Origin of the sequence: Actinoalloteichus caeruleus, from assembly GCF_049311605.1 — a bacterium.
Taxonomy (GTDB): Bacteria; Actinomycetota; Actinomycetes; order Mycobacteriales; family Pseudonocardiaceae; genus Actinoalloteichus_B; species Actinoalloteichus_B caeruleus.
Genome location: NZ_CP186005.1, coordinates 5,232,010 through 5,347,352, shown reverse-complemented (window position 1 = coordinate 5,347,352; position 115,343 = coordinate 5,232,010). Strand labels below are relative to the sequence as shown.

General features: G+C 72.2%; 100 protein-coding genes and 2 pseudogenes (1 of these 102 running past the window's edge). 50 read left to right on the top strand and 52 right to left on the bottom strand.

The genetic code is table 11. The features are described 5' to 3' along the window. The first annotated feature begins 175 nt into the window (after positions 1–175). From mtrA to secA, 6 genes are all read left to right on the top strand, one after another. Positions 176–859, top strand: coding sequence for an MtrAB system response regulator MtrA (mtrA, locus tag ACOJVX_RS21910; RefSeq protein WP_422647068.1), 684 nt, complete (start codon positions 176–178; stop codon positions 857–859). A gap of 9 nt (positions 860–868) precedes the next feature. Next, entirely contained in the window at positions 869–2,806 is a 1,938-nt protein-coding gene (mtrB, locus tag ACOJVX_RS21905) for an MtrAB system histidine kinase MtrB (RefSeq protein ID WP_422647067.1), read from the top strand. Then, a complete protein-coding gene (locus tag ACOJVX_RS21900) occupies positions 2,803–4,593 on the top strand; it encodes an LpqB family beta-propeller domain-containing protein (protein ID WP_026419298.1) in 1,791 nt (596 codons plus the stop codon). Before mtrB ends, ACOJVX_RS21900 begins: the two co-directional genes overlap by 4 nt. A gap of 79 nt (positions 4,594–4,672) precedes the next feature. Beyond that, entirely contained in the window at positions 4,673–5,416 is a 744-nt protein-coding gene (locus ACOJVX_RS21895) for a ComF family protein (protein ID WP_422647066.1), read from the top strand. Positions 5,417–5,857: 441 nt separating this feature from the next. Next, positions 5,858–6,556, top strand: a complete 699-nt coding sequence (gene hpf / locus ACOJVX_RS21890) for a ribosome hibernation-promoting factor, HPF/YfiA family (RefSeq protein WP_422647065.1) — start codon at positions 5,858–5,860, stop codon at positions 6,554–6,556. A 272-nt stretch (positions 6,557–6,828) separates the two neighbouring features. Beyond that, positions 6,829–9,732, top strand: a complete 2,904-nt coding sequence (gene secA / locus ACOJVX_RS21885; protein WP_030227664.1) for a preprotein translocase subunit SecA — start codon at positions 6,829–6,831, stop codon at positions 9,730–9,732. 14 nt (positions 9,733–9,746) lie between these two features. On the opposite strand, the gene ACOJVX_RS21880 is transcribed toward secA, so the two are convergent. Then, positions 9,747–10,379 (bottom strand): Rv3235 family protein, encoded by a 633-nt coding sequence (locus tag ACOJVX_RS21880; protein ID WP_337661682.1) that lies wholly within the window; start codon positions 10,377–10,379, stop codon positions 9,747–9,749. A gap of 280 nt (positions 10,380–10,659) precedes the next feature. Here ACOJVX_RS21880 and ACOJVX_RS21875 point away from each other — a divergent pair, with 280 nt between their 5' ends. After that, positions 10,660–11,043: an HAD-IA family hydrolase gene (locus tag ACOJVX_RS21875; RefSeq protein ID WP_103057053.1), complete on the top strand. Its 384-nt coding sequence runs from the start codon at positions 10,660–10,662 to the stop codon at positions 11,041–11,043. A 43-nt stretch (positions 11,044–11,086) separates the two neighbouring features. On the opposite strand, the gene ACOJVX_RS21870 is transcribed toward ACOJVX_RS21875, so the two are convergent. Next, positions 11,087–11,857, bottom strand: a complete 771-nt coding sequence (locus ACOJVX_RS21870) for a TrmH family RNA methyltransferase (RefSeq protein ID WP_030105011.1) — start codon at positions 11,855–11,857, stop codon at positions 11,087–11,089. Between the two features lie 167 nt (positions 11,858–12,024). On the opposite strand from ACOJVX_RS21870, the gene ACOJVX_RS21865 reads away from it, so the two are divergent. The 4 genes from ACOJVX_RS21865 to ACOJVX_RS21850 all read left to right on the top strand — a co-directional run bounded on the left by ACOJVX_RS21865 (position 12,025) and on the right by ACOJVX_RS21850 (position 16,853). Then, complete coding sequence (locus tag ACOJVX_RS21865; RefSeq protein ID WP_026419293.1) at positions 12,025–13,497, top strand: WS/DGAT/MGAT family O-acyltransferase; 1,473 nt, start codon at positions 12,025–12,027, stop codon at positions 13,495–13,497. Then, on the top strand, positions 13,494–14,003 hold the full coding sequence (locus tag ACOJVX_RS21860; protein ID WP_026419292.1) for a DUF6912 family protein: 510 nt from the start codon (positions 13,494–13,496) through the stop codon (positions 14,001–14,003). Before ACOJVX_RS21865 ends, ACOJVX_RS21860 begins: the two co-directional genes overlap by 4 nt. Positions 14,004–14,321: 318 nt before the next feature. After that, positions 14,322–15,950, top strand: a complete 1,629-nt coding sequence (gene pruA / locus ACOJVX_RS21855; RefSeq protein WP_418154506.1) for an L-glutamate gamma-semialdehyde dehydrogenase — start codon at positions 14,322–14,324, stop codon at positions 15,948–15,950. A gap of 123 nt (positions 15,951–16,073) precedes the next feature. Continuing rightward, positions 16,074–16,853 (top strand): hypothetical protein, encoded by a 780-nt coding sequence (locus ACOJVX_RS21850; protein ID WP_418154495.1) that lies wholly within the window; start codon positions 16,074–16,076, stop codon positions 16,851–16,853. Between the two features lie 145 nt (positions 16,854–16,998). Here the strand turns inward: ACOJVX_RS21850 and ACOJVX_RS21845 are convergent, their stop codons facing one another. The 3 genes from ACOJVX_RS21845 to aroA form a co-directional block, all read right to left on the bottom strand. Then, the gene (locus tag ACOJVX_RS21845; RefSeq protein ID WP_026419289.1) at positions 16,999–17,877 is read right to left on the bottom strand and encodes a hypothetical protein; all 879 of its coding nucleotides are present in this window, start codon (positions 17,875–17,877) and stop codon (positions 16,999–17,001) included. A 175-nt stretch (positions 17,878–18,052) separates the two neighbouring features. Then, positions 18,053–19,066: a ribosome small subunit-dependent GTPase A gene (gene rsgA / locus ACOJVX_RS21840; RefSeq protein ID WP_026419288.1), complete on the bottom strand. Its 1,014-nt coding sequence runs from the start codon at positions 19,064–19,066 to the stop codon at positions 18,053–18,055. Next, on the bottom strand, positions 19,063–20,370 hold the full coding sequence (gene aroA, locus ACOJVX_RS21835; protein ID WP_030227669.1) for a 3-phosphoshikimate 1-carboxyvinyltransferase: 1,308 nt from the start codon (positions 20,368–20,370) through the stop codon (positions 19,063–19,065). The genes rsgA and aroA overlap by 4 nt, the downstream gene beginning before the upstream one ends. Positions 20,371–20,691: 321 nt before the next feature. On the opposite strand from aroA, the gene ACOJVX_RS21830 reads away from it, so the two are divergent. The 3 genes from ACOJVX_RS21830 (at position 20,692) to ACOJVX_RS21820 (ending at position 22,953) form a co-directional block, all read left to right on the top strand. Then, positions 20,692–21,468: an SOS response-associated peptidase gene (locus ACOJVX_RS21830; RefSeq protein ID WP_422647064.1), complete on the top strand. Its 777-nt coding sequence runs from the start codon at positions 20,692–20,694 to the stop codon at positions 21,466–21,468. A gap of 79 nt (positions 21,469–21,547) precedes the next feature. Then, entirely contained in the window at positions 21,548–22,318 is a 771-nt protein-coding gene (locus tag ACOJVX_RS21825; RefSeq protein WP_418154499.1) for an SOS response-associated peptidase, read from the top strand. Between the two features lie 14 nt (positions 22,319–22,332). Further along, positions 22,333–22,953, top strand: coding sequence for an alpha/beta family hydrolase (locus ACOJVX_RS21820; RefSeq protein WP_026419285.1), 621 nt, complete (start codon positions 22,333–22,335; stop codon positions 22,951–22,953). A gap of 36 nt (positions 22,954–22,989) precedes the next feature. Here ACOJVX_RS21820 and ybaK read toward each other — a convergent pair whose 3' ends face one another. After that, positions 22,990–23,466, bottom strand: coding sequence for a Cys-tRNA(Pro) deacylase (gene ybaK / locus ACOJVX_RS21815; RefSeq protein WP_026419284.1), 477 nt, complete (start codon positions 23,464–23,466; stop codon positions 22,990–22,992). Positions 23,467–23,686: 220 nt separating this feature from the next. Between ybaK and ACOJVX_RS21810 the strand changes: the two genes are divergently transcribed. Next, positions 23,687–24,349, top strand: coding sequence for a sigma-70 family RNA polymerase sigma factor (locus ACOJVX_RS21810; protein WP_026419283.1), 663 nt, complete (start codon positions 23,687–23,689; stop codon positions 24,347–24,349). Next, a complete protein-coding gene (rsrA, locus tag ACOJVX_RS21805) occupies positions 24,346–24,687 on the top strand; it encodes a mycothiol system anti-sigma-R factor (protein WP_026419282.1) in 342 nt (113 codons plus the stop codon). Before ACOJVX_RS21810 ends, rsrA begins: the two co-directional genes overlap by 4 nt. Positions 24,688–24,756: 69 nt before the next feature. Here rsrA and ACOJVX_RS21800 read toward each other — a convergent pair whose 3' ends face one another. Next, positions 24,757–24,831, bottom strand: a complete 75-nt coding sequence (locus ACOJVX_RS21800; protein WP_372493020.1) for a 50S ribosomal protein bL37 — start codon at positions 24,829–24,831, stop codon at positions 24,757–24,759. Positions 24,832–25,196: 365 nt separating this feature from the next. Here ACOJVX_RS21800 and ACOJVX_RS21795 point away from each other — a divergent pair, with 365 nt between their 5' ends. Beyond that, positions 25,197–25,412 (top strand): biotin/lipoyl-binding carrier protein, encoded by a 216-nt coding sequence (locus tag ACOJVX_RS21795; protein WP_026419281.1) that lies wholly within the window; start codon positions 25,197–25,199, stop codon positions 25,410–25,412. A 47-nt stretch (positions 25,413–25,459) separates the two neighbouring features. Further along, positions 25,460–26,956 carry a sensor histidine kinase gene (locus tag ACOJVX_RS21790; protein ID WP_026419280.1) on the top strand — a complete coding sequence of 499 codons (1,497 nt, stop codon included), beginning with the start codon at positions 25,460–25,462 and terminating at the stop codon, positions 26,954–26,956. A 242-nt stretch (positions 26,957–27,198) separates the two neighbouring features. Here the strand turns inward: ACOJVX_RS21790 and ACOJVX_RS21785 are convergent, their stop codons facing one another. Then, a complete protein-coding gene (locus tag ACOJVX_RS21785; protein ID WP_016698240.1) occupies positions 27,199–27,453 on the bottom strand; it encodes a WhiB family transcriptional regulator in 255 nt (84 codons plus the stop codon). Positions 27,454–27,733: 280 nt separating this feature from the next. Then, positions 27,734–28,654, bottom strand: coding sequence for a diacylglycerol/lipid kinase family protein (locus ACOJVX_RS21780; protein WP_026419279.1), 921 nt, complete (start codon positions 28,652–28,654; stop codon positions 27,734–27,736). 182 nt (positions 28,655–28,836) lie between these two features. On the opposite strand from ACOJVX_RS21780, the gene ACOJVX_RS21775 reads away from it, so the two are divergent. Continuing rightward, positions 28,837–29,307 (top strand): hypothetical protein, encoded by a 471-nt coding sequence (locus tag ACOJVX_RS21775; protein ID WP_026419278.1) that lies wholly within the window; start codon positions 28,837–28,839, stop codon positions 29,305–29,307. A 51-nt stretch (positions 29,308–29,358) separates the two neighbouring features. Next, entirely contained in the window at positions 29,359–29,841 is a 483-nt protein-coding gene (locus ACOJVX_RS21770) for a GNAT family N-acetyltransferase (RefSeq protein ID WP_026419277.1), read from the top strand. 181 nt (positions 29,842–30,022) lie between these two features. Here the strand turns inward: ACOJVX_RS21770 and ACOJVX_RS21765 are convergent, their stop codons facing one another. From ACOJVX_RS21765 to ACOJVX_RS21755, 3 genes are all read right to left on the bottom strand, one after another. Next, entirely contained in the window at positions 30,023–30,562 is a 540-nt protein-coding gene (locus ACOJVX_RS21765) for a GNAT family N-acetyltransferase (protein WP_030105020.1), read from the bottom strand. A 33-nt stretch (positions 30,563–30,595) separates the two neighbouring features. Beyond that, the gene (locus tag ACOJVX_RS21760) at positions 30,596–31,180 is read right to left on the bottom strand and encodes a histidine phosphatase family protein (RefSeq protein WP_026419275.1); all 585 of its coding nucleotides are present in this window, start codon (positions 31,178–31,180) and stop codon (positions 30,596–30,598) included. A gap of 338 nt (positions 31,181–31,518) precedes the next feature. Continuing rightward, positions 31,519–32,130 carry a dTDP-4-dehydrorhamnose 3,5-epimerase family protein gene (locus ACOJVX_RS21755; protein WP_026419274.1) on the bottom strand — a complete coding sequence of 204 codons (612 nt, stop codon included), beginning with the start codon at positions 32,128–32,130 and terminating at the stop codon, positions 31,519–31,521. Between the two features lie 325 nt (positions 32,131–32,455). Here ACOJVX_RS21755 and ACOJVX_RS21750 point away from each other — a divergent pair, with 325 nt between their 5' ends. Both ACOJVX_RS21750 and ACOJVX_RS21745 read left to right on the top strand, forming a co-directional pair. Further along, on the top strand, positions 32,456–33,616 hold the full coding sequence (locus tag ACOJVX_RS21750; protein ID WP_030105021.1) for an NAD(P)-dependent malic enzyme: 1,161 nt from the start codon (positions 32,456–32,458) through the stop codon (positions 33,614–33,616). A 562-nt stretch (positions 33,617–34,178) separates the two neighbouring features. Beyond that, the gene (locus ACOJVX_RS21745; RefSeq protein WP_103056043.1) at positions 34,179–37,076 is read left to right on the top strand and encodes a sensor domain-containing protein; all 2,898 of its coding nucleotides are present in this window, start codon (positions 34,179–34,181) and stop codon (positions 37,074–37,076) included. A gap of 40 nt (positions 37,077–37,116) precedes the next feature. Here ACOJVX_RS21745 and ACOJVX_RS21740 read toward each other — a convergent pair whose 3' ends face one another. Continuing rightward, positions 37,117–38,796: a bis-aminopropyl spermidine synthase family protein gene (locus ACOJVX_RS21740; protein WP_245588849.1), complete on the bottom strand. Its 1,680-nt coding sequence runs from the start codon at positions 38,794–38,796 to the stop codon at positions 37,117–37,119. A 139-nt stretch (positions 38,797–38,935) separates the two neighbouring features. Between ACOJVX_RS21740 and ACOJVX_RS21735 the strand changes: the two genes are divergently transcribed. From ACOJVX_RS21735 to ACOJVX_RS21720, 4 genes are read left to right on the top strand one after another with little or no spacing between them, the layout of a single operon-like run. Next, the gene (locus ACOJVX_RS21735) at positions 38,936–40,045 is read left to right on the top strand and encodes an ABC transporter ATP-binding protein (RefSeq protein ID WP_026419270.1); all 1,110 of its coding nucleotides are present in this window, start codon (positions 38,936–38,938) and stop codon (positions 40,043–40,045) included. Next, positions 40,042–40,716: an ABC transporter permease gene (locus ACOJVX_RS21730; RefSeq protein WP_103056045.1), complete on the top strand. Its 675-nt coding sequence runs from the start codon at positions 40,042–40,044 to the stop codon at positions 40,714–40,716. The genes ACOJVX_RS21735 and ACOJVX_RS21730 overlap by 4 nt, the downstream gene beginning before the upstream one ends. Then, the gene (locus ACOJVX_RS21725) at positions 40,713–41,495 is read left to right on the top strand and encodes an ABC transporter permease (RefSeq protein WP_245588848.1); all 783 of its coding nucleotides are present in this window, start codon (positions 40,713–40,715) and stop codon (positions 41,493–41,495) included. Before ACOJVX_RS21730 ends, ACOJVX_RS21725 begins: the two co-directional genes overlap by 4 nt. Then, positions 41,428–42,333 (top strand): ABC transporter substrate-binding protein, encoded by a 906-nt coding sequence (locus ACOJVX_RS21720; RefSeq protein WP_245588847.1) that lies wholly within the window; start codon positions 41,428–41,430, stop codon positions 42,331–42,333. The genes ACOJVX_RS21725 and ACOJVX_RS21720 overlap by 68 nt, the downstream gene beginning before the upstream one ends. 150 nt (positions 42,334–42,483) lie before the next feature. Here ACOJVX_RS21720 and ACOJVX_RS21715 read toward each other — a convergent pair whose 3' ends face one another. The 3 genes from ACOJVX_RS21715 to ACOJVX_RS21705 form a co-directional block, all read right to left on the bottom strand. After that, positions 42,484–43,290 (bottom strand): choice-of-anchor P family protein, encoded by an 807-nt coding sequence (locus ACOJVX_RS21715; protein WP_030105025.1) that lies wholly within the window; start codon positions 43,288–43,290, stop codon positions 42,484–42,486. A 71-nt stretch (positions 43,291–43,361) separates the two neighbouring features. Then, positions 43,362–44,231 (bottom strand): L,D-transpeptidase, encoded by an 870-nt coding sequence (locus ACOJVX_RS21710; RefSeq protein WP_155886185.1) that lies wholly within the window; start codon positions 44,229–44,231, stop codon positions 43,362–43,364. A gap of 859 nt (positions 44,232–45,090) precedes the next feature. Continuing rightward, positions 45,091–45,894, bottom strand: coding sequence for an IclR family transcriptional regulator (locus ACOJVX_RS21705; protein ID WP_030105027.1), 804 nt, complete (start codon positions 45,892–45,894; stop codon positions 45,091–45,093). A 197-nt stretch (positions 45,895–46,091) separates the two neighbouring features. Here ACOJVX_RS21705 and hutH point away from each other — a divergent pair, with 197 nt between their 5' ends. The 5 genes from hutH to hutI all read left to right on the top strand — a co-directional run bounded on the left by hutH (position 46,092) and on the right by hutI (position 53,454). Then, the gene (gene hutH / locus ACOJVX_RS21700) at positions 46,092–47,681 is read left to right on the top strand and encodes a histidine ammonia-lyase (RefSeq protein ID WP_026419265.1); all 1,590 of its coding nucleotides are present in this window, start codon (positions 46,092–46,094) and stop codon (positions 47,679–47,681) included. 150 nt (positions 47,682–47,831) lie between these two features. Then, complete coding sequence (hutU, locus tag ACOJVX_RS21695; protein WP_035292531.1) at positions 47,832–49,490, top strand: urocanate hydratase; 1,659 nt, start codon at positions 47,832–47,834, stop codon at positions 49,488–49,490. Positions 49,491–49,611: 121 nt separating this feature from the next. Further along, the gene (locus ACOJVX_RS21690) at positions 49,612–50,838 is read left to right on the top strand and encodes an allantoate amidohydrolase (RefSeq protein ID WP_030105032.1); all 1,227 of its coding nucleotides are present in this window, start codon (positions 49,612–49,614) and stop codon (positions 50,836–50,838) included. After that, entirely contained in the window at positions 50,835–52,175 is a 1,341-nt protein-coding gene (locus tag ACOJVX_RS21685; protein WP_026419262.1) for a formimidoylglutamate deiminase, read from the top strand. Before ACOJVX_RS21690 ends, ACOJVX_RS21685 begins: the two co-directional genes overlap by 4 nt. 118 nt (positions 52,176–52,293) lie before the next feature. Then, entirely contained in the window at positions 52,294–53,454 is a 1,161-nt protein-coding gene (gene hutI, locus ACOJVX_RS21680) for an imidazolonepropionase (protein ID WP_026419261.1), read from the top strand. A gap of 53 nt (positions 53,455–53,507) precedes the next feature. Here hutI and ACOJVX_RS21675 read toward each other — a convergent pair whose 3' ends face one another. The 14 genes and pseudogenes from ACOJVX_RS21675 to ACOJVX_RS21610 form a co-directional block, all read right to left on the bottom strand. Continuing rightward, complete coding sequence (locus ACOJVX_RS21675) at positions 53,508–53,690, bottom strand: DUF6104 family protein (RefSeq protein WP_026419260.1); 183 nt, start codon at positions 53,688–53,690, stop codon at positions 53,508–53,510. Between the two features lie 299 nt (positions 53,691–53,989). Then, the gene (locus tag ACOJVX_RS21670) at positions 53,990–54,805 is read right to left on the bottom strand and encodes an ESX secretion-associated protein EspG (RefSeq protein WP_422647063.1); all 816 of its coding nucleotides are present in this window, start codon (positions 54,803–54,805) and stop codon (positions 53,990–53,992) included. Beyond that, positions 54,802–56,220 carry a hypothetical protein gene (locus tag ACOJVX_RS21665; protein WP_422647062.1) on the bottom strand — a complete coding sequence of 473 codons (1,419 nt, stop codon included), beginning with the start codon at positions 56,218–56,220 and terminating at the stop codon, positions 54,802–54,804. The genes ACOJVX_RS21670 and ACOJVX_RS21665 overlap by 4 nt, the downstream gene beginning before the upstream one ends. Before the next feature lie 5 nt (positions 56,221–56,225). Continuing rightward, a complete protein-coding gene (locus tag ACOJVX_RS21660; protein ID WP_081893303.1) occupies positions 56,226–56,819 on the bottom strand; it encodes a DUF3558 domain-containing protein in 594 nt (197 codons plus the stop codon). Positions 56,820–56,874: 55 nt separating this feature from the next. Then, the gene (locus ACOJVX_RS21655) at positions 56,875–57,288 is read right to left on the bottom strand and encodes a hypothetical protein (protein ID WP_030229001.1); all 414 of its coding nucleotides are present in this window, start codon (positions 57,286–57,288) and stop codon (positions 56,875–56,877) included. Positions 57,289–57,690: 402 nt separating this feature from the next. Next, positions 57,691–57,879: pseudogene (locus ACOJVX_RS21650) on the bottom strand (hypothetical protein); the annotation flags it as partial. 119 nt (positions 57,880–57,998) lie between these two features. Beyond that, positions 57,999–58,265: pseudogene (locus tag ACOJVX_RS21645) on the bottom strand (ESX secretion-associated protein EspG); the annotation flags it as partial. 47 nt (positions 58,266–58,312) lie between these two features. Continuing rightward, a complete protein-coding gene (locus tag ACOJVX_RS21640) occupies positions 58,313–59,731 on the bottom strand; it encodes a hypothetical protein (protein ID WP_422647060.1) in 1,419 nt (472 codons plus the stop codon). Positions 59,732–59,740: 9 nt separating this feature from the next. Further along, the gene (locus ACOJVX_RS21635) at positions 59,741–60,349 is read right to left on the bottom strand and encodes a DUF3558 domain-containing protein (RefSeq protein ID WP_418155014.1); all 609 of its coding nucleotides are present in this window, start codon (positions 60,347–60,349) and stop codon (positions 59,741–59,743) included. Between the two features lie 16 nt (positions 60,350–60,365). Beyond that, on the bottom strand, positions 60,366–60,779 hold the full coding sequence (locus tag ACOJVX_RS21630) for a hypothetical protein (protein WP_418155013.1): 414 nt from the start codon (positions 60,777–60,779) through the stop codon (positions 60,366–60,368). A gap of 555 nt (positions 60,780–61,334) precedes the next feature. Beyond that, positions 61,335–65,096, bottom strand: a complete 3,762-nt coding sequence (locus ACOJVX_RS21625) for a multifunctional oxoglutarate decarboxylase/oxoglutarate dehydrogenase thiamine pyrophosphate-binding subunit/dihydrolipoyllysine-residue succinyltransferase subunit (protein WP_081715478.1) — start codon at positions 65,094–65,096, stop codon at positions 61,335–61,337. 93 nt (positions 65,097–65,189) lie between these two features. Then, positions 65,190–68,888, bottom strand: a complete 3,699-nt coding sequence (locus tag ACOJVX_RS21620) for an ABC transporter ATP-binding protein (RefSeq protein ID WP_418155017.1) — start codon at positions 68,886–68,888, stop codon at positions 65,190–65,192. A gap of 414 nt (positions 68,889–69,302) precedes the next feature. Continuing rightward, complete coding sequence (locus ACOJVX_RS21615) at positions 69,303–70,154, bottom strand: ABC transporter permease (RefSeq protein ID WP_418155011.1); 852 nt, start codon at positions 70,152–70,154, stop codon at positions 69,303–69,305. After that, on the bottom strand, positions 70,154–71,410 hold the full coding sequence (locus ACOJVX_RS21610; RefSeq protein ID WP_418155010.1) for an ATP-binding cassette domain-containing protein: 1,257 nt from the start codon (positions 71,408–71,410) through the stop codon (positions 70,154–70,156). The genes ACOJVX_RS21615 and ACOJVX_RS21610 overlap by 1 nt, the downstream gene beginning before the upstream one ends. Here ACOJVX_RS21610 and ACOJVX_RS21605 point away from each other — a divergent pair. Continuing rightward, on the top strand, positions 71,405–71,548 hold the full coding sequence (locus ACOJVX_RS21605; protein WP_418155009.1) for a hypothetical protein: 144 nt from the start codon (positions 71,405–71,407) through the stop codon (positions 71,546–71,548). The genes ACOJVX_RS21610 and ACOJVX_RS21605 overlap by 6 nt on opposite strands. A gap of 244 nt (positions 71,549–71,792) precedes the next feature. On the opposite strand, the gene ACOJVX_RS21600 is transcribed toward ACOJVX_RS21605, so the two are convergent. The 3 genes from ACOJVX_RS21600 to ald form a co-directional block, all read right to left on the bottom strand. Next, positions 71,793–72,440, bottom strand: a complete 648-nt coding sequence (locus ACOJVX_RS21600) for a hypothetical protein (RefSeq protein WP_422647059.1) — start codon at positions 72,438–72,440, stop codon at positions 71,793–71,795. Continuing rightward, the gene (locus tag ACOJVX_RS21595) at positions 72,433–72,585 is read right to left on the bottom strand and encodes a hypothetical protein (RefSeq protein ID WP_245588829.1); all 153 of its coding nucleotides are present in this window, start codon (positions 72,583–72,585) and stop codon (positions 72,433–72,435) included. Before ACOJVX_RS21595 ends, ACOJVX_RS21600 begins: the two co-directional genes overlap by 8 nt. Positions 72,586–73,013: 428 nt before the next feature. Further along, positions 73,014–74,132 (bottom strand): alanine dehydrogenase, encoded by a 1,119-nt coding sequence (gene ald, locus ACOJVX_RS21590; RefSeq protein WP_030105232.1) that lies wholly within the window; start codon positions 74,130–74,132, stop codon positions 73,014–73,016. Between the two features lie 222 nt (positions 74,133–74,354). Between ald and ACOJVX_RS21585 the strand changes: the two genes are divergently transcribed. Continuing rightward, positions 74,355–75,533, top strand: a complete 1,179-nt coding sequence (locus ACOJVX_RS21585) for an MFS transporter (protein ID WP_026419113.1) — start codon at positions 74,355–74,357, stop codon at positions 75,531–75,533. A gap of 181 nt (positions 75,534–75,714) precedes the next feature. Here the strand turns inward: ACOJVX_RS21585 and ACOJVX_RS21580 are convergent, their stop codons facing one another. Together ACOJVX_RS21580 and ACOJVX_RS21575 are read right to left on the bottom strand one after the other, a co-directional pair. After that, entirely contained in the window at positions 75,715–76,140 is a 426-nt protein-coding gene (locus ACOJVX_RS21580; protein ID WP_026419112.1) for an SSI family serine proteinase inhibitor, read from the bottom strand. A gap of 221 nt (positions 76,141–76,361) precedes the next feature. Continuing rightward, a complete protein-coding gene (locus tag ACOJVX_RS21575) occupies positions 76,362–77,303 on the bottom strand; it encodes an SGNH/GDSL hydrolase family protein (protein ID WP_418155006.1) in 942 nt (313 codons plus the stop codon). 151 nt (positions 77,304–77,454) lie between these two features. On the opposite strand from ACOJVX_RS21575, the gene ACOJVX_RS21570 reads away from it, so the two are divergent. After that, positions 77,455–78,669 (top strand): acetyl-CoA C-acetyltransferase, encoded by a 1,215-nt coding sequence (locus tag ACOJVX_RS21570; protein WP_026419110.1) that lies wholly within the window; start codon positions 77,455–77,457, stop codon positions 78,667–78,669. Between the two features lie 310 nt (positions 78,670–78,979). Here ACOJVX_RS21570 and cutA read toward each other — a convergent pair whose 3' ends face one another. The 5 genes from cutA to ACOJVX_RS21545 all read right to left on the bottom strand — a co-directional run bounded on the left by cutA (position 78,980) and on the right by ACOJVX_RS21545 (position 83,286). Further along, complete coding sequence (gene cutA, locus ACOJVX_RS21565) at positions 78,980–79,291, bottom strand: divalent-cation tolerance protein CutA (RefSeq protein ID WP_245588828.1); 312 nt, start codon at positions 79,289–79,291, stop codon at positions 78,980–78,982. A gap of 232 nt (positions 79,292–79,523) precedes the next feature. Next, on the bottom strand, positions 79,524–79,856 hold the full coding sequence (locus ACOJVX_RS21560; RefSeq protein ID WP_026419107.1) for a hypothetical protein: 333 nt from the start codon (positions 79,854–79,856) through the stop codon (positions 79,524–79,526). Between the two features lie 284 nt (positions 79,857–80,140). Then, a complete protein-coding gene (locus tag ACOJVX_RS21555) occupies positions 80,141–80,419 on the bottom strand; it encodes a hypothetical protein (protein WP_026419106.1) in 279 nt (92 codons plus the stop codon). A gap of 286 nt (positions 80,420–80,705) precedes the next feature. After that, the gene (locus tag ACOJVX_RS21550; RefSeq protein WP_155886151.1) at positions 80,706–82,310 is read right to left on the bottom strand and encodes a hypothetical protein; all 1,605 of its coding nucleotides are present in this window, start codon (positions 82,308–82,310) and stop codon (positions 80,706–80,708) included. Positions 82,311–82,653: 343 nt separating this feature from the next. Continuing rightward, positions 82,654–83,286, bottom strand: coding sequence for an SACE_7040 family transcriptional regulator (locus tag ACOJVX_RS21545; RefSeq protein WP_422647058.1), 633 nt, complete (start codon positions 83,284–83,286; stop codon positions 82,654–82,656). A 125-nt stretch (positions 83,287–83,411) separates the two neighbouring features. Between ACOJVX_RS21545 and ACOJVX_RS21540 the strand changes: the two genes are divergently transcribed. The 3 genes from ACOJVX_RS21540 to ACOJVX_RS21530 all read left to right on the top strand — a co-directional run bounded on the left by ACOJVX_RS21540 (position 83,412) and on the right by ACOJVX_RS21530 (position 88,373). Beyond that, complete coding sequence (locus tag ACOJVX_RS21540) at positions 83,412–85,010, top strand: carboxyl transferase domain-containing protein (RefSeq protein ID WP_026419103.1); 1,599 nt, start codon at positions 83,412–83,414, stop codon at positions 85,008–85,010. 74 nt (positions 85,011–85,084) lie between these two features. Next, the gene (locus tag ACOJVX_RS21535; protein ID WP_026419102.1) at positions 85,085–87,184 is read left to right on the top strand and encodes a biotin carboxylase N-terminal domain-containing protein; all 2,100 of its coding nucleotides are present in this window, start codon (positions 85,085–85,087) and stop codon (positions 87,182–87,184) included. 37 nt (positions 87,185–87,221) lie between these two features. Beyond that, a complete protein-coding gene (locus tag ACOJVX_RS21530) occupies positions 87,222–88,373 on the top strand; it encodes an acyl-CoA dehydrogenase family protein (RefSeq protein ID WP_026419101.1) in 1,152 nt (383 codons plus the stop codon). Here the strand turns inward: ACOJVX_RS21530 and ACOJVX_RS21525 are convergent. Continuing rightward, the gene (locus tag ACOJVX_RS21525) at positions 88,348–89,085 is read right to left on the bottom strand and encodes a hypothetical protein (RefSeq protein ID WP_422647057.1); all 738 of its coding nucleotides are present in this window, start codon (positions 89,083–89,085) and stop codon (positions 88,348–88,350) included. The two genes, ACOJVX_RS21530 and ACOJVX_RS21525, sit on opposite strands and share 26 nt — an antisense overlap. 517 nt (positions 89,086–89,602) lie before the next feature. Here ACOJVX_RS21525 and ACOJVX_RS21520 point away from each other — a divergent pair. Next, positions 89,603–90,595: an LLM class flavin-dependent oxidoreductase gene (locus ACOJVX_RS21520; protein ID WP_035292205.1), complete on the top strand. Its 993-nt coding sequence runs from the start codon at positions 89,603–89,605 to the stop codon at positions 90,593–90,595. 69 nt (positions 90,596–90,664) lie between these two features. Here ACOJVX_RS21520 and ACOJVX_RS21515 read toward each other — a convergent pair whose 3' ends face one another. Both ACOJVX_RS21515 and ACOJVX_RS21510 read right to left on the bottom strand, forming a co-directional pair. After that, positions 90,665–91,423, bottom strand: a complete 759-nt coding sequence (locus ACOJVX_RS21515) for an alpha/beta fold hydrolase (RefSeq protein WP_026419099.1) — start codon at positions 91,421–91,423, stop codon at positions 90,665–90,667. A gap of 446 nt (positions 91,424–91,869) precedes the next feature. Further along, positions 91,870–92,607 (bottom strand): IclR family transcriptional regulator, encoded by a 738-nt coding sequence (locus tag ACOJVX_RS21510; RefSeq protein ID WP_245588826.1) that lies wholly within the window; start codon positions 92,605–92,607, stop codon positions 91,870–91,872. A gap of 275 nt (positions 92,608–92,882) precedes the next feature. On the opposite strand from ACOJVX_RS21510, the gene ACOJVX_RS21505 reads away from it, so the two are divergent. Then, positions 92,883–93,239, top strand: coding sequence for a hypothetical protein (locus ACOJVX_RS21505; protein ID WP_155886150.1), 357 nt, complete (start codon positions 92,883–92,885; stop codon positions 93,237–93,239). A 325-nt stretch (positions 93,240–93,564) separates the two neighbouring features. Here ACOJVX_RS21505 and ACOJVX_RS21500 read toward each other — a convergent pair whose 3' ends face one another. From ACOJVX_RS21500 to ACOJVX_RS21485, 4 genes are all read right to left on the bottom strand, one after another. Next, on the bottom strand, positions 93,565–94,797 hold the full coding sequence (locus tag ACOJVX_RS21500; RefSeq protein WP_026419097.1) for a DUF4241 domain-containing protein: 1,233 nt from the start codon (positions 94,795–94,797) through the stop codon (positions 93,565–93,567). Positions 94,798–94,946: 149 nt separating this feature from the next. Beyond that, entirely contained in the window at positions 94,947–95,579 is a 633-nt protein-coding gene (locus tag ACOJVX_RS21495) for a GNAT family N-acetyltransferase (protein ID WP_026419096.1), read from the bottom strand. 113 nt (positions 95,580–95,692) lie between these two features. Next, positions 95,693–97,300, bottom strand: coding sequence for an AMP-binding protein (locus ACOJVX_RS21490; RefSeq protein ID WP_418154995.1), 1,608 nt, complete (start codon positions 97,298–97,300; stop codon positions 95,693–95,695). Further along, positions 97,293–98,081 (bottom strand): enoyl-CoA hydratase/isomerase family protein, encoded by a 789-nt coding sequence (locus ACOJVX_RS21485; protein WP_103056168.1) that lies wholly within the window; start codon positions 98,079–98,081, stop codon positions 97,293–97,295. Before ACOJVX_RS21485 ends, ACOJVX_RS21490 begins: the two co-directional genes overlap by 8 nt. Positions 98,082–98,241: 160 nt before the next feature. On the opposite strand from ACOJVX_RS21485, the gene ACOJVX_RS21480 reads away from it, so the two are divergent. Continuing rightward, positions 98,242–98,925: a TetR/AcrR family transcriptional regulator gene (locus tag ACOJVX_RS21480; protein WP_245588825.1), complete on the top strand. Its 684-nt coding sequence runs from the start codon at positions 98,242–98,244 to the stop codon at positions 98,923–98,925. Positions 98,926–99,174: 249 nt separating this feature from the next. Here ACOJVX_RS21480 and ACOJVX_RS21475 read toward each other — a convergent pair whose 3' ends face one another. Continuing rightward, complete coding sequence (locus ACOJVX_RS21475; RefSeq protein WP_418154993.1) at positions 99,175–99,948, bottom strand: zf-HC2 domain-containing protein; 774 nt, start codon at positions 99,946–99,948, stop codon at positions 99,175–99,177. A gap of 46 nt (positions 99,949–99,994) precedes the next feature. On the opposite strand from ACOJVX_RS21475, the gene ACOJVX_RS21470 reads away from it, so the two are divergent. From ACOJVX_RS21470 to ACOJVX_RS21450, 5 genes are all read left to right on the top strand, one after another. Then, positions 99,995–100,570 (top strand): sigma-70 family RNA polymerase sigma factor, encoded by a 576-nt coding sequence (locus tag ACOJVX_RS21470; RefSeq protein WP_026419092.1) that lies wholly within the window; start codon positions 99,995–99,997, stop codon positions 100,568–100,570. A gap of 121 nt (positions 100,571–100,691) precedes the next feature. Beyond that, on the top strand, positions 100,692–101,612 hold the full coding sequence (locus tag ACOJVX_RS21465) for an NYN domain-containing protein (protein WP_051314017.1): 921 nt from the start codon (positions 100,692–100,694) through the stop codon (positions 101,610–101,612). Positions 101,613–102,225: 613 nt separating this feature from the next. Then, entirely contained in the window at positions 102,226–103,392 is a 1,167-nt protein-coding gene (locus ACOJVX_RS21460; RefSeq protein WP_051713364.1) for a SagB/ThcOx family dehydrogenase, read from the top strand. Positions 103,393–103,513: 121 nt separating this feature from the next. Beyond that, complete coding sequence (locus ACOJVX_RS21455; RefSeq protein WP_422647056.1) at positions 103,514–104,845, top strand: hypothetical protein; 1,332 nt, start codon at positions 103,514–103,516, stop codon at positions 104,843–104,845. Beyond that, complete coding sequence (locus ACOJVX_RS21450; protein WP_026419090.1) at positions 104,835–105,806, top strand: ferric reductase-like transmembrane domain-containing protein; 972 nt, start codon at positions 104,835–104,837, stop codon at positions 105,804–105,806. Before ACOJVX_RS21455 ends, ACOJVX_RS21450 begins: the two co-directional genes overlap by 11 nt. A 624-nt stretch (positions 105,807–106,430) precedes the next feature. On the opposite strand, the gene ACOJVX_RS21445 is transcribed toward ACOJVX_RS21450, so the two are convergent. The 4 genes from ACOJVX_RS21445 to ACOJVX_RS21430 all read right to left on the bottom strand — a co-directional run bounded on the left by ACOJVX_RS21445 (position 106,431) and on the right by ACOJVX_RS21430 (position 112,061). Beyond that, positions 106,431–106,616: a hypothetical protein gene (locus tag ACOJVX_RS21445; RefSeq protein ID WP_026419089.1), complete on the bottom strand. Its 186-nt coding sequence runs from the start codon at positions 106,614–106,616 to the stop codon at positions 106,431–106,433. A 273-nt stretch (positions 106,617–106,889) separates the two neighbouring features. Next, positions 106,890–107,879, bottom strand: coding sequence for a hypothetical protein (locus ACOJVX_RS21440; protein ID WP_418155703.1), 990 nt, complete (start codon positions 107,877–107,879; stop codon positions 106,890–106,892). Positions 107,880–109,137: 1,258 nt separating this feature from the next. Then, the gene (locus ACOJVX_RS21435; protein WP_418155704.1) at positions 109,138–110,262 is read right to left on the bottom strand and encodes a J domain-containing protein; all 1,125 of its coding nucleotides are present in this window, start codon (positions 110,260–110,262) and stop codon (positions 109,138–109,140) included. 959 nt (positions 110,263–111,221) lie between these two features. Then, positions 111,222–112,061: an SAM-dependent methyltransferase gene (locus ACOJVX_RS21430; RefSeq protein WP_418155705.1), complete on the bottom strand. Its 840-nt coding sequence runs from the start codon at positions 112,059–112,061 to the stop codon at positions 111,222–111,224. A 305-nt stretch (positions 112,062–112,366) separates the two neighbouring features. On the opposite strand from ACOJVX_RS21430, the gene ACOJVX_RS21425 reads away from it, so the two are divergent. The 5 genes from ACOJVX_RS21425 to ACOJVX_RS21405 all read left to right on the top strand — a co-directional run. Continuing rightward, on the top strand, positions 112,367–112,888 hold the full coding sequence (locus ACOJVX_RS21425) for a hypothetical protein (protein WP_422647590.1): 522 nt from the start codon (positions 112,367–112,369) through the stop codon (positions 112,886–112,888). Beyond that, positions 112,885–113,421 (top strand): AAA family ATPase, encoded by a 537-nt coding sequence (locus ACOJVX_RS21420; RefSeq protein WP_337662302.1) that lies wholly within the window; start codon positions 112,885–112,887, stop codon positions 113,419–113,421. The genes ACOJVX_RS21425 and ACOJVX_RS21420 overlap by 4 nt, the downstream gene beginning before the upstream one ends. Beyond that, the gene (locus ACOJVX_RS21415) at positions 113,403–113,669 is read left to right on the top strand and encodes a hypothetical protein (protein ID WP_418155706.1); all 267 of its coding nucleotides are present in this window, start codon (positions 113,403–113,405) and stop codon (positions 113,667–113,669) included. Before ACOJVX_RS21420 ends, ACOJVX_RS21415 begins: the two co-directional genes overlap by 19 nt. Further along, positions 113,641–113,958 carry a hypothetical protein gene (locus ACOJVX_RS21410; RefSeq protein WP_418155707.1) on the top strand — a complete coding sequence of 106 codons (318 nt, stop codon included), beginning with the start codon at positions 113,641–113,643 and terminating at the stop codon, positions 113,956–113,958. The genes ACOJVX_RS21415 and ACOJVX_RS21410 overlap by 29 nt, the downstream gene beginning before the upstream one ends. A gap of 276 nt (positions 113,959–114,234) precedes the next feature. After that, positions 114,235–115,343, top strand: partial view of a PD-(D/E)XK nuclease family protein gene (locus ACOJVX_RS21405; protein WP_418155708.1) — the 5' portion only. 550 nt of this gene lie beyond the right edge of the window; 1,109 of the gene's 1,659 nt are visible here — the first part of the coding sequence; its start codon is at positions 114,235–114,237; its stop codon lies beyond the right edge, outside the window.

The following is a 115,343-nucleotide window of genomic DNA, read 5'->3' as shown; positions in this document are numbered from 1 at the left end:
GGAAACGGTCTAAGACCGGGGGATACAACGTGATTCGAGTCACCACGGCGTGGAAGAGGGGGAGCTGGTGCGAAATGCGAGCACCGTGCACGGCGAGCGGTTCGGTAACAACGGTCACGTCTCACGTCCCTGGGTGGTGCGTTCCCGCAGGGCAGCCAATGCGACGATATCCAGCATGAAGTCGCGTGTACTGGTAGTTGACGACGACCCCGCGCTCGCCGAGATGCTGACGATCGTCCTCCGGGGCGAGGGATTCGACACCGCGGTCGTCGGCGACGGCACACGCGCCCTTCCCGCCGTGCGGGAGCTCAAGCCGGACCTGGTGCTGCTGGACCTCATGCTCCCCGGGATGAACGGCATCGACGTGTGCAAGGCGATCCGCGCTGAGTCGGGCGTTCCGATCGTGATGCTGACGGCGAAGAACGACACGGTGGACGTCGTGCTCGGCCTCGAATCCGGTGCCGACGACTACGTGGTGAAACCGTTCAAACCCAAGGAGTTGGTGGCCCGCCTGCGTGCCCGGCTCCGGCGGACCGAGTCCGAGCCGGCGGAGGTGCTGAGTATCGGAGATCTCACCATCGACGTGCCCGGACACGAGGTGACCAGGGAGGGACGACCGATCTCGCTGACTCCGCTGGAGTTCGACCTGCTGGTCGCCCTTGCCCGCAAACCCAGGCAGGTGTTCACTCGTGAGGTCTTGCTGGAACAGGTGTGGGGTTACCGGCACGCCGCCGACACCCGGCTGGTGAACGTCCACGTGCAGCGGCTGCGTTCCAAGGTCGAACGCGACCCGGAGCACCCCGAGGTGGTACTGACCGTTCGTGGGGTGGGATACAAGGCCGGCCCCCATGACCCGTGACGGGACCGGGTGGTGCGGGTGAGGAGTTCTGATCGCGGCGGTGAGTCGTTCCACCGGCGCGCCGCCCGGCGGTTCCGGCGAGCTCATCGCCTCGTCCGCCGGCGGCTGGGAGCAGCCGCCGGGTTGTGGCGGCGGTCGCTCCAGGTGCGGGTGGTCGTGAGCACGCTGGCGCTTTCCTCCGCCGTGGTGTTCGTGTTGGTGATGGTGCTCCAGACGCAGATCATCTCGCGGCTGATCGACGGCAAGCGCGACGCCGCGCTGGAACAGGCCCAGACCAGCAGGGAGATCGTCAGCAACGAGTTGCGCGGATCCAACCCGAACTCGGACGGTTTCGGCACCCAGCTCAGCGCGGCGAGGAACACGCTCAGCACCAGGACCGACCAGGACTCGTCCGGGTCAGCCGGCGTCTTCGACCCGGTGCTGGCCGACTTCTACGGGCGCCAGACCGAGACGGGGGAGCCCCTGGCCCAGTCCGGCCCCCTCGACGACATCCCGGAGGACCTGCGGCGGCAGGTGGAGGACGAGAACAGCCTCGCCTCCCAGATCACCACGGTCGACCGCGACGGCCAACCCGTGACGATGCTCGCGGTCGGCATTCCCGTGCCCACCGTGAGCCGGACGATCCAGCTCTACCAGCTGTACCCGCTGACCCCGGAGCAGCGGACCATCAGCCTCGTGCAGAGCACGCTGCTCGTCGGAGGGCTCGCGCTGGTCGTCCTGTTGGGCGGCGTCACCTACCTCGTGACCAGGCAGGTCGTCCGACCGGTCCGGGAGGCGGCCGAGGTCGCCGAGCGCTTCGCCGACGGGGACCTGGACGACCGGATGCGGGCGACCGGTGAGGACGAGGTGGCCAGGCTCGCCGAGTCCTTCAACGCCATGGCCGAGAGCCTCCAGGGGCAGATCCGCCAGCTGGAGGAGTTCGGCCAGCTCCAGCGCCGATTCACCTCCGACGTCTCCCACGAGTTGCGGACGCCGTTGACCACGGTCCGGATGGCGGCGGACGTGCTGCACGCCTCCCGAGACCAGTTCCCCGCCGGCCTCGCCCGCTCCACGGAGCTGTTGGTCAACGAACTGGACCGCTTCGAGTCCCTGCTCAGCGACCTGTTGGAGATCAGCCGACTGGACGCCGGGGTGATCCAGCTCAGCGCGGAGAGCGTGGACCTGCGGCCGGTGGTGCGCAGCGCCGCGGAGTCGGTGCGCGCGATCGCCGCGACGGCGAAGGTCCGCATCGACCTCCACCTGCCACCCGACCCGGTGATGGTCGCCATCGACTCCCGCCGCATCGAACGGGTGCTGCGCAACCTGCTTGCCAACGCCGTCGACCACGGTGAGGGCAAACCCGTGGAGGTCAGGGTCGGTGAGAGTTCCGCCGCGGTCGCCGTCACCGTCCGCGACTTCGGCGTGGGGCTCAGGCCCGGTGAGGAGGAGCTGGTCTTCAACCGCTTCTGGCGTGCCGACCCCTCCAGGAACCGGCACAGCGGTGGCACGGGGCTCGGGCTGGCGATCAGCCTGGAGGACGCCCGCCTGCACAACGGCGAGTTGGAGGCGGTCGGTGAACCCGGGGAGGGCGCCTGCTTCCGGCTGACGCTGCCCCGGCGTCCCGGGATCGAGCTGACGCGGAGCCCGCTGCCGTTGATGGTGGCGGACCCGTCGTGGGGCGGTGCCCGCTCCTACTACGACGCCGAGCGCCTCGTGGCGGGCGGGGTCCAGGACGACGGGCTCGCCGATCTCGTGAGCGGTGCCGGGCCCGAGGACGGCGCTCCAGCGGGGCCACCCGCTCCGGCACCGGTCGAGGACCCGGACCACCCGGAGGACTCGGTGCTGGTCGGCGCGGAGGACGACGTGGCGGTAGCCGAGGCGCGGGCGACGCGGGAGCGGTTGGAGAAGCTGGGCCTTCCCAGCTGGTCCGAGGCGTTGACCGGCGACCGGGGGAGGGACTCGACGTGACGTCGGGGCGGAGCGGACCTGGTGGGGGAGGACCGGCGGCGAGCCTGCTGGTGATGCTGCTCGCGGGAGTGAGCCTGCTCGCCGGGGGGTGCGTGGCGATCCCGGAGTCCTCCACGGCCACCGTGGCGCAACGGATGGATGACGGGATTCCCGGCGGTGACGTCCAGGAGCCCGACCCGGAACTGGATGCCCCCGAGCTGGCCCGTGCCTTCGTGCAGGCGAGCGCGCGCCCCGACGACGACCACGCGGAGGCGCGTGCGTACCTGACCGACGACGCGCAGCGCCAGTGGGACACCGAGTCCCGCATCACCCTGGTGGACGAGCTCCAGCTGGTGATCCACGACCAGGAACTCGCCGTGAGCGAGGCCCCGGACGATGTGGCGGTCGTCCGGGTCACCGCGCGCCGCATCGGCCGGATCGAGCCGGACATGTCCTTCGTGCCCGACTGGGGGACGCACGACATGCGGCTGGTGATGACCAAGGAGAGCGAGGAGCGGGGGTGGCGGATCAGCCAGCCCCCGACCGACGTGGTCATGACGGTGGACGACTTCAACCTGAACTACCAGCAGGTGCAGCTGTACTTCCACGCCAGTGACCGGCCGGGCCTGGTGCCGGACCTGCGGTACATCCCGGCGCAGCCGAGCACCGCGCATCCCGGGAAGGTCGTCGAGTTGCTCCAGAGCGGTCCCTCGGCCAGCCTCGCCGGAGCGGTGGCTCCCGTGCTGCCCCGGGGCGCGGCGATGCGGTCCAACGTCAGCGACGCGCGGGACGCGGTGATCGAGGTCAACCTGTCGAACCTGGGGAAGGACCCGACACCGGAGTCCTACCGGCGGATGGTCGCGGGCATCGTGCTCTCCATCCAGTCGGTCACCCCGCGTCCGGTGCGGGTGATGTACGAGAACGTCGACGTGCTGCCCGAGAAGAAGCTGTGGCGCATGGTCGACTTCCGGGCGGAGATGCAGGCGTTCGCCCCCAACCTGGACCTGCCGGGGCTGATGGTGCGCAACGGCCGGGTGGAGACGTTGACCGGGGAACCGGTGCCGGGGCCGGCCGGCGCGGGCGACTACCGGGCGGAGACGGCCGCGCAGTCGGTCGACGGGAGCCAGCTCGCGGTCGTGGGCCGTGACCTGGGCGGTCGGCCCACCCTCTGGGTCGGTGGCTACGGCGAGGACCTGCTGCCGGTGGAGATCGACGCCGAGACGCTCACCAGGCCGACGTGGCGGGCTGGCACCTCCGAGTTGTGGACCGTCGCCGACGGCGACACGGTGCTGCAGGTGGTGGCCACGGGGCAGAACGGCTGGGTGACCAGGCCGGTGCCCCACCGGCTGCCGGACGACCAGTTGCCCGTCACCGATCTCCGGCTGTCCCCGGACGGGATGCGGGTGGCCGTGGTCGGGGGTGACGACCTGCTGGTCGCCTCCGTGTCCAGCGACAACGAGGGGCCCAGGATCGGAGGGCACCACGTGTTGCACCGCATCGGGGAGGAGATCCAGGCCCGCTCGGTGGCCTGGCAGTACCCGGCCCCCGGGGAACAGGGCAGCGAGTACCTGATCGTCGCGGTCAGCGGGAAGTACCCGGTGATGCGGATCAGCCCGGACGGCATGGTCTTCCAGCGCTACCAGCAGTCGAACCTGACCCAGGACGTCACGACGGTGACCGCGTTCCCGAAGAAGGACGTGATGGTCGCCGACCAGAACGGGCTGTGGACCGTGCAGGACGTGAACAGCTACTGGCAGCAGCACACCGCCGTCAAGAACGGCGGCGCGGTACCGCTCTACCCCGGGTGACACCCGATCGGTCGGAGTCGGCCGCGATCGAGCGTCGGGAACCCGGTTTCCGTCGGTCCCGCTCGGGAGGCTCCGAACCATGCGTGCGCTGTGCGACTCGGTGCTGGACCTGCTCGTCCCCCGCTGGTGCGTGGGCTGCGACCTCCCCGGGGTCGACCTCTGCGACGGCTGCCGGCGTGGGCTCGGCCGACCCCGCGCGGTGACGAGGAGGCCGGTCGCGGTGGCGGCGCCGGTGTACGCGCTGGCCGAGTACGCCGGCGCGACCAGGTCCGCCGTCCTCGCGTTCAAGGAGCGGGCCAGGCGGGGGCTCGCGGTGCCCCTGGGCCGGGCCCTCGCCGAGGGGATCGGCGGTCCGCACCGTCCCGCAGGAGCTCCACCGAGGCTGGGGCGTGACGAACCGTGGTGGCTCGTCCCCGCGCCGTCCCGCCCGGCCGCGGTGCGGAGGAGGGGCGGGAGCCACGTTCTGCGACTGGCCGAGGTCGCCGCGGCGGGACTCCGCGCGGGTGGCCTGGCCGTCGGTGTCGCGGACGGCCTGCGGCTGGGACCCGGTGCCAGGGACTCGGTCGGTCTGCCGCCCGCCGAACGGCTGGCGAACCTCGCCGGCCGGGTCGTGGTGCGCCCCCGCCGCCTGCCACCCCGGGGAGCGGAGGTCGTCGTGCTGGACGACGTGGTCACCTCCGGCGCCACCGCCGCCCAGTCGGTGCGCTCCCTCCTCGACGCCGGGCTGCGGGTGCGCGCGGTGGTGGTGCTGGCGGTGGCGGGCGGGGGTTCGGCGCGCCTCGCGGGTACCGGTGGAACGGCGCATGGCGATTACCTGACGTGACTCCCGGGGTTTCCGCGCTCGCCCGATCGGTTGGTTTCCCGCGAATTTTTCGCGACCAATTCGGGAACTTCGGGTTGCGCGCACCCGTTACCCGGGTATGAGGCGATTACGAGGCGGCGGCAGTGAGGGCGGAGGTCAAGCCCGGTGGGACACCGGGTCGGACGAGCATGCCCTCGGTCGTCGACGTCTCGGGACCGCCGAGGGGTGCTGTGACGGTCGGTAGTCATCGCGCATCGCTCTCCACGGGGCTGGGCAATACCGACGGATGGGGCTAACGTGCTCGGCTATCAGTCGCGGAGGGCCAGACGAACCGGCCGGATGACACCGCCGGAGGGAGGCGATCAACTCATGCCATTGGCGTCGTGAGGCCGGATGAGCCCGGGCGCGCTCCGACGCCACCGTTTCACGCATCGCTCGCAGATCGCGCGAGGGAGGTCGTTTATGGACATCGTGGTCAAGGGTCGTAACGTCGAGATCCCGCAGCACTACCGGGTGCACGTGGCGGAGAAGCTGGGCCGACTCGAACGTTATGACCGCAAAGTCATCCGCTTCGACGTCGAGTTGTTCCACGAACCCAATCCGCGGCAGGCGAAGAACTGCCAGCGCGTCGAGATCACCGGCAAGGGACGCGGACCCGTGGTCCGCGCCGAGGCCTGTGCCCAGGACTTCTACGCGGCGTTGGACGTGGCGGTGAACAAGCTGGAGAACCGGCTGCGCCGCATCCACGACCGGCGGAAGGACGGCAGGCGCAAGGCGAAGTCCATCGCGGAGACGATGGCCGGGACCGCCGCCGGTTCCGCCGAGTGGCCGAGCCTCGTCGGGATGCCGACGGCCGGCGGAGGCGCCGGGAACGCTGATCGCGGGCAGACAGGGAGGACGACCGTGCTGGACACGACCGAGCGCCAGGTGGCTCAGGCCGAGAACGTGAGCGAGATCCCCTCCCAGTGGAGTTCCGACGAACCCGGCCGGATCGTGCGCACCAAGGAGCACCCGGCCGAGCCGATGACCGTTGACCAGGCCCTCTACCAGATGGAACTGGTCGGCCACGATTTCTACCTCTTCTCCGACGCCGACAGCGGCCGTCCCAGCGTCGTGTACCGGCGTCGGGGTTTCGACTACGGTGTGATCAGTCTGGTCTGACTGCCGTGAGTGACGGTTCGCGGCACGGGCCATACTGAGAGTGCGACCGTGCGAGTGGTCCCCGCCCGACAGGATCGGGTCGGGGACCGCCCCGCGAGTGGGGGCGGTGAGGTCGGTGTTCCCGGTGGGCGCGTCCGCGTGGCACCGACTCCGGGGCGCTCCCGCCGGTCATGCTTGCCCCGCACGGACGTATCGCACTCCCAATCCGCGCCTAGTATGGCGGCAAAGCGCCTGTGGCGGGCGCGTGACGATCAGCTAGTGAGGTCGACCGAATGGTCCTGTCCCGACTGCTCCGCGCCGGCGAGGGCAAGACTCTCAAGCGCCTGCGCAACATCGCGGCGCACGTGAACTCGCTCGAGGAGGAGATCGCCCCGCTGACCGACGATCAGCTGCGGGCGAAGACCGACGAGTTCCGCAGCCGTCACGCCGATGGCGAGAGTCTCGACGAGCTGCTGCCAGAGGCCTTCGCCGTCGTGCGGGAGGCCGCCAAGCGCACGCTGGGCCAGCGTCACTTCGATGTGCAGCTCATGGGTGGCGCCGCCCTGCACCTCGGGCAGGTCGCCGAGATGCGCACCGGTGAGGGCAAGACGCTCACCTCGTCGTTGCCCGCCTACCTGAACGCGATCTCCGGTGAGGGCGTTCACGTCGTCACCACCAACGACTACCTGGCCAAACGTGACTCGGAGTGGATGGGCCGGGTCCACCGCTTCCTGGGCCTGGAGGTCAGCGTCATCGTCGCCCAGATGACCCCCGAGCAGCGACGGGAGGCCTACCGGGCGGACATCACCTACGGCACCAACAACGAGTTCGGTTTCGACTACCTGCGCGACAACATGGCGTGGAACCTGCGGGACTGCGTGCAGCGCGGCCACAACTTCGCCGTGGTCGACGAGGTGGACTCCATCCTCATCGACGAGGCCAGGACCCCGCTGATCATCTCCGGCCCGGCCGACCAGTCCTCCCGCTGGTACCAGGAGTTCGCGCGGATCGCGCCGCTGATGGAGCGGGAGAAGCACTACGAGGTCGACGAGCGCAAGCGCACCATCGGTGTGACCGAGGCCGGTGTGGAGCTGGTCGAGGACCAGCTCGGTATCGAGAACCTCTACGAGGCGGCGAACACGCCGCTCGTGGGCTACCTGAACAACGCGTTGAAGGCCAAGGAGCTGTTCAACAAGAACAAGGACTACATCGTGCGCGGCGACGACGTGATGATCGTCGACGAGTTCACCGGCCGGGTGCTCGCGGGGCGCCGGTACAACGAGGGGATGCACCAGGCCATCGAGGCCAAGGAGCGGGTCCCGATCAAGGCCGAGAACCAGACGCTGGCCACCATCACGCTGCAGAACTACTTCCGCCTCTACGACAAGCTGTCCGGGATGACCGGTACGGCGCAGACCGAGGCGGCCGAGCTGCACCAGATCTACAAGCTGGGTGTCGTCACCATCCCGACGAACCGCACGATGCAGCGGAAGGACCAGCCGGACCTGGTCTACAAGACCGAGGTGGCGAAGTTCGAGGCCGTCGCCGAGGACATCGAGGAGCGGCACCGCGAGGGGCAGCCGGTGCTGGTCGGGACGACGAGCGTCGAGCGCTCCGAACACCTCTCCAAGATCCTCACCAAGAAGGGTGTCAAGCACGAGGTCCTCAACGCCAAGCACCACGAGCGGGAGGCCGCCATCATCGCCCTCGCCGGTGTGCGGGGCGCGGTCACGGTGGCCACCAACATGGCGGGCCGGGGAACCGACATCGTGCTGGGTGGCAACCCCGACTTCATCGCGGACAAGGAACTCCGCGACCGGGGCCTGGACCCGGTGGAGACCCGGGAGGAGTACGAGGCCGCCTGGGACGCGGAGCTCGACAAGGCGAAGGCCGAGGCCGAGGCGGAGGCGGAGCTGGTCAGGGAGGCCGGCGGTCTCTACGTGCTGGGCACCGAGCGCCACGAGTCGCGGCGCATCGACAACCAGCTGCGCGGTCGGGCCGGGCGGCAGGGCGACCCGGGTGAGACGCGGTTCTACCTCTCCCTGGGCGATGAGCTGATGCGGCGCTTCAACGCCAGCATGGTCGAGATGGTGATGACCAGGCTGCGGGTGCCCGACGACGTCCCGATCGAGCACAAGATGGTGACCAGGGCGATCCGCAGCGCCCAGACCCAGGTCGAGCAGCAGAACTTCGAGATCCGGAAGAACGTCCTCAAGTACGACGAGGTGATGAACAAGCAGCGGACCGTCATCTACGCCGAGCGCCGCCGGGTGCTCGAGGGTGAGGACCTGCGCGAGCAGATCCACCACATGATGCGGGACGTCTGCACGGCCTACGTGGAGGGCGCCGCCGACGACGGCTACCCGGAGGACTGGGATCTCGAGCAGCTGTGGACCGCGCTGCGCACTCTCTACCCGGTCGGCATCGACTGGAAGGAACTGCTGGAGCAGGACGGCAAGGGGCTGACGAAGCAGGGTCTGCTCGACGCGGTGCTGGCGGACGCCGAACGCGCCTACGAGCGGCGTGAGGCGGAGATCAACGAGCTGGTCGGCGACGAGAACGCCATGCGTGAACTGGAGCGGCGGGTCCTCCTCTCCGTCCTGGACCGCAAGTGGCGCGAGCACCTCTACGAGATGGACTACCTCAAGGAGGGCATCGGCCTGCGGGCGATGGCGCAGCGGGACCCCGCGATCGAGTACCAGCGCGAGGGCTTCGACATGTTCAACGCGATGTTGGACGCGTTGAAGGAGGAATCGGTCGGTTTCCTGTTCAACATCCAGGTCGAGCCGCCGGAGGACAAGGACCGCAAACGCGCCGCCGGCGAGGGCGAGGACAAGGTCGCGGTGACCGTCAGCTCGGGTGCCGGCAGCGCGGACCCGGCCGCCACCCCCGGCCAGGCGAGGACCAACGGCAACGGCGGCCGTCGGCCAGCGGCACCCCCGCCGCCGGCGGCGGAGCAGGCGCCCGTGCCCGCGGCACTGCGAGGCAAGGGGCTGGACGGCCCGGGGCGTCAGCAGCTGAACTACTCGGGACCGGACGAGGCCGGCGCCCCCGCCAACCAGGGTGGTCGAGGCGGCGGCCGCTCGGGTGGCACCGCGAACACCGGCGGGAACCAGGCCGGCCGGAGCCAGGGCGGCAACCGGAAGGACCGCCGGGCGGCCGCGCGGGCCCAGTCGAAGCGCGACCGGCGCGGCTGACCCGGCCAACGGCGTCACCGCCGGCCCCCGTCCACGACGTGACCGGTGCGCCGTGTCCGACCGACGAGGTCGAACACGGCGCACCGCCATGTCCGCCCCACCCTGACGAAGCGGGCGACCAGTGCCTGCCGGCGATCACCCAGGGCCACCAGACCGCTGGCCTCCACCCCGGACCACTCGCCCCGCGCGTCGAGGACGGTCTGGGCGCGCAGCGAGCACAGCCGGTAGGGGGCCGCCGGTGGCGCTCCGGGACCGCCGGGGCGGAGCTCGCGGACCAGGGCTGGGGCCAGCACCGCCCGCAGCTGGCTCGCCGGCCTGCGGCGGGCGAACACCTCGACGATGACGGTCAGGGCGGGCCGCGCCACCCGGTACGCGAGCCGTTCCCCGGCGCGGGTACCACCGGGCAGGAGCACCGGTCCCTGGGCGGCCAGTGCCGCCAGGCCGCTCCGGTGCCACGCCGGTTCGTCGACCGGGGTGCCTTGCTGGGGCGGTGGCGGAAGCGGGCGCAGCGGCGGTTCGAACTCCGGCAGCGGGCGGAGGCGCAGGGCGGGCAGGACATCGGCCAGCAGCCGCTCAGCCTCGTCGCGGACGAGGCCCGGGCTCGGCGGGACCAGCAGTGACGTGCCGGCGGCGAACGAACGTTCCACGGGATCTCCCAGGTTCCGGGACACGGGACACCTGGCTGATCCCCGAGCACCACGCCTGCGGTCACCCGGCCGGGATTTTCACCTGATCAAGTGGTCCCGGTCCACCGTGCGACGTGCGGACGCGACGGTGGGGGCGTTCTCCCCGTACCGAGCGCCGGACGCGGGCGCTGGCCACCCACCTGACCTCGGGCACGGCCAACCCGGACGACGGACGGCGGTCGTCCCACCTTGGCGCACTACCCTGGGCCGCGTGTCGTCGGATTCGTTGGTCGGCCTGGTCATGGATGTCGGCGGGGTGTTGACCGACCTCGGCGGGGTTCCGGCGTCCGAGGAGCCCCCGCTGCTGGGCGCGGTGCGGCTGTTGCGCCGCCGAGGCGTGCGGACGGCCGTGCTGTCCAACGCCCAGGGGTACCCGCCCGATGCCGGCTGGCGTGCCGACTTCGACGCCGTGGTGGTGTCCGGCGAGGTCGGGATGGGGAAGCCGGACCCGCGCGTGTACCGCCTGACCGCCGCTCGACTCGGTCTCGCCCCCTCCCGGTGCGTCTTCGTCGACGACCTCCCCCGCAACGTGCGTGGTGCCGTCGCCGTCGGCATGGTCGGGGTGCGGCACGACACCGTGGCCGCCACCCTCGAGGAACTGGACGCGCTGTTCCCGGAACGGTGAGCCGTCCCGAACTCCCCGGCGCTCGCCTCGCCCTCGGCGTCCGTCACCCGTCGTGGGTCAGGCCCCGGCGCACCAGCTCGAAGCAGAGCACCGCCGCGGCGCTCGCCACGTTGAGCGACTCGACGCCGCCGCCGAGCGGGATGCGGGTCCACCTGGTCACCTGGCGGTGCACGTCGACCGAGATCCCCTCCGTCTCGCCACCGAGCACGAAGGCCACCCGCTCGTCGGGGAGGGTCAGGTCGAACAGGGACCGGTGGGCGCTCGCCTGCATGCCCACGACCTGGTAGCCCTCGGCCGCCAGCTCCTCTACGGCACCGGCCGCGGTGGCGCACCGGAGCACCGGGGCGTGGAACGCGACGCCAGCCGATGCCTTCACCACCATCGGGTCGATCGCCGCCACGCCCCGCCGGGGCACCACGATGCCCTCCACGCCCGCTGCGGTCGCGGTGCGCAGGATCATGCCGACGTTGGCCGGTGTGGTGATGCCGTCCAACACCAGCACCGTCCTCGGCGCCGGGCCCTCCGAGAGCGCCAGGGACAGCGGACGCATCCGGCGCGCGACGACGTCCGCGAGAACCCCCTGGTCGTGGCGGCCGTTCCCGGCGAGCACCTTCACCCGTTGCGCGGTGGCGCGCTGCACGGTCACCCCACGACGCTTGGCCGCCCGCAGGATCTCACCGGCGGAGTCGCCGCTCGCGTTGGTCGCCAGCACGACCTTGTCCACGGTGAGCTCGGGGTCCGCCAACGCCTCCAGCACCGGCTTGCGGCCGTACACCGTGACGAAGCGGTCCTTCGGGGAGATGGGGGTCTGCATGGCGTCAGCATCGCAAGCCCCCGGCACCGGGGGAGGAGCAGGCCCACCGGGAGCCGCGTCCCGGCCGATCGCCAGGGCGGACGGGGCCACCCGGGCGGCTCGTCCGGCGGCGGGCCGGAGACCCGGAGGGACCGTCGCGCCACCGGCCGCTGTGCCAGGATCGAGGCATGCCCGATCGTCTCTCGGCCCTGGACGCGTCCTTCCTGTACCTGGACGACGCCACCACTCCGATGCACGTGGGCACGGTGCTGCTGCTCCAGCTGCCGCGCCGGTCATCCCGCTCCGCCGGGGCGGGGGAGGCGGCGACGCCCTCGGCCGAGTACGACTGGTTGGTCTCCCTGATCGAGCAGCGGCTCGCGTTGGTGCCCCGGTACCGGCAGAAGGTGGTGGCGGTCCCCGGCAGGTTGGCCAGGCCGGTGTGGGTCGACGACCCGGACTTCGACATCGGGTACCACGTCCGGCGGTCCGCCCTGCCCAGACCCGGCAGTGAGGAGCAGCTGAACGAGCTCGTGGCGAGGCTGATGTCCCGGCCGCTGGACCACTCCCGCCCGCTGTGGGAGATCTACCTGGTGGAGGGGCTGAGCCGCAACCGGGTCGCGGTCATCACCAAGACGCACAACGCGGTCGTCGACGGGGTCGCCGGGGTGGACATCGGCCAGGTCCTCCTCCGGTCGAGCCGTCGTCCTCCCCAGCAGGACCCGGAGCTGTGGATGCCGGAGCCGCAACCCTCGGGTTCCCAGCTCGTCCTCGACGCGGCGTGGGAGGCGGTCCGCCAGCCGGGTGAGGCGGTGGAGAACGCCCGCCTGGCCGCGCTCGACCTTGCCGCCACCGCGCGGAAGCTGGTGGGCGCGGTCACCGGCGTCGCCTCCGCGTTGCGGACGGCGGTGCGTCCCCCGCCGGCGGGCCCGCTCAACGTCGCGATCTCCAGCCAGCGCCGGTACGCCGTCGCGCGTACCTCGTTGACCGACTACCGCAGCGTGCGGCAGCGGCACGGTGGCACCGTCAACGACGTGGTGCTCGCAGTGGTGGCCGGCGCGCTCCGCAACTGGTTGCTGTCGAGGGGGGAGGCGGTCTCCGCGTCGACGACGGTGCGGGCGATGGTGCCGCTCTCGGTTCGGACGGTGGCAGCGGAGGCGTCCGGGCGGGTGACCGAGGGGGCGTGGCACCAGGACCCGGGGGCGGGACAGGTGTCCGCCTACCTGGTGAACCTGCCCGTCGGTGAGAGCAGCCCGCTGGTGCGGCTGCACCAGGTCAGCCACGAGATGCGGGCCCACCAGGAGTCGGGGCAGTCGGTCGCGGCGAACGCGCTGGTCCGGTTGTCGGGGTTCGCCCCGCCGACGCTGCACGCGCTCGGGGCCCGGGCGGCGAACTCCTTCTCCCAACGCCTGTTCAACGTCATGGTGACGAACGTCCCGGGGCCCCAGGTGCCGCTGTACGCGGGAGGGGCGAGAATGCGGGAGATGTTCCCCGTGGTGCCGCTCGCGAAGAACCAGGCGCTGTCGGTGGGAGTGACGTCCTACGATGGCGGTGTCTACTACGGTCTCAACGGCGACCGGGACGCCATGTTCGACGTGGATGTGCTGGCTGGGATGATCAACGAGTCGGTCGAGGAACTGGTCGGGACGGTGGGTGCTGCGTGAGGGTCTACGTTCCGGTCACGGTGACGATGTTGCGGAGCCTGGTCGACACCGGTGAGCTGCGGGCGATCAGCGGGACGGCGTTCGCTCTGACCCCGATGCTCCGGGAGTCCTACGCCTCGGGTTCCACGGACGAACTCGAGTACGCCGCGATGCTGGAGGCGGCCCGCGCCTCGCTGCGGTTGCTCGCGGCGGAGTGGGCCGAGGACCAGAAGACCCCGGCTCGTCGCGGGGTGGTGGCGGCTGACGTCGAGGACGTCCGGCTGCGGCCGGACCTGGACGCCGCAGTCGTCCGACTGGCCGGGCCGGTGACCTCCGCCGAGGTGGCCGCCGTGCACCTCGACGACCCCGCCGCCGAGGACGCGGTGCGCACCGCCGCCGAGGTGGTCGACGCCGCCGACCTGGGTGACGACGACGCGGAGTTCCAGATCGGCGAGGCGGAGGACCACGAACTCGCCTGGTACGCCCCGCAGGAGCTGCCCTTCCTGCTGGAGCTGATGGAGCCCTGAGGCAGGGCGGTTCACCCGCCGCCGCCAGGGGCGCCGGCGTCCCGCGCGCGTCCTCCGTCCGTCACCCGCCCCCGCCTCCTGGTGCCGTCGAGGGGCGGCTCCCGGCATGCCGCGCCGGGTTCACCACGTCGTTCACGGAGCCGTCGGTCGCTCCGCTGACGTCCTCCGCACCCCGACGTGCCGTCGCCGGACCGACGGTCACGAGGCGGTCTCCGTGCCACCATGGAGGCAGGGATCGAGCAGAACCGGCCGGCGGCCCGGGACAGCGCCCGCGCCCCAGCAGCCGGTGCGCCACCAGGCGAGGAGGCGAGTCACCCGATGGACGCCGTGACGTCACCACCAACCCCCTACAACGAGCCGGTCCGCAGCTACGCTCCCGGCACCGAGGAGCGGGAGAGCCTGCGGCGGAGACTGGCTGAGCTGGGCGGCACCCGCCACGAGCTCACGCAGACCATCGGCGGGGTCCAGCGCCTGGCTGGGGGGAAGTCCTTCGACGTGGTGCGGCCGCACGACCACTCCCAGGTCCTGGGGGTGAGCGCCGAGGCGACCCGGGAGGACGTGGCGGACGCGGTCCGCGCGGCCAAGGACGCGTCGGGCGCCTGGGCGGAGACCTCCTACGACGAGCGTGCCGCGGTGTTCCTGCGTGCGGCGGACCTGCTGGCCGGCCCCTGGCGGGACACCATCAACGGCGCGACGATGCTCGGGCAGTCCAAGTCGGTCCAGCAGGCCGAGATCGACGCGGCCTGCGAGTTGATCGACTTCCTCCGGTTCAACGCGCACTACGGCCGACGCATCCTGGCCGAACAACCGAGGTCGACACCCGGGGTGTGGAACCGGCTCGAGTACCGTCCTCTGGACGGGTTCGTGACGGCGATCACGCCGTTCAACTTCACCGCGATCGCGGGCAACCTGCCGACGGCGCCCGCCCTGATGGGTAACACGGTGGTCTGGAAGCCCACGCCCACCCAGCAGCTCGCCGCGCACTTCACGATGCGGGTGTTGGAGGCGGCCGGCCTGCCCCCGGGCGTGATCAACCTGGTGACGGGGCGCGGGGAGGCGGTCAGCGAGGTCGCGCTCACCGACCCGGGTCTCGGGGGCCTGCACTTCACCGGATCGACCGGTACGTTCCGCATGCTCTGGCGGACGATCGGCGAGCACCTGGACACCTACCGCGCGTACCCGCGCATCGTCGGCGAGACCGGCGGCAAGGACTTCGTGGTCGCGCACTCCTCCGCTGACCCAGCCGCCCTGGTGACGGCCCTCGTCCGGGGTGCGTTCGAGTACCAGGGGCAGAAGTGTTCCGCGGTGTCCCGCGCCTACCTGCCCCGGTCGTTGTGGGAGTCGGGTCTCCGGGAGGAGCTGGCGGACGTGACGAGGACGATCCGCTACGGCGACATCAGCGACTTCTCGAACTTCGGTGGGGCGGTGATCGACGCCCGCGCGTTCGCCAAGCACCGGGCGCTGTTCGACCGGGTGGCCGACGATCCCTCGGTCGACGTCCTCGTGGGAGGTGGGACCGACGACTCGGTCGGCTACTTCGTCGAGCCCACGGTCCTGGTCGGGACCGACCCGGGGCACGAGGTGTTCGCCACCGAGTACTTCGGCCCGATCCTCGCGGTCCACGTCTACGAGGACGGTGACTACTCGCGCGTGCTGGACCTCGTCGACGAGGCCAGCCCCTACGCCCTCACGGGCGCCGTCTTCGCCACCGACCGCTCGGCGGTGGAGCGGGCGCACCGGCGACTGCGGTTCACCGCCGGCAACTTCTACGTCAACGACAAGCCCACCGGTTCGGTGGTCAGCCAGCAGCCCTTCGGCGGGTCCCGGTCCTCGGGGACGAACGACAAGGCGGGTTCCGTCTTCAACCTGGTCAGGTGGACCAGCCCGCGCTCGGTCAAGGAGACCTTCGTGCCTCCCACCGACCACCGGTACCCGCACATGGGCTGAGCCCGTCCGCCCCACCGTCGAGTGACGGGAGGGGGCGTCCCCCCGGGTGGAGACCTAGCCTGGGACGGCCAGCGGGATCGTTGGTGGCCGGCCCCAGCGCTGGTGAGGACCCTGGAGGACGCCGTGAGCCGGATCGCCCGGGTGGTCGGACCAGCCCTGCTCGTCCTGGCGGTCGCCGCGTGCGCCGGCCGGTCCGAACCGGGTCGACACCACTCGCTGTCGGAGCTCGTCGAAGCGACGGTGGCCGCCGTCGAGGAGGCCGGCAGCGCGCGGGTGGGCGTCACGGTCGGCCACGGCGCGGATGTGCCGCCGCTGAGCGGCGATTGCCTGGTGGTCTACGCGGATCGGGAACCCGGGGTCGACTGCTTCGTCCTGGGGGGTACCGAGACAGGAAGCAGCCAGGACCGGTTCCTCGCCGTCGGGGACGGGGTGTTAGTCGAGACGGCGGAGATCGCCAGGGATCCGCACCGCCCACCCTGGCTGGCGCTCGGCCCTGGCGGGCAGTACGAGGGCCTGGCGACCACCGCCGAGCTGGTGCGGCGCGCGGTCTCGCCCGTCGGTGTGCTGCCACCCGGTGGTGACCTCGTGGCGGTGGTGGCGGAGGACGGCGACGACCCCGTGCTGCGGTACACGGTGGAGGTCGACCCGGCCTCGGCGGTGGCGGCCGCGCGCGACGAGGCGGACCGCGCCCACTACCGGGCGCTGACCGATCACGGGGTGCCCCGCGTCGTCGTCGACCTCTGGGTGGACGTCGAGGGCCTGCCGACCAGAGCCGAGGTCCGCGCCGTCACGGCTGACGGCGCCGAGCACGTGACCGAGGCGGTCTTCTCCCGGTGGGGGGAGGAGCGGGTGGCCCTCGAGCCACCGCCGGCGAGCGAGGTGGCGGAGGCTCGACGAGGGTGAGGGCCGCCCGAGGCCCGAGGCGGGATCGGGAGCGGGTGGGAACGGTCGAACGCCCGGCCGGATGATCCGGCCGGGCGTTCGGCATGTGGTCGCGGCGGCGGAACCGCCGTCCCGGGGCGCGAGACGCGGTCTCCCGGTTCCGGCGTCAGCCGGTCGGGGCGCCGGAGGGCACCTCCAGGTCGTTCGCGCTCACCGTCTCCTCCTCGGCCGGGACGGTGATGTCCACCGGCTCGCCCCAACCCGAGTAGGTGACGATCGTGGTGGTCGCCTGGTCCTCGGCGCCGGGGATCTCCTGGTCGAGGACGACCTGGACCGGCAGGTCGGCGTCGTTCAGCCAGATCTGCTGCTCGATGGTGTCGACACCCTGCTGCGCGAGCATCTGCATGGCCTGCGCCTGCATCTCGTCCTGCACGAGCTCGCCGGCCCTGGCCACGTCGAGGCTGACGGTGTAGCGGGTGGCCTGCTGGCCGTTGACCTCCTCCTCCGCGCTGTCCACGATGGAAAGGGCGTCCTCGGCCTCCTGCAACATCGCCATCGGGTTGCCCGAGGCCGCCGCCTGCTGGCCGAGCATCTGGAACATCGCCCCGGCGCCCGCGGCCTCCTCGTTCGGGTCGATCTTCAACCAGCTCTTGCCGGGCTCGAACTCCTGCCCCAGGTTGAGGTACATGATCTGGCCCACCTGCACGGACCGCACGGGGCTGGGGGAGTCGGGGACGTCCATGCTCGTGGAGCTGTCGACGGCTCCGCCGTCCTGGTACTCCATGACCCCCTCGCCGCTGATGCTCGCGCCGGCGGCCTCGCCCTCGTAGGAGAGGGTGACGGTTCCCTCGGCCATCATGGCCTCGTTCATCCGGGTCATGAGTTCCCCGGCGTCGCCGTGCTCACCGGAGCCCTCGGCGTCGCCGCCCTCCGCCTCCTGGGACGAGCCGGGAGTGGTGTCCTCCGCGGTGTCCTCCGCGTTCCCGCAACCTGCGGCCACCCCGGCCAGGGCGACGGCGAAGGCGGCGATCGTCGTCTTGCGCACTGAGAATCTCTTCCTCTCACTCCACCCGAGTGCTCTTCGTCGCCCGAGTCTTCCGAGATGGACGTACCGCGAGGGCAACGGGTTCCCACCGTCACACGATTACGTTGGTGGTTTTCCCACTTGGGTGCGGATCCAAACATGTTTCATCACGCGGAGTACGTGCGTCGGCCGCAACTCACCCTTCCGTGTCCTGGCCAGCGCGGGAGAGCAGCAATCGGCGGAGTGAGTCGAGCCTGCCCTGGGAGCCGTCCCCCTCCTCGACGTGCCGGTCGAGGTGGCAGCCGGGGTCCTCGGGGGCGCCAAGGTGGCCGCAGTGCGGGGGGCACTCCTCCGCCGCCTCGGCCAGGCCGGGGAACGCCGAGACGACGTCGTCCGCGCTGATGTGGGCGAGACCGAAGGACCTGATCCCGGGGGTGTCGACGACCCAGCCGCCGCCTTCGAGCGGCAGCGCCACCGCCGAGGTCGAGGTGTGCCGCCCCTTCCCCACCGAGCTGACCTCGCCCGTCGCCCGGCGGGCGCTGGGCACCAGGTGGTTCACCAGTGTCGACTTCCCCACCCCGGAGTGCCCCACCAGGGCGGAGACCCGGCCGGCCAGCCTCGACCGCAGCTCCGCCGGCTCGGTGTCGTGGCGGGTGACCACGACGGGCAGGTCGAGGCCCTCGTAGCCGGACAGGATGGAGTCCGGGGAGGCAAGGTCCGACTTGGTCAGGCACAGCACCGGTTCGAGCCCGCCCGCGTAGGCGGCGACGAGGCAACGGTCGATGAACCCGAGCCGGGGCGGTGGGTCGGCGAGGGCGGTGACGATGACGAGCTGGTGCGCGTTGGCCACCACGACCCGTTCGTAGGGATCGGTGTCGTCCGCGGTCCGCCGCAGCACGCTTTCCCGGTCGGAGACCCGGACGATCCTGGCCAGCGTGTCGGCGGCTCCGCTGGTGTCGCCGACCAGGCTGACGCGGTCCCCCACCACCACCGGCGTGCGTCCCAGTTCCCTGGCGCGCATCGCCGTGACGAGCTGGTCCGGATCAGCGTCCAGCGCGCAGGTCCACCGGCCCCGGTCCACACCGACGACCAGCGCCGCCACCGCGTCGGCGTGGTCGGGCCGCCGCTTGCTGCGCGGCCGCGACCCGCGCCGGTTCGGACGTACCCGGACGTCGGACTCGTCGAGCTCCCGCCAGCTGCGGCGGCTCACCCGACCACACCCTCCGTCCGCTCGGCGTCGGAGACGCCGGCTCCCCCGCCGAGCATGGCCGCCCACATGCCGGGGAAGTCGGGGATCGTCTTGCTCGTCGTGCCGATGTCCTCCACGGAGACCCCGGGCACCCGGAGGCCGATCACGGCGCCCGCGGTGGCCATGCGGTGGTCGGCGTAGGAGCGCCACCGCCCGCCGTGCAGGGGCGCCGGTTCGATCACCAACCCGTCCTCGGTCTCCCTGGCGCGCCCCCCGAGCCCGTTGATCTCGCTCACCAGCGCGGCGAGCCGGTCGGTCTCGTGGCCTCGGAGGTGCGCGACTCCCCGGATCCGGGAAGGGGTGTCCGCCAGGGCCGCCACGGCCGCGACGGTCGGGGTCAGTTCCCCGACCTCGTGCAGGTCGGCGTCGATGCCGACGAGGCGGTCCGGTCCGGTCACCGTGACTCCCCGGTCGTCCAGGACGACCTCGGCGCCCATCTCGGCCAACAGCCCCCGGAACACGTCACCCGGCTGGTGGGTCGCGGACGGCCAGTGGGCGACGGTCACGCGGCCACCGGTGACCGCGCCGGCGGCGAGGAACGGGGTGGCGTTGGAGAGGTCGGGTTCGATCTCCCACGTCCGCGCCCCGATCGGACCGGGCTCCACCCGCCACACGTCCGGCGTCCCGTCGTCCACGGTCACGCCAGCCTCGCGCAGCGCGGCCACGGTCATCACGACGTGGGGCATCGACGGCACCGGGGGGCCCGCGTGGCGGATCGTGACCCCGCGGTCGTAGCGGGCACCGGCGAGGAGCAGTCCCGAGACGAACTGGGAGGAGGCGGAGGCGTCGATGGTGACCTCACCGCCCGGCAGGTGACCGGTGGCGTTCAGGGTGAAGGGCAACCGGTCGCCCGCCACCTCGGCGCCGAGGTCGCGCAGCGCCGTCAGCACGGTCGTCATCGGGCGGACCCGGGCCCCCGGGTCGCCGTCGAAGTGGACGGGACCGTCGGCGAGGACCGCGGCAGCGGGGACGAAGCGCATCACCGTCCCCGCGAGGCCGCAGTCGATGCGCGCGCCTCCCCGCAGCGGACCCCCGGTGACCTCCCAGTCCCCGTCGTCGAGGTCGCGCACACCGATGCCCAGCGACCGCAACGCGTCCGCCATCAGGGTGGTGTCCCGGCTCCGCAGCGGGTTCCGCAGCACCGAGACCCCCTCCGCGAGGGCGGCCAGCAGCAGTGCGCGGTTGGTCAACGACTTCGAGCCGGGAACCGAGACGGTCGCACCGACGGGTCCTGCCGCGCTCGGCGCGGGCCACAGTTCTGCCATGACCCGATAATCCCGCACCACCCCTTCCCCGACCTCGACCGGCACCGGTGAGGGCCTCGCCGGGCGGAGTTCCGCCGGACCGGTGCCCGGGCAGGGGAGGGGACGTCACCGGAAGGGGGTGAGCTGACCTGGAGGTGGAGGCACCCGTCTTCACTCGTTCAGGGAAGCCTCCGTCACGCAGTGCCATGAAGTTGCGACACGAACCGCCATTGACCCTGGTCATTGGCCCTGCGAGCACGAGAGCCCTGCGTACCGTTGGACGCGGAGGGGGTGCTTCGACGTCGTTCCGACCCGTGGTGGGAACGACGAAAGGGGAACAGCGTGTGCGGAAGGTATGCCTCGACGCGGAAGCCGGCCCAGTTGGCGCGGGAGTTCGACGCGGTGGACGTCACCGGGGGCGACGCGCCCGGTCCCGACTACAACATCCAACCGACCCACCCGGTGTTAGTCATCACCGGAGCGCACCCGAACGAGTGGAATCGGTCGGTGGGGGGCCACCGGGCGGGACGCATCGTCCGGGTGATGACGTGGGGGCTGGTGCCACGCTGGGCGAAGGACCCGGCCATCGGTTCCAGGATGTTCGCCGCGCGTGTCGAGACGGTGGCGGACAAGCCGGCGTTCCGCGACGCCGCCGCCGCCCGCCGCTGCCTGCTCCCGGCCGACGGCTGGTACGAGTGGGTGCGGGGGCCGGGCCGGAAGTACCCCTTCTACTCCACGCGTTATGACGGGTCGGCGCTGGCGATCGCGGGCATCTGGTCCTCGTGGAGCGATCCGGAGCCGGGATCCACCCGCCGACTGGACACCTGCGCGGTGCTGACCACACCCGCGGTCGGACCCCTCGCCGCCATCGGCGAGCGGATGCCCCTGCTGCTGCCACCCTCGGCCTGGGATCGGTGGCTGGACACGACCGCTGACGTGGACACCGTCTCCGACCTGATGGTCCCCCCGCCGGCGGCGGAGCTGACCGCCATCGAGGTGCGGCCGGTGTCCCGCGAGGTCAACCGAGCCCAACACCACGGCCCCCGGCTCACCAGGCGCTTCGACTGGACCAGCGTGACCCCCGACTTGGACACCTCGGCACTCCTTCGGCAAGGATGATCCCCGGACCCACCGGCGACACCGGGGCGGCGCGGCCCCTCCCGTCGCCGGGACAGCGACGCGGGGAGACGAATCGCCGATGTGCGGTAGGTACGCGATCAGCCTGGATCCGGCGCGACTGGCCGCCGAGTTCGACGCGGTGGACGGTGCGGAGGGAGCCGTGGGACCGGATCACAACGTGACGCCCACCCGCCTCATCCCGATCATCGTCGAGCGGTTCCCCGTCGGGGCGGACTCCGAGGACCGCAGGCCCGCGCCGGTGCGTTCGGTGCGGGCCGTGCGCTGGGGGCTCGTCCCCCCGTGGGCACCGGATCTGACCAGCGGACCGCCCATGATCAACGCCCGTGCGGAGACCATCACCGAGAAACCCGCCTACCGGCAGGCGGTGCGCCGCCGCCGGTGCCTCGTCCCCGCCACCGGGTGGTACGAGTGGCAGCCCAACGAGTCCGGGAAGCAGCCGTTCCTCAGCGTTCGGCGGGACGGGCGCCCACTGGCGATGGCGGCGGTCTTCTCCACCTGGTGGCCCAAGGACCAGCCCAAGGAGAACACCGCACCGGTGGTGAGCTGCGCGGTGGTGACCACCGAGGCCCAGGGCGAGTTCGCCCGGGTGCACCACCGGATGCCCCTGGTGCTCGGTCGGGAGCACTGGGAGGAATGGCTCGACCCCGGGGCGGAGGAAGTCCGTCACCTGCTCGACGACCCGGCCGTCGTTCCGCTGGACGAGTTGACGATGTACCCGGTGTCCAAGGAGGTCAACAGCATGCGCAACAACGGTCCGCGCCTGGTGGATCCGGTCGAGCTGGAGGACCGCGAGCCACCGTCGCCGGCTCCTACCCTGTTCGAGGCCTGACCTCCGTGCCGGCCATGGAGGTGGAGACGCCGGTCGGCACCGCCCGGGTCGAGGTGCACGGCGCGGCCCAGGACCGGGGCGTCCTGCTGCTCGGCCACGGTGCGGGGGGCGGTACCGACAGCCCTGACCTGGTCACGGCCACGCGAGCGGCGGTGGACGCGGGGGTGCACGTGGCGGCGGTCGAACAGCCCTACCGGGTGGCCGGTCGTCGGGCGCCCGCTCCGGCCCGGCAGCTGGACGCCGCCTGGCTGGCCGTCGCCTCCGCGCTGGCGAGCGACCGCTTCCCGGAGCTGCCGCTGTTGTTCGGTGGGCGCTCGTCGGGGGCGCGCGTGGCCTGCCGCACGGCGGGTGCGGGGGGCGCGGAGGCGGTGTTGTGCCTGGCCTTCCCGGTGCATCCCCCCGGGAAGCCGGAGAAGCACCGGCTGGCGGAACTGGACGGGGTCGACGTCCCGGTGCTGGTGGTCCAGGGCGCGAGTGACCCCTTCGGCCGTCCCGAACCGGCTCCGCACCGGCAGGTGGTCCTGGTGGCGGGCAACCATTCGTTGCGCGGGGAGCAGGACCTGGTGTACCGGGCGGTCCACGAGTGGCTCGACCGGGTGCTCCGCCCCCTCGACCTCTCGGACTCGACCGCCTGAGCTCGCCCGCGCCCCCGGCACGGGGACGGGTGCCCGTCAGGCGCAGAGCGCGGCGACGGTGCCGTTGGTCAGCCTCACCAGGTCCGCCGGGGCGAGTTCGATCTCCAGGCCGCGGCGGCCACCGCTGCAGAAGATGGTCTCGAACCGTTCGGCGGAGGCGTCCAGCACCAGCGGAAGGCGCTTGCGCTGCCCGAGCGGCGAGATGCCACCGGCGACGTACCCGGTGGCCCGCTCGGCGTCGACCACCTCGGCCAGCCGTGCCCTCTTCACCCCCACGGCGGCCGCGAGCGCCTTGAGGTCCAGCTGCCTGGTCACCGGGATGACCCCCACCAGCAGGGTCCCCGCCGAGTCCGCCACCAACGTCTTGAACACCCGCTCGGGCGCGACCCCCAAGGCCTCGGCCGCTTCCAGGCCGTAGGACTCGTGCCTGGGGTCGTGGTCGTAGCCGTGGAGGGTGTGCGGCACGCCCCGCCTGCTCACCAGCGTGGTCGCCGGTGTCCCGTGTCCCGCCATGCCGGAAGGATAGGCGGGCCGGCCGAAGGGAGGACCGGGTGACCGCGGGCACCCCGGGAATGCGAGCGGCGTGGGACGCGTTGTGCGCGACGTGGTCACAGATGTCGTAACGCGCGAAAGCGGGCACGACGACGTAGGGTTGGCGGCGGTCGCCGGCCAGCGTGGTCGGCCCACGTCGAGGGTGACCGCCGGGCTGTCCGCGCGGCGGGGAAGGAGGCCGGTGACCGGAAGGTCCGAAGCCGGACGCCCCGCTGGTGAGGGCACGTCCTCGCAGGGTGGGGACCAGCCGGCGGAGAGCGCCGCCGAACGGGCGGCGCGGTTCGAACGGGACGCCATGCCGCTGCTCGACCAGCTCTACGGCGCGGCCCTGCGGATGACCAGGAACGCCGCCGACGCCGAGGACCTCGTCCAGGAGACCTTCCTCAAGGCCTACGCCGCCTTCGAGTCGTTCGCCTCCGGCACGAACCTGAAGGCGTGGTTGTACCGCATCCTGACCAACACCTACATCAACGGCTACCGCAAGAAGCAGCGGCAGCCCCAGCAACAGCCGACCGACGAGATCGCGGACTGGCAGCTGGCCCAGGCCGAGAGCCACACCTCGCAGGGGCTGCGCTCCGCCGAGGTGGAGGCGCTGGACCGGTTGCCGGACACCGCGGTCAAGGCGGCGTTGCAGGAGCTCGCCGAGGACTTCCGGATGGCCGTCTACCTCGCGGATGTCGAGGGCTTCTCCTACAAGGAGATCGCGGAGATCATGGGAACACCGATCGGAACAGTGATGTCCCGACTCCACCGAGGCCGGGCACAGCTGCGCGAGCTGCTCACGGACGTGGCGAGGGACCGTGGATTTCTCCGTTCGGGGCAGCGGGAGGTGACTGGCTCGTGAGTTGTGGCGACGCGACGACCCCGTGTCACGAGGTCCTGGGTGAGCTGTGGCTGTACCTCGACCACGAGTGCGACGAGAAGCGCCGGGAGGTGCTGCAACGGCACCTGGACGAGTGCGGGCGTTGCCTCGAGCACTTCGGGATCGAGGAACACCTGAAGGAGCTGTTGGCCCGCAAGTGCGGTAATGAGCAGGCCTCGGCCGACTTCAAGGAGCGGCTGCGCGCCTCCATCAGGGAGACGGTGCTCGCACAGGCGGAGGTGACGGTGGAGCCCGCGGCGGGCGGGGCCCGAACCGTGGAGGTCACCCTCACCAACCAGCGGGTGGACGAGGAGGCCTGACCGGCCCGGACGGCATGTCGAACGGCGACGGGGGCCCGGAGCACGCGCTCCGGGCCCCCGTCGTCGGCCTCAGGAGTTGGGCCGCTTGCCGTGGTTGGCCTTGTTCTTCTTCCGGTCACGCTTCTTGCGCGCACGCTTTCCCATGCGTTCCTCCTTCGTGGGGCCTCCACACGCCTCGCCGTGGTGGAGGAGCGACCGGTACCGCCAGGCGGAGCCGGGCGCAGGTCTACCCGTCAGTCTGACACCTGGCCCCGGATGGGCCGGCCGGGGGTTGGCCCGCGGTGATCCCCGGCCGGCCGAACCGCGGCCCGGGCGGTGTGGGGGCACGCGGGCCGCCGCGCCGACCTGGCGGAGCGGGAGCCGACCCCGCACCGGTGGGTGGGGGTGCGGGAGGGCCGAGGTGGGTAACCCGGTCCCAACGCCCGAGGCGGGCGGTCCGGGCCGAGCGTGGCGTGGCCAGGGGCGTGGTTGGATGGTCGGAGGGGACCTCCGAGCGAAGGCGGGACGGTATGGCCGAGGAGATTCGGGCCGAGATCGTGGGAAACGTGCTCCAGGTGCTGGCCACCGAGGGGCAGGCGGTCGACGACGGGGACACCCTCGTGCTCCTCGAGTCGATGAAGATGGAGATCCCGGTGCTCACGGAGATCGCGGGGACCCTCTCCCGGTTGGCGGTCGCCGAGGGAGACGTGGTCCAGGAGGGCGACCTGATCGCCGTCGTCGAGTGACGGGACGACCGTGACCGGAACCTTCTTCCTCGGACGGGGTGGTGGCCTTGTCCACGCTCAGTGACCTGCTCGCCGAACACACGACCCTGTCGGACGGAGTCGTGGACCACCTGCAGATGGTGGTGGCGGAGTGGCAGCTGCTGTCCGACCTCTCCTTCGCGGACTTCCTGCTGTGGACCCCGGTGGAGAACGCCGACGGCGAGGTCGACGACGGCCGGTTCCTGTGCGTGGCGCAGGCCCGGCCCACCACGGCGCCGACGGCGCACCCCGAGGACCTCGTGGGCGGCGTCGTCACCTCCGTCGAGCACCCCCAGCTCCGGCGAGCCGTTCTCGACGGGCGCATCTGCCGGGAGGAGGAGCCGAAGTGGCACCTCGGGGTGCCCGTGCGCCGGGAGACGATCCCGGTCCGGTACGGGAACCGGGTGGTCGCCGTGTTGAGCCGGGACACGAACCTGGCGATGCCGAGGGTCCCGAGCCCGTTGGAGATCTCCTACCTGGGCAGTGCCTCGGACCTGTGCCAGATGGTGGCCGACGGGAGTTTCCCGACGAGCGAGCCGGCCCCCGACGTGCACACCAGTCCCCGGGTCGGCGACGGCCTGATCAGGCTCGACGCCACCGGATCGGCGGTGTTCGCGAGCCCGAACGCCCTGTCGGCCTACCACCGGATGGGACACGCGGCCGACCTCCTGGGCACCCAGCTCGCGCCGCTGACCCGGGCGTTGATCTCCGATCCCTTCGACGCGACGGAGGTCGCCCAGCGCATCAGGCTGGCCGTTGACGGCCAGCCGAGCATGCGGATGGAGGCGGAGGCCCGAGGTGCCACCGTGCTCTTCCGCGCGTTGCCGCTGCGGCCCCGAGGGCAGGCGGCGGGAGCGCTGGTGCTGGTGCGTGACGTGACCGACCTGAAGCGGCGGGATCGGGCCCTGATGTCGAAGGACGCCACGATCCGTGAGATCCACCACCGGGTGAAGAACAACCTCCAGACCGTCGCCGCCCTGCTGCGCCTCCAGTCGAGGAGGATGTCCACGCCGGAGGCGCGGCAGGCGCTCCAGGAGTCGATGCGCCGCGTGACGTCGATCGCGTTGGTGCACGAAACCCTGTCGATGTCGGTGGACGAGAGGGTCGACCTCGACGACGTGATCGACCGGGTCATCCCGATGATGAGCGACGTCGCGGCCGCGGAGAGCCGGGTGGCGGTCCGCCGGGACGGCCGGTTCGGCGTCGTCCCGGCCGAACTGGCGACCCCGTTGGTGATGGTGCTGACCGAGCTGGTGCAGAACGCGATCGAGCACGCGTTCAGCCGTGGGCAGCGCGGCGACGTCTCGTTGTCGGCGAGCCGGTCGGCGAAGTGGTTGGACGTGTTGGTCAACGACAACGGCAGGGGACTACCGGCCGGCTTCTCCCTCGAACGCGCCGACGGGCTCGGACTCCAGATCGTGCGGACGTTGGTGGACTCCGAGCTCCAGGGGTCGCTGAGCCTGCGACGAGGTGAGCCGGTGGGGACGCAGGCGGTCCTGCGTGTTCCGCTCAAGCGCCGCCGTTGATGGCCGGGGCTCCTCCGGATGGCGGAGATCATTCCGCTGTCCGGGGTGACATCCCGCTACTGGGGGAACGGGCGGCGCGCCGGGGTGGGACGTCGCTCCGATGTTCGGTCCGACGTTTGTCGGGCACTCGGAATCGTCTCGATTCCCGTCGCGCATGACGGGTTCAGGGGAAGGGAAATGCCCCGAACATGAAAACGCCGAGAGCTCGGGGGCTCTCGGCGTGATCAGAGGGTTCGCGCGGCTCAGGCGTTGCTCCGTGCGCGGGTCCGGGCATTGCGCCGCTTCAGCGCGCGTCGCTCGTCCTCGCTCATTCCGCCCCAGACGCCTGCGTCCTGCCCGCTCTCCAAAGCCCAGGTCAGGCACTCGGAGGACACCGGGCACCGTCGGCAGACGGCCTTCGCCTCGGCGATCTGCAGGAGGGCGGGACCGCTGTTGCCCACGGGGAAGAACAGCTCAGGGTCCTCGTCACGGCAGGCCGCGCGGTGGCGCCAGTCCATTGTTACGTGCTCCTCGCTAGGCGCGATGCAACGCGCCGGTCGTTGTTCGGGGGTAAGTGTGGCGGGTGCTTGTGAAGGCTTTCACGTGCCTTGCCTTGTGAATGCTTTCACGAACTGGCGCAATGTCAAGGGGTTAGATCCAATCAGGTGAGGCAGCTCACCTGTAAGATCAAATTTGATCACGCTGAGTAGCTACGGGTGCGGCCAAGTCGGGGAGCTCGCTGGCCGAACCACACCCTATGGCGGTATGACACTCGCGCCCGTTGTGATTGCCCGGGAATCAGACTACTACCTGTAGGGCGTTTCGTGTTGCGGAGAACTCGATTGTGGTGTGGTGACCGAGGAAGTCGCCGTCGACCTGGAGCCCCGTCGGCCTCGCGCAGCGCACCACGACCGAGGGCACGTCGTCCACCCGCAACACCGCGCGTCCCTTGGGTTCCCGCGACGAACTGACCACCTGCCCGAGGTGTCGGAGCACGGTCGGCAGCGCGGTGGAACGAAGACCGAAGACTCCCAGGCCGCCGTCGAAGGACGCCCCGGGGTTCACGTGCAGCGGCCGGCGACCGAGGTAGGTCCAGGGGTCGGTGTTCGACACGAACGCCAGGTGGAGACCGGTGACCGGTTCCCGACCGGGGAGCGTCGCGGTCAACAGGGGGCGGCGACCGACGAGCCGGAAGTAGTTCGCCACGGCGATGCGCACGTAACGGGCGGCACTCGCCTCGCGGCCCCGCGCGCGCAGGCGCTCGACGCCGGCGATCACGTCGGCGTCCCAGCCCACCCCCGCGTTGAACGTGAACCACCTGCCGTTGGCCCGGCCGAGGCCCACCCGTCGGGACCGCCCCTCCTCGATCGCGGTGAGCAGCTGGTGCGTCGCCTCCACCGGATCCCTGGGCATGCCCAGCGCACGGGCGAACACGTTGCCCATGCCACCGGGAACCACGCCCAGCGCGGGGACGTCGTCCCGAACACCCCGGCGCAACAGACCGTTGACCACCTCGTTCACCGTGCCGTCACCGCCGAGGGCCACGACGAGATCCACGCCGTCATCCATGGCCCTCGCGGCGGCGTCCGCGGCGTGCCCCCGGTAGTCCGTCTCGGCGACCTCCAGCCGGACGGTGCTCGCCAGTGCGTGCGCGAGCACGTCCCGAACCCCGGACGTCGTGGAGGTGGCCTGCGGGTTGACCACGAGGAGCGCGCGCACGCATCGCAGGGTAGGCCAGCCCGTCGCGTGATCGCGCGTCGCCTGGCCGGGCGATCCCCAGCGCGCCCCGTGATCGCCACGCGTCCCGCGCGTCACGGGCGGCCGCGCCACGTCGACCTCGAGCTGGTCGGGGTTATCATCGGCGTTCGGAACTCCCGCCCCCCATCCCGTGAGGTGTCCCCGTGCGCTCCGAGTCGCCGCCGCGGTCCGTCCGACTCGCCGGACTTCTCGTCGCCCTCCAGGGGCTCGGGGGTCTCGGCTTCGTCGCGGTCTTCCTCACCAGGGAGATCGGCGGCGTCGGGCAGGAGACCGGCGGGAGCGGGTTCGGCCACGTCGCCTACTTCAGCCTGCTCAGCGTCGGCGTGCTCGCCATCGCCGCCGGGCTGCTGCGCGGTAAGCCGTGGGCCAGGACACCGGCGCTGTTCGTGCAGATCCTGCTGTTCGCGGTCGCCTGGTACGCCTTCGGCCCCTCCGAACAGCGGCTCGCCGGCGTCGCCCTCGGCGCCGTCTGCGTGGCGACCTTCGTCGCGCTGTGCACCATCAGGGCCCGCCTCTGGTCGGTCAACCTGACCGAGGAGGAGCTGGCACGGCGGGCCGGAGAGCCCCTCCCCGCCGGGGCCGGGCCGGGGGACGATCGTCCCGAGAACTCCTGAGCTCGTCGACCCGACCGTCGAACCCGATCACGGACGCCGGAAGGACCTCTGATGCGTTTCCGAGAGGCGAACTCCGCCGACTGGCCCAACATCTGGCCGATCTGGCACCGGATCGTGGCCGAGGGCGAGACCTACATGCTGCCCGACGTCGGCCAGGACGAGGCGGCGAGCTACTGGATGCTCCCCCCGCCGGCGAAGGTGTTCGTGCTCGAGGAGGACGGCGGACTCCTCGCCACGGCCCTGCTCAAACCGAACCAACCGGCCGGAGGCGACCACGTGGCCAACGCCTCCTTCATGGTCGACCCTGACCAGGCCGGTCGCGGGCTCGGACGACGTCTCGCCGAGTTCGTCCTCGCGGAGGCGGCCCAGGCCGGCTACCTCGCGATGCAGTTCAACGCGGTCGTCGAGACCAACACCCACGCGGTCCGGCTGTGGAAGTCGCTCGGCTTCGAGGTGCTCGCGACCGTCCCCGACGCCTTCCGCCACCCCCGTCTCGGCCTCGTCGGCGCGCACATCATGCGTCGCGCGCTCTGAACCACCCGGGGTCGAGGGGGATCGCACGGCGGTCGGGGACCCGCCGACGTCTCCGACGGGCGACGCGTCCGCTCGTCGAACCGGTGCGGCGCGGGCGCCACGACCGGGTCTGACGTCGTACGCGTCGCCCCGCCCGCCCCACGGTGGGCCGCGGCGGTGCCAGGCCCCGGGTCGAACGCGTTCAGCCAGAACCGGTCGGGAGCGGGGCTTCGGTTCCCGGCTTCCCGGCTCCCACCGGATCGGCCGAACCCAACGCGGCCAGCGGGCTCCCGGTCAGGCGGAACACGGTCCACTCGTCCATCGGCACGGCGCCCAGTGAACGGTAGAAGGCGATCGTCGGCTCCAACCAGTTCAGCACCGACCACTCCAGACGGGCGTAACCGCGCTCGACGCACAGCTCCGCCAGCGCGGCCAGCAACGCCCGCCCGAGACCCTCCCCCCGCCGGTCCTGGGCGACGAACAGGTCCTCCAGGTAGATGCCGTGCGTGCCCCGCCACGTGGAGAAGTTCAGGAACCACAGGGCGAAGCCCACCACCTCACCACCCACCTCGGCGACGTGGCCGAACAGGGCGGGTTCGGGACCGAACAACGCGGTCCGCAGGGCGTCGGCCGTCAGGTGGCACTCGTGCGCCGCCTCCTCGTGCGCGGCCAACTGGTGCGCCAGCTCCACCACTCGGGTGACGTCACGGGGTTCGACGCGGCGAACGCGGGAATCGGGCATGATCGTGGGGACGCCTTCCTCGACGGGGCCTACCTACCGGCCCCAGGATCCCAGGTTCAGCGCCTGGAGCTGCGGCGTCCCCCTGTCCACCCCCAGCACCGCCGCGCCCCCGGTCAGCATCGAGAAGTGCGCGGCGGTGGAGAACGGGAGGCCGAGCCAGCGGGCGATCATCACCCGGCTGAGATGGCCGTGGCCGACGAGGACGACGTCCCGGTGCGGGAGGGCGTCCCGGACCCGGTGCAGGACGCGGTCTGCGCGGGACGTGACCTGGGCCGCGGTTTCCCCGTGGGGAGCGGGATGGGTCCAGATCGACCACCCGGGGAGCTCGCGGCGGATGTCGGCGGTCGTCCTGCCCTCGTAGTCCCCGTAGTCGATCTCGCGGAGGTCCTCACTGACCTCGGTGTGGTCGAGCCCGGCGAGTTCCGCCGTCCTGCGGGCGCGCTGCCGAGGGCTGACGAGGACCAGCGGTGGGGGGCCGGTCGGGAGCACCCCGCGCAGCACCTCGCCGGCCCGCACCGCCTGTTCCTCGCCCACCGGTGTCAGGGGGACGTCGGTGCGCCCGGTGTGACGACCAGCGAGGGACCAGGGCGTCTGCCCGTGGCGGACGAGGAACACCAGGGGACGCCGATCCCCAGGCTGGTCGGCGGGTGCGCCGGTCCCGGGACCCGCCGGGCTCACGTCGGCCTCCCCGAACGCGGGAGGCCACCCGTCCGGACCGGGAGAACCCGGGAGGGGCCCCGCCCCGTGTTCGGCGAACTCGTGGCCCCGCGGCCGGCGGCGCCCTGCGGGAGAAGGCTCGACCGGCGCGCCGTCGTGGGCTTCCCGACCGGGTCGGGTGGAGGCGGGGGCATGGTTCCTCCTGCTGTGGCCGGGGTACCGCGTCGACGTGCCGGACCCTACTCGTGGCCGGGTCGATCCACCGCTCGACGCCGTGCCCCGGGGCGGGGTCGAGCGCGTCAGGCCCCGCCCGGGTCGGCCGGCCTCCCGTACCAGGCGAGGCAGTCCTCGTACCGGGGCAGCAGGCCAGCCTCCTGGGCCTCCCGCAACGTCGGTGCGCTCCGGTCCTTGTCGGACAGGACCAGTCCGTCGTGCTGGGGCAGTGGAAGTCCGAGCTCGGGGTCCAGCGGGTTGATGCCGTGCTCGGAGGCCGGCCGGTACCCGGTCGAGCAGAGGTAGGTCAGGAGGGTGTCATCCTCGAGCGCGACGAGCGCGTGACCGAGACCCTCGGCGAGGTAGAGCGCGTGGAAGTCGAGCGAGTCCAGGCGGACCGCCTCCCACCGGCCGAAGGTCGGGGAACCCACGCGAATGTCGACGACGATGTCGAGCAGCGCCCCCCGGGGGCAGTAGACGTACTTGGCCTGGCCCGGTGGCACGGCCGAGAAGTGCACGCCGCGAACGGTGCCTCGCCGGGACACGCTGTGGTTGGTCTGGGCGAGCCGGAATGGTCGCCCCACCGCCTCCACGAACGCGTCCTCCTGGAACGGTGCCACGAACAGCCCGCGGTGGTCGGGGAAGACGGAGGGGATGAACTCGACGGCTCCGGCGATCTCAAGCTTGCGTACCTGCACACCGGGCAGCGTATGAGGTCGTCTCCGCGACCGGAGGAGGGGCCGGTGCGGCCGGAGCCGCCCACCACGCCGGTACCGCCCTCGTCGGTGCGTGCCGGATCCCGGGCGGGGCGTGGTGGGGACGTGCACGGACCCTCACCTTTCGCTGGCCCGGCCTTGGGGAGTCCGCCGAGGCGCTGTCACACTGTCCGGCACCGCGTCGTCGCCGCGTGGCCAGACCCCGAGCCCGCGCCCACCGCCCCGCCCCGCCCAGTTCCTTGTCGGCCCACCGCGCCGTCCCCCTCACTGGAGCCTGGTGGCGGTGCCATCGCTCAGTTAGGACGACATGACAACGCTGGACACCACCTCGCCACTGACCGACTCCGAGATCCTCGAGGGACACCGAGGGGGGAAGCTCGCCGTCAACCTCACCCGCCCCCTGGTCGACGCGCGGACCCTCTCGATCGCCTACACGCCCGGCGTGGCCAGGATGAGCCGTGCCATAGCCGACGACCCGGCTCTCGCCGGTACCCACACCTGGGCCGGTCGGCTGGTGGCCGTCGTCAGCGACGGCACCGCCGTGCTGGGTCTCGGTGACGTGGGACCCCGTGCCGCGCTCCCGGTGATGGAGGGGAAGGCGGCGTTGTTCAAGGAGTTCGCGGGTCTGGACTCCATCCCCCTCGTGCTCGACACGACCGACGTCGACGAGCTCGTCGAGACCCTCGTCCGGCTCCGACCCTCCTTCGGTGCCGTCAACCTGGAGGACGTCGCGGCCCCGCGCTGCTTCGAGCTGGAGGACCGCCTTGTCGAGGCGCTCGACTGCCCGGTCATGCACGACGACCAGCACGGCACCGCGATCGTGGTGCTCGCCGCGCTGCGGGGAGCCGCCACGGTGGTGGACCGCGCGGTCGAATCGCTGCGGGTCGTGATCTCCGGCGCGGGCGCCGCCGGTGTCGCGTGCGCGCGCATCCTGCTGGCGGCCGGCGTCGCCGACGTCACGGTGCTGGACTCACGGGGGGTGCTCCACGTCGGGCGTGACGACCTGAACCCGGTGAAGCGGACCCTGTTGGGGCGCACGAACCCGAGGGGGCTCACCGGTGGGCTGGCCGAGGCGCTGGCGGGGGCGGATGTCCTCGTCGGGGTGTCGTCCTCCCCCGTGCCCGAGGAGTTGGTCGCGTCGATGGCCCCGGGAGCCGTGGTGTTCGCGCTGTCCAACCCCGACCCGGAGATCCACCCGGACATCGCCGCGCGGCACGCGTCGGTCGTCGCGACCGGGCGCAGCGACTTCCCCAACCAGATCAACAACGTGTTGGCCTTCCCCGGGGTGTTCCGGGGAGCGCTGGACGCCGGAGCCCGTCGTATCACCGAGCGGATGAAGCTCGCGGCCGCGGAGGCCATCGCCCGGGTGGCCCTGCCGGGCCTGAGGGCGGACCGGGTCGTGCCGAGCGTGTTCGACCCGGCGGTCGCTCCGGCCGTGGCCGAGGCGGTGGCCGGCGCCGCCCGCTGAGGGCGGCCGCCCCGGATGCCGGTCGGCGGGCGCTCACCGCCGCCGACCGGCCCGTTCCGAACTTGTGGGTCTTGGTGGAGCGAACTCGCCGGGAATCACTGAATTGTGCGAGTAGTTCGCGCGGAAACTCTCTCTTCCGGGTGAAGATGTGCGTTGGTTGGTCACGCAGAGCGCCCAAAACCCGCCCTTCCGCAATTCGGACGACCAATCCGCGCGGGTAAGCCCGTTACGGAATGATCCTCGCCGCTGGCCCGGCGCCGCCGTGGGGGATACCTTGCAGCGACCGGGGTCAGGCCCGCTCCCGCGGGGACCCGACTTCGGGCGGACCCGTGTGCGGCTGGGAGGATCGGTCCGGCGACCAGCGCACTTGACTCAAGCTTGACACTGGATGGATGTGGAGACTCGGGTGGCGGTCAACCGCGCGACTCCGGACGGTGTCCTTTCCCTCGCCTGTTCAGGGGAGAGCTCCGCACCTGCCAATGGAGTACAACCGAATGTGTCCACTCGGCATGTTCCGTGGGACAACGCTCTGCCTCTGGGGCCCGTGCGGGAGGATGAGACCGTGACCGACCCGGCCCAGCGCGCCGAGATCAGCGTGGATGCGTGGCGCGCACGCTGCGGCGCAGCGGACAACCCCCCGGAGGCCCAGGCCTCCACGCCGACCGAGCTCGACCGGCTGACCGCGCTCACCGTTCCGGCGGCGCTGTGCAGCGACGGAGACGTCGTCGAGTACGCGAACGAACCCTTCGCCAGGTTGCTGGCGGCAGGCGGCGTCGACGACCTCATCGGCAAGGACCTCGGCAGCTTCCTCGTCCGGGCGGGCGCGCTGGGCGCGCACCGGCTCTCCCGGCTCGACGGCTCCGAGACCACGGTGCGACTGTCGGTGTGGCCGACGGGGAACGGCCGCGATCCCGCGCTCCGCCTCGTGCTCTGCACCCCCTGTGACGAGGAGCGGCCGCCGGGGGAGGCCGTACCCGCCGCCCCGGCCGCGCCCCGCGCCGCCCGCGTGCCCACCGGGCAGTTCCCCGACGTGGGCTGGTTGACCGACGCCCAGGACCTCGCGGAGGCGGAGCGGCTCGCCGGGGTGGGGAGCTGGACCTACGACCCCGCCACCGAGGAGATGTACTTCAGCCAGGGCGCCTTGGAGATGTTCGCCCGCCACGGCTACGACCTGGACGACCCGCTGGCCAACGTGCACCCCAACGACCGGGACGCCACCGCCACCCTCATCAACGACGCGGGGCGGAACCGGATCGAGATGGAGTTGCGCGACCTCACCGGTGAACACTTCTTCATGCTCCGCGCCCGACCCGACTTCGACGAGTCCGGCGAGGTCATCCGTTGGCTGGGCACCCTCCAGGACGTCACCACCATCCGGGAGAACGAGCGACGGCTCCGGGAGCGGCTCCGACGTTCCGAGGACGCCGAACGAGTCGCCATGTTGGGCATCTGGGAGTGGGACCCGGTCACGGACGAGTGCCGGTGGTCCGAGACGATGGCGGCGCTCGTGGGCGTGTCCTCGGACCTGGACCTGACCTACGGCAGCTACCTGAGCTTCGTCCACCCCGACGACCGGCAGTGGGTGGACCGGCTCTGGCGCCAGCTCGCCGTCAAGCACGAACCGGTGTCCTGCGAGCACCAGATGGTCACGGCGGACGGCGCGGAGCGGATCTTCCGGTGCAACGGCGCGGCCGTCACCGGCCCGGACGGCCGGGTGACCCTGGTGGGCACCGCCCAGGACGTGACCGAACACCGGGCCGCCGAGGCCATCGTGGAACGCTCCAGCCAGCGCTTCGCCGACCTCGTGTCGATCACCCCGGTGGGGATCGGGATCTTCGACCACTCCGAACGGTTGGTCGACGCCAACGACGCGCTGTGCGAGCTGCTCGGCTACGACCTCGACCAGCTGCGGGGCATCACCGCCGAGGAGATGACCCATCCCGAGGACCGCACGGCGCGGTCCCGCTCCGCGGCCTGGATCACCGAGTCGGGGGAGAAGAGCTCCAAGGTCGCGCAGCGCCTCCTGGTGCGGTCCAGCGGGGAGCCGGTGTACTGCGAGCTGCACATCGCCATCTCCGTCCAGGACGACGGGAGCCGGTTCTGGCTCGTCGTCTTCCAGGACATCACCGAACGCCGCAGGACCGCGGAGGCGCTCCGCCACCAGGCGACCCACGACGACCTGACGGGGCTGCCCAACCGGGCAGCGGTCAAGGAGTTGTTGGGGAAACTGCTGGCCACCGTCGACCCCGACCAGCTCGCCGTGCTGTTCTGCGACATCGACAACTTCAAGCGGGTCAACGACTCCCTCGGCCACGACGCGGGAGACGAGCTGCTGGTGGCCCTGGCCCGCAGGCTGGAAGGGGGACTCCCCCCGCACTGCACGGCCGCGAGGATCTCCGGTGACGAGTACGTGGTGATCTGCTCCGACGTCGCGGCCGTCGGAGGTGTCGACGCGCTCGCCACCCGGGTGGCCGGCCTGCTGCGCGCCGCGGTACCGGTCCACAACCAGCTGGTCCGCGTCTCGGCGTCCATCGGGGCGGCGGTGCCCACCGGCGCCACCTCCACGGGCGCCGACCTGCTGAGGTTCGCGGACGCGGCGATGTTCGAGGCGAAGCGGGAGGGCGCCGGGCGGGTGTCGCTGGCCAGCGCGGCCCTCATCGCCTCGGCGGACCGCCAGGTGCACCTGGAAGGCCAGCTGCGGGACGCGCTCAGCCGGGACGGGCTCACCCTGCACTTCCAGCCCGTCGTGGGTGCCGACGGTTCGGTGCAGACCGCGGAGGCCCTCGTGCGGTGGCCGCACCCGGACCGGGGTCTGCTGTCCCCGGACATCTTCCTGCCGGTCGCCGAGCAGGGCGACCTGCTCCGCGAGCTCGACCGTTGGGTGCTCAGGACCGCGTTGCGGGAGGCCGCGTCCTGGCCGGAACCCGACGGGCGGCAGGTGGGGGTGGCGGTCAACCTGGCCGGCCTCGTGCCCGGTGTTCCCGACTTCGTCGAGTCGGTGATCAACGCGGTGTCGGAGAGCGGGATCGCCTGGGACCGGGTGATCCTCGAACTCGTCGAGACGAGCCTGATGGACCTGCCCTCACGAGTGCTCAACGCGATGGGGCAGCTGGTGGACCGGGGCGTGCGGTTCGCCGTGGACGACTTCGGGACCGGCTACTCCTCCCTCGCCAGGCTCAAGGAACTCCCGGCCCAGATCGTGAAGGTGGACCGCCAGTTCGTCTCCGGAGTGGGCACCGACCCCTCCGACTTCGCGGTGGCCCGCGCGGTGGTGGACATGGCCAGGGCGATGGGGCGCAGCTGCGTCGCCGAGGGCGTCGAGACGGCGACGCAGTTCCACGTCCTCCGGGGTGTGGGCGTCGACGCCTACCAGGGCTGGTTGTTCTCCCGTCCCGTCCCGCCCAAGGAGTTCCGGGCCGTCCTGGGACTCGGCCCCCTCCACGTGCCCAGGGCGGGCTGACCGGTAACCCGAGGTCGGTGCCGGAGGAGGGAGGCCCGGGTCAGGAGGCGCGCACCGCCGCCAGCAGCTCGGCCAGCCGGTGCCGGGGGAGGTCGATGAGCCGCTCGGCGAGGTCCTCCCGGCGAGGCGCCAACCGGCGCACCAGCTCCCGCGCCTCCTTCTTGTTGAGGCTGACCCCGTCGGCCGCCCGCCGGCGGATCAGGGCCTCCCGCCATACGTTGTCGACCCGCCCGTGCGCCCTGCGCAGCAGTTGGCGGGCGCACCACTCACCCTCGGCCAACCGCGAACCGGTGCGGTCCGCCGGCCGTGCCGGGTCCTCGGCTGGACCGGCCGGGGTCGCCGCGATCACCGCCTGCCCCCGGCCGGGGACCCCTCGGTGGAAGCGGAGCTGGTACCGCCCCTCGAGCAGGCCCGCGAGCCGTCGCTGCCCTGCCTCGTCCACCACGTCGGGGTGGCCGTCCGGCACCAGCACCGCGACCCGGTCGGCCGAGGCCGCCAGCAGGATCCGGAGCGGGCCGAAGCCCTGGTCGCCGGTGGCGTCGGCGAGGAGCACGCCACCCGGGGGCCCCACCGGCTCGGACCAGTCGACACGGCGTGGCGCGCTGTCGTCGTCGGTCGCGCCCACCAGGTCCCGCAGCCGTGAGGTCCAGTCCGCCGTCCGCTCGGCCGTCCGACCAGCGGCCTCCACCGACTGCGCCCCGTGGGTGTAGATGTTGCTGGGAGCGTCCTGCGGTCGCCGACCCGCTCCGCTGACCGGTCGGCAGACGTACAGGTCGCTGCTGCTACCGATCGCCTGCGCCCCCACGTAGCGGTCGAAGTCGGGCAGGATCGCCTCGAACAGCAGACCGAGCCGCCCGAGCTGGCGCTGCACGGTCAGCCCCAGCCGAGGTGTGCGCGCGCTGTACCCGTAGGCCACGAGCAGCCGGCCGGTCCCGGCGCGGAGTGCCTCGACACCGCGAGCGGCGAACAGGCCGATGCCCTCCTCGGTGTAGGGCGGGTCGGTGAAGACGAGGTCCGCCTGCCGCACCGCGGTGGGCGGGAGCCCGAACCGCAGGTCCGCGTGCAGGCACCGGACGCGCAGGCCACGGCGGGTGGCGATGGTGTCGATGTGCTCGAGGACGCGCTCGTCGAGGTCGACGACGGTGATGGGGAGGTCGGGGCACAGCCCCCCGAGGGCGAGCGAGGTGAGGTCGTGGTCGCCGAGGAACATCACCCTGGCGTCCACGAGGTCATAGGTGTCGCGCAGCCACAGCGCCCGGTTGACCACGCTCGTGGGCGTCGCCGGCACGTGGTCGAGGTGCGGGAGCGGCGGCGGACCGGAGGCGATGTCCTCGGTGGTCGTGGCCACCAGGTCGGCGTGGTCCTCGAAGCCCGGTTGGCGGGGTTCGGAGGGAGGGCGGGACACCCGGCCGAGGAGGGGGCGGTACTGGGCGACGCGGTCCGGGCGGAGCCGGAACTCCTCCTCCTCACCCCGCCGGGAGATCCGGTCCAGGTCGGGGCCGAGCGCCGTCAACAGCTCCTCCACCGTGCGCCGGGGTACCGCCGCCAACCGGACGGCGTCGGCGAGGGAGACGGGCCCCGCCACGATCAGCGCGAGGACGGCGCGGACCCGGTCCCGGTGGATGCCGGCCTCCTGCGACAACCCGGCCACGGCGGCCAGCGCCGTGTCCGTCACGTCGTCCGGGCGTTCGGCGTCGGCGCCGTCCTGCGATGTGGCCACAGTTCTCCCACTCTACGGACGAGCCCCGGTAGGCCACGTGCCCGGTGGCACTTTTGGTCGCCGTGGTGCCCCGTTCCGTCTAGGGTCGAGCGATGACTTCGGCCGGCGAGTGGCCGTGGCGAGAGCTTGGGGGGCTCGGTTGATCGAGTTCCAGTCGGTCACCAAGGCGTTCGACGACGGGACCGTCGCCGTGAACGACCTGGACCTGACGGTGGAGGCGGGCACGATCACGGTCTTCGTCGGACCGTCCGGTTGTGGCAAGACGACGTCCCTGCGCATGGTCAACCGCATGGTGGAGCCCACCTCGGGGCGAGTCCTGGTCGACGGTCGTGACGTCCGGTCGGCGGACCCGGCGTCGCTCCGCAGGGGGATCGGGTACGTCATCCAACACGCGGGACTGTTCCCGCACCGCACGGTGCTGGACAACGTCGCCACCGTGCCCCTGCTGGCCGGGTGGACCCGGAGGCGGGCACGGTCCAGGGCGGCCGAGCTGTTGGAGGTGGTCGGTCTTCCCGAGGAGGTGGGACGCCGCTACCCGGCGCAGCTCTCCGGAGGCCAGCAGCAGCGGGTGGGAGTCGCCAGGGCGTTGGCCGCGGACCCTCCAGTGCTGTTGATGGACGAGCCGTTCAGCGCGGTGGACCCCGTGGTGCGCGAAGGCCTCCAGGACGAGCTGCTGCGGTTGCAGAGCGAACTGGACAAGACCGTCCTGTTCGTCACCCACGACATCGACGAGGCCGTGCGGGTGGGTGAGCGGGTGGCGGTGTTCGCCACGGGCGGCGTGCTCGCCCAGTACTCCGAACCACCGGAGCTGTTGGCGCGGCCGGCGAACGACTTCGTCGCCGACTTCGTCGGTCGGGACCGGGGGTACCGGGGGCTGTCGTTCGTCGCGGGCGCCGCGTTGCGGCCCGACGAGGTGGAGACCGTCACGGTCGGAGCGCCGGGCGTGGTGTCCGGTGACGAGTGGCTGTTGGCCCTCGACGAGGACCGGCGTCCCCGGGGCTGGTTGCGGCCGAGGGCCACCGTGGCGGGTCCGCTCAGCGAACAGGAGCTGGAGCCGGGCGGCTCACTGCACACCCTCGGCCTGCCGCTGCGCGGTGCCCTCGACGCCGCGTTGTCCTCGCCCTCGGGGCGGGGAGTCGTCGTGGACCGCGACGGTCGAGCCGTGGGTGTGGTCACGGCGCACCAGGTGCTCGAACTGCTGTCCACCGAGCGGGCCGCCGCCGACTCCGAGCCGGAGGGCGGACGGTGACCCTGGACGAGCTGGGTCGCTACCTCGGCAGCCCGAGCAACCGCGAGCAGCTCGCCGAGCAGTTCGGCCAGCACGTCTACCTGTCGCTGGTCCCGCTGCTGCTCGGGCTGCTGGTGGCCGTTCCGCTCGGGTGGGGAGCGCAGCGGCTCCCCTCGGTCCGCGCGGTGGTCTTCGGCGGGGCGAGCGTCCTCTACACCGTGCCGTCGCTGGCCCTGTTCGTGGTGATCCCCGGCATCATCGGGACGAGGACCCTGGACAGCATCAACGTGGTGGTGGCGCTCACCCTGTACACGGCCGCCCTGCTGGTCCGGTCCGTGGTGGGAGCGCTGGACGCGGTGCCCGGCCCGGTGACCGCCGCCGCCACCGCGATGGGGTACCGCCCGTTGCGGCGGTTCCTCACCGTCGAGCTGCCCCTGGCCGTGCCCGTGCTCACGGCCGGGGTCCGGGTGGCGTCGGTCAGCAACATCAGCCTGGTCAGCGTTGGCGCGCTCATCGGAACGGGTGGCTTGGGTGTGCTGTTCACCGAGGGCTTCCGCACGCGGTACCTCGCGCCGATCCTGGTCGGGATCGTGCTGACCCTCCTCCTGGCCCTGGTGGTCGACCGGGCGCTGGTCCTGGCGCGGAACCGCCTGACCCCCTGGACGAGGTCGACCCCGGGAGGCGCCCGGTGATCCCGCAGCTCATCGAGTGGTTGACCGACCCGGCGCACTGGCGCGGCCCGGACGGCATTCCGAAACGACTCCTGGAGCACCTCTACTACTGCCTGGTCGCCGCCGGGTTCGCCACGCTCGTCGCCCTGCCCGTCGGCCTCTTCATCGGGCACACCGGGCGGGGCGGGACGCTCCTGGTCGGCGCGGGCAACGCGTTGCGCGCACTGCCGACGCTCGGCCTGGTCACCTTCCTCTACCTGGTCGTCGGGGGCACCCAGACCGCGACGCTCATCGGGCTCGTGGTGCTCGCGGTGCCGCCGATCCTCGCCGGCGCCTACTCGGGTGTGCAACAGGTGGACCGACGGGTGGTGGACGCGGCCGTCGGTGTGGGGATGACCCGCTGGCAACGGCTCTGGCAGGTGGAGGTGCCCAACGCGATGCCGCTGATCCTCGGCGGCATCCGCAACGCCGTGTTGCAGGTGGTGGCGACCGCCGCCGTCGCCGCGTACGTGGGTCTGGGCGGGCTCGGGCGGTACGTGCTCGACGGGATCCGCGCCGTGGACTACCCGAAGGTGCTCGCCGGCGCGCTGCTGGTCGCCCTGTTGGCGATCCTGCTGGACGTGGTGCTCTCCGGGGTGCAGTGGCTCGTGGTGCCAGCCGGGTTGCGAACGGCTGGTGTGGGGGATGTAGGACGACGCCGGCCGAGACGGCCGGCACGACGGGAGGTTCGTGGTGAGACGACGGACACTGGTGGTGGCCGTGTCGACGGCGGCGCTGGCCACGGCCTGCGGAAGCGGTGATCCGCTTTCGGAGGACACCGGGCCGGGCAACGATGGCGGGGGGTCGACGACCATCACGGTCGGGTCGGCGGACTTCGCCGAGAACCAGATCCTGATGGAGATCTATGCCGAGGTCCTGCGGGGAACCGGGGCGGAGGTCAACACCGAGCCCGGCGTCGGCAGCCGGGAGTTCCTGGTCGGTGGTCTGGAGGACGGCTCGTTGACGGTGGTCCCCGAGTACACGGGGAACCTGTTGTACTACGTGGACACCGATGCCGGCGAGACGACACCGGACGACGTGTACGGGGCGCTCGCCGAGCGGCTGCCCGAGGGGCTCGCGGTGCTGGACCAGGCCGAGGCCCAGAACTCGGACGTGCTCACCGTCACGGAGGGCACGGCGGGTCGGTACGGCCTGGAGACGCTGGACGACCTCGGCGAGGTCTGCGGTGAGCTGGTGCTCGGCGCGGCGGGCGAGTGGCGGGACCGCTGGGCGTCGCGCATCCAGGAGCTCTACGGGTGCGAGTTCGCCGAGATCCGCACGACCGATGCGGGCGGTCCGATCACGATCGACAACCTGGACGACGGGACGGTGGACGTCGCGAACCTGTTCACCACCATGCCCGCCATCCAGGAGCACGGTTTCGTGGAGCTGGAGGACACCCGGCAGATGTACCCGGCGCAGAACGTCGTCCCCCTGGTGCGGGACGGGGATCTCAGCGCCGAGCAGCGGGACGCGCTGAACGAGGTGAGCGCGCGCATCAGCACCGACGACCTGACCGAGTTGGCCCGTCGGGTCGAGGTGGACCGGGAGAACTACGTCGACGTGGCACGGGACTTCGTCGAGCGGGTCCTCGGCTGAGCGCCGCCAGGGTGCGGTCCCACGCCGGTGGGGCGTGACCGGGACTGGTCACGCCCCACCGGCCTCGGGAGGAGGCGGTCCCCGGTGTCCCGGGGCGGCGGATCGGCGCGGGTGATCCGCCTGGAGCACCGAGGTGACGTGGCTGTCAGGTCATCCGGTCACCGGGTGGTGCCCGGGTACCGGAGTGGGTCGGGGCGCGTGGCCGCCGCCGGGACCGGGGTCGCCCGGCTCCGCGTCGCCGGGCTGATTGTCCTTGTTTCCGGGGCCACCGGGGTCGGGGGACTCGCCGGGCCGCTCATCGGGGTCCTCCTCGCCCGGAGGGGCGGGAGCCTGGCCCCCCTCATCCGGTCCTTCCGGTCCGGTGCCGCCGTCGCCGGCGTCGCCGCAGGTGGCGGAGGCGATGTCAATGGTCTGGAGGCCGACCACCCGGATGGACAGCGCCGTGACGGTCAGGGTCCCGTCCTCGTTCTCCACCTGCTTGTTCAGCAGCACCTCCGCGATCCCGGGCACCTGGACCCCAGTGTTCGGGCCGACACCGGCCTCCAGCGCGACACCGCCCAGGGAGGCGCCGACGACGGTGGAGGTGCCCTGACCGTTCTCGCATTCGGCGGTGATGACGTCGGCGTTGAGGTCGGCGAGGCCGAGGTCGAGCAGGGACACCTCACCCAACCCCACCCTCAGGTCGGTGACGCTGGCCCTGGCGTGCCCCTCGCCGGCGGCCGCGTTCAACGCCCCGACGCGCACCAGGTCCAACGGGACGCCGACCTCGGCGACCGACCTCTCCTGGTAGCCGGCCGCGCTGTCGAGGTGGGGCAGGGGCTCCACCGTGAGCAGGCCGCGAGCGGACAGGGCGAAGGCCGAACTCGGGGCCTGGTCGGCCTGGGCGGCTGGCGTGAGGACCAGGCCGGCGCTCACCGTCGCGGCGAGGACCCCGAGGGTGGCTGTTCTGCTGGGCACGGTTGGCGTTCCTTTCTGGGGCCTCCGACGTGGCCGGAGGATGGGACGGGATCGGTGCGGGGAGTGCGGGCTCAACGGACCAGGACGACCGTGCCCAGTGGCAGGGTGATCAGCAGGTCGAGGGCGTCGTCGGGAACCCGGACGCAACCGTCGCTGGTCTCGGTTCCGAAGGGTGTCTCGTCAGGCCAGCCGTGGATGGCGACGGTGCCGGGTCCGCCCGCGTAGGTCTGGTGGGTGTCGGAGTGGGCGCCCAACGGCAGGGTGTAGGGGCTGAAGTCGGTGACGGTCTCCTGGATGGAGGCCATCACGAAGGTGCGGCCGGTCGGAGTCGGGGCTTCGGCGCTGCCGACACCGACGGTCCACCGGCCGATCTCCTCCCCTTCCCGGGTGACGGTGAGGGCGAAGTCCGCGAGGTCGACCGTGACGAGGAAGTCGTTGCCCGCCTCCTCGAGGTCGTCGTCGGCGTGGAGCCAGCCCGTGGAGCCGTTCGGCCGGGAGGGCAGCAGGACCTGGAGCCAGTCGCCGGCGCGGTCGACGACGGGCAGCCAGGTCGGCGAACCGAGCTGGCGCTCGGGGAGGCGCGCGACGGGCGCGCCACCTGGTTCCCCGTACACCGGCACCTCGGCGTGGGCTCGGACGACGGTGCCGGTGCCGGGGTCGTGCGGAGCGGGGTCGACGGGGGCGTCGGGGACGTCGCCGAAGGTGCTGGCCTCCGGCAGCCCGGCCAGTTCGGTGTCCGTCACCGCGACGGGACGCACGTCCCCCGGCGCCGGGGTGGGCTGGGCGGGCATGGATTCCGAGGCGGCGCAGCCGGCCAGCACCGCGACCAGGCAGGTGAGCAGGACGGCGAGGACGGGCCGGGGAGGACCGGGGTGCGGGACGGCCGGACCGCCGGGGGCGGGCACGAGCCGGTTGGGCACGGAAGTCCAGGGCAGCGGCATCTCGGGGTTCCTTTCCCGCTGGTGGCAGCGGTGGAGGCGGAGGGGACGGGGAACCGGTCCCACCGGTCGGAACTGGGTGTCGCACGGAGGGCCGGCGCACCGAGAGGTGCGCGGCGGTGCGCTCGGCGCGTGGGGCGGCCCGTGCGGGAGCGGCTCGTCGTGCCGGGGTGCCCGAGGTGGGCTGGGCACGCGCGGTGCGTGGTGGCTACCGGCCACCGGTCCGGTGTCCCTCCGGAGGGGCGCGGTGCCGAGGCGACCCGTCACACCGCCGCTGGATGTCGGGGGTGCCGGGGTGTTCGTGGGGGTGCGGCGTCGTCGGAGGATCGCGCGGTGTACCCGGCGGGCCCGCTGATCGGCGGGCGCCCGTCCTGGGTGTCGCGGTCCTCGGGTGAGGTGTCGCGCGGTTGTCCTCACCGACGACGTGGTGACCCCTCCGCCGCTGTCCCGAACGAGCGGGGCGTCGGCGAGGAGCATCGCGGGCGGCCGACGATCAGGCAAGACCGGAGGCCCGGCGCCACCGGGTTCCCCACCAGGGCATACCGCGCGTTCCCGCTGGTAGATCGACCGCCAGCTTTTCACTCGATGGGGTGAGGTTCTGGGTGCTGTGTCGCCTCGGAGGGATGGTGTGGCGCAGCGTTCCCGGACGCGACGTGTCCGATTGTCGAACTCCTGCTCGAAAGCGTGGGTTACCGACCAACCTGTTCGAGTGGGAGCCGTCACCGTCCGCTCGCGGGTACCCGTCCGGGGAGCCGGTCATGATGGTCCGCTGGACACCTCGGCGGGCCAGGGGCGGAGGACGCCCCTCCCGCGCAAGCGCGAGCACGCGACCGGCGCGGTTCCTCGTCAGTGGGACCCGTCCTCACCGGGTACGAGTCCGACCCCGCCCGGGACCGCCGATCCGCGCGGTCAGCTCCCCGGCGGTGCGGGTCACCGGTTCCGCGAGGTCCGGCCACTCCCGGCCACACTCCTCGACCCCCTCGCACACGTGCCGGAACGTCAGGCTCACCGCCGCCACCGCCCGGCCGGCGTGGTCGAGCACCGGGGCCCCGACCGACGCCCAGGACTCCGTGACGCAGCCGTCCTCCACCGCCCACCCCCGGCGGACCTGCCGGGCCAGCAGAGCGCGGAGCTCGGGCAGGGTTCGCGGCCCCCTCCCGGTACGGCGCACGAAGCTGGCGGCCCGGGGGAACAGGGCCCGGACCTGAGCCGAGGGCAGCCCACCCAGGATCGCCCGGCCGGACGCCGGCAACGTGGCCGGCAACCGCACCTCCTCCCGCGTCACCAGGGTCTGCGGTGTCGGCGGCTGGGCCTTCACCAGGTAGACGACCTCCGCGCCGTGCGGGACGACGAGCTGCGCCGGATGCCCGGTGGCCGCCGCCAACCCGGTCAACAACGGACGGCCGAGCCGTTCCAGGCTGCGCGACGCGGAGTGCGCCGACCCCAGATCGGCCGCCGCCCACCCGAGCCCGTACCGGTGCTCCTCCGGGTAGTGCACCACGAACCCGGCGGCGACGAGCTCGCCCAACAGGTGGTAGGTCGACGAGCGGGGCAGGCCGACCTCCCTGGCGAGGTGAGCGGCCGAAACCGGCGAGGGCCGGCTCCCCAGGGCCCGCAGCAGGGCGAGGCCCCGCCGCAGGGCCGGAACATCGCTGCTGTCCCCCACCCGAGCCTCCCGTCCAGCTCCGCCACCCGGCGGGACCGCCCCGCCCACCACCACCGCACCACCCGGCTCGGACAGCCGGCCCCGGGACCGGTGCGGGCCCGCCCCCTCAGACACCACCTGGTGCGAGTCTGGGATACCAGACGCCTCCCGGCTGGTGTCCGCTTGGCGCCCCGCCCTCATCGCGCTGTGATGGAGGCATGTCAGCCCACGCGATCGCGGTCGGCCCCGGGCCCCTCACCGCCGCCGAGGTACTCGCCGTGGCCCGCGCCGGCGCCCCCGTGCGCCTCACCCCCGAAGCGAGGGACCTCGTCGTCGAGTCCAGGGAACGAGTCCGAGGGCTCGCAGCCGAACCCCGCGCCGTCTACGGCGTGTCCACCGGCTTCGGGGCACTCGCGACCCGCCACATCCCGGCGGACCGACGCGCCGACCTGCAGCGGTCGCTGGTCCGATCCCACGCCGCCGGCACCGGCCCCGTCGTGGAGACCGAGGTGGTCCGCGCCATGATGGCGCTGCGCCTCCGGACGCTGGCGGCCGGCAGGAGCGGGGTGCGACCGGCGACCGTCGACGCGTTGGTCGGAATGCTCAACGCGGGCCTCACCCCCGTCGTGCACGAGTACGGGTCGCTGGGGTGCTCCGGAGATCTCGCCCCGCTCGCCGCCGTCGCGCTGGCGTTGATGGGGGAAGGGGAGATCACCGACACGGAAGGGCGCCGACGCCCCGCCGCCGAAGCCCTCCCCGCCGCGGGGCTCCGGCCCGTCGAACTCGCGGAGAAGGAAGGGCTCGCCCTGACCAACGGCACCGACGGCATGCTGGGCATGCTGGTGCTCGCCGTCGCGGACCTGCGTCGACTGCTCGACATCGCGGACGTGACCGCCGCCATGACCGTCGAAGCCCTCCTGGGCACCGACCGCGTGTTCGCCGACGACCTCCAGCGGCTCCGCCCCCACCCCGGGCAGGCGGTGGCCGCGGCCAGGATGACCGCGCTGCTCGCCGGGTCCGAGATCATGGCCAGCCACCGGGGGCCCGAGTGCCCGGTGGTGCAGGACGCCTACTCGCTCCGCTGCGCGCCACAGGTCCACGGCGCCGCGAGGGACACGCTCGACCACGCCGCTTCCGTCGCCGAACGGGAACTCGCCAGCGTGATCGACAACCCCGTCGTCCTGCCAGGCGGGCGGGTCGAGTCCAACGGCAACTTCCACGGCGCGCCCCTCGCCTACGTGCTGGACTTCCTGGCCATCCCGCTCGCCGACGTCGCCAGCATGGCCGAACGGCGCACGGACCGGATGCTCGACGTGCACCGCTCCCACGGACTACCACCGTTCCTCGCCGTCGACGCCGGCGTGGACTCCGGCCACATGATCGCCCAGTACACCCAGGCCGCCGTCGTCTCCGAGCTGAAACGACTGGCCAGCCCCGCCTCGGTCGACTCCATCCCCAGCTCCGCGATGCAGGAGGACCACGTCTCCCTCGGCTGGTCGGCGGCGCGCAAGCTCCGACGAGCCGTCGACGGACTGACCTCGGTGCTCGCCGTGGAGCTGGTCACCGCCGCGCGGGCCCTCGACCTCCGGGCCCCGCTCCGGCCGGCGGCGGCCACGGGAGCCGTCCGCGACCTGCTCCGCGTGACCGTCCCCCCGCCAGGACCCGACCGGCACCTCGCACCGGAGATCCACGCCGCCGAGGACCTGGTTCGCGGCGGGCAGGTGCTCGACGCCGTCGCCGAACATCTCCCGGACGGACTGGCCACCCACCACGACCACCCCCCGGCGGTGGAGCCCCGACCCCGCTGACCGGCGACCAACCGGGACGAGGACGAGCCAGGCCCCGGCCCCACCAGTCCCAGCACCTCGGAGGCACGAACGCCTCGCGCCTCGCGCCCCCGCCGGACCCGACAGCGCACGACCGCCCACCCTCGCCACCCCGACAACGTGGAGGTCACCGTGAACCCAGGACCACGAGCGGTGCGCGCCGCCCGAGGCACCAACCTGACCGCCAGGAGCTGGAGCACCGAGGCCCCGCTGCGCATGCTGCACAACAACCTCGACCCCGAGGTCGCCGAACGCCCCGAGGACCTCGTCGTCTACGGCGGGACCGGCAGGGCCGCGCGGGACTGGGCCAGCTTCGACGCGATCACCCGCGAACTGACGCGGCTCGACCAGGACGAGACGCTGCTCGTCCAGTCCGGGAAACCCGTCGGCGTCCTCCGCACCCACGAATGGGCTCCGCGGGTGTTGATCGCCAACTCCAACCTCGTCGGGGACTGGGCGACCTGGCCCGAGTTCCGCCGCCTGGAACACCTCGGCCTGACGATGTACGGGCAGATGACCGCCGGGTCCTGGATCTACATCGGCACCCAGGGCATCCTTCAGGGCACCTACGAGACCTTCGCCGCCGTCGCCGCCAAACGCTTCGGCGGCAGCCTCGCCGGGACCCTGACCCTCACCGCGGGGCTGGGTGGCATGGGCGGAGCCCAGCCACTGGCGGTCACGATGAACGGCGGCGTCGCCCTCGTCGTGGAAGTCGACCCGGCCCGGGCCCGCCGCCGGGTCGACACCCGGTACCTCGACGAGGTCGCCGACGACCTCGACGACGCCGTCCACCGGGTGCTCGCGGCGCGCCGGGAACGCCGCCCGCTCTCGGTCGGCCTGGTCGGCAACGCCGCCGAAGTGCTGCCCGAACTGCTGCGCCGCGGCGTGGACGTCGACATCGTCACCGACCAGACCTCCGCCCACGATCCGCTCTCCTACCTGCCCGCCGGCGTCGCCCTGGAGGAATGGACCGACTACGCCAGGGCCAAGCCCGACGAGTTCACCGATCGGGCCAGGGCGTCCATGGCTGAGCACGTGGCGGCCATGGTCGGCTTCCTCGACGCGGGGGCGGAGGTCTTCGACTACGGCAACTCGCTGCGGGGGGAGGCGCGGCTCGGAGGGTACGAACGAGCCTTCGACTTCCCGGGATTCGTCCCCGCCTACATCCGCCCCCTCTTCTGCGAGGGCCGAGGGCCGTTCCGCTGGGCCGCCCTCTCCGGGGACCCCGCCGACATCGCCCGCACCGACCGGGCCGTCCTGGACCTGTTCCCCGACAACGAGCCCCTGGCCCGCTGGCTCCGGCTCGCCGGCGAACGCGTCGCCTTCCAGGGGCTCCCGGCCAGGATCTGCTGGCTGGGACAGGGGGAACGCGCCGAGGCCGGCGCCCTGTTCAACGACCTCGTCGCCACCGGGGAGGTCAGCGCGCCCCTCGTCCTCGGCCGCGACCACCTCGACACCGGCTCGGTGGCCTCCCCCTACCGGGAGACCGAGGGAATGCTCGACGGCTCCGACGCCATCGCGGACTGGCCCCTGCTCAACGCCCTGGTCAACACCGCCTCGGGCGCGACCTGGGTCTCCCTCCACCACGGAGGCGGGGTGGGCATGGGGCGGTCCCTGCACGCGGGCCAGGTCACCGTCGCCGACGGCACGGAACTCGCCGGCCGCAAGCTGGAACGCGTGCTGACCAACGACCCCGCCACCGGTGTGCTCCGCCACGCCGACGCCGGCTACGCCAGGGCCGTCGAGGTGGCCGACCAGGCGTCGCTGCGCGTCCCCGTCCCGCGAGACTGACGGCCCGGCCGACCGCCGGGCGCACCAACTGGTGGACACGGAGGACGGACGGGAACGACGGCTGGATCTTGCCCGTCGGCGACCGTACCGTTCGAGAGGACGGCATGGGAGGGAGCGAGCCATGGCGGAAGGTGCTACCGGCCTGCTGGCCGGGATCGAACGAGTGGGAATGGACCGCAGGCGGGGTGGTTTCTCCCGCCACGGCTTCGACTACGCGGAGATGGAACTGCGCGAGTGGTTCAGTGAACAGGCCGACCGCCGAGGCCTGGATGTCCGCCCCGACCGCAACGGCAACCTGTGGGCCTGGTGGGGACCACCAGGGCCCAACGCCATCGTCACCGGGAGCCACCTCGACTCCGTTCCCGGTGGCGGCGCGTTCGACGGTCCGCTCGGCGTGGCCTCGGCACTGGCGGCGGTGGACCTGCTGCGCGCCCGCGACCACGTACCCCGCCGCCCACTGGCGGTCGTCGTGTTCGCCGAGGAGGAAGGCGGCCGGTTCGGGGTGCCCTGCCTCGGTTCCCGACTGCTCACCGGGGGCATCGTCCCCAAGGACGCCGCCCGGCTGATGGACGGCAACGGCATGACCCTCGCCGAGGCGATGAGCGGTGCGGGCCTCGACCCGCAACGCATCGGTCGCGACGGCGAGGCACTGCGCCACATCGGCTGCTTCGTCGAACTCCACGTCGAACAGGGCCGAGGGCTCGTCGAACTCGACGCCCCGGTCGGACTGGCCACCTCGATCCTGGCCCACGGCCGGTGGCGGCTCACCTTCTTCGGCGAGGGCAACCACGCGGGCGCGACCCCGATGTCCGACCGCCGCGACCCGCTGGTCCCCGCAGCCCGGACCGTGCTGGCCGCGCGCCGCATCGGCGAATCCGTACCCGGCGCCCGCGCCACCGTCGGAAGGCTCAGCCCGAACCCCGGCGGGACCAACGTCATCTCCTCCAGCGCCGACCTCTGGTTGGACGCCAGAGCCGCCGACGACGCCGCCACCCGCGCTGTCGTCGAACAGGTCACCGCCGCCGCCAAGGACGCCGCCGCCGACGAGGGCTGCGAGCTGCTGGTCGTCGAGGAGTCCTACGGCGGCCCCGTCACCTTCGACGAGGGACTCCGCCGAACCCTGTCCGCGACCCTCGGGGACGTTCCCGCGTTGCCGACCGGGGCCGGCCACGACGCCGGGATCCTCGCCGCCGAGGTGCCCACCGCCATGTTGTTCGTCCGCAACCCCACCGGGGTCAGCCACGCACCGGCGGAGCACGCCGAACCCGCCGACTGCGAAGCGGGCGCCAGGGCGCTGGCCACCGTCCTCGGCCACCTGACGAGCACCACCGGGAGAACCCCGTGGTGAGGCGTTGGTGGGCGCCCTACGCGCTCGTCGGCAGCGAACTGCCCAGAGTGGAGTGGGGCGTCCTGTTCGAGGAGGACGACGGCCGCCTCACCAGGGTCGTCCCCGGCGTCGCCGCCCCTCCTGACGCCACCCGACTGACCGGGCTTGCCGTGCCGGGACTGGCCAACGCCCACTCGCACGCCTTCCACCGCGCCCTCCGGGGCCGCACCCACTTCCAGGGCGGGACGTTCTGGACCTGGCGACGCCAGATGTACTCGCTGGCGGAGCGGTTGGACCCCGACAGCTACCGCCGCCTCGCCCGCCTCGTCTACGCCGAGATGGCCCTCGCGGGGATCACCTCGGTCGGCGAGTTCCACTACCTGCACCACGACATCGGCGGCATCCGGTACGACGACCAGAACGCCATGGGGCTCGCCCTGGTCGACGCCGCCCGGGAGGCGGGCCCGCGGATCACCCTCCTCGACACCTGCTACCTCACCGGCGGCATCGACAAACCGTTGGAAGGGGTGCAGCTGCGGTTCGGCGACAACGACGCCCACGGGTGGGCCGTGCGGGCCGCCGACCTGGCCGGTCGACCCGAGACCGCCGCACCCGGAGTCCGGATCGGAGCCGCGATCCACTCCGTCCGCGCCGTCCCGGCCTCCGGCCTCCGCGTGGTCGCCGACTGGGCGACCAGCCACGGGGCCCCGCTGCACGCCCACCTGTCCGAGCAGCGCGCCGAGAACGACATGTGCCGGGCCGCCCACGGCTGCACACCGACGGAGCTGCTGAGCCGGCACGGAGCCCTCGGCCCCGACACCACCCTGGTGCACGCCACCCACCTCAGCGTGCCCGACATCACCGAACTCGGCGCCTCCGGCGCGTCGGTCTGCCTGTGCCCCACCACCGAACAGGACCTGGCGGACGGCATCGGTCCGGGCAGGGCACTCGCCGACGCCTGCGGCACCCCCGCCCTCGGCAGCGACGGGCACTCCGTGATCGACGTCTTTGCCGAGGCCAGGGCCGTGGAACTCCACGAACGTCTGCGAACGGAGACCCGCGGCCACTTCACACCGCAGGAACTGTGGAGCGCCGCGACATCCGCCGGGCACACGGCCCTGGGCTGGCCCGACGCGGGCTGGCTCGACACCGGGGCCCGCGCCGACATCGTCACCCTGGACCTCGACAGCGTGCGGCTGGCCGGCGTCGACCCCTCGGCGGCCATCCACGCCGCCACGGCCTCCGACGTCGTCGACGTCGTCATCGACGGCGAGCAGGTGGTCTCCGCCGGAATCCACCTGCGCGTACCCGACGTCAGCGCCGAGATGAGGGAGGTGATCGGTCAGCTGTGGGGGTGAGCCTGGCCGCGCCCGGACCCGTGCCGGACATGGCGCTCGGGGGCGCGCGAGCAGCAGCGACCCCGTGGCTGGCTGGCCAGGGCGGAACGGGTGACCGTGCGGAAGGGACGGAGCCGCCATGAGCGCGACGCTGATCACCGGGATCGGCGAACTGACCACCAACGACCCGGACCTGGGCCGCCCCTCGTCGTCGGCGGTCGTACTCGACGCGGACCGCGTCGCCTGGGTCGGGCCCGAGGACACCGCACCCGCGGCCGACCTCCGCGTGGACGTGGAAGGCCGCGCCGTCCTCCCCGGCTGGGTGGACAGCCACACCCACCTCGTCTTCGCCGGGGACCGGACCGCGGAGTTCGAGGCCCGGATGGCCGGGGAGCCCTACCGGGCGGGGGGAATCGCGACCACCGTCGCCGCCACCCGGTCAGCCACCGACGACAGCCTGCGGGACACGCTGCGCCGCCACCTCGCCGAAGCCGCCAGCCAGGGCACCACCTGCGTGGAGACCAAGACCGGCTACGGGCTGACCGTGGCCGACGAGGAACGGGCCGCGCGGATCGCCGCCGAACAGGCCGACGACGTCACCTTCCTCGGCGCGCACCTCGTCCCACCCGGCACCGGGGCGGCGGCCTACCTCGACCTCGTCACCGGACCGATGCTCGAGGCCGTCGCCCCGCACGTCCGCTGGGCCGACGTCTTCTGCGAGACCGGCGCCTTCGACCTCGACCAGTCACGCCGGGTGCTCGCCGCCGCCTCGGCACGCGGCCTCGGCCTGCGGGTCCACGGCAACCAACTGGGCCCCGGGCCAGGAGTGGAGCTCGCCGTCGAGGTGGGAGCGGCCAGCGTCGACCACTGCACCCACCTCAGCGGTGCCGACATCGACGCCCTCGCCGGCTCCGACACCGTCGCCACCCTGCTGCCCGCCTGCGACCTCTCCACCCGGCAACCACCCGCTCCCGCCAGGGAGCTCCTGGACGCCGGGGCGACCGTTGCCTTGGCCTCCAACTGCAACCCGGGGTCGTCCTACACGTCCTCCATGGCGTTCTGCGTGGCCACCGCCGTGCTGCAACTCGGCATGTCGGTCAGCGAGGCAGTGCGAGCGGCCACCTGGGGCGGTGCCAGGGCACTGCGCAGGGAGGCCGGGCCAGGGGCGGTGGGCGTCCTGCGGCCAGGGGCCAGGGCCGACGTGCACGTCCTGGACGCGCCCTCGGCCACCCACCTGGCCTACCGGCCAGGTGTTCCCCTCACCTGGGCCGTGTGGCGGAAGGGGCACCGCATCCGCTGAACGCGGGGGAGCGGCCGCGTGTGCTCCCGAGATCCCGCCGGGTACCAGGTCGCTCAGTCCGCGTCCTCGTCGCCGTCGTCCCGCGCGAGGTAGGTCGCCAGTCGCTCCACGGCATCCTCGAACCGCGGGTTCTCGTCGACGAAGGCACGCAGCCTGTCGGCGAGGTAGCCGAAGGACACCTCCTCGTCGCCCCGGCGGTCCTCGAGTTCCTCGATCCCACGGTCGGTGAAGTACATCGCTGCCTCCTGGACAGCCCGCGAAGCGCATCTTCGAGTACGGGTGAACGCACCGGCCTCCAGGGCCGGTCACGTCGGCCACCGGCACGGCTCGCGGCACACGGGGTGCGGGTGCGCCCTCGCAAGATACAGCTCCGACCCGGGGGACCGCGGGAAGACCGCCGAAGGGCGCACCGCTGCTCCTGACCCGAGGGAGGAACGCCACCGTTCCCCCAGTCCTCGCGGTTCCCGCGCCGGGGAGAAACGAAGGGGGCGGGCGTCCACGCTGGACACCCGCCCCCCCCGTTCCGCCGGTTCCCTCAGGTGGTCACCGAGGTGATCAGTTCCTGGATCCGCCCGGCCATCCGAGTCCGGTCGGTGGGGGCCATGGCGAACCAGGGCCTTCCCTGACCGTCGGGCTTGTGCTGCAACAGGTACCGGCCGATGGAGGTGTCCAACACGTCGACCCGGTAGGCCGACCGGGTGGTCTTGCCCGCCAGCCGGTTGAAGGAGCGCGTGCTGAACTCCCCGTACCGGAGGCGTTCGCTGGTCAGGACCTCGGCGATGAACTCCGCCTCCCCGGGACGCATCCCATGGGAGGTCAGGGAGGCGCGAAGCCCGCCAGGCCCGGGGGACGCGTTCGCCGTCGCCTTCTCGATCAGATCCGAGGGGCAGCTCACCGACTGCCCCTTGCCCGGGCGGTGCTCGGGAAGGAGGCTCGCCGCCACGTGCGCCAGACCGGTGGGGCGTACCGCCTCCAGCACCAGCTCCTTCTCCTCGCGGGGAGCGTTTTCGGGGCCGGACTGCATGGCCAGCACCGCGAAATCACCGCTCGCCGCGATCACCGCGTCGATGCCGTTCTCCCGGTCGGTTTGGAGCAGTGCCCAGACCGCGAGTGGTGGCCGGGCGAGGATCTGGAACGCGTCCTCCAGGAACGGGTCGAGGTCACCGTGCCGGACCAGGCCCCGGGCCTCCAACTCCTGCCACGCTCGGTGGTGCAGCATCCTGCGTTCGTCCTCGGTGGACCCGAAGCCGACCGTTTTCAATGCCGCGGGGAGCGTGGCCCGGAGCCTGGTCTGGATCACGTCGACGGCGATCGCCGGTAGCGTGATGCGCCCTCGTGGTGACACGGTCACCGTCCGGTCGGAGGTTGGTCGCCGAGCACGGAGGGCGCGACCAGGCGGCCGTCACCGAAGACGTCGTCGGTCTCGAGCAGGTAGTCGGCGCGCTTGTGCTCGCCGTCGTCCTCGCCCTGTCCGCCGCGGCCTCGGGCACCGCCGCCGGCCATGCCGCCTCCGCCGCCGGCCGCGCCACCGCCCATGCCAGCGCCACCGCCCATGCCGCCGCCGGCGCCGCCCATACCGCCACCGGCCATACCGCCGGGGCCACCGGGTGTGGAGCCGGGGCCGAAGCCGCCACCGCCGGGGCCGAAGCCACCGGCACCGGGGCCGAACCCACCGCCGGGGCCGAAGCCGCCGCCGGGGAGCCGGCCGCCGAACCCGCCGCCGGGGCCGAAGCCGCCGCCGGGGAGCCGGCCGCCGAACCCGCCGCCGGGCCCGCCCGGGAGGCGCCCGCTGCCGGGCCCGCCGGGGCCGCCGCCCCCTGGCGGCATCCCGCCGGGCGGCATGCCTCCGGGGGGCATCCCGCCGGGGGGCATACCGCCCCACCCGCCGCCGGGGCCGCCACCGGGGAGGGGGCCGGCGCCGGGGGGCAGGTTGCCGCCGGGGAACTGCCCGCCGGGGCTGGGGGCGACGAGGTCGGGGCGGACCGCGCCGGGTCCGTCTCCGATGGGGGTGACGGGTGCTCCGGGGTTGGGCGCGGACGGGCTGGGGGGCGTGTAACCGCCGCCACCGCCGCCACCGCCCCCTCCGCCGGTGCCGTTCCAGTTCATCCCGCCACCGGGAGTGCCGCCACCGTAGCCGCCGCCCCCTCCGCCGCCGCTACCGCCGACACTGGGCACCGATGGCGCGCCACCGGGGATCCCGTTCCCGATGGAATCGGGGTTGGTGGTGCCCTTGGCGGAGTAGGTGGTGCTGGGGACCTCCTCGAAGGAGGGGACGGACATCAGAACGTTGTTGGTCTCGTTCTGGTAGGTCTGCATGATCTCGCGGGCGGCCTCGTTCTCCGCTTCGTAGGCCTCCATGCGGTCACCGTGCCCGGTCCAGCTGGAGGGGAGGATGACCTCGAACCCCTCCTTCTTGGGCTCATCCTGTCCCTCGGGGATGCTGTGGACCGCGTTCGTGCGGCTCAAGCCTTGACTGGAAATGCTGTCGCGGATGGCGTGCGACTGCTCACGAGCCTGGTCGGCGTAGGTGACCAAAGGTAGTGTCGCTGCTCTGGAGGTGTCCGCTGCCTCGCCCTGGTGAGCGTCAGCGGCACGGGCCAGAGCGCCCTTGATGTACTCGGCGAGGTCGCCGAAACTCGTCCCGACGTTGCTCCAGGACGCATAGGCTTCGGAGGAGCTTCCGCCGTGTCCCGGCCCGTTGAGCTCGGTGTTCAGCTGTTTGGCGTTCTTGCCGCCAAAATATGCGCAGGTGGTTTCGAGTTGCATGCTCGTTACTCCTGGGATGCGGAGGGAAGCTCGGCGACGGCTGCTTCGACGACCCGCACTGCCATCTCACACGCGTCCTCAGTCGCGCTCGCACTCAGCTGGGTATCGTAGAGAATGGTCTGATCGTCGGAGACACCAAGGAACAAGGGGCATCGGGCGGAGTTAGACGAGTCGTTCACGTGTACTGCGGGGTAACCCGCGATGCTCATAGGCTCGAACACCGTCCTGCCCGAGGAGGTGGCATATACCGAGGACAGGCCCCCTTGGTCGATATTGGCTATAGCCGAGATCGAGCTGTATTCCATGTTGTTGAAATCCCAACGGCACATCTCCTCAGGGGCGTTGGGATCGCGGTGGTTAGGGCGTAGCCGTTTGCTCGCGGAGTCGAGTCCGGCTTGCTCGGCAGCAGAGTCCGGAATCAGGTCGCAGGGAGCCACAGCCGACACGTCTAGAGGATCGGCCACAGTCGGGGCGCCAGAGCCCGGCTCATCCTCGGTCTCGGAAGTGTTCACCGTCGACGAGCTCTGTGTGTCAATCGATTGACTTGTCGTACCTGGAGTCCCTGATCCTTCACTGGAACAAGAAGCCGACACCAGCATTGCGGGAACAAGTAGGGCTGCGCTGATCTTTCGGTTCGAAATCACGATCAGATCCTTAAATGGCCTGGTAGCCGTCAGCTGAGCGGCGACTGTTCGCCGCTGCCAACCGCTCCTGATAGGTGGGAGAGCTCTCGAACCGAGTCACGTCGCCGTCATACTCTGGCAGAGTCGCGGCCGCATCAAGTTCGAGATACTCGCGCAGCATCTCCTTGAAGGCCTCGATCGTCTCCTCCAACCGGGTCACGAGTTCCTGTGCGGTGAGCCCGAGCGAGCCAGACTGCGGCGACTCGGCAAGCAGCGCGAACTGCTCGCCAGCGTTCAAGCTGATCTGATCATCGCCCCGTGTCGGCGGTTGGCTCCCGATGTTGGTAGCGACGGCCTGAAGGTCGAGCACGGATTCTCGTGCTTCCTCAAGTTCCGCGATGGCCCGAGGCAGGGCCTCCGGGTCCACTTCGTAGCTGCCGCTCACGGCGGTTCCTCCCCAGGAGATCTTCAACCAACAGCACACTGTGCGGGCGCCCGAGGCTGCTCGGGCCTCGCTGGCCCGCACGCCCCCTCGCGTCAGACCCTCGGCGACACCGCCGGGTCAAACAGCACCGTAGCAGCGTCACCGGTCCCGACAGGGGGAAACCGACCAAGCTGCCGCAGTCCTGCGGGAGGACCCGGGCGGAGCCTCCGCAGGATGTATGACGCCCGTGGAGGCCCTTGGGTTCCCGTGTGCGAAGGACACGATCAGGTAACGGGCCTTCGGGGTGGAGCGGGGTCTGTTATCGCGGGTGGGGCCACGCCGAGGAGCCACTGATGGGGACGGGCTGTCGGATTGTGTGATCCGACCGCCCGTCCCGGTCACTCAGCAGTGCCCGTCAGCGAGTCAGTCGCCGAAGGCCGAGGCCATGATCTCGGCCTGCTCGACCTCGTGCACCTTCGGCGACCCCGAGGACGGGGCGGCCATGGCCCGCCGCGACACGCGCCGCAGGCCTCGGAGGCGCTCGGGCAACAGGTCCGGGAGGTGCAGGCCCAGGAACGGCCACGCGCCCTGGCTCGCCGGTTCCTCCTGCACCCGGTCAGTTGAAGCAGTGCCCAGACCTCGATGGAGGGGGCGAACGCCTGTCCTGAATCCGACCGGGGTGGCCCGCAACAGGGAACGGGCGTGTCGGATGGTGTGATCCGACCGCCCAGTGAGGCAGTCATGCCGGTGGCATTGTTCCCGTCGATGCCGTTCTCCCGATCGGTTTGGAGCAGTGCCCAGACCGCGAGTGGTGGCCGGGCGAGGATCTGGAACGCGTCCTCCAGGAACGGGTCGAGGTCACCGTGCCGGACCAGGCCCCGGGCCTCCAACTCCTGCCACGCTCGGTGGTGCAGCATCCTGCGTTCGTCCTCGGTGGACCCGAAGCCGACCGTTTTCAATGCCGCGGGGAGCGTGGCCCGGAGCCTGGTCTGGATCACGTCGACGGCGATCGCCGGTAGCGTGATGCGCCCTCGTGGTGACACGGTCACCGTCCGGTCGGAGGTTGGTCGCCGAGCACGGAGGGCGCGACCAGGCGGCCGTCACCGAAGACGTCGTCGGTCTCGAGCAGGTAGTCGGCGCGCTTGTGCTCGCCGTCGTCCTCGCCCTGTCCGCCGCGGCCTCGGGCACCGCCGCCGGCCATGCCGCCTCCGCCGCCGGCCGCGCCACCGCCCATGCCAGCGCCACCGCCCATGCCGCCGCCGGCGCCGCCCATACCGCCACCGGCCATACCGCCGGGGCCACCGGGTGTGGAGCCGGGGCCGAAGCCGCCACCGCCGGGGCCGAAGCCACCGGCACCGGGGCCGAACCCACCGCCGGGGCCGAAGCCGCCGCCGGGGAGCCGGCCGCCGAACCCGCCGCCGGGGCCGAAGCCGCCGCCGGGGAGCCGGCCGCCGAACCCGCCGCCGGGCCCGCCCGGGAGGCGCCCGCTGCCGGGCCCGCCGGGGCCGCCGCCCCCTGGCGGCATCCCGCCGGGCGGCATGCCTCCGGGGGGCATCCCGCCGGGGGGCATACCGCCCCACCCGCCGCCGGGGCCGCCACCGGGGAGGGGGCCGGCGCCGGGGGGCAGGTTGCCGCCGGGGAACTGCCCGCCGGGGCTGGGGGCGACGAGGTCGGGGCGGACCGCGCCGGGTCCGTCTCCGATGGGGGTGACGGGTGCTCCGGGGTTGGGCGCGGACGGGCTGGGGGGCGTGTAACCGCCGCCACCGCCGCCACCGCCCCCTCCGCCGGTGCCGTTCCAGTTCATCCCGCCACCGGGAGTGCCGCCACCGTAGCCGCCGCCCCCTCCGCCGCCGCTACCGCCGACACTGGGCACCGACGGCGCGCCACCGGGGATCCCGTTCCCGATGGACTCGGGGTTGGTGGTGCCCTTGGCGGAGTAGGTGGTGCTGGGGACCTCCTCGAAGGAGGGGACGGACATCAGAACGTTGTTGGTCTCGTTCTGGTAGGTCTGCATGACCTCGCGGGCGGCCTCGTTCTCCGCTTCGTAGGCCTCCATGCGGTCACCGTGCCCGGTCCAGCTGGAGGGGAGGATGACCTCGAACCCCTCCTTCTTGGGCTCGTCCTGTCCCTCGGGGATGTTCAGGACGGCGACATTGCGGCTGGTGCTTTGGGAGGAGACGCCGGAGCCGATCGCCTGTGCTTGGTCCTTGGCCTGTTCCGCGTAGGTGACCAGGGGGAGGGTGGCGGCTCGTGAGGTGTCGGCCGCTTCTCCCTGGTGGGCGTCGGCTGCTCGGGCGAGGGAGGTTTTGATGTGGTCGGCGAGTTCTGCGAAGCGGATGGAGACGTCGCTCCACTCGCCGTAGACGTCGCTGGCGTTTCCGCCGTGGCCTTCCCCGGTGATGTCCTGCCGGAGTTGTTTCGCGTTCTTGCCAGCGAAGGTTTCACACGTCGTCTCGAGGTGCATGATGTCCCCTTAGGAAGCCGCTGGCAGTTCGGCGATCACTGCTTCGGTGAATTCGATCGCGGCCTGGCATGAGTCGAAACTGTCGAGCGTGTTTCGGATGAAGTCGGTGGCCAAGTACTGGTCGTCGGCGATGCCCGTGTACAGCACACATCGCGATTCATCTTCGATGGTGTGGGCGTGTACCGCAGGATAGTTCCCGACAGTCATTTCGTCGAAGACCGCGTAAGTGTCGCGGATCTGGTAGATCCATGACAGTCCGCCATCCTCGGTGTTCGCGCGTAGGGATGCCCTGGCGCCATCGTGTTCAGTGGAGTCCCAGTTGCAAGCCTCGTCAGTGGCCATCCGGGCTGAGCCAGCGTCGTACCTGAGAGCACTGACTGCCTGGTCAGAGATCAGATCGCACGGCTCGATATCGGTCGCGTCGAGTGGGGTCGAGACGGGTGGCGCGAGTAGCTCCGTCTCATGTGGAAACTCCTCGGTCAGGCTCGGGGCCGCAGTGCTCTCGGTGGTAGCGTCAGTGGTGTCTGGCTCCGAGGCGTCCTCGGTCGAGCAGGAGGCGAGAACCAAGGCGGTCGCCAGGAGCAGTGCGCCCATGACACTACTGCTGTGTTTCTGCACGAAAGTTCTCCTTGCCTCAGATGGCGACGTAGTCGCCGCCGGATCGACGACCGTTGTTCAGGGCCTGTCGTTCCCAGTAATCGGGAGGAAGGCTGATCTGGCTGACCTCGCCGTCGTATTCAGGTAGGGTAGCGGACTGCTCAAGCTCCAGGTACTCCCGAAGCATGTGCTCGAAAGCAAAGATGGTGTTGTCAAGCTCATCACGGAGCTTGGCTGCGGTCGTGGCGAGTGATCCTTCGCCTGGATCGTCGCCCACTCGAGCGAGCTGCTCTCCTGCGTTCATGCTCACGCCGTCGTCGCCACGCGTTGAACGCTTCGCTGCGATGGAGGCTCCCTTAACTTCCAAGTCCGCGACTACGTCCCGTGCGACCTTGAGTTCCGCGATGGCCCGAGGCAGGGCCTCCAGGTCCACTGCGTAGCTGCCGCTCACGGCGGTTCCTCCCCAGGAGACCTTCAACCAACAGCACACTGTGCGGGCGCCCGAGGCTGCTCGGGCCTCGCTGGCCCGCACGCCCCCTCGCGTCAGACCCTCGGCGACACCGCCGGGTCAAACAGCACCGTAGCAGCGTCGCCGGTCCCGACAGGGGGAAACCGACCAAGCTGCCGCAGTCCTGTGGGAGGACCCGGGCGGAGCCTCCGCAGGATGTATGACGCGAGTGGAGGTCCCTGGGTTCCCGTGTGCGAAGGACACGATCAGGTAACGAGCCTTCGGGGTGGAGCGGGGTCTGTTAGCGCGGTTGGGGCCACGCCGACAGGCGCCGGACCCAGGTGCGCCGGTGGCGGTGTCCACATCCTGCCGGCTCCCGCATCAGGTGGTGATGAGGTGGAGGCTCGAGTCACGAATGGACCGTCGGAGTGGTGGGCGAAGGCCACGGCCGGGCGGTCAGTCCGAACACGGACCTCGTCAGAGCACTGACGGGGACGGGCGGTCGGATCGTGTGATCCGACCGCCCGTCCCGGTCACTCAGCAGTGCCCGTCAGCGAGTCAGTCGCCGAAGGCCGAGGCCATGATCTCGGCCTGCTCGACCTCGTGCACCTTCGGCGACCCCGAGGACGGGGCGGCCATGGCCCGCCGCGACACGCGCCGCAGGCCCCGGAGGCGCTCGGGCAGCAGGTCCGGGAGGTGCAGGCCCAGGAACGGCCACGCGCCCTGGTTAGCCGGTTCCTCCTGCACCCAACGGACGTCGGTGGCGTTCGGGTAACGCTCCAGCATCGCCGCCAGCTTCCGCTTGGGCACCGGGTAGAACTGCTCAAGACGCACGATCGCCGTGTCGTCCACTCCGCGCTTGACCCGCTCGTTGTGCAGCTCGTAGGAGATCTTCCCGCTGCACAGCAGCAGCCTGCGGACCGCGTTCGGGTCGCTCACCGTCGGGTCGTCCAGCACCGACTGGAACTTCCCGCCGGTGAAGTCGGACACGGGGCTGACCGCGGCCTTGAGCCGCAGCAGCTGCTTGGGGGTGAACACCACCAGGGGGCGGTTCACGCCGTCGAGGGCGTGCCGACGCAGCAGGTGGAAGTAGTTCGCGGGTGTCGACGGCATCGACACCGTCATCGACCCCTCCGCGCACAGTTGCAGGAACCGCTCGATGCGACCCGAGGTGTGGTCCGGCCCCTGGCCCTCATGGCCGTGGGGGAGCAGCAGCACGACGTCGGCGCGCTGGCCCCACTTGGCCTCACCGGAGGAGATGAACTCGTCGATGATGGACTGCGCGCCGTTGACGAAGTCACCGAACTGGGCCTCCCAGAGCACGAGGGCGTCCGGGTTGGCCACGGAGTAGCCGTACTCGAAGCCGAGCGCGGCGAACTCCGACAGCGCCGAGTCGTACACCATGAAGCGCCCCTGGTCCTCGGCGAGGTTCTGGAGCGGCGTGTACTCGTTGCCGGTCTTCCGGTCGATCACGACGGCGTGCCGCTGCACGAAGGTGCCGCGCCGGGAGTCCTGCCCGGCGAGCCGGACGTCGCGACCCTCGATCGTCAGCGAGCCGAACGCGAGTAGTTCGGCGAAGGCCCAGTCGACGTTGCCCTCGCGGCTCATCTTCTCCCGCCGCTCCAACACCGGCTTGACGCGGGGGTGCGGTGTGAAGCCGTCGGGCAGGTTGACGTGGGCGTCGGCGATCCGGCGGACGACCTCCTCCGGCACACCGGTGTCGAGCTTGGTCGGCACGACCTGCTCGGACTCCACGGAGGGGCTGGGCGCCGGTGGGTGCTTCTCCAGCTCACGCACCTCGTTGAAGACGTACTCGAGCTGGCTGGCGTAGTCCCGCAGGGCCTTCTCGGCGTCCTCGACGGAGATGTCGCCCCGGCCGATCAGGGACTCCGTGTAGGTCTTGCGGACGCTGCGCATGGTGTCGATGACGTCGTACATCTTCGGCTGGGTCATCGACGGGTCGTCGCCCTCGTTGTGCCCGCGCCGGCGGTAGCAGAGCATGTCGATGACGACGTCCTTGCCGAAGGCCTGCCGGTACTCGACGGCGAGCCGGGCGACCCAGACGCACGCCTCGGGGTCGTCACCGTTGACGTGGAAGACCGGTGCGCCGATCATCTTGGCGACGTCGGTGGAGTACTTGCTCGACCGCGAGTGCTCCGGGGCGGTGGTGAACCCGACCTGGTTGTTGATGATGAGGTGCACGGTGCCGCCGGTGCGGTAGCCGCGCAGCAGCGACAGGTTCAGCGTCTCGGCCACCACACCCTGGCCGGCGAACGCGGCGTCGCCGTGCAGCAGTACGGGCAGCACGGTGAAGCCCTGCTCGCCCTTGTCGATGCGGTCCTGCTTCGCCCGGACGATGCCCTCGAGCACCGGGTTGACCGCTTCCAGGTGGGAGGGGTTGGAGGTGAGGGACACGGTGGTCTCACCGTCGCCGAACATCCGGAAGTACTTGCCCTCGGCGCCGAGGTGGTACTTCACGTCACCGGAACCGTGGGCCTGCCCCGGGTCGAGGTTGCCCTCGAACTCCCGGAAGATCTGGGCGATGGGCTTGCCGACGACGTTGGCCAGCACGTTGAGCCGGCCTCGGTGCGGCATGCCGATGACGACCTCGTCCAGCTCGTGCTCGGCGGCCGTGTCCAGGACCGTGTCCAGCAGCGGGATGGTCGTCTCGCTGCCCTCCAGCGAGAACCGCTTCTGCCCGACGTACTTGGTCTGCAGGAACGTCTCGAACGCCTCGGCGGCGTTGAGCTTGGACAGGATGTACTTCTGCTCGGCGGGGTCCGGCTTGGTGTGGGGGACCTCGACGCGCTTCTCCAGCCAGTCGCGCTCGTCGGGCTCCAGGATGTGCATGTACTCCACGCCGACGGTGCGGCAGTAGGAGTCGCGCAGCACGCCGAGGACGTCCCGCAGCTTCATCCGCTCCTTGCCGGCGAAGCCGCCGACGGCGAACTCCCGGTCCAGGTCCCACAGCGTGAGCCCGTGGGACAGGATGTCCAGGTCGGGGTGCTTGCGTTGCCGGTAGTTCAACGGATCCGTGTTGGCCATCAGGTGGCCGCGCGTCCGGTAGGCGTGGATCAGTTCCAGCACCCGGGCCGTCTTGTCGACCGAGCCTTCCGGGATGTCGCTGACCCAGCGGACCGGCTCGTAGGGCAGTCGGAGCGCGGTGAAGATGTCGTCGTAGAAGCCGTCCTCGCCCAGCAGCAGCTGGTGCACCCGGCGCAGGAAGTCCCCGGACTCGGCGCCCTGGATGATCCGGTGGTCGTAGGTGGAGGTCAGCGTGATGATCTTGCCGATGCCCAGGTCGACGAGGGCCTTGCTGCTGCTGCCCTGGAACTCCGCCGGGTACTCCATGGCGCCCACCCCGATGATGGCGCCCTGTCCGGCGGTGAGTCGGGGCACCGAGTGGTTGGTGCCGATCGTGCCCGGGTTGGTCAGCGAGATCGTGGTCCCGGCGAAGTCATCAGCCTTGAGCGAGCCGGTCCGGGCCTTGCGGATCAGTTCCTCGTAGGCCTGCCAGAACTGGAGGAAGTTCGTGCCCTCGCAGTTCTTGATCGACGCGACCACGAGGGAGCGGGAGCCGTCCTTGCCGGGCAGGTCGATCGCCAGGCCCAGGTTCACGTGCTCCGGCGTCACCACGTGCGGCTTGCCGTCGATCTCGGCGAAGTAGCGGTTCATGTTCGGGAAGCTCTCGAGCGCCCGAACGAGCGCGTACCCGATCAGGTGGGTGAAGGAGACCTTGCCGCCACGGGACCGCTTCAGGTGGTTGTTGATGACGATGCGGTTGTCCGCGAGCAGCTTCGCCGGCACGGCTCGCACGCTGGTGGCGGTGGGCACCGTCAGCGACTGCTGCATGTTCTTGGCGATCGCGGCGGCGGCGCCCCGCAGCGTCCTGCGCTCCTCCTCCTTCTTCGCGGGCTTCGCGGGAGCGGCGCTCGCCGCGTCCTTCGGGGAGGGCTTCGCGGCCGGACGGGCCGTGCTCCTGGCGGGGGCGGCCGACCCGGCCGCGTCGTTGCTGCTCTTCGTGGTCTGCTGCACTGTCTTCTTGCCGTTGCGTGGGTGGTCGCCGCTGGCGCCAGCGGTGGCGGAGCCACCCTTGGGTGCCGGGGCGGCGCTGGAGTTCTTGCTGGTCAGCGTGCTCGACGTGCCGTCGGTCGTCCCTGTTTCGCCCTGGGCGCCGCTGTTCTGCGTTGGCTTGTAGTCGGCGAAGAAATCGTGCCAGGCGGGGTCAACTGATGACGGGTTGGTGAGGAACTGCTCGTACATCTCCTCGACCAACCACTCGTTAGGGCCGAACTGTGACGCAGGACTGCTGCTGGACACGGCTCCCGTTCGCCTCGATCCATCTGCTCGGGGTTACAGACACTATTTCTAGGCTAATCCTTCGCGGCGAACGGTTGTGACGAGACCACGGGGTCAGCCGGCCAGATGGCGTTCCTGATCGATCACTGAATCGATACTGTCACCCAGGTTACTCGTGGCTGACCACAGTCGGTAGTAGTAGCCGCGGCGCTCCAGCAGTTCCTGGTGCGGGCCGACCTCGACGATGCGGCCGGCGTCGAGGACGACGATCCGGTCCGCTCTGGCCGCGGTGCCAAGCCGGTGGGCCACCACGAAGGTGGTCCGGCCGGCGGACACGTGGCCACTGGCGGCCAGCACGGCCCCCTCGGTGGCCGGATCGAGCGCGGCCGTCGCCTCGTCGAGCAGCAGGATGTCGGGGTCGACCAGTTCCGTTCTGGCCAGACCGACGAGTTGCCGTTGACCCGCTGACAGCTGGTTGCCCCGCTCACCGACGGGCTGGTGGAACCCCGAGGGCAGGCTGCCCACCATCGCGGTGGCGCCGACCGCCGCCGTCGCGCGTTCCACCTCCGCGCGGCTGGCCGTCGGACGTCCGTAGCGGATGTTGTCGGCCACGTCGCCGGAGAACAGGTGCGCCTCCTGGGGCACCACGCCGAGTCGACCGCGGAACCCCGCCAGGTCGTAGTCGCGGACGTCCACGCCGTCGACCAGCACGCTCCCCTCCTGCGGTTCGTAGAACCGGGCGAGCAGCTTCACGAGGGTCGACTTGCCGGCACCGGTGGCGCCGACCAGTGCGACGGTCTCGCCGGGTGCCACCCGGAGCGAGACCTCGGACAACGCGGCGGTCGAGGCCCCCGGGTAGGTGAAGCTGACGTCGCTGAACTCGACCAGCCCGGTCAGTCGGCCCCGCACCGGCACCGGCTCGGCGGCCGGCACGATCGACGTCGGGGTGCGCAGCAGCCCGCCGATCCGGCGCAGGCCGACCCTGGCCTGCTGGTACCCGTCGAACACGGTGGACAACTGCTGGATGGGCGAGAAGAAGAGCCGCAGGTAGAGGCTGAAGGCCAGTAGCACGCCGGGGGACAGGCCGCCGTCGGCGACGCGGAAGGCGCCCACGGCGAGGACCGCGGCCTGGGCGAGCTCGGAGAGCAACGCGATGAACGGGAAGTAGGTGGCGATGTAGCGCTGGGCGCGCAACCGCGACCTGCGGTAGGCGTCGCTGCGGCTCGCGAACACCGCGGCGGACCGCTTCTCGCGGGTGAAGGACTGGGCGACGCGGACGCCGGACAGGTTCTCCTGGAAGTCCGCGTTGACCGCGCTGATCCGTTCCCGCGCCTCGGAGTACGCGGCCGAGGACAGGCGGCGGAACACCAGGGTCGCCAGGACCAGCACCGGGACGGGCAGCAGCGCGACCACGGCGAGCGACAGGTCGGTCAGCAGGAGCGCGACCGTGATCCCGATGAGGGTGAACAGGCTCACCACCGCGGTCGCCAACCCGGTCTGGAGGAAGGTGGACAGCGCGTCGACGTCGGTGGTCATCCGCGTCATGATCCGCCCGGCCAGCTCGCGTTCGTAGAAGTCGAGCCCCAGCCGTTGGAGGTGCGAGAAGCTGCGGACGCGCAACAGGTACAGCAGGGTCTCCCCGGCCCTGGCGGCCACCACGGTCTGGAGGGCGACCGCCAGCAACGACACCACGACCACGGCGGCGCCGGCGGCCGTCGCCACGAGCAGCGCGCCACCGTCACCCTGCCCGACGCCCGAGTCCACGCCGTGCCGGACCAGCGTGGGGAGCGCGAGCCCGGTGAGGGCGTCAAGGGCGACCGCGACCACGGCCAGTGCCAGCGGCCACCTGACGACGCGGAGTTGACGGCGGAACCGGAACTCCGGGTCGGGGGCGCTGGCGTCCACACCCCGGAGGTCGGGCACGTCCCTCGCCGGCGGGAGCGCGGCCACCCGGGCGGCCAGATCCGGGTCGGCTTCCAGCGCCGGGCGGCTCGTCGTCCCGTCCTCGTCGGTGACCGCCGGCCACAGGTCCCGGCCCCGAGGCACCGTTCCCGGTCCGCCCTCCGGCTCGTCCCCGTCGTCGCCCGTGCCCTCGATCTCCTCGCCAGGGCCGGCGAGGAGTCGGCGGAACAACGGGCACCGCTGGTTCAGTTCGGATTCGGTGCCGACGTCGACGACCCTGCCCCGGTCCAGGACCGCGATGCGGTCCGCGAGGGAGAGCGTGGAACGTCGGTGCGCCACGAGCAGGGTGGTGCGCCCCCGGGTGATCGAGCGGAGCGTGGCGTGGATCGCGGCCTCCGTGACGGGGTCCACGGCCGACGTCGCGTCGTCCAACACCAGGACCCTCGGGTCGGTGAGCAGGGCCCTGGCCAGGGCGATCCGTTGCCGCTGCCCACCCGAGAGCGACATGCCCCGTTCGCCGACCACCGTGTCGTACCCGGCGGGGAGCCGGTCGATGAACTCGGTGGCCTCCGCCGCCGCGGCCGCCGCCCTGATCTCCTCCTCCGTCGCCTCCGGCCGGCCGTAGGCGATGTTGGCGCGCACGGTGTCGGAGAAGAGGAAGGCTTCCTCGAACGCGACCCCGACCGCTCCGCGCAGGGAGTTCAGCCGCAGGTCACGGACGTCGACGGGGGCGTCCTGGCCGCCGACCCGGACCGACCCGGTGTGGACGTCGTAGAAGCGGGGGAGCAGCAGGGCGACCGTGGACTTGCCGGAGCCCGCGGCCCCGACCAGGGCCACCGTCTCGCCCGGTGCCACCCGCAGGCTCACGTCGTCGAGCACCCGCTCCCGCCGGACGTAGCCGAACCCGACGCCGCGCAGCTCCACGGCCAGCGGTCCCTCCGGCAGTGCCACGGCCCCCTCGGCCTCCCGCACCTCGGGCTGGGAGTCGATCAGTTCGTTGACCCGTTCCGCGCTGGCCCTGGCCAACTGCGCGCTGACCACCATGTTGGTGAGCATGCGGGCCGGACCGACAAGCATGGCGACGTAGGTGGCGAAGGCGAGGAAGGTGCCGAGGCTGATCTCGCCCCGCAGTGCCAACCAGCCACCGAGACCGAGCACCCCCACCTGGCCGGCGACGGGCAGCGCGGCCAGCAGGGAGCTGGGCCACGCGGTGAGGCGCGCCGCCCGCAGCCGCTCGCCGAACAGCTTCCTCGCGCTGTCCTCCAGTCGCCCGATCTCCCGTTCCTCCTGGCCGAAGCCCTTCACCACCCGCACACCGGTCACGGCCTCCTCGACGTGACCGGCCACCTCGCCCGCCCGTTGCTGCGCGGCCCACGTCGCGGGGTAGAGGACGAGCCGGCTGCGCATCGCGGTCAGCGCGGCCAGCGGCAGCACCACCAACGCGATCAGCGTCAGCGGTGCCGACAGCCAGAACATGGCGACCAGTGAGAACAGCGCGAGGACGGCGCTGCCGGCGGAGAAGGGCGCCATCGCCAGCAGCGTCTGGATGACCTGGAGGTCGCTGATCGCGCGGGACACGACCTGGCCGGTGCGCATCGTGTCCTGCTTGCCCCCGTCGAAGCGGCTGACCGCGGCGAACACGGCCTGGCGCAGGTCGTGCTGGACGTCGACCGAGAGGCGTCCCGCCTCGTAGCGCCGGACGAACGCCATCCCGAAACGGACCAGGGCCAGGACGAAGAGGAGACCCACCAGCAGGCCGATCCCCTCGGTGCTCCCGTCCACGGCTCGGTCCACGACGACCCTGGTGAGCAGCGGCGCGGCCGCCTCGAGACCAACCCCGAGCACCGAAGCCCCGAAGGCCAGCAGGACGGTCCCGCGGTGGCGCCAGCTCGCCGAGGCGAGACGCCGCACCCAGCCGGCCGCCGGCGCGGCGGGGGAGGGCTCGTCTGTGGAACGCGCCGGGCCGGTGGCGTCCTCCGGGGCGGAACGGGCGGAACCGGGGCCGGAGGAGTTGGAGCCCGGTCTGGCGTCGGGGCTCGGGGAAGAGCTGTCAGGCACGTGGTCAGGCTAGGCCTTTCCCAGCGCGGCGCACCCGCTGTGCGCCGAGGGGCGTCGACGTCCGACCGGCCGGTGCGGCGCCAGCACCCCTGCCCGGCGGTCCAGCAGGAGGAACCCGCGGGCGGGTGGGTGGGTGCCGCCGACAGGTGTGGCAGGGGCCCACGTCCGCGCGGACTGGGGCCGTCAGGTCGGCCGGGGCGGACGAGCCGCCAGGCGGGAGCCGGGGCGAGCCGCCGGCCCCGTCGTGGGGCCGGCGGCTCGCGCTCGTCAGGTGACGTCGCGCTTCTGGTTGAGCAGCCACCCGAGCAGGACGAACAGCGCCGCCCACCCGAGGAAGGCCAGGCCGCTGAGCCACCAGTCGTTGAACTGCCCGCTGACGCCGGACGCTTCCAGGTCGGCGCGCACCTCCGGCGGGATGTCCGCGGTCCCCGCATGGGTGCTGACCACGGAGAACAGCTGGGCCATCGCCAGGCCGAGCAGGGCGAAACTGCCGGAACCGTTCGGCAGGTACGGGCTGACCGCGCTCCCACCCATCTCGGAGAACAGGCTGACCAGGATGGTCTCACCGAGGAGCGTGTAGATCGGGATGATGAGGACGACCCCGACCTGGTTGCCGACGAGCGCGCCGAAACCCACGCCCAACAACGTCCAGAGCACCATCAGGACGATGCTGACCAGGCACAGCAGCAGCCAGTCACCCACCGCGGGGAAGCCGTCACCGTAACCGACGAAGGCGCCGAGGGAACCCGTGATCGCGCAGACCACACCGTAGAACGCGCCGACCGCGGCACAGCTGACGAGCTTCGCCCCGAGCACGGCGGCCCGGGAGTCGGCGGTCAGGAACGTGGTGGTGATGGTCTTGTGCCGCAGTTCACCGGACATCGACAGACCGCCGAAGATCGCGCCGAAGACCGTGGCCAGGTTGAAGCCCGCCGCGTACATCAGCCCGGCGACCGGAACGGAGTCGCCGCCGAACTCGGCCGCGCTGCCCGCGAAGGAACCCACGGCGCCGCCGAACCAGGCGAGGAAGAAGGTGAACAGCGCGGCGGGAATGAGCAGTGCCCACCACAGGTTCACCGTGAGGATCTTGCGGAACTCGGAGGTGATGAGCCGGCCCATCAGGCGTTTCCTCCCTGGTTGCCCTCGGAGGGGTCCCCGCCGGGCGGTTGCTGTTCCGGGCGAGCCTGGTCACCGGTGGGGGGTGACTGGTAGCCGGGGGGCGGTTGGTACCCCGGTGGCTGGTAGCCGGGTGGTGGTGAGTAGCCGGCCGGTGGCTGCTGGTACCCCGGTGGTGGCTGCTGGTACCCCTGTGGCGGCTGCTGGTACCCGGGAGGCGGCTGGTAGCCGGCCGGGGGCTGCTGGTAGCCCGGGGGCTGCTGGTACCCGGCCGGCGGCGGGGGACCGCCGAACCCGCCGGGTTGGCCCGGTCCTGGTGGCTGCTGGGTGTAGAGGTTCTGTTGCGCGCCGCCGTACTGGCCGCTGGTGAGCTGGAAGAAGATCTCCTCGAGGTCCGCCTTGTCCTCCTGGATCCCGTAGACGGCCACCCCGGCGTCGCGGGCGATGTCGGCGACCCGCCTCGGATCGGCGCCGCCCATCACGGCGAGGGTCCCGTCCGGGGTGGTCTCCAGGTTGGTCAGGTTGGCGGCCCGAAGCGCCTCCACCAGCTTGTTGGGGTCGTCCGCCCTGACCAGCACGCGGCTGGGACGGGTGGCCCGAAGATCGTCGAGGCCGCCGTAGTAGACGGTCTGACCGCGGCTGACGATGATGAGCTTGTCGACGGTCTGTTCGACCTCGCGGAGTTGGTGGCTGGAGACGAGCACGGTCCTGCCGGCGGCGGCGAAGGACCGCATGAATCCACGCAGCCAGGCGATGCCCTCCGGGTCGAGACCGTTCGCCGGCTCGTCGAGGACGAGGACCTGCGGGTCACCGAGCAGCGCGGTGGCCAGCGCCAGGCGTTGCCGCATGCCGAGGGAGAACCCCCGGACGCCGCGCCGGGCCGCGACCCCGAGCCCCACCTGGTCCAGGGCCCGGTCGGCGGCCGAGTCGGGCAGCCCGATCGCCGCCGCGTAGCAGCGCAGGTGGTTCCGCGCGTTTCGGGTGGGGTGGAAGCTCTGGGCCTCGAGGACCGCGCCGACCACTCGGGCGGGGTTGGTGATGTCGTCGAAGCGGAGCCCGTTGATGGTGGCGACGCCCGCGGTGGGTGTCACCAGTCCCAACAGCATCCGCAGGGTGGTCGTCTTCCCGGACCCGTTGGGGCCAAGGAACCCGGTGACCGAGCCGGGCTCCACGGTGAAGTCGAGGTTCTGCACCGCCGTGACAGGACCGAACTGTTTCGTCAGGCCCTGCACAACGATCCGGCCTGTGCCGTCGTGCACGGATTCCTCCTCGTCGCCGCGCGGCTGAACGCGCTCATCCTGCCGTACGGGGCGGTTCCCCGGTGGGCGGTCGTGGGTACCGGGCCGGGTGGGGGCCGGTGGGAGTACCGACCGTGCCGGGGCGGTGTCGAGGAGTGAACCCGCCGGGTGCCGAGCGGGTGCGGTCGGGCGGGTGCTCGAGGGGCGCCGCCGGGGCCCGTCCTGGCGGCGTTCCCGTCACCCCGAGCAGCCGAGGCGGGGCTCGTCGTCCCGGGCGGAGCGGTGTGCGGCGGCGTTCCCGGCCGCACCGCGTCGTGCGTCAGCCCGGTGACGACGGAGGTCACGGCTCGCGCCCACCGCCCTCGGGCACGTGTCCCGCGTGCCGGGGGATGGCGAGCCGCTCTCAGCCGTTCGGTGAGAGGCGTCGCATCAGCCGCGACTGGCGCTCCATCACGTTCGCCCGGTGGATGCGGGTGCTGTCGGTCTCGAGGTGCCCGCCCACCGGGGTGGCGAACACGTGGCCCTGCCCCGGGGAGGTGGACGTGCTCTCGGCACTGGCGGCTTCGGCGGCTTCCTGGTCGCTCGCCGGCCAGGCCGGAGCGGTGGGGGAGGGCGCGTCGTCCGGCCAGGGCGGTCCCGGTGCCCCGGATCCACCGGGAGTGGTGGGGGCTGGGGTCACCGGGAGGGGGTGTTCGGGTTCGTGGGTCGGGCTCATGCGGTGCGGCGGCGTTCCCCTGGCCGACCCTCGCCCGAGGGAACCGAGGGGGCCCCGGCGCGGTCGTTGCCCACCCCCGTCCCCGATCAGGTGACGGTGGGCCATGAGCCACACCTTGCAGGGCCAGCGGCGGCGCCGCCAGCCACCCGGGCAGGCGCGGCAGCGCCCGTCGTCGGCCGGTTGGTGCACGGTGAGCAGGAGTCGCCAGCCGTCGGCCAGGCGTCGCAGTTCCGCCCGGGCCAGCGGCAGCAGGGTGTTCTCGTCGTCATGCTCGGCGGCGCGGTCGAGCATCGCCAAGCGTTCCATCACCGCCTGGCGCAGCGCCTTCTCAGTCACGTTCATCTCCGTCGTGGTCCCTCGTGGTGACGGCGGCGCGGTCCAGCGACCGCCGTAGGGAGCGCGTCTGCTGGGTGGACAGCACCGCGCTCGCCCCGGGGGGTGCGACCAGGAGTACGTCCTGGTCGTCGACCAGCACGGTCACCGATCGGTCCCGGCCGAAGGGGTCGTGGCAGGCGATCAGCCAACGTCGTCCCCCCGGCGGCCGCCCGGCCTCGTCCGTCCGCCCGTGACGGATGGGCCGCGCGGTGTGCGACGGGTGAGCTGTCGGGTCGACCGAGGCGTTCACTGAGCAGTCATCGGCCACGAGATGAAAATGATTCAGTCTTCCGGTGGAGGTTCACTCGATCGGGCGCTCTCGGATGGGCTAAAGGTTGGTAGTCGGGTGATCTTCTCCGGATACACCACGACCTGGTCAACACAAGCCGTACCGAGCGACTAGACTTGACGGTGGCGGCCCGCTCCCGGTGACCCCCAGGCCGGTTGAGCGGGCCGCCCCTGTGCCGCGATGCGTCGCGACCTCGTGCCAAGCGTGATGCCGGTACGGCGCCGCCTCGGCGCCCCGCCCTTCCGTCACCCGCCCAACAGGCGCTCCGGCTCGACCCACTCCATCCCGTGCGCCTCAGCGACCGGCCGGTTCGTCAACGCCCCCTCGTGGGTGCTCAGCCCGTGCGCCAGGTCGGGGTCCCGCCCCGCCGCCCCCCGCCAGCCGTGCTCCGCCAGTGCCAGCACGTGCGGCAGCGTCACGTTCGTCAGCGCGTGGGTGGACGTGTGGGGAACCGCGCCCGGCATGTTGGCCACGCAGTAGAAGACCGAGTCGTGCACCCGGAAGGTCGGCTCGTCGTGCGTCGTCGGGCGGGAGTCAGCGAAACAACCACCCTGGTCGATCGAGATGTCCACCAGCACCGAACCCGGCCGCATGCGCGCCACCAGGTCGTTGTCGACCAGTTTCGGGGCCTTCGCGCCCGGCACCAGCACGGCGCCGATGACGAGGTCGGCGGACAGCACCGACCGTTCCAGGGTGTACCGGTTCGAGGTGATCGTGCGCAGCCTTCCCCGGAACTCGCGGTCGATCGAGCGCAGCCTGTCGACCCTGGTGTCGAGCAGCTCGACGTCGGCCTGCATCCCGAGCGCGATGGAGGCCGCGCTCAGCCCGGCGACACCGGCGCCGATGACCGTCACCTTCGCGGGGGGGACGCCGGGAACGCCGCTGGGGAGTACGCCCCGGCCGCCGGCGGGCCGCAGCATGGCCCCGACAGCCACCATCGGGGCGAGCCGGCCCGCGACCTCCGACATGGGCGCGAGCAGCGGCAACGTGCCGTCGGGGGCCTGCACGGTCTCGTAGGCGATGCCGGTCACACCGCTGTCCACCATCGCCGAGGTGAGTTCCCTGCTGCTGGCCAGGTGCAGGTAGGTGAAGAGCACCTGGCCGGCCCGCAACAACGGGTACTCGGACGGAACGGGTTCCTTGACCTTGAGGACCAGGTCACCGCTGGCCCACACGTCCTCCGCGGTGTCGAGGATCTTGGCGCCGGCGGAGTGGTACTCGGCGTCGCTGATCGCGGAGCCCTGCCCGGCCCCGGTCTCCACCAGCACGTCATGACCCAGCCCGGTGAGTTCGAGCACACCGGCGGGGGTGAGCGCGACCCGGTACTCGTTGTTCTTCACTTCGCGGGGAACGGCGATCTTCACGGTGTTTCCTTCCGTCGGATGGCGGCGGGTCGGCGGGCGGCGACCGGTTGCCCGCGGCCCGCCGTCGGTCCCGCGATGCCGGTTGGTGTTCGGCATCGCACGGGTGAGTCGAACGTATCGCCGGTCACACGGGTGCGACTAGAAGCGAAGTAACCCATTCGCGGGGCGCTCACACCACCCGGACCAGCCGAACGGACGAGGGGACGAGCTACCGTCAGGCACGTGAGCACCAGGGAGACGCGGAGCGAGCCACCCGCAGCCGAGGCCACCGGCGTGTGGAGCCGGCAGATGATGTTGCTGCTGGCGACGACGTTCGGTGTCTTCTCCAGCTTCTACCTCCTGCTCTCGGTGGTGCCCCAGTTCGCCGCGGCGAACGGGGCGGCCGAGGCGCTCGCGGGCGCGACGACCGGCGTCTACATGTTCGCGACGGTCGGCCTGCAGGTCTTCATGCCCCGGCTGCTCGTCCGGTTCGGGTACCGGACCCTGTTGTTGTCGGGTGCCGTGCTGCTGGGAGCGCCGGCGTTGCTGCTGATCGCGTCCTCCCGGATCGATGTGGTCCTCGCCGTCTCAGCCGTGCGCGGCCTCGGCTTCGGCATCGTGACGGTCGCCTGCGCCGCCCTGGTCGCCGAGCTGGTGCCACCACGGCTGCGGGGCAAGGGCTCCGGCCTCTACGGCGGCGCCGTCGGACTGGCGGGACTCGGCGCGCTGCCGCTGGGGGTCTGGATGGCCGAGCACCTCGGCTACGAGACGGTGTTCCTGACGGCTGGGCTGGTGCCGCTCGTCTCCCTGTTCGCCGCGATCGGCCTGGCCGCGCCCCGCCCGGTGCGGGGCCAGGAGGCGGGCGGTCTGCTCCGGGCCTTCCGGACCGGCGCGCTGCGTCGCCCCTTCCTGGTGTTGACGATGACCGCGGTGGCCTCGGGAACGGTGGTGACCTTCCTCCCCCTGGCGGTCACCGGAGCCGGAGCCGCTCTCGTGCCGGCGGCGCTGCTCGCCCAGCAGGCCTTCGCCACCGGGGGGCGCTGGGCGGCGGGACTCCTCGGAGACCGGTTCGGCAACGGACGGCTGTTGGTGCCCGCCGTGGTGTCGGCCGGTGCGGGCGTCGGCGCGGTCGTGCTCGGGGACCAGCCGGTGGTGCTCCTCACCGGAATGGTCCTGTTCGGACTCGGCTTCGGCGTCGTGCAGAACGCCACCCTGGTGATCATGTTCCAGCGGGTCGAGCGGCGGAACTACGGGCTGGCGAGCACGCAGTGGAACATCGGCTTCGACGCGGGCACCGGCCTCGGCGCGGTCGCCATCGGTCTCGTCGTCCAACAGGCCGGCTACGGTGCCGGATTCATGGTGGTCGCCCTGCTCGTGCTCGCCGTGCTGCCGGCGGCCTGGCCCGACCGGGCGGCCCGCTGAGCACCTGGGCCCGGGCGGGAGGGGCCGGGCTGTTCACCGAGGTGGGTGCGCGGCGGCCGGCTTCCCGCGCCAGGGCAGGCCCGGCGCCGGGCCGTGCGGCATCGCGGGGAGCGGGTCCTCGCGGCCGCTGGCACGAACGCGCCGGCCGACGGGATGTCGACCGGCGCGCTCGGAGCTCGGCTCAGAACTGGAACAGGGCGCCGGTGCCGGCGGCCATCGTGCAGGAGTTCGACCACTCGGTCTCGTAGTCCACCGGCACCCCCGCCACCGTCCCCCGCGCGGAGACGGCGACGGGCTGGTAGATCATCGTGCACAAGGCGTTGCCGTCGCCTCGGATCGCCTCGAGGTCACCCCCGGAGTCCCGGAGCTCGGCGCAGGCCGCCTCCGCGTTCGGGTGGTCGCCCCCGTCGGGGTCGCAGGTGAGCAGGACGGTCCTGCCCAGGGGGGACTCGTCGGCCTTCGCCGGGGTGACCGGACGCACGTTCAGGGTCAACACGGTCGAGGCCGGCCGCGAGGCCGCCGGCTCGCTGCCGGCGGCGGGAGCCGCGCCGCCGAGAAGGGCGCTGCCCGCGAGGAGCGAGCTGACGACCAGGTGGTGCAGAGCCATGTCGGTAGTCCTCCGTGTGTGGTGAGGGCGTTGTCGTGCCCGCCAGTGGATGGCGGCGGGTTTCGTGCCGGCGGGGGCAAATCGGGTCTACCTGTTCGCCGATCCGGCCGCGAGGCAACCACGGAGTAACTACTCGTTCGGGTTTAACTCGTTCGTGTATCGGGGCGCAGAGTGACGGCAGTCGGCGCGAATGTGGGCGACTGCCGCCACCGCGACGTGATTCAGTCCAGCGCGGGAATGGTGGTCCGGGTGGACAGTTCCGCCTCGATCATGTCGGCGACGGCCGCCATTCCGAGTTCGTTGGGGTGTACGGGGAAGGCCGGACTCGTGGGGAGGACGCCCTCCACCCACTTCACGCCCTTCGGCTGGCACCAGTCGTGGCCCTGCGAGGCGCCGTAGGTGTCGACGAAGACCGCGCCAGCCCGGTCGGCGGCCGAGGCGAGCATGGCGTTGAGTGCCTGGTGCACGCCGTCGAGGAAGGCCGTGTCGCCCCGCGCGATCGGTACCCGGGGGAAGCAGCCACCAGTGGCGGGCACGATCGTCTGGTACCCGACGACCAGCACCGTCGCCGACGGGGACCGGTGCGTGATCTCGTCCAGTGCCCGGTCGATCAGCGGCGCGGTGTCCTCGATGCGGTCCAGCAGCTCGTTCCCGCCCCCGCCGGTGTAGTGGCGTTCGCACGGGTTCCCGGTGGGCGCGGTGACGCTCCGCGTCGCGCAGGTCAGGACGATGTCGCTGAAGCCGATGTCGTTGCCACCGATCTGCAGCGTGACCAGGTCGGTGTCCGGCCGCAACGCGTCGAGCTGGGGAGCGTTGCGTCCAGCGAGGACGTTCTGGGGCTCGTGCAGGTCCACGGTGGTCGCGCCACTGCAGCTGGCGTCGGTGAAGGAGTTCACGTCGAGGGACGCCCGGAGCACCGCCGGGTAGTTCCTGGTGGACCGGAAACAGCCGAGCGGGTTGAGCTGTGGATAGGGGATCAGGGGACCGGCGGTGAAGGAATCGCCGAGTGCGACGTAGTGGTGGTGGGATCGGTCGTCCCGCACGAGGTCGGGCGTTCCGGCCGACGCGGCCGGGGCGAGGAGGACACCGGAGAACAGGATGGAGAGTGCGACCGCGAGTGGGGTGCGTACTCCGCGCGGCGGTGAGCGGAAGAAACGGGTCATCGCGACTTCCTTGCCTGAAAGGAGGAATGTCCTTGTGATCGTGACCTTCGGGTGGGGTGGTGTCAACGATCAGCCGGAACACTCGCCCGAGATGGCTACTGAACGGTAGCTTGTGGAGGCCAGGGAGCGTCCAGGGAGCGGAGGCGGTGACATGACGGCCGAGGCGTTCGTCTACGAGGCGGTGCGGACCCCGCGCGGTCGGGGCAAGCGGACGGGAGCCCTGCACGGTGTTCCCCCGGTCGAGTTGGTGGTGGGGCTCGTCGAGGAGTTGCGCCGGCGGGCACCCGGCCTGGACCCCGCGTTGGTCGAGGACCTGGTCCTCGGAGTGGTCACCCCGGTAGGGGACCAGGGGGGCGACATCGCCAAGACCGCCGCCCTCCTCGCGGGCCTCCCCGAGACCACGGCCGGAGTGCAGCTGAACCGCTTCTGCGCCTCGGGCCTGGAGGCGGTCAACGTCGCCGCCCAGAAGGTCCGCTCCGGCTGGGAGGGACTGGTGCTGGCCGGCGGGGTGGAGTCGATGTCCCGTGTCCCGCTGGGTTCTGACGGCGGTCCGTGGGCCAACGACCCCGAGACCATGCGGCGCACGGCGTTCGTGCCCCAGGGCATCGGCGCGGATCTCATCGCCACGATCGAGGGTTTCGACCGCGCCGCGGTCGACGGGTACGCCGCCGAGTCGCAGCGCCGGGCCGCCGAGGCCCGGGCCGCGGGGTTGTTCGACCGCTCGCTCGTTCCGGTGCGGGACCGTGACGGCCGGGTCCTGCTCGACCAGGACGAGCACCCCCGGGAGGGAACGACCGTGGAGGCGCTGGGAGAACTGGCCCCCGCCTTCGCCGAAGTGGGACGCGACGGCGGTTTCGACGCGGTCGCCCTGGGCCGTTACGACTCGCTGTCCGAGGTCCACCACGTGCACACGGCCGGGAACTCCTCGGGGATCGTCGACGGTGCTGCGCTCGTCCTCGTCGGGAACGAGGAGGTGGGCGAACGGATCGGCCTGCGGCCGAGGGCCCGGATCCTCGCGGCCGGGGTCAGCGGGGCCGATCCCACGATCATGCTGACCGGCCCGGGCCCCGCCGTCGACCGGGCGCTGGACCGGGCGGGGCTCACGATCTCCGACATCGATCTGGTGGAGATCAACGAGGCATTCGCCGCGGTGCCCATGAAGTTCACGAGGGACTACGGCCTTTCCCCGGAGCGGGTGAACGTGGTCGGAGGCGCGATCGCGCTCGGCCACCCGTTGGGCGCGACCGGGGCGATGCTCCTGGGAACGGTCCTCGACGAGTTGGAGCGGCGGCGGCTGCGGTACGGGCTCGTCACGCTGTGCGCGGGCGGGGGGATGGGCATCGCCACGGTGGTCGAACGGGTCTGAGGAAGCCCGCCGTCGCCGGTCGGACGCCTGCCGTCATGGTCGCCCAGCCCGTGGCGGGGATCCCGTTCGCCTCCCCGGGACATCCTCGGCGTCTCGACGGCCCCCCGAAGGTCGATGGCGGTGCGGTGGGAGCCGCGGCGCGGGAGTGGAGGCAGGCCCGAGGGGACCTCGTGTCCGCCGGGGCCCGGGTCGCCGCCTGGCGGATGGGTGGCCCCGCCGACGGAGGAACTGGCACGTCGTCCCTCGGCGGCGACGTCAGCGGCGGTCCGGCGTGACGGGGGCCCTCAGCACCAACACCGGGTCCGGGAGCTCAGAGGTCCTCGGGGGCGGCCTGCGCGCTCACCCAGTTCAGGTAGTCCTCGTTGCCACCGATGATCGGCGTCGCCACCACCTCGGGGACCTCCCGGTCATGGATCGCCTCGATGTGGTCGGTGAGGTCGGTCAACCGGGACATCACGGTCTTCACGACGCACTGCCACTCCTGCGTGACCTGGATCAGGCCCGCCCAGCGGTACACGCTGCTGATCGGACCCAGCACCTGGGCGCTCGCGCCCAGGCCCGTCTCGACGATGTCCCTGGCGAGCCGGAGCGCGGTGTCCTCGGAGTCGGTCGTGGTGGTCACCTGGCAGTAAGCGGAGGGCAGAGCCGGATCGTTCGGGACGGCCGCCCCCGGCTGTAGTGGTTCGGGAATCGACACGCGCTGCTCCGTTCGGGTGGACGCGAACTGTCAGGGCCTCATGGTGGGGCTCCCCCGCGCACCCGGCAATCCGCGACACCCGGGCGTGGACGTGCGGAAGGGCGCCGGTCCGAGCGGACCGACGCCCTTCCGGGTGTCCTGCCGTGGGCAGTGCCGATCAGAAGCCGGCGTGGTGCGAGCCGTGCCCGCCGTGCGGGGTGCCCTTGCCCTCGTGGCCTTCGTGCTCGAACTCGAGCTCGACCTTGTTGTGGTCGAGGATCGGCGCGTTGGTGCAGTCGCTGAGCTGCGGGGACGCGATCGGCACGATCACGCCGATCACGGCGGCCACGTTGTTGCCGCACAGCTGCACCGGCACGGCGCTGATGTTGTTGTCGTTGATCAGGTTGATGCCGTCGTTGTCCGCGGAGTCCGCGAACGCGGTGGCACCCAGCGTCATGACGCCGAGGGCGGCACCGGCGAGGCCGCCGGCGAGACGAGCGGAGGTGCGCATTGGTGGGCCTTTCGATCTGGTGAAACGTGCTTGGTGTCGACCGTCGCCGCCGGAGTGGGCGAGAGCCGGGAGCTCCCGGTGCGCGGCCGGCCGTGTGATTGACGGCCGGCCGCGCACGACAGGAGTTGCTTTGGGGTGGCGGCAGCGTTTCTTTCGTCGGAAGCGCAGTAACGGTGACGCGCATTTCCGGCGGAAAGCTCCCACCGGGGCCTTACGGAAGACGGCGTTGTCGGTCAGCCGGCTGAGTCAGCTGATCCGGGGCGTCTCGCCTCGGCCGGGTTGTGTCACTTGCCGTGCTCGACCTCGACCTCGACCTTGTTGTGGTCGAGGATCGGGGCGTTGGTGCAGTCGCTGATCTGCGGGGAGACCAGCGGGACGATGACGCCGATCACGGCGGCGATGTTGTTTCCGCAGGCCTGGATCGGCACGGCGCTGATGTTGTTGTCGTTGACGGCGTTGATGCCGTCGTTGCCCGCGGCGTCCGCGAACGCGGGGGCGCTGAAGGCGAGAGCACCGAGCGTTGCCGCCGCGGTGGCGCCTGCAATACGAGTCGAGGTACGCACTGGTGTGCCTTCCTTCAGGAATTACGTGTGAGTGTCTGGCAGCGTCTCTGGGGAGGGCTCCCGCTGAGGCGCTGGGGGGATTCTGCCCCAACTTCGACCGGTAATTCATCCCCGTCCGGCAGAATTGTGGTTTCTGTACCTGAAAGAGTGAATCTTGGTATTTTTCCCACGGTGGCCTCCCGGCTGGGAGGTGCTTGGTAAAAGGCGTACCCGGGAATGTGGTGCGGGCAGCACCAACCGGGCGAAGGGCCTATTCGCCCTTCGCCCGGTGGTTTCCGCGTGTGATTCAGTCGAGCGGCAGCGTTCCCGTCATCGGAGCGAATCCGGCCGCGTGGGACAGGACGTTCTGGGCGGTGCCGAGCACCCCGGAGGACTCGTTGTGCTGCGTGTCCGCCGCGGCGGGCAGCACCTGCGGCCGCTCGGCCGGGTCCTGCGCGGCCTCGGCGCCCCCGGCCGCCGCCTGGGGCTGGTCCGCCGGTGCTGGCAGGGTCTGCGGCGTCTCGGGCGACCGCTCGGTCCGGAGGGGCAGCGTCGGGAGGGTGCGGTCGGGCAGCAGCCGCTCCGTCGTCGCGGCCTCGCCCACGGGGAGGCTGGAGGCGAGTTCCGGCAGGTCGACCCCGGAGAGCAGGCGGCCGGTGGCGGCCGTTCCGTTCTCCACCACGGAGTGCGGGATCTCGGAGACCTGCTGGTCCGCGGTGGCGGCTGGCGTCTGACCGGGCAACCTGGGCAGTCCGAGGTCGGGCAGCCTCAGGTCCGGCAGGATGCGGGCGTTCGTGTCGCCGCCGGCCTGCGTCCCGCCGTCACCTGGGGCCTCCTCCTGGCCGGGGAGGAGGTCGAGAACCCCGGAGAGGTTGTCGGACAGGGTGGTGACGGTGCTGGTCATGGGGGTGGACGGCTCGTCGGCCTCGCCTGGCGTCTGCTCCTGGCGAGCGGCCGAGGCCAGCCCGGCGAGGCCGTCCTGCGGCACGTCGAAGCGGTCGGCGCCCGGAAGGCGGTCGACGAGGCCCCTCGCGGCGGGCGCCGTTCCGCTCACGTGGGCTCCGGCCGCGTCCGCTACTCCGCGCAGCGCTCCCGCCGTCTCCCCCAGGGTCCCGGCCGCGTCCAGCTCGGACAGGTTCCGCCGGGCCTGGCCAGCGGTCTCGCCCAGCCCGGAGGCCGTGCTGCGCAGCGTCTCGCCGCCACCCGAGACGACCCGGTCCGCGGCGGGGCCCACCACCGGCAGCTCCCGCACCGGTGGGGTGGAGAGGAGGCGGTGGACCTGGAGCTGCTGGGTGGCCTGCCCCACCTGCTGGGTGACCGGGTTCAGGTTCAGCTCGGGGTCGAGGTTGTAGCCCTCGACGGCCGTCACCTCGACCGCCGTGTCCACGGCGGAGAAACCCGAGTGCACCTCGGGGCGCTCCCACACGTGGGCGTGGACGAGCTTCTCGGACTTGGTGTCCTCCAGCAGGCCGATGTTCTGCGGGGCGACACCGACCTCGATGTCCGGCCTGGTGCGGGTCAGGCCGGAGAGTTCGTTGAGCTGCTCGCCGATCGCCGTGGTGAACGCCGAGGTGGCCCCTGGCTCGAGCGGGGACTGGGGGGACTGGGCGTCCCGCGCGAGGCCGTGCGCGATCGCCTCGACGGCGTGGCCCGGCGCCGTGAGGACGTTGGGCACGCTGAGCTTGGCCTCGGTGTCGAGGCAGGGAACGACCTCGGTGCCGAAGGGGTGGTAGACGAGCGGGCCGCAGGTGTTCAGCGGCACCTCCACGCCGAGCTCCTTGGGGACGTAGGGAAGGTCCGTCGTCCCGTCGGTGTGCTCGGCCGCGGCGGCGGCTCCGGTGCCGGCGCCCGCCGCGGCGAGGCCGGCCGCCATCACCGCGGCCTTCAGAGTGCGCGAGGTCCTGGAAGACAAGGGGGGTTTCTCCTCGGTGTCGTCGCGAGTGCTGGGGTGGTGGGGCCCGGACCGGACGGACCGACTGCCGGCGCTCTGCGGTGGTCGCGGCGCCAGCGCGCTCCTTGGTCGGCAACGGTTTGAGTGGGGCACTCACCTCGTGCGGGCCGCCACCGCACCCGAGCATGATCGACGTCGTTCCCGGGGCCGTTGAAGTTCGATGCGGAGAAAACCCTCGTTCGAGCGAGGAAAATGACCTGTTCTAGTTAACGAGCTGGGCGTGGCGGGGGCGCGACGCGCCGAGGCGTCCCGCCCTCCGGCGGAACCGGGTGACCGGGGCTGGAGCGGTGTGCGGATCCAGCTGTCAGGATGCTCCCCCGCCGGTGGCGATGGCCTCGGCGAGTGCCGCCTCGGCCATGCGGCGCAGCAGGAGGGCCATCGTGGTCGTGTCGACGCCGTTCGCGCTGTGCGGAGTGGAGTTGAGCAGCCCGAAGACCGCGTGGGTGGCGGCGCGGAGCCGTTCGGAGGGCGCCCCGGGGGCGAGCCGGGCCAGGACGTCGACCCACTCCTCCACGTAGCGGCGTTGCGCCGCCCGGATCCGGCGGCGGTCGGCGGCGGGGACGCTGTGGAGTTCGCGGTCGTGGACCCGGATCAGGGCGGGTTGGGCCAGGGCGAACTCCACGTGCCAGGTGAGCAGCGTGGTGAGGGCGTCCTGGGGTGAGGTGGCGCCCGCGACCCGGCGGCGCCCCTCGTCGAGCAGCCGGTGGCTGATGTCGAGCAGCATCTCGCTCAGGACCGACTCCTTGTTGCGGAAGTGCCGGTAGAGGGCGGGGCCTGACACCCCGACCGCCTTGCCGAGGTCCTCCATGGAGACCCCGAGGAACCCGCGTTCGGCGAAGAGCGGGGCCGCGGCCGCCAGGATGGCGTCGCGGCGGCTGCTCGCACGGCGTGCCGGCGGCGGTGTCCGGCGTTCCGCCTCGGAGTCGTCGTGGTCCACCCGCCCAGGGTAGACGAGGGTGTTAACGAGCATTAACATTCGCGGGAGCCAGGGTTAACGCTCATTAACGTCGTCGGCGGTCCCCGTCGAGGATCGGGAGGCTGGGAGTGACGGACATCGACGTCCTGCGCAGCACCTGCGACCGCGCCGCCGCGTCCTACCGGCGCAACAGGGACGCGCACCTCGCCCTGGTCGCCGAACTCGACGACCGGCGGGCCGCCGCGGCCCTCGGCGGCCCGGAGAGCGCGCGGGAACGCCACCTGGCCCGGGGCAAGCTCCTGCCACGTGAGCGGGTGAACGCACTGCTGGACCCGGGTTCGCCGTTCCTCGAACTGTCACCGCTGGCGGCCCACGGGTTGTACGAGGGCGCGGCGCCGGCGGCCGGGGTCATCACCGGTGTGGGGCGGGTCTCGGGCCGCGACTGCGTGATCGTCGCCAACGACGCGACGGTCAAGGGCGGCACCTACTACCCGATGTCGGTGAAGAAGCACCTCCGCGCGCAGGAGGTCGCGCTGCACAACCACCTGCCCTGCCTCTACCTCGTGGACTCCGGTGGCGCGTTCCTGCCCGCCCAGGACGAGGTGTTCCCCGACCGCGAGCACTTCGGGCGGATCTTCTACAACCAGGCGACCATGTCCGCGCTGGGCATCCCGCAACTGTCCGCGGTCATGGGTTCCTGCACCGCGGGCGGGGCGTACGTACCGGCGATGAGCGACCAGACCGTCATCGTGCGGAACCAGGGCACGATCTTCCTCGGGGGGCCGCCCCTGGTGAAGGCGGCCACCGGCGAGGAGGTCAGCGCCGAGGACCTCGGCGGCGGCGACCTGCACGCCCGGGTCTCCGGGGTCACCGACCACCTCGCGGTGGACGACGCCCACGCGCTGCGGTTGCTGCGGGGCGTGGTGGACACCCTCGGTCCGGCGTCGCCGCCACCGTGGGACACCCGGCCGCCCGAACCGCCGGCCGTGGACCCGGACGACCTCTACGGCATGGTCCCGGTCGACCCGCGTGTCCCCTACGACGTCCGGGAGGTCATCGCCCGGCTGGTCGACCGCAGCGAGTTCGCCGAGTTCAAGGCGGACTACGGACCAACCCTGGTCACCGGCTTCGCCCGGCTGCACGGGCACCCGGTCGGCATCATCGCCAACAACGGGGTGCTGTTCTCGGAGTCCGCGCTCAAGGGCGCCCACTTCGTCCAGCTCTGCGACCGGCGGGGGATCCCCCTGGTCTTCCTCCAGAACATCAGCGGCTTCATGGTGGGCCGCGAGTACGAGGCCGGTGGCATCGCCAAGCACGGTGCCAAGATGGTCACCGCCGTGGCCTGTGCCCGGGTCCCGAAGCTCACCGTCGTCATCGGTGGTTCGTTCGGCGCCGGGAACTACAGCATGTGCGGGCGCGCCTACTCCCCCCGCTTCCTCTGGATGTGGCCCAACGCGCGGATCTCGGTGATGGGCGGTGAGCAGGCCGCCTCCGTGCTCGCCACGGTTCGCCGCGACCAGCTCGAGTCCCGGGGTCAGGAGTGGTCCTCGGCCGACGAGGAGGCTTTCCGCGCGCCGATCCGGGCGCAGTACGAGGAGCAGGGCAGCCCCTACTACTCCACGGCGCGGTTGTGGGACGACGGGGTGATCGACCCGGCCGACACCAGGACCGCCTTGGCACTCGGGCTGTCGGCCGCCGCGAACGCGCCGCTGGCGCCGGTGAGCTACGGCGTCTTCCGGATGTGACCGGCCGGCCGGCGCCACCGGTTCCTGGCGAGTGCCGGGGCCGCCGTTGTGAGCAGGGAGGACCTGACGTGCGAGTGACGGACACCGTGCTGGTGGCCAACCGGGGAGAGATCGCGGTGCGGGTGATCCGCACCCTGCGGGCGACCGGTCGGCGGGCGGTCGCGGTGCACACCGAGGAGGACGCCGAGGCCCCGCACGTGGGGGCGGCCGACGAGGCCGTCGCCCTCACCAGCGGGGACGGCGGCCCGGCCACCTACCTGGACGTCGACGCGGTGCTCGCCGCCGCCCGCCGGAGCGGGGCCGGCGCCGTGCACCCCGGCTACGGGTTCCTCGCCGAGAACGCCGGGTTCGCCTCGGAGTGCCGTCGTGCCGGGCTGGTCTTCGTCGGTCCTTCCCCGGACGCCATCGACACGATGGGGGACAAGATCCGCGCGAAGGCCGCCGTGGCGGCCGCCGGGGTGCCGGTGCTCCCCGGGGTCGCCGAGGACCCAGCCGCCCCCCTGACCGACCAGGAGTGGCGGGCGGCGGTGGGGCGCGTCGGGCTCCCGATCCTGCTCAAGCCCTCGGCGGGTGGGGGAGGCAAGGGCATGCGGCTGGTCCGCGACCTCACCGAGCTGCCCTCGGCCGTGCGGAGCGCGCGTCGGGAGGCGGTGGCGGCCTTCGGGGACGGGACCCTGCTGGCCGAGCGGTATGTCGAGAACCCCCGGCACGTGGAGATCCAGGTGATCGGGGACTCCGCCGGTTGCCTGGTCCACCTGGGGGAGCGGGAGTGCAGCCTCCAACGGAGACACCAGAAGATCGTGGAGGAGGCTCCCTCGCCGGTGCTGAGCGACGTGACCCGGGCCGCGATGGGCGAGGCCGCGGTCCGGGTCGCCCGCGCCGTCGACTACGTGGGCGCCGGCACCGTGGAGTTCATCGTCGGTGGCGACCGGCCCGACGAGTTCTTCTTCCTGGAGATGAACACCCGCCTCCAGGTGGAGCACCCGGTGACCGAGCTGGTGACCACGGTGGAGGGGCGTCGGGGGGTGGACCTGGTGGCCCTGCAGCTCGGGGTCGCCGACGGTGCCGGTCTGCCCGGGCTGCTCGGGGTGGCGACGGACGGCCGGGGTCCTGAGGCGGAGGAGGCGGTGCGGGCGGCGCTGGGCACGAGCGGGCACGCCGTGGAGGCCCGGGTGTACGCGGAGGACCCGGCCCGGGGGTTCCTGCCCACGGGGGGGCGGGTGCGGGTGCTCCGGGAACCGGGGGGCGAGCACGTGCGGGTGGACTCGGGCATCGCGACCGGGGTCGACGTCGGCACCGGGTACGACCCGATGTTGGCGAAGGTCGTGGCGTGGGCACCGAACCGCCGCGAGGCCCTGAGCCGGCTCGACCGGGCGCTCGGCGAGCACACCGTGCTCGGCGTCCGGACCAATGTCCCCTTCCTCCGGGCACTGCTCCGGGACGCCGACGTGGTGGCCGGTCGGTTGTCCACCGGGCTGGTGGAGCGCTTCGTCGAGGGGGAGCGCCTGCCGACCACTGATCCACCGGGCGAGGTGCTGGTCGCGGGCGCCCTGTGGTGCCAGCTCGACCGGGAACCGGCCGGTCCGGTGGCCAGCAGGTTCGCCCTGCCCGACGGCTGGCGCTGGGGTGGTCCGGCGGCGACGCCCTGGTGGCTCGGGGAACCGGGGCGGCCCGCGCACCGCGTCCTCGTCACGGGTGGGGCCGAGGACGCGGCGGTGTCGGTGGGCGGGGCCGACCCGGTGCGGGGTGGCGCGCGGCTCGACGGCACCGAGCTGACCGTGCGGGTGGACGGCCGGACCAGGGTGTACACCGTGGCGCGGGAGGGGGGCAGGCGGTGGCTCGCCTGGGCGGGCGGCACCTGGGAACTGGTGGAGCGCGAGCCGTTGGCCGCGGTGTCCTCCCCGGCGGCGACCACGGCGGACGGGCAGGTGCGGTCACCCATGCCGGGAACCGTGTTGACCGTGGGGGTGGCCGTGGGGGACCAGGTGGTGGCCGGGCAGGAGCTGCTGGTGGTCGAGGCGATGAAGATGGAGCACACCGTCACGGCACCGGTAGCGGGGAGCGTGGCGGCCCTGCTCGTCCGGCCGGGCAGCCGAGTGGCTCTCGACGAGGACCTCGCCGTGGTCGACCCGACCTCGGCGACCGCACCGTCCGGTGATCCCGGACCGGTGTGACGGGACAACCCACCACACGAGGACAGGGGAGCGGCCGATGCCCGACTACCGGTTGGACGAGGAACACGAGCAGCTGCGAGCCACCGTCGCCGAGTTCGCCAGGGACGTCGTGGCGCCGGTGATCGCGGGGTACTACGAGCGGGAGGAGTTCCCCTACGACATCGTCCGGGGCATGGGCGAGATGGGCCTGTTCGGCCTGCCCTTCCCCGAGGAGTACGAGGGGATGGGTGGGGACTACTTCGCGTTGTGCCTGGCCCTGGAGGAGCTGGCCAGGGTGGACTCGTCCGTGGCCATCACCCTGGAGGCGGGGGTGTCGTTGGGCGCGATGCCGATCTACCGGTTCGGCACCGAGGACCAACGCCTTCGCTGGCTCCCCGACCTGTGCTCCGGTCGTCGGCTGGCCGCGTTCGGGCTGACGGAGTCGGACGGCGGTTCGGACGCCCAGGCCACCCGGACCAGAGCCAGCCTGGAGGGCGGGGAGTGGGTGGTGAACGGCTCCAAGGTGTTCATCACCAACTCGGGGACCGACATCACCTCCCTGGTGACGGTCACGGCGGTGACCGGCCGGTCCGAGGCGGGCAACGAGATCTCGGCGGTCGTCGTGCCCTCGGGCACTCCCGGCTTCACGGTGGCCGGTCACTACTCGAAGGTGGGGTGGAACGCCTCCAACACCTGCGAGCTCGCCTTCGCCGACTGCCGCGTCCCCGAGGCCAACCTGTTGGGTGAGCGCGGGCGGGGCTACGCCCAGTTCCTGCGCATCCTGGACGAGGGCAGGATCGCGATCGCCGCGCTGGGCGTCGGCCTGGCGCAGGGCTGCGTGGACGAGAGCCTGCGCTACGCGAGGGAGCGAACGGCCTTCGGGAAGAACATCGGTTCCTACCAGGCCATCCAGTTCAAGATCGCTGACATGGAGGCCCGCGCGCACACGGCGCGGCTGGCCTACTACGACGCCGCCGCGCGCATGTCGCGGGGTGAGTCGTTCAAGAAGCAGGCCTCGATCGCCAAACTGGTGAGTTCGAACGCCGCGATGGACAACGCGCGGGAGGCGACGCAGATCTTCGGTGGGTACGGCTTCATGAACGAGACGCCGGTGGGCCGCTTCTACCGGGACGCCAAGATCCTGGAGATCGGCGAGGGGACCTCGGAGGTGCAGCGGATGCTGATCAGCCGGGAGATGGGGTTGCGCTGAGCGTGGTCGGCCCGTCCTGGTCGCCGTCCGCCCGGGCGGGCAGGTGGTGGGCCAGGACGGGGCTGATGTCGGCCACGACCGAGCAGGCCTGGTCCGTGCGGGCCACCTCGTCCTCCTCGCCCTCGGGGGCCGGGTCGCTCCCGGTCCGGCCGACGGCGACCATGAGGCTGACGGTCGCGTCCTCCGCGACGTCGATGTCCATCCGGCACATGCCGTCGGCGTAGCGCAGCAGCCTGGCGTCGAACGGGTCGGCCGTGGTCGGCTCGATGCTGGTCACGTCACCGGTGTAGGCGTTGGCGATCCCGTGGTGGGGGTCGACGACCACGCCGAGCTCCCAGGTCTGGCCGGGGTGGGTGGTGCCGTCGACGAGGATGCACAGTCCCAGGCCGCGGTCGTTCTCCTCGTGGACCGCGAACCCGTTGACGTCGGCCGCTTCGGCCAGGCCGTCGACGAAGAGGTCGCACGCGCTGCTCGCCGGGTAGTCGGGATGGCCGGTACCGGTGGGGGTTCCGCGGGGAACGCCGTTCACGTCCGCGCTGGCGGCGATCTGGGGGAGCTCGGGGGGAGGCGGGGCGGCGGGCGTTCCACCGGCGACGGCGCTGCCCGGCGAGGTGCTGGTGCAACCGGCCACCGTGGCCGCCGCGAGCGCGAGCAGCAGCGGGGCCGCCGGGCGCGGCGTGGGCCTTCCCCCCGGTCCACTCGGATGGGTCACGATCGCATTGTGCCTGATCCGGCGAGGAGATCCCCCGCGAAAGGGTGAACCAGGCGGCTCGGGGGCCGGAGGAACCGCCCACTCCATCACGGCTTGTGCGGAACGTGGCACCCGCTGCTGCCCAGCCGTGCGAGAAACCGCCGAAGCGGGTGGGGAACCGGGTGGAGCCATTGACAGTGCGAAGTTCAGCCGGCACTGTCTGTTCATATTGTGCTTATCTCATGCACTATGTGAACAGGAGAGTGTGGTCGGCATGCCGGATCACGGGACCCGGTCATGGCGTTCGGAGTTCTCCCCCGGAGCTGCCCGGAGGTGGCCTCGGAAGAAAGCCGCCTCCCCGGAGGGCGAGTGAACACCAGGGCGCTCCACCCGCCACCATGGGATGGGGAGCCCCGCCGTCGATCGGCGGTTCCGGGGCGGTGGTCGTTCCCGTGACTCCGCGCCCCTTCCCGTTCCCCGCCGACTCTTCCGCTTCTCGACGTCGAAGGCCGTCCCTGCCCGGAAAGGACACGCCGCAATGAAGCTGAGCATCTTCTCGGTCACCGACCACCATCCGAGCCTGGGCCGGAGTATTTCCGATTTCTACGATCAGCTGCTCGACGAGATCGAGCTCGCGGACCAACTGGGTTTCGCCAACTACTTCGTGGCCGAGCACCACTTCCACGAGTACGGGGTCGTGACCTCGCCGCCGGTGCTGTTGGCCGCCGCCGCTCGGCGGACGAACCGCATCGGGCTGGGAGCGGCCGTGGCGGTGTTGCCCTTCCACAACCCGCTGGTCCTCGCCGAGGAGTACGCGATGCTGGACCAGCTGTCCGGCGGGCGGTTGGCGCTGGGTGTGGGGTCGGGGTACCTCGAGCACGAGTACGCGGGTTTCGGGATCGGGAACTCGGAGAAGCGGGTCCGCTTCGACGAGGCGCTGGAGGTCCTGACGAAGGCGTGGACCGGGGAGCCGGTGACGTACCACGGCCACTACCACCACGTGGACGACGTGCGGATCGCGGTCACCCCGCTCGCACCGCCACCGTTGTGGGTGGCCGTCATCCGGGCCGAGGCCGCGTACCACGTGGGGCGGCAGGGCCGGAACGTCATGCTGATCCCCTACGCCACGGCCACCGACATCAGCGACCTCGGGACCATCGTGGACAGCTATCGCAGGGGGTACGCCGAGTCCGGGGCGCCTGGCAGGGGTGAGGTCGCGGTCGCCCTGCACACCTACGTCGGGGACCGACCCGACGTTCGATCCGAGGTGGGGCCGGCGCTGGCGCAGTACACCGACAGCCGCCTCTACCACCGCAGCCGGCGCAGTTACGACCAGCTCACCGACGCGGGCCTGGTGCTCTTCGGCGACCAGGACGAGGTGCGGGAGCGCGTGGAGAAGCTCAGCGGGCTCGGCGTGGGGCACCTCCTGGCGTTGACCAACTTCGGCGGCATGCCGTCGGAGCTGGCGAACGCGTCCCTGCGGCGGCTGTCCACCCTGTTGCCGACGGCGGACGAGCGCGACCCGGTCTGAGCCGGCCGGTGGACCGTGCGGCGAGCCCCACTGCCGCACGGCCCCGGCTCCCCCGGAGCGCGGACGGGCTCAGCTGGCGAGGAACTCCTCGATCCGGGTGACCGTGATCAGGGGCGCCTCCTCGATCGCGTAGTGCCCGGCGTTGCGGAACAGCTCCACCCGCGCGTTGGGGTGGTGACGTGCCCAGGTGTCCCGGAGCATCCCCGCGCTGAGCGCCGGATCGTGCTCACCCGCGATGAGCAGCATCGGAGTGGTGTCACCGCTGATCTTCTGCTGGAAGTCGTTGCGCGCCCAGTCGCGCAGGTACTCCGCGAAGGCGGTCACCGTCGAGCGGTCCAGCGAGCGGCGGACCATGTCGTCCAGCCACCGCCCGCTCAACCGGCCCCCGGTGGTCATGTCGATGATCGCCCTGCGGTTCGCCGCGCTCTCGGCCGCACCCGAGAACAACTCCCAGGTCCGCTCGTCGAGGGGTACGCCCGAGGCGGGAACGGGGGACACGCCGACGATCTTGCGTACTCGCTCCGGCGACTCGGCCAGCACCGACGCGGCCACCTTCCCGCCCATGGAGTGGCCGACGAGGGAGAAGTTCGGCCACCCCAGCGAGTCCGCGACCGCGAGCACGTCGGAGGCGGTCTCGGCAGTCGTGTGCTCGCCGGCGATCCGCATCGCCTCGCCGTACCCCCGGTAGTCCATGAACGCCCAGGTGAAGCGGTCGGTGTCCAGCTGCGGCGTGATCGCCTCGAAGGCCGACCGATCTGATAACCAGCCGTGCAGCGCCAGCACGTGGTGCGGGCCGTCACCGAGGACGTCGTGCGGGAGAACAGCCACAACAGCTCCTGTTCTGCTGACCGGGGTGGGGTCGGCGGACACATTCGGGCTGGGGTCTTCCGTCTCGGTCGAGCCGGACTGGGTCAGGCCGGACAGGGCGAGCCGGACTGGGTCGTGAGATCGGACGGGCGGAATCGCTGATCATGCCAGGATTGGACTCCTGGCCAGTGAAGTCAATCCTGCGGTCGGAGCCTTTGGCCGATGTGGACGGGACGCCACGAATCACCCTGCGTGATCCCGCGGTGGAGGGCCGACGACGGCCGCGCCTCCAGGGGACGAGGAGGTTTCCGCTGGGAGGGAGGCAGACGAACCCCGACAGGCCGCCCCGCTCCGCGCGGGTGGTGGCCCGTCACGAGTACGGGGGCGAGGCGAACCCGACGGGGTGAAGCGTCGTCCACGCCCCGTGTCGACTCGGGTGGGTTCCGGGGCCCGGTACCCGCCCAGAGTCACCCCCGGATCCCCGTGACCGTGCGTCCGAGCCGTTTGGCGACGCGGAGCACCTCGGGGGCGACCGCCGCCTCGGCCAGCGTGCCGATCGAGACGATGCCCACGCTCGCCACGGCGAGGCCGTCGGAGGGCGCGATGGGGGCCGCGAGTCCCCAGGCGCCCGGTTGCAGCTCCCCGCTGGTCACCGAGTAGCCCCGTTCCCGCGCCGCGGTGACCTCCGCTCGTTCGTCGAGCTTGGCTGGTCGCCCCGCCAGGATCGCCATGCCGGCGGCTCCGAGCCCCGCCTCGTGCCGGGTCCCGACCCGGTAGGCGACGTGGGTGAAGGTGCGCGAGGGTTCGGTGACCGCGACGACGACGCAGCTCGTCTCGCCGTCGAGCACGGTGACGAACGCGGTGGCACCGCAGTTCTCGGCGAGGGTCCGGAGCTCGGGGGCCAGCGCGCGCCGCAGGTGTGGCAGCACGGCGGTGCCGAGTTCGAGGACGCCGAGCGCGAGTTGGTAACGGCCCCGTTCGGTCCGGGTGACCAGCCGGTTCGACTGGAGGGTGCCGATGAGCCGGTAGACGGCGGTGCGCTCGATGCCCAGCGTCCTGGTCAGTTCGGCGTGGGTGAGGCCGTCGGGGTGGTTTCGCAGGGCCCACAGGATTCGCAGTCCGGTGTCGAGGGTCTTAGCTCCCGGAGGAGGTGCGGAATCAGCCGGCGATCCTGTCGAAACGGGTCGCCGGTCTTCGTTCAGCACGTCGGCCACTCCCTCTCTTGGATGATCTTTCCTGGGAATTCGATGGCAAATCATTGTGCACTATCTACGCAAACCGACTTTCGGGACGGTGTCTCCCGCCATTTCCGCTGATCATCGCGGTTTGTCCTCGACTGGCGTTCATGGCTTCCGAAACCAATTCATGTGGTGCACAATATGAACTAGTTGGGTAGAATGTGCACGGTGTGGCATCATCGCCCCAGGCGATCGGCAGCGACCCGGAACGCCGTCCGGAGTCGAGGTGGCGAGGAGGGGTCATGGCGATTACCCGGGAGCAGGCGCTTCGCGAATATCCGGAGCTTTCCTGTCTCGCGCTCATCAAGGAAGCCGGCTGGGATTTCGAGCTGATGACCGACGATGCCGGTGAGCTGTCCTGCGTGGTCGGCTACCGGCGGGAGAAGCAGTACCTCGACGCCGTCTACGTCTACGACATGACCGACACGGTCGCCGTCCGGATGGTCCTCGACCAGGCGGGCAGCCGGGGCGGCATCGTCTGGCAGCGCGGCGGGCACCTGGCCGACACCCTCAACGAACTGCTCGAACTTCCCCCACCCGACCTCTGGTTGTCCCCGTTGATCGCGGCTCCCGCGCCCCGCTCGGGCTGCCTCAGCTGAACCACCGCCAACCCGGGGCGGCGAAGACGATGTCCCCGTCGTCTCTCCCGCGCCTCACGCCTCCCCGGGTCGTGCGGAACGCGGTTCGGTGCCGTGCCGCCCCCCGCCCGGCACCGAACCGCCCCAACTCGGTCCGCCGTCGACGATCCCCGCCTCCCCCCCGTCGGCGGCGGACCCGAGTTGTCGCGCTGGTACGTCACCCGCTCAACCGGCTGCCCGTTCTACTCGGTCCGCTCCCGCACCGGCTCAGGGGAGTGGCAGCAGGGTCACCGGGAACGGCAGTTCTCCCCGTCCCAGGGGGCATCGCGAGGCGCCCCCCGGCGAGCTATTCGTCCTCGGTGGAGACGAGGAGGAAGTCGACCACCAGCGCGCACGGTGCGCCCTCCGCGTCCCGTCCCAGCCACGTCGGGTAGCTGCCGTCCCCCTCCCCGGCCCGGAACACCACCAGCGAACCCCCGGACGACGAGTCCACCAGTTCGACCGGCTTCTCCACGTCCACCGGCGGGACCGCGTCCTCGCTGACCACGCGTGCCGCCCATCCGGTGGCCTCGGCCGCGCAGAGGCAGGCCAGCCCGGAGTCCACACCGAAACCGAAGAACTCCCCCGCGCGCAGTTCCAGCGGGTCCTGGCCCGCGCGCAGCGCCGGTTCCCAGCTCGTCGGGACACCGCCACCCCACCGGACGCGCGCGGCGGCCACCAGCGGTCCCTCTCCCGGCCGCTCCGTGTCGACCAGCGCGAGTTCGACCGGATGCCGTCCCTTCGGCAGGCGCACGACCAGCGGATCGGTGTCCGCCTCCACCGAATGCGGGTCGGCGGTCACCACCCGGCCGGTCGGGAGCACCAGCGTCCCCGCCGCGAGCGGGTCCCGGCTGAGCGCGGGCCGCCCGTCGCGGAACACGGACCGGCAGCCCTCGACGAAGAGGCGATCCGGCCGCTCCGGCAGCAGGGGGCGCGGCGGCTCCCACAACCGGGTCCCGGCCGGAACCGGGGTCTCCACCACCTCGGAGTCCTCCGCCTCCCGAAGGGTCGGACGCGGGGTGGACGTCGAAGTGGAGGCGCCGGAGAGGCTGGTCAGCAGGGGGACCCAGTCCCCGAACTCGGGGAAGTCCCTCCACAACGGGTCGGCGTCGATGACGTTCACCGTCTCGCTGGCGGGTCCGTCGGCGCCTCGCGGCTCCCGGTGCACCGTCACCCGGCCACGGTGGTCGTACCGTTCGCGGTGGAGGGCGGCACCCGGGTCGAACTCGGCCTGGTCCTCGGCCTGGTAACCCCAGTGCTCCAACGCCAGCGGGAAGAGCCGCCCCTCCAGCATCTCCCGCAGTTCGATGCGGGCCGCCCGGCGCCGCTGCCCGTCGAACAGCCACACGCCCAGGTAGCGGTCGGCCACGCCCACCTGGAGCAGGGCCTGCGGGGCGTCCCCGTTGGACAGCAGCACCGCGTACCGGGACCCGGCCTCGTGCCGCGCCCGCGCGGTCGCGGTGCGCAGCGGCCCGAGCAGGTCACGGGCATCCGCGTCCCAGTCCTCGCCGTACCGCACGTTCATGATCGGCGCTGTCATGGCCGTCCTCCAGCTCCTCGGGTTCCGCCCGGGAAACTAGCCGGTGCCCGGTACGACCGGTTCCGCCGGGCGCCCCGGCCAGGGCGCCCACCGCCGCGCACCCGGACCGGGCGGCGACCAGGCGCGGGTGGGAGCAGCGGGTTCCGACGTCAGAGCCCCGACCGGTCCAGGGTGCTGGCGACGACGGCGTGTTCCTCGGGAAGACCCCACCGGTGCCGGTAGACGGCGATCACCAGGTCCCGCAGGTGCGCCTCCTCCCCCGGGGCGAGTCGGGCGGTCATCAGCCGCATCGGGTCCCACTGGGGCCGCCCTCCCGGGGTGTCGTGAGGGGTGAGGTACCCCTCGACCTGGAGCAACACGCCGTCCTGACGCTCGTAGAACCGGATGCGCCGGCGCCGGACCAGCTCCTCGACCTCGTCGACACCGTCCTCCTCCGGATCCTCGACGTCCCAGAGCAGCCGGGACCGCCCCCCGGCGGCGAGCCGGGACGTCATCGCCCGCCACAACGCGGCGCCGACCCCCCGCCCCCGCTGGGACTCGTCAACGACCAAGTACCGCAGGTAGGTCCATCGCGTGTCGCCGAGATGACGCAGCACCGCGAGGCCGAGCGGTGCGCCGTCGCCGTCGACCAGCGCCAGTGCCTCCTCGTCCTGCCGTCCCGAGGCCACCGCCTCGGTGAACGGGGCCCGGAGGTGCTCGGCGAACCCGCTCTCGTAGATGTGGCGCAACCGGGCCGCCGCCTCGGCGGACAGGGCGGAGACGGGGGACAGGGACGTGTTCATCGCTTCTCGCAGACCTCGTGGGCGGGTGGAACGGGAGTGCTGGCATCGCCGCCGTGACGCGTCGGGCGGCCCACCCGGGCAGCCATGCCGCGCCTCGGGTCGGGGCGGCTGGGTCACGGCGACCAGGAACCCGTGGACCGGTCGAACACCGCGCCGCCCAGTTCCCCGAGGACCGCCTTGGTGACCCGCTCGGACGCCGTCCTGGGGAGGTCGGGGTGGAACTCCCAGTAGCGGGGAACCTTGAAGGCGGCCAGGCGGCTGGCGCAGAACTCGGCCAGGTCGGAGGGGGACACCGCGTCCGGTTCCCGCAGCGCCAGGTAGGCCTTGACCTCCTCCCCGCGAAGCTCGTCCACGACACCGGTGACCGCCGCCAGTCGCACGGCCGGGTGGGTGAGCAGGACCTCCTCCACCTCCCTGGCCGCGATGTTCTCCCCGGCCCGCCGGACCATGTCCTTCAACCGGCCACAGTGGTACACCCGCCCTCGTTCGTCCAGTCGACCCAGGTCCCCGGTGTGGAACCAGCCCTGTCGGATGACGCGGGCGGTGGCCTCGGGATCGTCGAGGTAGCCGCGCATCATCCCGGGCCCCCGCAGGGTGAGCTCGCCGACCAGCCCCGTGGGCACCGGGTTCCCGTCGGAGTCGACGATCCGCACCTCCCGGGAACGGGTGGGGCGGCCGAGGCAACCGGTGCCCACCAGCTCGTCGTGCTCCTCGGCACCCACCCTGATGTCCGCTCCGGTCTCCGTCATCCCGAACGCCTCGTACCAGGGCACGCCCCAGCGCCGCTCCAACTCGCCGTGCAGGGCGGGAGGGATCGCGGAGCACTGCACGGCCCGCACCCGGTGGTCCCGGTCGGCGACGGAGGGGGGCATCCGCAGCAGCAGCGTCGGCATCGCCCCGAGGCAGTAGAAGTAGGTCACCCGGTGTTCCCGCACCCGCGACCAGAAGCTGCTCGGGTGGAAGCCGTCGAGCACCACCAGTTCCGCCCCGGCCAACAGGGCCGCCACGACGTTCCACTGCGGGTCGACGTAGGAGAAGGGCTGCGCCGTGAGCAGCACGTCCGCCTCGCCCAGGCGCGGGAACTCCGCCACCATGCCGCCGCCGAGCACCGTCCAGTACCGGTGGGAGAGCACACATCCCTTGGGACGACCGGTGGTCCCGGAGGTGAACTGGATGTTCACCGTGTCCTCCGGTTCCGGCTGGTGGTCCTCGACGGGGGCCGCCCCCCGGTCGGTCGCCAGGTCTTCGGCCAGGAGGACGTTCGCCAGGCCGGGAAGCGTGGCGGGCAACGCGGCGAGCAGGTCCGTGAACTCCGGGGAGGTCACGACGGCATGGGTGCCGGCGGTGCGGAGCAGGTGCTCGGTGTCGACGCCGCGGTACTTCGCGTTGACGGGGACCATCACCGCGCCGAGCCGGGCGAGACCGAGCCAGACCAGGGGGTACTCGGGCCGGTTGCGCAGCAGGACCGCCACCCGGTGGCCGGCGCGCACCCCCCGGGCCCGCAGTGCCGCCGCCACCTGGGCGGTGCGCCGGTCCACCTCGGCGAAGGTGAGCCGGACCGGCGCGGCACGGGGGGTGTCCGGGTCCGCCGACCCCGGGTCGAGGTCGAAGGTCCAGGCCACCCGGTCGGGCCACCGCTCCGCCGCGCGCCGGACCGCGGTGACCAGGTCCGGCACCCGGTGGGCGGCGAGCCCACCGGGTCCCGTCGCGAGCTCACTCATGGCGGACCCGCCCGGGGTCGGAGCCCGTGTCGGCGCGGCGACGCTCGAACTCCTGCCGACCCACATCGGATTCCGAGGTGAAGCGGGTCGTGACGGCGTGGTCCAGCTCGACCGACATGGCCTGTTCCAGGGTGTGGTCCATCCCGCTGTCGAGCACACGTTTGGCGAGGGTCAGCGCGGTGCGGGGCCGCTCCCGCAACCGCTCGGCCAGCTCGCGGGCGGCGGCCTCGTGCGTCCCGACGGGGACCACCCGGTTGACCAGGCCGAGTCCCGAGGCCGTCTCCGCGTCCAGCCGGTCGCCGAGCATCAGCGCCTCCTTGGCCCGCATCGGGCCGACCGCCAGGGGCAGGAGGCGTGAGATGCCGCCCGTGACGCTGAGGCCGACCCCGACCTCGGGGAAACCGAAGGACGCGTCCTCCGCCGCCACCACGAGGTCGCAGGCGAGGGCGAACTCGCAGCCGGCGCCGAGCGCGTAGCCGTGGACCGCGGCGATCACCGGCCCGGGGAACCGGCGGATCTCCCTGGTGACGTCCTGGAGGCGGTCCACCCTGGCCCTGGTGCCGAGCGGGTCCTCCTCGGGGGTGGGTTCCCGCAGGTCGTGTCCCGCGCAGAACGCGCGTCCCCGCCCGGCCACGACCACCACGGCCGCACCGTCCCCGCCCGCGCGGCGCAGGCCGTCGATCAGCGCCTCGGTCAGTTCGGGGACGACGGCGTTCAGCCGGTGCGGCCGGTTGAGGTGGAGACAGGCGATCCCGTTCTCGTACTGGTAGTCAACGGTCATCCCCGGCGCCTCCGCGGTCCGATCGATCGATCGATAGAGTCAGGACCGGACGGTAGGAGCGGGGTGTTCACGTCGTCAATACCCCGCTCCGGGCACGTACCGCGCGTGACCGGTCACCGGGTGTTCGTCCTGCTCGCGGCCGTGGCGCTCGCGGAGCGTGATGCGGACGGGAACGGGGGCGGGAATGCCGCAGCGAGGCGCCGTCGGCGCGGAGGAACGGATCAGGGCCGCCGCGGTACGGCTGTGGTCGGAACGGGGCTTCCACGGAGTGGGCATCCGGGAGCTGGCGGAGGAGGCGGGACTGTCCTCGGCGACGCTCTACCACTACATGGGCACCAAGGAGGACCTGCTCGCCGATGTCATGTCCCGTGGGCTGCGTCGGCTCGTCCTGGCCGCCGAACGGGTGACCCAGCAGCGGGCGGGGGCCGGTCCTAGGATGAACGCGCTGGTGCAGCTGCACGTCCTCACCCACGCCCTCAGGCCGAGGGAGACCAGGGTGGTCGACGGGGAACTGCGCGCGTTGTCGGGGGACCGCCGGGGCGGGGTGATGTCGCTGCGCGACGAGTACGAGCGTTACTGGCGGGCCACGATCGACGAGGGCCGCGCCTCGGGCGCCTTCCGGGTGGAGGCGCCCGGCATGGCGCGGCTCGCCCTGTTGGAGATGTGCACCGGTGTGGCCCGCTGGTACGACCCGGGAGGGCCGATGGCGCTGTCCGAGGTGGCGCTGGGGCACGCCCAGCTCGCGTCGCGGGTGTTGGGGGCGGAGGAACTGGAACTCGTGGACGAGGTGGACTGGTGCCGGGGCCTGGTCGGTGAGATCTGGTCCGGGCCAGGGGGCGGGTGACCGGCGGATCCCGCCTGCCCAGGGTCGTGGGCCGCGGTGGTGGTGGGGCGCCGCCCCGCGCGGCGCGGTCGCGGTTCCTCGGGCGGTGCGGGCGACCCCGGCCGGTGAGCGGCCGTCGGTGGTGCCGGCGGGAAGCCCCGCGCAGCCGGCGGGCCGGCGGGGTCGGCGGGTGCCACTGGTACGGGCGGGTGGTGACGTCTCGGGCGTTTCGGGGCGCTGACAGGGGTGTCGCGGGTGGTCCGGCCCCGATCAGGCCACCCAGGAGTGTCGTTCGGAACTCGCCGAGTGCAGGTGCCGGCCCGGCAGCGGGGAGCCGTCCGCCTCCCCGGACTCCCGCGAGTCCCGGTCCGCCGCCTCGTTCACCCGCCGGTCGCCGACATCCGGCCGACCCGGGGTGGGACTGCGGCCGGAGGACCGGCGGCGCACCACGACGAGCAGGACCAGGCCGACGAGCAGGACCAGGTGGGAGGCCACCCGCTCGACGGGTGCCTGGCCCCGCACCAGGTCCCAGACCGAGAACCCGGCCAACACCACCAGGAAGCCCGCGAACACCGGCACCATGCCCCGCGCGTGTTCCACTCGGAACGACGCCCACAACATGCCGAGGCCCAGGGCCACGTTCCAGGCGGTGCTCTCGTTCAGCAGGTGTGGCTCACCCGAGTGGTCGTGACCGAATCCGAAGTCGACACCCAGGTAGGGCCCGACGGCGATCAGGACCTGGACGACCGCCACGACGGCCAACGCGATCCTGACCGCCAGGTGGGCCGGGGGCCGCCGCCGCCGAGTTCCGACAGCGGGAGCGGCCAGCAGGACCGCGTCGACGAGGTCCGGTGCGCGTGGCGCGGGACGAACCCGCAGCGATCGCGTCAGGGCCTGCGCGCGTCGGTACCAGAAGACGCAGGGGGCGCAGGACTCCAGGTGTCGCGCGACCACCTCGGCCGGTACCGGTTCCCGTTCCCCGTCGATGCGGGCCGACAACGCTTCACGGCAGGTCTCGCACTCCACACCCTGATTGTCGGCCATTCGGCAGACACGGTTCCGTAGGGACACTGCGCTACGCTACTGATCTGTGACCTGGCGTGGGGTTTTCGACGACGAGACCACACGGTTGGCCGTGGCGGCTGGCACGGGGGACCGCGAGGCGATCGCGGCGTTCGTGCGCGCCACCCAGCGGGACGTGTGGCGGTTCACCGCCCATCTGACCACCGTGGACAGCGCGGACGACCTGACCCAGGAGACCTACCTGCGGGCGTTGCGCGCGCTGCCCTCCTTCGAGGGGCGCTCCTCGGCCCGTGCCTGGCTGCTCTCGATCGCGCGGCGAGCGGTGGTCGACCAGCTCCGCTACGCCGGTCGGCGTCCCACGGTGGTGGGCGGGCAGGACTGGGAACGGTCGGCCGAGGCCGCGCACTCCCGGGTGCGGCGCACCTCGGGCGGCTTCGAGGGGGCGGTCGAACTCGACCTCCTGCTGGACGAGTTGGAACCGGAGCGGCGGGAGGTCCTGGTCCTCACCCAGGTGCTGGGGCTGTCCTACCAGGAGGCCGCCGAGGTGTGCGGGTGCCCGGTGGGGACCGTGCGGTCCCGGGTGGCCCGGGCCCGGGACGATCTGATGCGCGCGCTCGACGGGGCGCGGTCGGGGACCGGCTGACTTCGGGAGGGCCGGGGCCGGGCGGGCAGGCCCGCAGAGCCACCGGGAGGCCACCACCAGGCGGACGTCGCCGTCGTGGGTGGTGCGGCCGGGGCCAGCCGGGCGGGGAGGTGGGCTGGGAATGGCCTTCGACGAACGGTGGGTGCCGTGCTCGCCGAGGACGGCGTCGCGGCGGCGGGGACAGGTGGCGTTGTACCTGGACGTCGAGAACCTCGTGCTCGGTACGGGTCCCGCGCTCGCCGAGGACGGCGTCGCGGCGGCGGTCGTCCGATGGCTGTGCCACGCGTGGGGCGGCGCCCGCATCCGGCGCGGCTACGCGGACTGGGCCGACCCCCGTTTCCGCCGGTACCACCAGGTCCTCGAACACGCGGGCGTGGACCTGATCCAGGTCGGGCACGGGGCGACCCGGAAGAACGCGGCCGACATCCGCATCGCCGTCGACGCGATGGAGGCGCTCCTCGTCCACCCGGACCTCGACACGGTCGTGGTGGCCACCGGTGACAGCGACTTCTCCCCGCTCGTCACGAAACTCCGGGAGCACGGCCGTCGCGTCGTCGGCGTCGGCCCTCGGCGGGCGGCGAGCCCGAGGCTCGCCTCCGTCTGCTCCGAGTACGTGGTGTGGGACGGGCTTCTCGCGGGGATGTCGACCGGGTCGGGTGCCCCCTCTCCCGGGCCTTCGGCGGAGTCCCGGTGTCCGACGCCGACCGGCGACGACCCGCCGCCCGAGGTCGGCGCCGGCGGTGGGGAGGAACCCGTCGGGGCGCCCGGCCCGCTCGACGAGGTGGTCGCGCTGGTGCGCCGGGCCTTCGAGTCCGCTGGGAGCGCGCGGGCCACCGCGAGCGCGTTGAAGACCTGGATGTTGCGGGTGGACCCCGAGTTCAGGGAGTCGCGGTACGGCTTCACCCGGTTCCGCGAGCTCCTCGTCGCCGCCGAGGTGGTCCGCGAGGTGGGGCGTTCTGGCTCCGACATCGTGGTCGGGCTGGTGCCCCAGCCCGACGCGCCCCACCCGGCCACCGACTCGGAGCTGGCCGAACCGGGTTGACCTTCGGCTGCCTCGGCCCCGGACGCCGGGCGGCCCGCCCTGTCCCGCTCTGCCCGGCGGAGCGGCGGCCGCTGGTCCACCCGGGTGATAGTCGTGGCGGAAAGCGCTGGTCGCGGCCGGGACGAGCGGAACACTGCGCCGGAGCCGGGAACCAGGGGGGCGTCCCGGGCGACTCGTGGGGTGACGAGCGCCGGAGGTGCGGCCGCCGAGGTACCAGCCTGTCGCACCGCCTGCTCCGTTCCGGCGCGAGTGCCGGGACACCCCGTCCCGGTCCCGCCGATCGTGAAGGGAGGTGCCGACGATGAAGAAGAAGGTCGAGCTGAAGGTGCGTCGCAAGCGGACCCGCACCCGCATCCTGAACAACCACGCCTGATCCGGGCGGGGACCCGCGTCGCCGAACGGTGCCGCGGGCTGACGGTCGGCGGTCCGGCCCGGTGTCCTCGGACGCCGCCGGGCCGCCGACCCACCGGGAACGCGGTCCCCACCGCGTTCCCGGCCCTCCCACCCGCGCCCGGTGGCGGGGGCGGAGCCGGGTCGGTCCCACCGGTCCCGACGTCAAGCTTGTCCACGGCCGTTCGAGCGCGGCCGACCCAGCAGCGGAAGCAGGGGTGGCATGGAATACCGACGCGCGCGCAGTCTCGCCCTGTACTGGCACGACGGCGAACTCACCGCGGAGAACTACCTGGAACCGCGTTCCACCGACGAGGAGACGGAGAACGCGGTGGCGGTGGACGCCGAGGCGGTGCGGCTGCTCAGCCTGTTCGAGGAGTGGACCGACGTGGAGGCGGTGGTCGCCGACCACCCCGACCACGATCCCGATTCGGTCCGCGCCGCGGTGGAACTCCTCGCCGAGGACGGGCTGCTCGTCCCCAGGTCGGCCGCCGACCGGGAGGAACGGTTCCTGACGGCCTGGCGCGACTGGGGCGAGGACGCGCGGTTCTTCCACTTCGGCACCCGCAACGCGATCTACACCGGCGACAGCGTGGAACAGCGGCGGGCGGACGCGCGCTGGGTGCGGGAGACCGGGGGGACCCCGCCGGCGATCTTCAAGCACTACCCGGGGGCTCCCCGGGTCTACCTGCCTCGTGACGTGCGGCGGATGACCGACGACTTCGGCGACGTCCTGCTGCGCCGCCGCACCCACCGCGTGTTCACCGGGGCGGAGGTGAGCATGCGGGACCTGTCCTCGGTCCTGCACTACACCTTCGCGCCCACCCAGCTCTACGACGCCGGTGACCTGGGAACGCTCATGCTGCGCACCAGCCCGTGCGGTGGCGCCCGCCACGAACTCGAGGGCTACGTGGCGGTGCTCGACGTGGAGGGGGTCCCGCCCGGCCTGTACCACTACGACGGGGAGTCGCACGCGCTCGAACTGGTGGACGCCGACTTCGACCGGGCCCGGCTGCACCGGCTGACCTACGAGTCGGAGATGTGCACGCCCTCGGCGTTCGTGTGCTTCGTGACCGCCGTGTTCGAACGGACCATGTACAAGTACCGGAACTCGCGGGCCCTGCGGGTGACCCTGCTCAGCGCGGGACACCTCGGCCAGACCTTCGTGCTGACGGCCACCGCGCTCGGGCTGGGCGCCTGGCAGAGCGCCGCGTTCCGGGACGACGAGACCGACGCTTCCCTCGGTGTCGACGGCTTCGAGGAGGGCACGGTCTACATGTTCGGCGCGGGACATCCCGTCCTCGCCGAGAACGGCATGCCGAAGGGGGTCACCCGCGCCGGGCTGGTCGACCGGTCGAGTCTGACGGCGGGTCCCCACGGAACCGGCTGAGCCGGCCGGCCGACCAGCCGCGTCCGGAGGAGACGGAGCACCAGCGGCCAGCCGGAGCTGGCCGCTGCGACCCCTGCCGTCCCGCTACCGGGAACTCGCTGGTCAACCAGGGGTCACCGGGATGGTGGCCGTCGCACTGCTCTCCAGGGTGGCGCTCCGGACGTACCCGGTGGGAGTGCTGCTGCTGGCGGTACAGGCCACGGATTCCCACGCACATGCTGGGTGGGTGAGCGGCGCGGCGGCGATCGGCGACGCGACGGCCGTGCCGTGGCAGGGTCGGCGGGTGGACCTGTTCGGCCCTCGGCGGTCGACGGTGGTCCTCGCCCCGACCAACCCGGGCTGCTTCGTCACACTGGTGGTCGCGCTGGGCGGGCCGGCCGCCGGGCCGGCCCCGGTGCTGGTGGCGTTCGCGTCCGGGGCCACCCTGCTCCGGGTGGCCCCGGAGCAGCGGGCCCCCTGGTCCGAGGTGGTGCCCGCACCGGGAACCCGGCGGGCCGCGCTGGGGGTGGACGCCGCGACCCTTGACCTCGCCCTGGTGGGCGGTCCGCTGTCGGCGGCCGCGATCGCGGTGGCGGCGGGGTCGGCCACGACGGTGCCGGGCGGGGTGGTGTTGGTCCTCCGCGTGGCGTCGTGGTTCCTCGCACTGCTGGCCACCCGGGACGCTGAGGGGCGGCGGCGGGCCGACCGCGCCCGCCGGTACCCGGCCCCGGGTGGTGACGTACCCGGTGCTGGCGCGAGGAGGCGTCGCCGGCCCAGGGGCGTGCTCGCCGCCCTCGCCGCGTCCCCGTGCCCCCTGGTACTGGCCGTCGCCGCGGTGGACGGCGGTGTGCTGGGCACCCTGCGCGTCGCGTTCGCGGTGTTGGGGCGCCGACACACCATGTCCGGGGTGCTCGGCCTCGCGGTGGCGTCGTTCGGGGTGGGCGGCGTGCGCGGTGGGCCGTGGTCCGGTGGCCGGTGTGCCGGGGCCACGCCGGCGCGAGCGATACCGCTGCTCCTGACCGGGTACACGGCGGCCACCCTGCTCCTCGCCGTCGACGAGGGGCCCGTGACACCGGTGGCGCTGGCCGCCACCGCGGGCTGGTGGTCGGGGCCCGTCGTGGTCCACACCCTCGATCTCGTGGCCCGCCACGCCCGCGCCGGGGCCGGCACCGAGGCCGTCGCCTGCGGCATCACCGCGACCTTCACCGGCGCCGCCGCCGGCAACGCGCTCGGCGGCCTGGCGGCGTCGTCCGGATACCAGCCCGCCGTCCTGGCCGCGGCCTCCTCCGGCGGACTCGCCGCGCTGCTGGCGCTCGCGTGTCGCGGTCGGCTGGCCGTGGTGGACGGGGAGATCTCGGCGGCGGGGAGCACCACACCGCCGTCGTCCGCCGGCCGGGGAAGGGCCGGCGACCCACCCGGTCGGCACCGTGGCCGGCCGGGGCGAACGAGGAGGACCAGGAGCAATGCACACTGACGAACCAGCGGCGCCCGCTCCGCGCCGCGACAGGAGGGACCGCACCCTGCGGTCCGACCTCAGAGCCATGCTGCCGGACCTGGCGATCGCCCTGCTGGTGACGGCGTCGGTCTACGGGATCCTGCACTGGCGGATCGACAACGGCACGTCGGACACGGCCCTGGTGATGCCCTTCATGGCCGACGCCGCCGCGAACTGGCCCTACTGGCTCAGCCAGGCTTTCGGCTGGTCGGCCCTGTTGTGGTCCTGGGTCACGGTGCTGTTCGGCCTGCTCGTGGGCGGGAGCCGGCCGGCGTGGATCAGGCTGCGTCCCGCCACCATCGAACGGCTGCACCGGACGACCAGCCTGACGGTCATCGCCCTGATATTCGCCCACGCCCTGGTGCTCAGCTGGGACAGCGGGAACGACCTGCTCGGCGCGTTCGTGCCCGGGCTCTACTCGCACGCGCCAGGGCGGTTCGCGGTGGCGATCGGTGTGATCGCCTTCTGGCTGGCCCTGCCGATGGGGCTGACCTACTACGTGCGGAACCGGATGGGCCCTCGCCTGTGGCGGATGACGCACCGGTTCATCATCGTCGTCTACGTGCTCGGGATCTGGCACACGTTCCTGTGGGGCACCAACGTGTGGTTCACGGGTGGCCTGCGCACCGTTCTCTGGGTGATGCAGATCCCGGTGGCCCTGCTGTTCCTGTGGCGGCTCCTGTACCCGGCTCGGCGTGGTGAACGGGTGCCGTGGCGTCCCTCGGAGTGGTCCGCTGGCCTCAGCGCGCGCGACGTCGGTTCCCTGGTGCTGCGGCTCGGTGCGGCGGCGGTCGTGGTGGCGCTGCTCGTCGTCATCGCCACCGGCAACACCGGGGGCGCCGACCGCGAGGACTACCCGAAGACCAGCACGAGTGACGGTGGGGGGCACGACCACCACGGGGACCACGAGGGGCACGACCACTCGGGACACGGCCACTGACGGTGGCACGGCAGCGGAGTGGGAGGCCGAGCGCCGGCGCGGGCGCCGGCCTCCGATCATCGTCGGCGAGGGCCAGCGGACCCCGGGACGAGGCGAGCCGGGGGGCGCCGACCGATGGCCGTGGCGGAGCTGGGCTGGTGAGGCCCTTGCGCACGAGGGACGCGGCTGGGGCGCTCGCGCCTATGCGGGGGGTGCGCTGTCCGGACCGAGGTCGGGGTGCGGCCGGCGGGGGTGACGTGGTGGTTCCGGGGTGGGCGGGACCGCGTCGGGTTCCGGCCAGGTCGGCTGCTCGTCGGGTTCCGGCACGGGCGGCACGTCGTCACGGGTGGGTTCCCGTGGGCTGTCGTCCGGCTCGGGTGTGCCCGGGAAGTCCGGTGATGGTTCCTCCCGATCCCGTCGAGCCGGGTCGTCGGGGGCTCGGGAGGTGGAGTGACGGGTCCCGTCGGCGGGACGCGGCGAGGACGGGGAGCCACGCGCACCCGCACCCCGGCGCCGTCGGCGGTCGCGCGTCATCGGGCCTCCTCCTCGAACGTGGACCCACCGGGGCGGCTCGGCACTAGGAGTGCGGCCGCGACCGGGCGGACCCGCGGCCCCGGCGCTGTCGAGCCAGCACCGGCGGCAACGTCAGTCCGGCGGTTCCTGGTCGGAGCTGTCCACCGAGTCCGCCGTGTCGAGCTCCGGGTCCACCGCCGCCAGGTCCTCCGCGTCGATGTCCAACTCCGGTAGCCGGACGTCCAGCTCCGGCGGGGTGGGCGTGTCCGGAGCCAGGGGCGGCTGCGGGTTCAGCCCGTCTCGGTCGTGTCGTTCCATGCTCCTGGGGTACCCCGAGGTCGTCGCCGGGACGCGTCCGGAGCACATCCGCCTGAGGATTTCGGGGCCGGATCCGTTCGCGGGAGCGGCGGGAGGGAAGTCGGACGCTGGGAGCGGGCGGATCGGTGAGGGTCGGGGTCGGCACGGGTGTCGCCTCTCGGCGGAGATCCGAACGCGGCTCCGGCCGAACCGGTGTTCCGCGACGGTAGGAGTGTTGAGCCCGGGGGACCAGCCCCGTGCCGACCGCTCGGATCAACGCCGTCCTCCCTCGGTCTATTCCTCGGCGTGCTCCTCGACGCTCCCGGGGACCGGGTCCAGCTCGGCCGCCGGCGGCACGGGGAGCCGGAACCGGCGCGACCGCACGTGCGCCACCAGGTCCGGTTCGGGGGGGACGTTGTGTTCGCGCAGGTAGTAGGGGACGGCACCGGACCAGACCCAGACGCCGTCGGAGTGCAGGGTGTGCGGCACGGTGGCCGGCAGGGCGGGGTCCAGTTCGTCGGGGCCGGTGGCCACGGCCGACACGGTCGGCGCGTTCTCCAGGTAGGAGAGCAGGGGAGAGCGTTCGGCGGGGGGGACCTGTTCGCGGGTGGCACGGGGGCGACCGTCGGGGTCGGAACCGTCGAACACCCGTGCCTGGCGCAACTCGGCGCGGGTCGCCGCTGGGGTTGTGCCGGGGGCCGTGGGCGGGCCGGCCGTCGCGCGGCGGTCCCTGCCCGGCCGGGCCCGGCCGCGTCGCGGTGCCCCGTCCGGCCGGTCGGGGGTCGGCGGGGCCGCCACCTCGGTGGGTGGGCGTTGGTTGGCGGGGGAGGTCCCGGTCGGCTGGACCCGCGCCAGGTGGTCCCGCCACCAGCTGGGCAGCCGTTCGTCGTCCCGGGGGTGTCGGCGCAGCTCCTCCAGCCAGACCGAGGGGGGAGGTCGGATGGCCCAGCGGGGTTCCCTGTCGAACTCCCACCGCTGTTCGAAGGAACCCGCCTTCTGGTCGAGGACGAGGACTCCGCTGACCCACGTCCCGGTCCCCGGCTGGTACATGGTCGTCCTGACCCGGTCGAGCAGCGGCGGCAGGCCCTCCGGCGGTGGGACGCGGTGGCTGGTGCCGTCCGGCATCACCACCCACACCTCCCACTCGGCGTGCTGCCCGGCCGCCCGGCAGAGCACCTGCACGGACGACCAGCCGGGGGCAAGGCCACGACGCAGCTCGGCGGCGGCGAGGTTCAGCAGTCGCTGCGGCTCCCGCTCCCCACCTGACCGTGCGGGGTGTCTCATCGCGGTTCGTCCTCTCGCTGCGGTGGCACCGCCGGCGGATCCGTCGCGGCGGGACATGGAGCGGCCATCCGGCGTCGTGCGCCTCGACTGCTCACCGTGACCGCCCGGCGGGCAGCCGCTGCCGTTCGGGTGGGCCTCCCGAGGGACCCGTGCGCACCGTTCCCGTTCCGAGCCGCCGCCATCCGGGCGGACCACGGCGGGACCGGCGACCACGCGGACGGCCGCCGCGCCGAGGGGGCGTCCGGGGGAGAGCGGCGCCGGTGGCCGGTGGCGCGCCAGGTGGGCCACTCGGCGGTGTCGGGCGGCCGTGGTCGGGCTGGGAGGGACCTCGGCCGGGCCGAGCCGGGCACCCGGGCGCGGGCCTGGTTCGAACCCGCGGTCCAGCCCACGCCCCTCGTGCTCCTCCGGACGCCAGGGACCCCGCCCGGGCTCGCGTGCCGCCCCTCCTCAGCCGTGGCCCTCACCGCTGGCCTGACCCGCGGCGCCCCGTGGCGGTCTGGCCGTGCTGACCTGCGCGGAGACCGTGGCGGAGTGTCCGGCTGGCCTGATGCCTCAATCGAGGTCGGGCACCGGCCGAGGGTTGGGACGGGACACCGCGTGGGGGAACGGAAGAAGCTCGGGACCGGGATGTCCGGCGCGGTGGCGGCGTCCGGGTGGTCTCCTCCCACGGGCTACTCGGAACGCCGCGCCGCGCGAGTGGTCGAGCACTTCGCCGGTCACGCTGCGGAGGGCGTCGAGGAGCTGGTCGACGGCGCTCCTGGGCGGGCGAGTGCGGTGATGCCTCCGTGCGGTCCGACACCACGACCTCCCGTGCTCGCTGCGCCTCCCGCCATGGTCGCGCAGCTCGGTCACCGTGGGTACGGATCCGAGGTCGGTTGGTCCGGATGGCCGACGGCACCTGGTGTCGTACTGCGCCGGGCGCAGCACGGCCCGCCGGTGGGGAGGACGTTCCTCGGAGCTGGTCGCGCACCGGTCCACGACACCGACCGTGGTGGGAGCGCCACTCGGACGGCGGTTGCCCTCCGGCGGAGGAGCTCGGGAGCCCAAGTAGGGCCGGCGCGGCGGTCGCCTCACGGCGATGACCCGAACGCGGCTCCGGCCGGACCGGTATTCCGCGACGGCCGAGTGTTGAGCCCGGGGGACACGACCGCGCCGGCACCTCCTGACTACCCCACCGGGGCCGCGGTCATGCCTCGGGTGGGACGCCGATCCCGTCCGCTGGCGGCCGCTCGGGTCGTCCGGCACCGGAAGGCCCGGGTCAGGAGCGGGCCGAGGCGGACACCACCTGGTTCAGGACCGCTTTGAACAGGTTGGCGTCCACGGCCGTGGGGTCCTCGGCCAACCATGCGCCGACCTCGTCGACGAACCGTTCCGGGGTCATCGGGGCGGAGATCGAACCGTCGTCCTCCTCGGTGGTGATCTCGCCGGCCCGGCTCGGGTAGAGGAGCAGCGCCCCCCGGACCTCGACTCCGGGCAGCAGCCGGCGGTAGGCGGCGACCACGTCGGGGAGGCGAACGCTCCCACCCCGGAACGGGTGCCCGTTGCGCCAGAGCTCCCCGTCCTCGTCGACGGCGTAGTGGCCGGGCAGCCAGGCCCGGGACTCGACGAGGACCAGCCTGCGGCCGCAGAGCACCGCGTGGTCGACATCGGAGAACACGGAGTCGGGCATGGCCAACCCGTGGAAGATCCGCACCCCGGGGATCCGGGTCAGGTACGTCGTCAGCAGGTCGGCGGTGAGCTGTTCGGCGACCTCGTCCCGCTCCGCTCCCGGCCGGCCGAAGACGCGGGTGTCACCGAACTCCTCGGCGAAGGCGCGGTCCGTCCGGCTCGCGGCCAGCTGGCGGCGCACGATCCGGATCACCCAGCCCGCGGCGGCCGCGACCAGCAGCAGCCACATCATCAGCGAGACGGGCGAGCCGACCATCACCGGCGCGAGCGCGAGGAGCGCCGCCCACAGCCCGGTGGCCGCGAGGGGTGGGGCGTGCCCGCAGCCGGCGGGAGGGACGTGCCGGACGTGGTCGGTCTCCCGGACGGTCGTCCACCAGTCGAGGTCGTCGGGATCCACCTTGGGCGTGGGCGGGACGAAATCGGGGTCGGTGCCGAAGGGACGGCGGTGGCCGCGTCGCCGTGAGTGCCAGCGGGAGGGCGAGCGGGAGTCCCCTGGAGCGGCCGGCGGCGCGGCGGCCCTGGCACGGTCGCGGTCGTACTGGCGGCGCAGGAGCGGGTCGGTCAGCGTCTCGTAGGCGTCCTGGAGCAGCCGGAACGCGCCCGCCGTGCCACCCGCGTCCGGGTGCATCGTCTTGGCGAGCTGGCGGTAGGCCGACTTGACCTCGGCGGTGGTCGCGTCACGGGACAGACCGAGCAGTTCGTAGTGGTCGACCACGGTGCGGAACTCCGATCGCCGTCAGTGCGTGCGCGGACACGGTAGGAGAGGCGTCCCGGGCGGGGCGAGCCGCCGGGTGCGCCTCGCGGGGGCGTCCGTTGATCATGGTGCCGGGGCGGTCAGGCACGTCTCTCGCGGGGGAGGCCCACGGTGGGTGACGGCACCCGGGTGCCCGGCGTCGGCTTCGCGGGTGTGGCATCGCCGCCCGGTCCGGTGCGCACACCGCGTCCGGCCCCGCACCGGGGGAGCGGCCTGGTCCGGTGCTCGGGGGCGGCGGGGTGGGCTCGTGGCTCCGCGTGCTCCGGGTCGGTGCTCCGCGCTCTCGGCGGCCTCGCGCCCCGAGCGGCCCCGTCCGTGTTCCATCGCGCCCGACCGAGCGCGCCAACAGGAGGCCGCGGCGGCGGGCGGCGGGCGGTGGGGCCGGCAGGCTGTTCGCGGCCGGGGAGCGTTCGTCCTCCGCGCACACGCCGTTCTCCCCAGGTGCGCTGGCGGAGCCGGGCGTTCCACCGGCCGGGGCGCCGGGCCGAGCCCGTCGGGCGAGGAGGTGGCGCCGATCGCGTCCGTTCGCCCGGTCGTCTCGGGCCGGGGTCGCACGGTTCGACGGCGGTGTCGGTGGCCCTCGGCGCGGACCGGTGGCGGGCGGGTGGCTCCGTTGCCGAGGACGGGATGTCGCCGTCACCGGACCGACGGGGCCCGGTGCTCGCTGGCGGACGGCGTCCGTCGACCGCTACGCCGGGATCGTCCGTCCGAGGTGCCGCCGGTCTCCGCACGGGTTCGAGGCCGGATCCGGCATCCCCACCTGGCTCGCCGTGCGGCCGGCGGTTCCGGCACCGGGTCGGGGTGCGGTCCCCGACCCGGTGCGGACGGCGCTGGCCGGTGCCGTGCCCGGACGGGGCGGTCAGCCCCGGCGGCCGGTCAGCGCCTCCTCCGCCCTCGCCCCTCGCCGTCGCGGCCCGCGATCAGGGCTTGCGGCCGACGCCGCCGAGCAGCAGGTGGTCCCCGCGTGCTGGCGGGGTGTCCTGCGGGCCGTCCGGCCACCAGTCGAACAGGTAGCCGAGACCGGGCTCCACCAGCTCCACGCCGTCGAAGAAGCCGGCGATCCGCTCACGGCTCCGGAAGATGCAGCTGCCCATGAGGTGGAGGAACTTGACCTGGGCCTCCTGCGCCAGCGTGTGGTGCTCGTCGTCGGGAGCGGGCATGTGCAGGTGGCTGATGGCCAGGTATGATTCGCTGGCCAGCGCGTCGACATAGGCCGACATCACCTCGCCAGGGCGGTCCTCGTCCGGCACGTGGTGCAGGGTGTTGGAGTGGATCAGCGCGATCGGCCGCGACAGGTCGAGGTGTGCGCTGATGACCGGGTCCGCGAGCAGCGTCGCCGGGTGCCGCAGATCGCCGGCGACGAACCTGGTGCGGTCGTTCTCCTCCAACAGGGCCCGTCCGTGCGCGGCGACCACCGGGTCGTTGTCGACGTAGACGACCCTGGCCTCGGGGTTCACCCGCTGCGCGGCCTGGTGCGTGTTCTCCGCCGTGGGAAGCCCGGAACCCAGGTCGAGGAACTGGGTGATCCCGGCCTCGCCCGCGAGGAACCGGACCACCCGGATCAGCCACGCCCGGCAGAGCCGGCCGGTGTCGGCGGCCTCGGGGGCGATCTGGAGGATCTGGCGGTAGACCTCGCGGTCCACCTCGAAGTTGTCCTTCCCACCCACGAACGCGTCGTAGACCCGCGCGATGCTGGGCCGGGTGGTGTCGATCTCGCTCGGCAGGAATCCGCCGGTCTGTGCTTCGTCCGCGCCTGACATGTGCAGCAGCCCCACTCACGTAACGCCGGAAATGGATCACCCCAAAGAGTAGGCAAAGGGGTCCGAAGGGTGAACAGTGGCTCCGCTGCCGGCTCGCTCGACTACCAGCAGTAGTAGTACCGGTGATCTGTCCTTGCTCGTCACCGCCGATCGAGCCTGGATCTTGCGCTGATCGCACGTGCCGGCGGAGGCGCGCCCCGCCTGGGGAAGCTCGTGCGGGTGGACGGTCCAGCCGCGACGGCATCAACCGAACCGAGGCCGCGCGGCACCTGCCGTTCGGCCCGTCGAAGCGGTTCCGGGACAGCGTGGTCAGGGGGCGGCGGTCAGGTGGGCCCTACCTGTCCACGGAGGAGCGGGAGAACGGGACCGTCATCAACGTGCACGGCGACGGGGGGAGCCGGGGGAAACCCCAGCCTCGGGCCGCCGCGCGTACCGGACGGACCGTGCTGAGCACCGTGACCACGAACGACTACTCGACGATCCTCGCGGCTCGGCGCGAGATGCGGAGTTGGAGGAGGCTCGCGCTCGAGCCCTCCGCCCTGCGGGCTCCGGACGCCTTCTCCGCGCCGAGGTCGATGAGTACCAGCGGGAAGCACCTGGCCTCGACACTGCACCGGATCGCCACCGAGAAGGCGGGCGGTGCGGCCGGGCAGGACGATCCCGAGGCCGTCTTCGCGCGGGTGGTGGACCGGCTGACGGACCTGGTGGGGGTCGGCGCCGAACGACTGGCCGTGGAACCGGATCCAGTGCGCGAGGTGTTCACGCTCCTCCTCCAGGAGAAGGGGGATTTCGGCTACCCGCTCGCGGGCTTTCCGAGGGGACCCTGAGGTTCCTCGCGCTCTGCGTGTTGATGGAGGACCCCACGTTCACCGGGCTGATCTGCATGGAGGAGCCGGAGAACGGCGTGAATCCCGCGAACCTGTCGGCGGTGGTGGATCTCATCCGCGACCTCGCCGTGGACGCCAGCGAGGAGCCCGATCCGGACAACCCGTTCCGCCAGGTCATCGTCAACACCCATTCCCCGGGTGTCGTGCGCCAGTGTTCCCAGGACGATCTGCTCCTCGCCGATCTCCGTCCCCGCCGACTCCCTGACGGGAGGATCGTGTCGGCGCTGTCGTTGCTGCCGTTCCGCCGTTCCTGGCGCGACCGGGCCAACGACGGACGCGGCGAGAGCTTCTCCGAAGTCGACGTCCTTGCCTACCTGGTCACGCCGCCCGGTGCCCAGACCCAGCTCTTCGAGGAGGGTTGGCATGAATTCCTCGTACTCCGGACTCTTCCTGGCCGAGGGGACCTCGGACCTACCGTTGGCGCGCCTCGTGGAGACGCCCTTCCTCGAACGGGATGTCCCGCTGCGGGCTGAGCACACCGGACTTCACGAAGCTGCCCCGCGTCCCCAAGGACCTGCCGAGACGCCGTGACTACTGCCTCCGGGACCTGCTGAGGTCGGAGCCGGTGGTTGTCCTGGTCGTGCACCGCGACGCGGACAACGCGGGCTCGGATGCCCGGCGGAACGAGATCCTGGACGCGGTCGCCTCCTGCTCCGTCGCGCAGGAGGCGATCCCGGTGGTACCGATATCGGATGACGGAGTCGTGGCTCCTGCTGGATGAGGCCGCGATCAGGCAGCGGGCGGGGAACCCGAGGGGCAGGCAGCCGATCCCGCTGCCGCCGCCGGGCGAGGTGGAACGGATCGGCAACCCGAAGGAACGCCTCCAGCGGTGCCTGCTCGAGGCCGCTGCCGCGACTGGCCGTCGACGCCGCGAGGTGCGGCAGCGGTGCAACTCCCACCGCCGCGAACTGCTGAACGGGCTTGATCCCGCGGGCCCCGTCTCACGGCTGCGGGGTTGGCGGGAGATGGTGGACGAGATCGACAAGGTGGCGGCGCGCCTGGGCAGGTGAGACCCCCGCCATGCGGGTGACCGGTCGGACCAGGGCGAGTGGTGGGGCGACGACCAGCCGGGATCACGCGCCTCGGTGTTGGTATACAGGCGGGGTGATCGGCTGGCGCGCGCTGACCGCCCAACCACGGCGTGGGGGCCGCGAGCGCGCATCGCGCTCCAGGGCTGGACACCACGCGGCTTCCGGAGGCGGTGGGCGGCCACGGCACCAGCCCCGTCCGGGCTCGGGACGCGGGGCGGGACGTGTCGGGCGCCCGCCCACTGGGAGGAGGACGACATGAGCGAGCCGTTGCCGGCGGACCTGGCCTACCGGGGGCGCCCGGACCGGGTGCGGGTGAAGGCTTCCCTTCTCGACCAGGTGGGGGGCGGTTGCCCCGGGCGGCTGAACCTGGCGACCCGTCCCGGGGTGGCTCCGGCGGACAGGTCCGTCCGCCGTCCCGAGCCGTGGCCGTTCCTGCTCGGTGCCGTGGTCGGCGCGGTCACCTCGGTGCACCGGGGTGTTGACGAGCAGGAGGCGATCCGCGCGGCGGGGCGGGAGGTCAGCAGGAGCGGAGTCACCCTCCACGCGCTGGCCCGGAGCTTCCTGGACGCGGCGGTCTGGAACTACCTGGAGGCCCACGACGAGCGGGTCGACGAGGTGGGGCCGCTGTCCCTGGTCGGTGAACGGCAGATCACGCACGGGAACCGGGAACTGACGGCCTGGGGCCTGTACTACGAGAGCCCGGACGGTGCGCTGCGGGAGGTGCGTCGGCTGCGGGTGGGCTCCGCCCGCGACGGCGCGGAGAGCCACCGGTGGGCGGCCGTGGCGGCCAAGCTCGCGCTGGACGGGACGACGGCGGACGGACGGCAGGGCGACGGGCGGCCGGACCGGGTGACGGTCGTCGAGGTGGGCCTGGGGGACGGTGGAACGGCGGTGGTGGCCGACCTCGGTTCCCAGGCGCAGGTGCGGGACTTCTACCAGCGGGAGGCGCGTCCGGTCATCGCCGAGCTCATCAGCGGTACCCGCCTGAGCCCGGGGCGCGACTGCGACCAGTGCGGTTGGCTTTCCACGTGTCCCGCGATGCCGAGGGCGGCGGGGTTGCTGGGCCTGGCCGAACCCGCCACCCACACCCGGTCGGTCAGCGCGTCCGAACTGGACCGGTACCACGGCTGTCCGGCCCGCTACTTCGGCGACAACGTGCTGCACCTGCCGAAGGAGGACGGCGTCGGGCCGGCGCAGCTGCGCGGTCTCGCGGTGCACCGGTGGCTGGCCGCCGCGCACGCGAGGCCGGACGCCGTCGCCTGCGTGGTCGAGGACCTTCCCGAACCGGGCACCGGGGTGCCCGCCCACCAGGAGGTGTTGACCGACTCGGAGTACGAGGCGGCGTGGCCGTTCCTCCGCCAGCA

What these genes read in the sequence shown, in the direction of transcription:
- mtrA (WP_422647068.1), top strand. Translation starts at nt 176, where the DNA reads ATGAAGTCGCGTGTACTGGTAGTTGACGACGACCCCGCGCTCGCCGAG.
- ACOJVX_RS21895 (WP_422647066.1), top strand. Translation starts at nt 4,673, where the DNA reads ATGCGTGCGCTGTGCGACTCGGTGCTGGACCTGCTCGTCCCCCGCTGG.
- hpf (WP_422647065.1), top strand. Translation starts at nt 5,858, where the DNA reads ATGGACATCGTGGTCAAGGGTCGTAACGTCGAGATCCCGCAGCACTAC.
- secA (WP_030227664.1), top strand. Translation starts at nt 6,829, where the DNA reads ATGGTCCTGTCCCGACTGCTCCGCGCCGGCGAGGGCAAGACTCTCAAG.
- ACOJVX_RS21875 (WP_103057053.1), top strand. Translation starts at nt 10,660, where the DNA reads ATGGATGTCGGCGGGGTGTTGACCGACCTCGGCGGGGTTCCGGCGTCC.
- ACOJVX_RS21870 (WP_030105011.1), bottom strand. Translation starts at nt 11,857, where the DNA reads ATGCAGACCCCCATCTCCCCGAAGGACCGCTTCGTCACGGTGTACGGC.
- ACOJVX_RS21865 (WP_026419293.1), top strand. Translation starts at nt 12,025, where the DNA reads ATGCCCGATCGTCTCTCGGCCCTGGACGCGTCCTTCCTGTACCTGGAC.
- pruA (WP_418154506.1), top strand. Translation starts at nt 14,322, where the DNA reads ATGGACGCCGTGACGTCACCACCAACCCCCTACAACGAGCCGGTCCGC.
- aroA (WP_030227669.1), bottom strand. Translation starts at nt 20,370, where the DNA reads ATGGCAGAACTGTGGCCCGCGCCGAGCGCGGCAGGACCCGTCGGTGCG.
- ACOJVX_RS21825 (WP_418154499.1), top strand. Translation starts at nt 21,548, where the DNA reads ATGTGCGGTAGGTACGCGATCAGCCTGGATCCGGCGCGACTGGCCGCC.
- ACOJVX_RS21820 (WP_026419285.1), top strand. Translation starts at nt 22,333, where the DNA reads ATGGAGGTGGAGACGCCGGTCGGCACCGCCCGGGTCGAGGTGCACGGC.
- ybaK (WP_026419284.1), bottom strand. Translation starts at nt 23,466, where the DNA reads ATGGCGGGACACGGGACACCGGCGACCACGCTGGTGAGCAGGCGGGGC.
- ACOJVX_RS21795 (WP_026419281.1), top strand. Translation starts at nt 25,197, where the DNA reads ATGGCCGAGGAGATTCGGGCCGAGATCGTGGGAAACGTGCTCCAGGTG.
- ACOJVX_RS21785 (WP_016698240.1), bottom strand. Translation starts at nt 27,453, where the DNA reads ATGGACTGGCGCCACCGCGCGGCCTGCCGTGACGAGGACCCTGAGCTG.
- ACOJVX_RS21770 (WP_026419277.1), top strand. Translation starts at nt 29,359, where the DNA reads ATGCGTTTCCGAGAGGCGAACTCCGCCGACTGGCCCAACATCTGGCCG.
- ACOJVX_RS21765 (WP_030105020.1), bottom strand. Translation starts at nt 30,562, where the DNA reads ATGCCCGATTCCCGCGTTCGCCGCGTCGAACCCCGTGACGTCACCCGA.
- ACOJVX_RS21750 (WP_030105021.1), top strand. Translation starts at nt 32,456, where the DNA reads ATGACAACGCTGGACACCACCTCGCCACTGACCGACTCCGAGATCCTC.
- ACOJVX_RS21710 (WP_155886185.1), bottom strand. Translation starts at nt 44,231, where the DNA reads ATGCCGCTGCCCTGGACTTCCGTGCCCAACCGGCTCGTGCCCGCCCCC.
- hutH (WP_026419265.1), top strand. Translation starts at nt 46,092, where the DNA reads ATGTCAGCCCACGCGATCGCGGTCGGCCCCGGGCCCCTCACCGCCGCC.
- ACOJVX_RS21690 (WP_030105032.1), top strand. Translation starts at nt 49,612, where the DNA reads ATGGCGGAAGGTGCTACCGGCCTGCTGGCCGGGATCGAACGAGTGGGA.
- hutI (WP_026419261.1), top strand. Translation starts at nt 52,294, where the DNA reads ATGAGCGCGACGCTGATCACCGGGATCGGCGAACTGACCACCAACGAC.
- ACOJVX_RS21675 (WP_026419260.1), bottom strand. Translation starts at nt 53,690, where the DNA reads ATGTACTTCACCGACCGTGGGATCGAGGAACTCGAGGACCGCCGGGGC.
- ACOJVX_RS21665 (WP_422647062.1), bottom strand. Translation starts at nt 56,220, where the DNA reads ATGCAACTCGAAACCACCTGCGCATATTTTGGCGGCAAGAACGCCAAA.
- ACOJVX_RS21660 (WP_081893303.1), bottom strand. Translation starts at nt 56,819, where the DNA reads ATGCTGGTGTCGGCTTCTTGTTCCAGTGAAGGATCAGGGACTCCAGGT.
- ACOJVX_RS21640 (WP_422647060.1), bottom strand. Translation starts at nt 59,731, where the DNA reads ATGCACCTCGAGACGACGTGTGAAACCTTCGCTGGCAAGAACGCGAAA.
- ACOJVX_RS21615 (WP_418155011.1), bottom strand. Translation starts at nt 70,154, where the DNA reads ATGGGCCGGCTCATCACCTCCGAGTTCCGCAAGATCCTCACGGTGAAC.
- ACOJVX_RS21580 (WP_026419112.1), bottom strand. Translation starts at nt 76,140, where the DNA reads ATGGCTCTGCACCACCTGGTCGTCAGCTCGCTCCTCGCGGGCAGCGCC.
- ACOJVX_RS21575 (WP_418155006.1), bottom strand. Translation starts at nt 77,303, where the DNA reads ATGACCCGTTTCTTCCGCTCACCGCCGCGCGGAGTACGCACCCCACTC.
- ACOJVX_RS21570 (WP_026419110.1), top strand. Translation starts at nt 77,455, where the DNA reads ATGACGGCCGAGGCGTTCGTCTACGAGGCGGTGCGGACCCCGCGCGGT.
- ACOJVX_RS21560 (WP_026419107.1), bottom strand. Translation starts at nt 79,856, where the DNA reads ATGCGCACCTCCGCTCGTCTCGCCGGCGGCCTCGCCGGTGCCGCCCTC.
- ACOJVX_RS21530 (WP_026419101.1), top strand. Translation starts at nt 87,222, where the DNA reads ATGCCCGACTACCGGTTGGACGAGGAACACGAGCAGCTGCGAGCCACC.
- ACOJVX_RS21520 (WP_035292205.1), top strand. Translation starts at nt 89,603, where the DNA reads ATGAAGCTGAGCATCTTCTCGGTCACCGACCACCATCCGAGCCTGGGC.
- ACOJVX_RS21505 (WP_155886150.1), top strand. Translation starts at nt 92,883, where the DNA reads ATGGCGATTACCCGGGAGCAGGCGCTTCGCGAATATCCGGAGCTTTCC.
- ACOJVX_RS21500 (WP_026419097.1), bottom strand. Translation starts at nt 94,797, where the DNA reads ATGACAGCGCCGATCATGAACGTGCGGTACGGCGAGGACTGGGACGCG.
- ACOJVX_RS21495 (WP_026419096.1), bottom strand. Translation starts at nt 95,579, where the DNA reads ATGAACACGTCCCTGTCCCCCGTCTCCGCCCTGTCCGCCGAGGCGGCG.
- ACOJVX_RS21490 (WP_418154995.1), bottom strand. Translation starts at nt 97,300, where the DNA reads ATGAGTGAGCTCGCGACGGGACCCGGTGGGCTCGCCGCCCACCGGGTG.
- ACOJVX_RS21485 (WP_103056168.1), bottom strand. Translation starts at nt 98,081, where the DNA reads ATGACCGTTGACTACCAGTACGAGAACGGGATCGCCTGTCTCCACCTC.
- ACOJVX_RS21480 (WP_245588825.1), top strand. Translation starts at nt 98,242, where the DNA reads ATGCGGACGGGAACGGGGGCGGGAATGCCGCAGCGAGGCGCCGTCGGC.
- ACOJVX_RS21475 (WP_418154993.1), bottom strand. Translation starts at nt 99,948, where the DNA reads ATGGCCGACAATCAGGGTGTGGAGTGCGAGACCTGCCGTGAAGCGTTG.
- ACOJVX_RS21465 (WP_051314017.1), top strand. Translation starts at nt 100,692, where the DNA reads ATGGCCTTCGACGAACGGTGGGTGCCGTGCTCGCCGAGGACGGCGTCG.
- ACOJVX_RS21460 (WP_051713364.1), top strand. Translation starts at nt 102,226, where the DNA reads ATGGAATACCGACGCGCGCGCAGTCTCGCCCTGTACTGGCACGACGGC.
- ACOJVX_RS21455 (WP_422647056.1), top strand. Translation starts at nt 103,514, where the DNA reads ATGGTGGCCGTCGCACTGCTCTCCAGGGTGGCGCTCCGGACGTACCCG.
- ACOJVX_RS21450 (WP_026419090.1), top strand. Translation starts at nt 104,835, where the DNA reads ATGCACACTGACGAACCAGCGGCGCCCGCTCCGCGCCGCGACAGGAGG.
- ACOJVX_RS21445 (WP_026419089.1), bottom strand. Translation starts at nt 106,616, where the DNA reads ATGGAACGACACGACCGAGACGGGCTGAACCCGCAGCCGCCCCTGGCT.
- ACOJVX_RS21440 (WP_418155703.1), bottom strand. Translation starts at nt 107,879, where the DNA reads ATGAGACACCCCGCACGGTCAGGTGGGGAGCGGGAGCCGCAGCGACTG.
- ACOJVX_RS21430 (WP_418155705.1), bottom strand. Translation starts at nt 112,061, where the DNA reads ATGTCAGGCGCGGACGAAGCACAGACCGGCGGATTCCTGCCGAGCGAG.
- ACOJVX_RS21415 (WP_418155706.1), top strand. Translation starts at nt 113,403, where the DNA reads ATGTCCCGCTGCGGGCTGAGCACACCGGACTTCACGAAGCTGCCCCGC.
- ACOJVX_RS21410 (WP_418155707.1), top strand. Translation starts at nt 113,641, where the DNA reads ATGACGGAGTCGTGGCTCCTGCTGGATGAGGCCGCGATCAGGCAGCGG.